At 57.4% G+C, this 112,649-nt stretch carries 111 protein-coding genes, 1 tRNA gene and 4 pseudogenes (1 of these 116 only partly in view); 71 read left to right on the top strand and 45 right to left on the bottom strand.

Annotation, left to right across the window (positions count from 1 at the left end; genetic code table 11):
• Positions 1–143 precede the first annotated feature (143 nt).
• The 5 genes and pseudogenes from AC1M2H_RS22085 (at position 144) to fucK (ending at position 3,049) form a co-directional block, all read left to right on the top strand.
• Positions 144–482: a helix-turn-helix domain-containing protein gene (locus AC1M2H_RS22085; protein ID WP_480149060.1), complete on the top strand. Its 339-nt coding sequence runs from the start codon at positions 144–146 to the stop codon at positions 480–482.
• 176 nt (positions 483–658) lie between these two features.
• Positions 659–877 carry a DUF7661 family protein gene (locus tag AC1M2H_RS22080; RefSeq protein ID WP_480152012.1) on the top strand — a complete coding sequence of 73 codons (219 nt, stop codon included), beginning with the start codon at positions 659–661 and terminating at the stop codon, positions 875–877.
• 116 nt (positions 878–993) lie between these two features.
• A pseudogene (locus AC1M2H_RS22075) lies at positions 994–1,080 on the top strand (hypothetical protein); the annotation flags it as partial.
• Complete coding sequence (locus AC1M2H_RS22070; RefSeq protein WP_480152011.1) at positions 1,071–1,304, top strand: YhcH/YjgK/YiaL family protein; 234 nt, start codon at positions 1,071–1,073, stop codon at positions 1,302–1,304. The pseudogene AC1M2H_RS22075 and the gene AC1M2H_RS22070, both read left to right, overlap by 10 nt.
• A 329-nt stretch (positions 1,305–1,633) precedes the next feature.
• Positions 1,634–3,049 (top strand): L-fuculokinase, encoded by a 1,416-nt coding sequence (gene fucK / locus AC1M2H_RS22065; protein WP_480149059.1) that lies wholly within the window; start codon positions 1,634–1,636, stop codon positions 3,047–3,049.
• Here the strand turns inward: fucK and fucR are convergent.
• Positions 3,036–3,737 (bottom strand): L-fucose operon activator, encoded by a 702-nt coding sequence (gene fucR, locus AC1M2H_RS22060; RefSeq protein WP_480149058.1) that lies wholly within the window; start codon positions 3,735–3,737, stop codon positions 3,036–3,038. The two genes, fucK and fucR, sit on opposite strands and share 14 nt — an antisense overlap.
• Before the next feature lie 270 nt (positions 3,738–4,007).
• Between fucR and AC1M2H_RS22055 the strand changes: the two genes are divergently transcribed.
• The 11 genes and pseudogenes from AC1M2H_RS22055 to AC1M2H_RS22005 all read left to right on the top strand — a co-directional run bounded on the left by AC1M2H_RS22055 (position 4,008) and on the right by AC1M2H_RS22005 (position 13,221).
• On the top strand, positions 4,008–4,658 hold the full coding sequence (locus AC1M2H_RS22055) for an L-fuculose-phosphate aldolase (RefSeq protein ID WP_480149057.1): 651 nt from the start codon (positions 4,008–4,010) through the stop codon (positions 4,656–4,658).
• Positions 4,659–5,494: 836 nt separating this feature from the next.
• Positions 5,495–7,048: a BglG family transcription antiterminator gene (locus AC1M2H_RS22050; protein WP_480149056.1), complete on the top strand. Its 1,554-nt coding sequence runs from the start codon at positions 5,495–5,497 to the stop codon at positions 7,046–7,048.
• Between the two features lie 26 nt (positions 7,049–7,074).
• Complete coding sequence (locus tag AC1M2H_RS22045) at positions 7,075–7,545, top strand: PTS sugar transporter subunit IIA (RefSeq protein ID WP_133601368.1); 471 nt, start codon at positions 7,075–7,077, stop codon at positions 7,543–7,545.
• A 19-nt stretch (positions 7,546–7,564) separates the two neighbouring features.
• A pseudogene (locus AC1M2H_RS22040) lies at positions 7,565–7,642 on the top strand (PTS fructose transporter subunit IIB); the annotation flags it as partial.
• 56 nt (positions 7,643–7,698) lie between these two features.
• Positions 7,699–8,393, top strand: a protein-coding gene (locus AC1M2H_RS22035) for an IS1 family transposase (RefSeq protein WP_480147781.1) whose coding sequence is annotated in 2 segments (ribosomal slippage) — positions 7,699–7,945 and positions 7,945–8,393 — 696 coding nt in all. Because the reading frame shifts where the segments join, the coding sequence is not laid out codon by codon here.
• A gap of 11 nt (positions 8,394–8,404) precedes the next feature.
• Positions 8,405–8,653: pseudogene (locus AC1M2H_RS22030) on the top strand (PTS fructose transporter subunit IIB); the annotation flags it as partial.
• 22 nt (positions 8,654–8,675) lie between these two features.
• Positions 8,676–9,767, top strand: a complete 1,092-nt coding sequence (locus AC1M2H_RS22025; RefSeq protein WP_480149055.1) for a PTS fructose transporter subunit IIC — start codon at positions 8,676–8,678, stop codon at positions 9,765–9,767.
• Positions 9,768–9,778: 11 nt separating this feature from the next.
• Complete coding sequence (locus tag AC1M2H_RS22020; RefSeq protein WP_480149054.1) at positions 9,779–10,630, top strand: class II fructose-bisphosphate aldolase; 852 nt, start codon at positions 9,779–9,781, stop codon at positions 10,628–10,630.
• An 81-nt stretch (positions 10,631–10,711) separates the two neighbouring features.
• Positions 10,712–11,572, top strand: coding sequence for a ketose-bisphosphate aldolase (locus tag AC1M2H_RS22015; protein WP_480149053.1), 861 nt, complete (start codon positions 10,712–10,714; stop codon positions 11,570–11,572).
• A 48-nt stretch (positions 11,573–11,620) separates the two neighbouring features.
• Positions 11,621–12,538 (top strand): ROK family protein, encoded by a 918-nt coding sequence (locus tag AC1M2H_RS22010; protein WP_480149052.1) that lies wholly within the window; start codon positions 11,621–11,623, stop codon positions 12,536–12,538.
• A complete protein-coding gene (locus AC1M2H_RS22005; RefSeq protein WP_480149051.1) occupies positions 12,535–13,221 on the top strand; it encodes a D-lyxose/D-mannose family sugar isomerase in 687 nt (228 codons plus the stop codon). The genes AC1M2H_RS22010 and AC1M2H_RS22005 overlap by 4 nt, the downstream gene beginning before the upstream one ends.
• 131 nt (positions 13,222–13,352) lie before the next feature.
• Here AC1M2H_RS22005 and AC1M2H_RS22000 read toward each other — a convergent pair whose 3' ends face one another.
• Entirely contained in the window at positions 13,353–13,745 is a 393-nt protein-coding gene (locus AC1M2H_RS22000; RefSeq protein ID WP_480149050.1) for a hypothetical protein, read from the bottom strand.
• Between the two features lie 289 nt (positions 13,746–14,034).
• Here AC1M2H_RS22000 and AC1M2H_RS21995 point away from each other — a divergent pair, with 289 nt between their 5' ends.
• The 10 genes from AC1M2H_RS21995 to AC1M2H_RS21950 all read left to right on the top strand — a co-directional run bounded on the left by AC1M2H_RS21995 (position 14,035) and on the right by AC1M2H_RS21950 (position 24,269).
• A complete protein-coding gene (locus tag AC1M2H_RS21995; protein ID WP_480149049.1) occupies positions 14,035–14,865 on the top strand; it encodes a DeoR/GlpR family DNA-binding transcription regulator in 831 nt (276 codons plus the stop codon).
• Between the two features lie 59 nt (positions 14,866–14,924).
• The gene (locus AC1M2H_RS21990; RefSeq protein ID WP_480149048.1) at positions 14,925–15,911 is read left to right on the top strand and encodes a substrate-binding domain-containing protein; all 987 of its coding nucleotides are present in this window, start codon (positions 14,925–14,927) and stop codon (positions 15,909–15,911) included.
• 2 nt (positions 15,912–15,913) lie between these two features.
• Positions 15,914–17,446 carry a sugar ABC transporter ATP-binding protein gene (locus AC1M2H_RS21985; RefSeq protein ID WP_480152010.1) on the top strand — a complete coding sequence of 511 codons (1,533 nt, stop codon included), beginning with the start codon at positions 15,914–15,916 and terminating at the stop codon, positions 17,444–17,446.
• On the top strand, positions 17,439–18,428 hold the full coding sequence (locus AC1M2H_RS21980; protein ID WP_480149047.1) for an ABC transporter permease: 990 nt from the start codon (positions 17,439–17,441) through the stop codon (positions 18,426–18,428). The genes AC1M2H_RS21985 and AC1M2H_RS21980 overlap by 8 nt, the downstream gene beginning before the upstream one ends.
• A 37-nt stretch (positions 18,429–18,465) precedes the next feature.
• Entirely contained in the window at positions 18,466–19,506 is a 1,041-nt protein-coding gene (locus AC1M2H_RS21975; RefSeq protein ID WP_480152009.1) for an ABC transporter permease, read from the top strand.
• A 61-nt stretch (positions 19,507–19,567) separates the two neighbouring features.
• Positions 19,568–20,248, top strand: coding sequence for a D-allulose 6-phosphate 3-epimerase (gene alsE / locus AC1M2H_RS21970; RefSeq protein ID WP_133601379.1), 681 nt, complete (start codon positions 19,568–19,570; stop codon positions 20,246–20,248).
• A gap of 14 nt (positions 20,249–20,262) precedes the next feature.
• Complete coding sequence (alsK, locus tag AC1M2H_RS21965; RefSeq protein ID WP_480149046.1) at positions 20,263–21,198, top strand: allose kinase; 936 nt, start codon at positions 20,263–20,265, stop codon at positions 21,196–21,198.
• Positions 21,195–22,124: a ribokinase gene (rbsK, locus tag AC1M2H_RS21960; protein ID WP_480149045.1), complete on the top strand. Its 930-nt coding sequence runs from the start codon at positions 21,195–21,197 to the stop codon at positions 22,122–22,124. Before alsK ends, rbsK begins: the two co-directional genes overlap by 4 nt.
• Positions 22,125–22,794: 670 nt before the next feature.
• Entirely contained in the window at positions 22,795–23,826 is a 1,032-nt protein-coding gene (locus AC1M2H_RS21955; protein WP_480151833.1) for an IS630 family transposase, read from the top strand.
• Positions 23,827–23,852: 26 nt separating this feature from the next.
• A complete protein-coding gene (locus AC1M2H_RS21950) occupies positions 23,853–24,269 on the top strand; it encodes a VOC family protein (protein ID WP_480147914.1) in 417 nt (138 codons plus the stop codon).
• Positions 24,270–24,312: 43 nt separating this feature from the next.
• On the opposite strand, the gene AC1M2H_RS21945 is transcribed toward AC1M2H_RS21950, so the two are convergent.
• The 7 genes from AC1M2H_RS21945 to proB form a co-directional block, all read right to left on the bottom strand.
• Positions 24,313–25,185 carry a hypothetical protein gene (locus tag AC1M2H_RS21945; RefSeq protein ID WP_480149044.1) on the bottom strand — a complete coding sequence of 291 codons (873 nt, stop codon included), beginning with the start codon at positions 25,183–25,185 and terminating at the stop codon, positions 24,313–24,315.
• Complete coding sequence (locus AC1M2H_RS21940) at positions 25,186–25,860, bottom strand: hypothetical protein (RefSeq protein WP_480149043.1); 675 nt, start codon at positions 25,858–25,860, stop codon at positions 25,186–25,188. It abuts the gene before it with no gap.
• A gap of 1 nt (position 25,861) precedes the next feature.
• Positions 25,862–26,053 carry a hypothetical protein gene (locus tag AC1M2H_RS21935; RefSeq protein ID WP_480149042.1) on the bottom strand — a complete coding sequence of 64 codons (192 nt, stop codon included), beginning with the start codon at positions 26,051–26,053 and terminating at the stop codon, positions 25,862–25,864.
• Between the two features lie 13 nt (positions 26,054–26,066).
• Positions 26,067–27,230: a tyrosine-type recombinase/integrase gene (locus AC1M2H_RS21930; RefSeq protein WP_480149041.1), complete on the bottom strand. Its 1,164-nt coding sequence runs from the start codon at positions 27,228–27,230 to the stop codon at positions 26,067–26,069.
• A gap of 163 nt (positions 27,231–27,393) precedes the next feature.
• Positions 27,394–27,469: transfer RNA gene (locus tag AC1M2H_RS21925), tRNA-Thr, on the bottom strand.
• 114 nt (positions 27,470–27,583) lie between these two features.
• Complete coding sequence (gene proA, locus AC1M2H_RS21920; protein WP_480149040.1) at positions 27,584–28,837, bottom strand: glutamate-5-semialdehyde dehydrogenase; 1,254 nt, start codon at positions 28,835–28,837, stop codon at positions 27,584–27,586.
• 10 nt (positions 28,838–28,847) lie between these two features.
• On the bottom strand, positions 28,848–29,951 hold the full coding sequence (gene proB, locus AC1M2H_RS21915; protein ID WP_480149039.1) for a glutamate 5-kinase: 1,104 nt from the start codon (positions 29,949–29,951) through the stop codon (positions 28,848–28,850).
• A 288-nt stretch (positions 29,952–30,239) separates the two neighbouring features.
• On the opposite strand from proB, the gene phoE reads away from it, so the two are divergent.
• Positions 30,240–31,292 carry a phosphoporin PhoE gene (phoE, locus tag AC1M2H_RS21910; RefSeq protein ID WP_464414887.1) on the top strand — a complete coding sequence of 351 codons (1,053 nt, stop codon included), beginning with the start codon at positions 30,240–30,242 and terminating at the stop codon, positions 31,290–31,292.
• A gap of 79 nt (positions 31,293–31,371) precedes the next feature.
• Here the strand turns inward: phoE and AC1M2H_RS21905 are convergent, their stop codons facing one another.
• Positions 31,372–31,935: a C40 family peptidase gene (locus AC1M2H_RS21905; protein ID WP_480149038.1), complete on the bottom strand. Its 564-nt coding sequence runs from the start codon at positions 31,933–31,935 to the stop codon at positions 31,372–31,374.
• A 418-nt stretch (positions 31,936–32,353) separates the two neighbouring features.
• Between AC1M2H_RS21905 and AC1M2H_RS21900 the strand changes: the two genes are divergently transcribed.
• Complete coding sequence (locus tag AC1M2H_RS21900; protein WP_480149037.1) at positions 32,354–33,016, top strand: HAD family hydrolase; 663 nt, start codon at positions 32,354–32,356, stop codon at positions 33,014–33,016.
• 45 nt (positions 33,017–33,061) lie between these two features.
• On the opposite strand, the gene phnE (AC1M2H_RS21895) is transcribed toward AC1M2H_RS21900, so the two are convergent.
• The 8 genes from phnE (AC1M2H_RS21895) to AC1M2H_RS21860 form a co-directional block, all read right to left on the bottom strand.
• Positions 33,062–33,940, bottom strand: coding sequence for a phosphonate ABC transporter, permease protein PhnE (gene phnE / locus AC1M2H_RS21895; protein WP_480149036.1), 879 nt, complete (start codon positions 33,938–33,940; stop codon positions 33,062–33,064).
• The gene (phnE, locus tag AC1M2H_RS21890) at positions 33,937–34,809 is read right to left on the bottom strand and encodes a phosphonate ABC transporter, permease protein PhnE (RefSeq protein ID WP_480152008.1); all 873 of its coding nucleotides are present in this window, start codon (positions 34,807–34,809) and stop codon (positions 33,937–33,939) included. Before phnE (AC1M2H_RS21890) ends, phnE (AC1M2H_RS21895) begins: the two co-directional genes overlap by 4 nt.
• A gap of 68 nt (positions 34,810–34,877) precedes the next feature.
• Entirely contained in the window at positions 34,878–35,819 is a 942-nt protein-coding gene (gene phnD, locus AC1M2H_RS21885) for a phosphonate ABC transporter substrate-binding protein (protein ID WP_480149035.1), read from the bottom strand.
• Between the two features lie 23 nt (positions 35,820–35,842).
• Positions 35,843–36,685, bottom strand: coding sequence for a phosphonate ABC transporter ATP-binding protein (phnC, locus tag AC1M2H_RS21880; RefSeq protein WP_480149034.1), 843 nt, complete (start codon positions 36,683–36,685; stop codon positions 35,843–35,845).
• 168 nt (positions 36,686–36,853) lie between these two features.
• Positions 36,854–37,549, bottom strand: a complete 696-nt coding sequence (locus tag AC1M2H_RS21875) for an amino acid ABC transporter permease (RefSeq protein WP_480149033.1) — start codon at positions 37,547–37,549, stop codon at positions 36,854–36,856.
• Positions 37,539–38,291, bottom strand: coding sequence for an amino acid ABC transporter permease (locus AC1M2H_RS21870; protein ID WP_480149032.1), 753 nt, complete (start codon positions 38,289–38,291; stop codon positions 37,539–37,541). Before AC1M2H_RS21870 ends, AC1M2H_RS21875 begins: the two co-directional genes overlap by 11 nt.
• Entirely contained in the window at positions 38,288–39,106 is an 819-nt protein-coding gene (locus AC1M2H_RS21865) for an amino acid ABC transporter ATP-binding protein (RefSeq protein WP_480149031.1), read from the bottom strand. The genes AC1M2H_RS21870 and AC1M2H_RS21865 overlap by 4 nt, the downstream gene beginning before the upstream one ends.
• A 1-nt stretch (position 39,107) precedes the next feature.
• The gene (locus tag AC1M2H_RS21860) at positions 39,108–39,917 is read right to left on the bottom strand and encodes an ABC transporter substrate-binding protein (protein ID WP_480149030.1); all 810 of its coding nucleotides are present in this window, start codon (positions 39,915–39,917) and stop codon (positions 39,108–39,110) included.
• A 274-nt stretch (positions 39,918–40,191) separates the two neighbouring features.
• Between AC1M2H_RS21860 and AC1M2H_RS21855 the strand changes: the two genes are divergently transcribed.
• Positions 40,192–40,368, top strand: coding sequence for a hypothetical protein (locus AC1M2H_RS21855; protein ID WP_426812922.1), 177 nt, complete (start codon positions 40,192–40,194; stop codon positions 40,366–40,368).
• A 106-nt stretch (positions 40,369–40,474) separates the two neighbouring features.
• On the opposite strand, the gene eutC is transcribed toward AC1M2H_RS21855, so the two are convergent.
• The 4 genes and pseudogenes from eutC to AC1M2H_RS21835 form a co-directional block, all read right to left on the bottom strand.
• Entirely contained in the window at positions 40,475–41,254 is a 780-nt protein-coding gene (eutC, locus tag AC1M2H_RS21850; protein ID WP_480149029.1) for an ethanolamine ammonia-lyase subunit EutC, read from the bottom strand.
• 11 nt (positions 41,255–41,265) lie between these two features.
• On the bottom strand, positions 41,266–42,639 hold the full coding sequence (locus tag AC1M2H_RS21845; RefSeq protein WP_480149028.1) for an ethanolamine ammonia-lyase subunit EutB: 1,374 nt from the start codon (positions 42,637–42,639) through the stop codon (positions 41,266–41,268).
• 9 nt (positions 42,640–42,648) lie between these two features.
• Entirely contained in the window at positions 42,649–44,028 is a 1,380-nt protein-coding gene (eat, locus tag AC1M2H_RS21840; protein ID WP_480149027.1) for an ethanolamine permease, read from the bottom strand.
• A 370-nt stretch (positions 44,029–44,398) separates the two neighbouring features.
• A pseudogene (locus tag AC1M2H_RS21835) lies at positions 44,399–45,782 on the bottom strand (glycoside hydrolase family 28 protein).
• A gap of 237 nt (positions 45,783–46,019) precedes the next feature.
• Here AC1M2H_RS21835 and mmuP point away from each other — a divergent pair.
• From mmuP to tauD, 6 genes are all read left to right on the top strand, one after another.
• Positions 46,020–47,426, top strand: a complete 1,407-nt coding sequence (gene mmuP / locus AC1M2H_RS21830) for an S-methylmethionine permease (RefSeq protein WP_480149026.1) — start codon at positions 46,020–46,022, stop codon at positions 47,424–47,426.
• On the top strand, positions 47,413–48,345 hold the full coding sequence (gene mmuM, locus AC1M2H_RS21825) for a homocysteine S-methyltransferase (protein WP_480149025.1): 933 nt from the start codon (positions 47,413–47,415) through the stop codon (positions 48,343–48,345). The genes mmuP and mmuM overlap by 14 nt, the downstream gene beginning before the upstream one ends.
• A 213-nt stretch (positions 48,346–48,558) precedes the next feature.
• Positions 48,559–49,521: a taurine ABC transporter substrate-binding protein gene (gene tauA / locus AC1M2H_RS21820; RefSeq protein ID WP_480149024.1), complete on the top strand. Its 963-nt coding sequence runs from the start codon at positions 48,559–48,561 to the stop codon at positions 49,519–49,521.
• Positions 49,522–49,532: 11 nt separating this feature from the next.
• Complete coding sequence (gene tauB / locus AC1M2H_RS21815) at positions 49,533–50,300, top strand: taurine ABC transporter ATP-binding subunit (protein ID WP_041144239.1); 768 nt, start codon at positions 49,533–49,535, stop codon at positions 50,298–50,300.
• On the top strand, positions 50,297–51,124 hold the full coding sequence (tauC, locus tag AC1M2H_RS21810; protein WP_480149023.1) for a taurine ABC transporter permease TauC: 828 nt from the start codon (positions 50,297–50,299) through the stop codon (positions 51,122–51,124). Before tauB ends, tauC begins: the two co-directional genes overlap by 4 nt.
• Complete coding sequence (tauD, locus tag AC1M2H_RS21805) at positions 51,121–51,972, top strand: taurine dioxygenase (protein WP_480149022.1); 852 nt, start codon at positions 51,121–51,123, stop codon at positions 51,970–51,972. Before tauC ends, tauD begins: the two co-directional genes overlap by 4 nt.
• A 32-nt stretch (positions 51,973–52,004) precedes the next feature.
• Here tauD and olsF read toward each other — a convergent pair whose 3' ends face one another.
• Both olsF and hemB read right to left on the bottom strand, forming a co-directional pair.
• Positions 52,005–53,705 carry a bifunctional ornithine lipid synthase OlsF gene (gene olsF, locus AC1M2H_RS21800; RefSeq protein WP_480149021.1) on the bottom strand — a complete coding sequence of 567 codons (1,701 nt, stop codon included), beginning with the start codon at positions 53,703–53,705 and terminating at the stop codon, positions 52,005–52,007.
• A gap of 155 nt (positions 53,706–53,860) precedes the next feature.
• Positions 53,861–54,835, bottom strand: coding sequence for a porphobilinogen synthase (gene hemB, locus AC1M2H_RS21795; protein ID WP_480149020.1), 975 nt, complete (start codon positions 54,833–54,835; stop codon positions 53,861–53,863).
• Positions 54,836–55,343: 508 nt separating this feature from the next.
• Between hemB and ehaB the strand changes: the two genes are divergently transcribed.
• Together ehaB and iprA are read left to right on the top strand one after the other, a co-directional pair.
• Positions 55,344–58,295 carry an autotransporter adhesin EhaB gene (gene ehaB, locus AC1M2H_RS21790; protein ID WP_480149019.1) on the top strand — a complete coding sequence of 984 codons (2,952 nt, stop codon included), beginning with the start codon at positions 55,344–55,346 and terminating at the stop codon, positions 58,293–58,295.
• A 91-nt stretch (positions 58,296–58,386) separates the two neighbouring features.
• On the top strand, positions 58,387–59,010 hold the full coding sequence (iprA, locus tag AC1M2H_RS21785; protein ID WP_480149018.1) for a hydrogen peroxide resistance inhibitor IprA: 624 nt from the start codon (positions 58,387–58,389) through the stop codon (positions 59,008–59,010).
• Here iprA and ampH read toward each other — a convergent pair whose 3' ends face one another.
• Positions 59,011–60,168 (bottom strand): D-alanyl-D-alanine-carboxypeptidase/endopeptidase AmpH, encoded by a 1,158-nt coding sequence (ampH, locus tag AC1M2H_RS21780; protein ID WP_480149017.1) that lies wholly within the window; start codon positions 60,166–60,168, stop codon positions 59,011–59,013.
• Positions 60,169–60,384: 216 nt separating this feature from the next.
• Between ampH and AC1M2H_RS21775 the strand changes: the two genes are divergently transcribed.
• From AC1M2H_RS21775 to AC1M2H_RS21765, 3 genes are all read left to right on the top strand, one after another.
• On the top strand, positions 60,385–60,888 hold the full coding sequence (locus AC1M2H_RS21775) for an isochorismatase family protein (RefSeq protein WP_480152007.1): 504 nt from the start codon (positions 60,385–60,387) through the stop codon (positions 60,886–60,888).
• Between the two features lie 124 nt (positions 60,889–61,012).
• Positions 61,013–62,233: a peptide antibiotic transporter SbmA gene (gene sbmA / locus AC1M2H_RS21770; protein WP_095094265.1), complete on the top strand. Its 1,221-nt coding sequence runs from the start codon at positions 61,013–61,015 to the stop codon at positions 62,231–62,233.
• 18 nt (positions 62,234–62,251) lie between these two features.
• Positions 62,252–63,361: a DUF1615 domain-containing protein gene (locus tag AC1M2H_RS21765; RefSeq protein WP_480149016.1), complete on the top strand. Its 1,110-nt coding sequence runs from the start codon at positions 62,252–62,254 to the stop codon at positions 63,359–63,361.
• Here AC1M2H_RS21765 and AC1M2H_RS21760 read toward each other — a convergent pair.
• On the bottom strand, positions 63,358–63,660 hold the full coding sequence (locus AC1M2H_RS21760; protein ID WP_480149015.1) for a DUF2755 family protein: 303 nt from the start codon (positions 63,658–63,660) through the stop codon (positions 63,358–63,360). The genes AC1M2H_RS21765 and AC1M2H_RS21760 overlap by 4 nt on opposite strands.
• A gap of 252 nt (positions 63,661–63,912) precedes the next feature.
• On the opposite strand from AC1M2H_RS21760, the gene AC1M2H_RS21755 reads away from it, so the two are divergent.
• A complete protein-coding gene (locus tag AC1M2H_RS21755; protein ID WP_426812914.1) occupies positions 63,913–64,116 on the top strand; it encodes a DUF2754 family protein in 204 nt (67 codons plus the stop codon).
• Positions 64,117–64,192: 76 nt separating this feature from the next.
• Here the strand turns inward: AC1M2H_RS21755 and ddlA are convergent, their stop codons facing one another.
• A complete protein-coding gene (gene ddlA, locus AC1M2H_RS21750; protein ID WP_480149014.1) occupies positions 64,193–65,290 on the bottom strand; it encodes a D-alanine--D-alanine ligase in 1,098 nt (365 codons plus the stop codon).
• Positions 65,291–65,625: 335 nt separating this feature from the next.
• Here ddlA and AC1M2H_RS21745 point away from each other — a divergent pair, with 335 nt between their 5' ends.
• From AC1M2H_RS21745 to AC1M2H_RS21725, 5 genes are all read left to right on the top strand, one after another.
• Positions 65,626–66,822: a multidrug efflux MFS transporter gene (locus AC1M2H_RS21745; protein WP_480149013.1), complete on the top strand. Its 1,197-nt coding sequence runs from the start codon at positions 65,626–65,628 to the stop codon at positions 66,820–66,822.
• Positions 66,823–66,838: 16 nt separating this feature from the next.
• Positions 66,839–67,180 carry a hypothetical protein gene (locus AC1M2H_RS21740; RefSeq protein WP_480149012.1) on the top strand — a complete coding sequence of 114 codons (342 nt, stop codon included), beginning with the start codon at positions 66,839–66,841 and terminating at the stop codon, positions 67,178–67,180.
• A 53-nt stretch (positions 67,181–67,233) separates the two neighbouring features.
• Positions 67,234–67,494, top strand: a complete 261-nt coding sequence (gene iraP / locus AC1M2H_RS21735) for an anti-adapter protein IraP (protein WP_480149011.1) — start codon at positions 67,234–67,236, stop codon at positions 67,492–67,494.
• Between the two features lie 87 nt (positions 67,495–67,581).
• Entirely contained in the window at positions 67,582–69,012 is a 1,431-nt protein-coding gene (gene phoA / locus AC1M2H_RS21730) for an alkaline phosphatase (RefSeq protein ID WP_480149010.1), read from the top strand.
• Between the two features lie 91 nt (positions 69,013–69,103).
• A complete protein-coding gene (locus tag AC1M2H_RS21725; protein WP_480149009.1) occupies positions 69,104–69,424 on the top strand; it encodes a PsiF family protein in 321 nt (106 codons plus the stop codon).
• Positions 69,425–69,468: 44 nt separating this feature from the next.
• On the opposite strand, the gene proC is transcribed toward AC1M2H_RS21725, so the two are convergent.
• On the bottom strand, positions 69,469–70,278 hold the full coding sequence (gene proC, locus AC1M2H_RS21720) for a pyrroline-5-carboxylate reductase (RefSeq protein WP_426812908.1): 810 nt from the start codon (positions 70,276–70,278) through the stop codon (positions 69,469–69,471).
• A 115-nt stretch (positions 70,279–70,393) separates the two neighbouring features.
• Here proC and AC1M2H_RS21715 point away from each other — a divergent pair, with 115 nt between their 5' ends.
• Positions 70,394–70,846, top strand: coding sequence for a YaiI/YqxD family protein (locus AC1M2H_RS21715; RefSeq protein ID WP_480149008.1), 453 nt, complete (start codon positions 70,394–70,396; stop codon positions 70,844–70,846).
• 1 nt (position 70,847) lies between these two features.
• On the opposite strand, the gene AC1M2H_RS21710 is transcribed toward AC1M2H_RS21715, so the two are convergent.
• A complete protein-coding gene (locus AC1M2H_RS21710) occupies positions 70,848–71,537 on the bottom strand; it encodes a DUF2076 domain-containing protein (RefSeq protein ID WP_480149007.1) in 690 nt (229 codons plus the stop codon).
• 335 nt (positions 71,538–71,872) lie between these two features.
• Between AC1M2H_RS21710 and aroL the strand changes: the two genes are divergently transcribed.
• The 4 genes from aroL to ppnP all read left to right on the top strand — a co-directional run bounded on the left by aroL (position 71,873) and on the right by ppnP (position 74,179).
• Positions 71,873–72,403, top strand: coding sequence for a shikimate kinase AroL (gene aroL / locus AC1M2H_RS21705; RefSeq protein WP_480149006.1), 531 nt, complete (start codon positions 71,873–71,875; stop codon positions 72,401–72,403).
• A 114-nt stretch (positions 72,404–72,517) separates the two neighbouring features.
• Positions 72,518–72,709, top strand: a complete 192-nt coding sequence (locus tag AC1M2H_RS21700; protein ID WP_426812905.1) for a YaiA family protein — start codon at positions 72,518–72,520, stop codon at positions 72,707–72,709.
• A 340-nt stretch (positions 72,710–73,049) separates the two neighbouring features.
• Positions 73,050–73,727 (top strand): AroM family protein, encoded by a 678-nt coding sequence (locus AC1M2H_RS21695; RefSeq protein WP_480149005.1) that lies wholly within the window; start codon positions 73,050–73,052, stop codon positions 73,725–73,727.
• 167 nt (positions 73,728–73,894) lie between these two features.
• Positions 73,895–74,179, top strand: a complete 285-nt coding sequence (gene ppnP, locus AC1M2H_RS21690; RefSeq protein WP_095094295.1) for a pyrimidine/purine nucleoside phosphorylase — start codon at positions 73,895–73,897, stop codon at positions 74,177–74,179.
• 81 nt (positions 74,180–74,260) lie between these two features.
• Here ppnP and rdgC read toward each other — a convergent pair whose 3' ends face one another.
• Entirely contained in the window at positions 74,261–75,172 is a 912-nt protein-coding gene (rdgC, locus tag AC1M2H_RS21685) for a recombination-associated protein RdgC (protein WP_095097903.1), read from the bottom strand.
• Between the two features lie 91 nt (positions 75,173–75,263).
• On the opposite strand from rdgC, the gene mak reads away from it, so the two are divergent.
• Complete coding sequence (gene mak / locus AC1M2H_RS21680; RefSeq protein WP_480149004.1) at positions 75,264–76,169, top strand: fructokinase; 906 nt, start codon at positions 75,264–75,266, stop codon at positions 76,167–76,169.
• A 66-nt stretch (positions 76,170–76,235) separates the two neighbouring features.
• Here mak and sbcC read toward each other — a convergent pair whose 3' ends face one another.
• Together sbcC and sbcD are read right to left on the bottom strand one after the other, a co-directional pair.
• Positions 76,236–79,370: an exonuclease subunit SbcC gene (gene sbcC, locus AC1M2H_RS21675; protein ID WP_480149003.1), complete on the bottom strand. Its 3,135-nt coding sequence runs from the start codon at positions 79,368–79,370 to the stop codon at positions 76,236–76,238.
• Entirely contained in the window at positions 79,367–80,569 is a 1,203-nt protein-coding gene (gene sbcD, locus AC1M2H_RS21670; protein WP_480149002.1) for an exonuclease subunit SbcD, read from the bottom strand. Before sbcD ends, sbcC begins: the two co-directional genes overlap by 4 nt.
• A 181-nt stretch (positions 80,570–80,750) precedes the next feature.
• On the opposite strand from sbcD, the gene phoB reads away from it, so the two are divergent.
• The 5 genes from phoB (at position 80,751) to malZ (ending at position 87,966) form a co-directional block, all read left to right on the top strand.
• Positions 80,751–81,440 (top strand): phosphate response regulator transcription factor PhoB, encoded by a 690-nt coding sequence (gene phoB / locus AC1M2H_RS21665; RefSeq protein ID WP_133596364.1) that lies wholly within the window; start codon positions 80,751–80,753, stop codon positions 81,438–81,440.
• A gap of 21 nt (positions 81,441–81,461) precedes the next feature.
• A complete protein-coding gene (gene phoR / locus AC1M2H_RS21660) occupies positions 81,462–82,757 on the top strand; it encodes a phosphate regulon sensor histidine kinase PhoR (protein WP_480149001.1) in 1,296 nt (431 codons plus the stop codon).
• A gap of 407 nt (positions 82,758–83,164) precedes the next feature.
• A complete protein-coding gene (gene brnQ, locus AC1M2H_RS21655; RefSeq protein ID WP_480149000.1) occupies positions 83,165–84,484 on the top strand; it encodes a branched-chain amino acid transporter carrier protein BrnQ in 1,320 nt (439 codons plus the stop codon).
• Between the two features lie 122 nt (positions 84,485–84,606).
• Positions 84,607–85,980, top strand: coding sequence for a proline-specific permease ProY (gene proY, locus AC1M2H_RS21650; RefSeq protein ID WP_480148999.1), 1,374 nt, complete (start codon positions 84,607–84,609; stop codon positions 85,978–85,980).
• Positions 85,981–86,142: 162 nt separating this feature from the next.
• Entirely contained in the window at positions 86,143–87,966 is a 1,824-nt protein-coding gene (gene malZ, locus AC1M2H_RS21645) for a maltodextrin glucosidase (protein WP_480148998.1), read from the top strand.
• 199 nt (positions 87,967–88,165) lie between these two features.
• Here malZ and fba read toward each other — a convergent pair whose 3' ends face one another.
• From fba to acpH, 7 genes are all read right to left on the bottom strand, one after another.
• On the bottom strand, positions 88,166–89,026 hold the full coding sequence (gene fba, locus AC1M2H_RS21640) for a class II fructose-1,6-bisphosphate aldolase (protein WP_480148997.1): 861 nt from the start codon (positions 89,024–89,026) through the stop codon (positions 88,166–88,168).
• Positions 89,027–89,055: 29 nt separating this feature from the next.
• Positions 89,056–90,018: a carbohydrate kinase family protein gene (locus AC1M2H_RS21635; protein ID WP_480148996.1), complete on the bottom strand. Its 963-nt coding sequence runs from the start codon at positions 90,016–90,018 to the stop codon at positions 89,056–89,058.
• 66 nt (positions 90,019–90,084) lie between these two features.
• Complete coding sequence (locus AC1M2H_RS21630; RefSeq protein WP_480148995.1) at positions 90,085–91,476, bottom strand: PTS ascorbate transporter subunit IIC; 1,392 nt, start codon at positions 91,474–91,476, stop codon at positions 90,085–90,087.
• Between the two features lie 20 nt (positions 91,477–91,496).
• Positions 91,497–91,784, bottom strand: a complete 288-nt coding sequence (locus AC1M2H_RS21625) for a PTS sugar transporter subunit IIB (RefSeq protein WP_426812894.1) — start codon at positions 91,782–91,784, stop codon at positions 91,497–91,499.
• A gap of 5 nt (positions 91,785–91,789) precedes the next feature.
• Positions 91,790–92,233: a PTS sugar transporter subunit IIA gene (locus AC1M2H_RS21620; RefSeq protein WP_480152006.1), complete on the bottom strand. Its 444-nt coding sequence runs from the start codon at positions 92,231–92,233 to the stop codon at positions 91,790–91,792.
• 441 nt (positions 92,234–92,674) lie between these two features.
• A complete protein-coding gene (locus tag AC1M2H_RS21615; protein WP_004858569.1) occupies positions 92,675–93,277 on the bottom strand; it encodes a peroxiredoxin in 603 nt (200 codons plus the stop codon).
• 169 nt (positions 93,278–93,446) lie between these two features.
• Positions 93,447–94,028: an ACP phosphodiesterase gene (acpH, locus tag AC1M2H_RS21610; protein ID WP_480148994.1), complete on the bottom strand. Its 582-nt coding sequence runs from the start codon at positions 94,026–94,028 to the stop codon at positions 93,447–93,449.
• Positions 94,029–94,280: 252 nt separating this feature from the next.
• Here acpH and queA point away from each other — a divergent pair, with 252 nt between their 5' ends.
• From queA to AC1M2H_RS21570, 8 genes are all read left to right on the top strand, one after another.
• On the top strand, positions 94,281–95,345 hold the full coding sequence (gene queA, locus AC1M2H_RS21605; protein WP_480148993.1) for a tRNA preQ1(34) S-adenosylmethionine ribosyltransferase-isomerase QueA: 1,065 nt from the start codon (positions 94,281–94,283) through the stop codon (positions 95,343–95,345).
• Between the two features lie 195 nt (positions 95,346–95,540).
• A complete protein-coding gene (gene tgt, locus AC1M2H_RS21600; protein WP_426812891.1) occupies positions 95,541–96,668 on the top strand; it encodes a tRNA guanosine(34) transglycosylase Tgt in 1,128 nt (375 codons plus the stop codon).
• Between the two features lie 22 nt (positions 96,669–96,690).
• Positions 96,691–97,023: a preprotein translocase subunit YajC gene (yajC, locus tag AC1M2H_RS21595; protein WP_095094335.1), complete on the top strand. Its 333-nt coding sequence runs from the start codon at positions 96,691–96,693 to the stop codon at positions 97,021–97,023.
• 25 nt (positions 97,024–97,048) lie between these two features.
• Positions 97,049–98,896, top strand: coding sequence for a protein translocase subunit SecD (gene secD / locus AC1M2H_RS21590; RefSeq protein WP_480148992.1), 1,848 nt, complete (start codon positions 97,049–97,051; stop codon positions 98,894–98,896).
• 10 nt (positions 98,897–98,906) lie between these two features.
• Positions 98,907–99,878 (top strand): protein translocase subunit SecF, encoded by a 972-nt coding sequence (gene secF / locus AC1M2H_RS21585; protein WP_464414878.1) that lies wholly within the window; start codon positions 98,907–98,909, stop codon positions 99,876–99,878.
• A 114-nt stretch (positions 99,879–99,992) separates the two neighbouring features.
• Positions 99,993–101,384, top strand: coding sequence for a M24 family metallopeptidase (locus AC1M2H_RS21580; protein ID WP_480148991.1), 1,392 nt, complete (start codon positions 99,993–99,995; stop codon positions 101,382–101,384).
• An 87-nt stretch (positions 101,385–101,471) separates the two neighbouring features.
• Positions 101,472–101,849 (top strand): VOC family protein, encoded by a 378-nt coding sequence (locus tag AC1M2H_RS21575; RefSeq protein ID WP_480148990.1) that lies wholly within the window; start codon positions 101,472–101,474, stop codon positions 101,847–101,849.
• A gap of 49 nt (positions 101,850–101,898) precedes the next feature.
• Positions 101,899–102,594 (top strand): helix-turn-helix transcriptional regulator, encoded by a 696-nt coding sequence (locus AC1M2H_RS21570; protein ID WP_480148989.1) that lies wholly within the window; start codon positions 101,899–101,901, stop codon positions 102,592–102,594.
• 51 nt (positions 102,595–102,645) lie between these two features.
• On the opposite strand, the gene AC1M2H_RS21565 is transcribed toward AC1M2H_RS21570, so the two are convergent.
• Together AC1M2H_RS21565 and AC1M2H_RS21560 are read right to left on the bottom strand one after the other, a co-directional pair.
• On the bottom strand, positions 102,646–103,530 hold the full coding sequence (locus tag AC1M2H_RS21565) for a nucleoside-specific channel-forming protein Tsx (RefSeq protein ID WP_426812886.1): 885 nt from the start codon (positions 103,528–103,530) through the stop codon (positions 102,646–102,648).
• A 290-nt stretch (positions 103,531–103,820) separates the two neighbouring features.
• The gene (locus tag AC1M2H_RS21560) at positions 103,821–104,363 is read right to left on the bottom strand and encodes a SadB/YajI family lipoprotein (RefSeq protein WP_480148988.1); all 543 of its coding nucleotides are present in this window, start codon (positions 104,361–104,363) and stop codon (positions 103,821–103,823) included.
• 148 nt (positions 104,364–104,511) lie between these two features.
• Between AC1M2H_RS21560 and nrdR the strand changes: the two genes are divergently transcribed.
• The 6 genes from nrdR (at position 104,512) to pgpA (ending at position 108,733) form a co-directional block, all read left to right on the top strand.
• Complete coding sequence (gene nrdR, locus AC1M2H_RS21555) at positions 104,512–104,961, top strand: transcriptional regulator NrdR (RefSeq protein WP_480148987.1); 450 nt, start codon at positions 104,512–104,514, stop codon at positions 104,959–104,961.
• Between the two features lie 3 nt (positions 104,962–104,964).
• Positions 104,965–106,068, top strand: a complete 1,104-nt coding sequence (gene ribD, locus AC1M2H_RS21550) for a bifunctional diaminohydroxyphosphoribosylaminopyrimidine deaminase/5-amino-6-(5-phosphoribosylamino)uracil reductase RibD (protein ID WP_480148986.1) — start codon at positions 104,965–104,967, stop codon at positions 106,066–106,068.
• 184 nt (positions 106,069–106,252) lie between these two features.
• Positions 106,253–106,723, top strand: a complete 471-nt coding sequence (gene ribH, locus AC1M2H_RS21545) for a 6,7-dimethyl-8-ribityllumazine synthase (protein ID WP_426812883.1) — start codon at positions 106,253–106,255, stop codon at positions 106,721–106,723.
• Positions 106,724–106,745: 22 nt separating this feature from the next.
• Complete coding sequence (gene nusB / locus AC1M2H_RS21540) at positions 106,746–107,165, top strand: transcription antitermination factor NusB (protein ID WP_045854201.1); 420 nt, start codon at positions 106,746–106,748, stop codon at positions 107,163–107,165.
• A 97-nt stretch (positions 107,166–107,262) separates the two neighbouring features.
• A complete protein-coding gene (gene thiL / locus AC1M2H_RS21535) occupies positions 107,263–108,240 on the top strand; it encodes a thiamine-phosphate kinase (protein ID WP_480148985.1) in 978 nt (325 codons plus the stop codon).
• On the top strand, positions 108,221–108,733 hold the full coding sequence (gene pgpA / locus AC1M2H_RS21530) for a phosphatidylglycerophosphatase A (RefSeq protein WP_480152005.1): 513 nt from the start codon (positions 108,221–108,223) through the stop codon (positions 108,731–108,733). Before thiL ends, pgpA begins: the two co-directional genes overlap by 20 nt.
• Positions 108,734–108,791: 58 nt before the next feature.
• Here the strand turns inward: pgpA and AC1M2H_RS21525 are convergent, their stop codons facing one another.
• The 4 genes from AC1M2H_RS21525 to xseB form a co-directional block, all read right to left on the bottom strand.
• Complete coding sequence (locus AC1M2H_RS21525) at positions 108,792–109,766, bottom strand: aldo/keto reductase (protein WP_480148984.1); 975 nt, start codon at positions 109,764–109,766, stop codon at positions 108,792–108,794.
• 64 nt (positions 109,767–109,830) lie between these two features.
• Complete coding sequence (dxs, locus tag AC1M2H_RS21520; protein ID WP_480148983.1) at positions 109,831–111,693, bottom strand: 1-deoxy-D-xylulose-5-phosphate synthase; 1,863 nt, start codon at positions 111,691–111,693, stop codon at positions 109,831–109,833.
• A gap of 18 nt (positions 111,694–111,711) precedes the next feature.
• Positions 111,712–112,611, bottom strand: coding sequence for a (2E,6E)-farnesyl diphosphate synthase (ispA, locus tag AC1M2H_RS21515; RefSeq protein WP_480148982.1), 900 nt, complete (start codon positions 112,609–112,611; stop codon positions 111,712–111,714).
• Positions 112,612–112,649, bottom strand: the 3' portion of a protein-coding gene (gene xseB, locus AC1M2H_RS21510) for an exodeoxyribonuclease VII small subunit (protein WP_331834141.1). Its footprint extends 205 nt past the window's final position; the window shows 38 of its 243 coding nt (coding positions 206–243); the start codon falls outside the window, past its right edge; it ends in the stop codon at positions 112,612–112,614.

Raw genomic sequence — 112,649 nt, 5'->3', positions numbered from 1 at the left:
CACAGCGGGAGGAGATTTCTTATGGCGACATTTTTATGGGGTTTATTTCAGCGAATGCCGCCGCTGCGGCGCAGAAATCTTTGAACACATCATCAGGATCCTGAGCGGAGAGGCCATAAGCCTTTCATAAGGGGCGTCAATTTATGGGCAGAACAGAAGGCATCATCGATGAGATAGCGCAGTGGATTGATTCAAATCTACATAACCCGCTGAGGATTGAAGATGTGGCCGCCAGGGCCGGCTACTCTAAATGGCACCTTCAGCGGATATTCTTTCAGGTTAAACGCATCAGCCTTGGTAAGTATATTCGCGATCGGCGGCTGTCCCTCGCGGCTAAAGATCTCGTCGAAACTAGCGACCCCATAATGGCAATTGCTTTTAAGTATGGGTTCGATTCTCAACAGACGTTTACAAGAGTCTTTGCGAATAACTACAGATTGCCGCCGCTCAGGTATCGAAAGATGAATGGCGCAATGAATTAGTTTTTATCCCCTGAGCTTCCCTACATCCCAGGCCCGCTAGCGCCGGGCGGCTGCGGCCGTTTCTATAAAAGCCGGCTACGGGCGTTCAGAACGCGACACCGGACGGCTTCGTTTTTAATCGTGATTCAGCTAAGGTAAGGACAGAAGTGTTCAAACGGAACTAAAAGAAGAGAATGATGCTGATTTACGACGTATTTTGGCGGCATATCGGGGTTCAGCGCGAAGGCGAGCGTTGGCTGATATTTCGTGCCGACCTGACGGAGCGAAAATTTTCCCGGCTCTATGACGTTATTATTCCCGACGATCTGACCGAAACCGAGATTCCCGGCTGGCTGGATGATATTTTTCATGAAGCGGCGACGGAAAAGCATCCCGAGGTGAGGCGGATTGAGTAATAAAGGCGGCTGCGCCACAGCAATCTTGCCATATCAGGAACGCACAAAAACGTATGATTAGCGTTAAGCAAAAGCAATCACCGTAGCTAATTTGAGATCAGCGGAGGGGGCAGGAGGCGGATATCTTCGATTACATTGAAGTGTTCTACAACCGGGCCCGGCGTCACAGTCACCTCGGCGGCGTCAGTCCACTATTTATGTAAAAACCCAACCCGTCGATCTTGAAATTCACGAGCCCTATGATGCCGTCAGGGATATTATTTTTTATAAGCCGGTTGCCGATGAAACCCGAATCAGGATGCTGCTCGGTACCTTTGCGGTGCTGTTTACTCAGGACCTGCATCGTCCTAACTGTGCAACAACGGTGCCCGAGGCAATTCGTAAGATCGTGATAAAAATTCCCTTAACCGATCTCATGAAACCCTGAGCGAATATCGCTGGTTGCATAATGAAAGTTGGCTGCAGGGAATATTACGCTCACGGTGCGGCCTTGCCGACCGCCCGGCTATGGCTGCATCTGTCGGCAGGGGGCTCGCCCGACTGCCCGCTTGCTCTCTGCCGGATGAAAACGGGCAGAACCGTGCGCGCCGTATTGCCGTTAAGTGGCGGTTTTTAGTGATCCTTTTCACAGTTCAGCCGCATAGTATCGCCCCTGATAGCGATGCCCCTTTTCAATCACTCGCGAAGTGATAACCATCCCCTACAGAAAATATACCGCGCCCCGGGGAGGGGCCGGTCTGGCGGGGAGGGGAAAAAATGCAGAAAGAGATGGTGATCGTGCTGGACTGCGGCGCAACCAATATTCGCGCCATGGCCATTGATGATCGGGGTAACGTGTTGGCCAGCGCCCACCGGCAAAACTTTACGCTCAACCCGCCGGAAAACCCGCAGTGGCACATCTGGCCGCTGGCAAACATCATGGAAAGCCTTGAACACTGCTGCCGGACGCTGGTCGGGAAGCTTCCTCAATACCCGGTGCGCGCCCTGACCATTACCGCCTTTGGCGTCGACGGCGCGCTCGTGGATAGCCGCGGGGCGCCGCTGTATCCGGTGATCAGCTGGAAATGCCCGCGAACTGAAGCGGTAATGAATAATATCCACAAGTACCTGGCTCCGGCCGAGCTGAAGGCCATTACCGGCGTGGCGCCGTACAGCTTCAACACCCTGTATAAGCTGATATGGCTGCGGGAGAACGTCCCCGATGTGTTCGAACGCGCCCACGCGTGGCTGTTTATGTCGTCGCTGATCGGCTTTCAGCTGACCGGTGAAATGACCACGGAAAGAACCATGGCGGGGACCAGCCAGCTGCTGGACGTCGCGAAAGAGACCTTTAGCGAGCGGCTGCTTGAGGCGATCGGTATTACGCGATCGCTGTTCCCGCGCATGGTGAACTCCGGCGAGCCGATCGGTGAGCTGCAGCCGGCGGCGGCGGCCCGCTTCGGGCTTAAAGCGGGCATTCCGGTGATTGCCGGCGGCCACGATACCCAGTTTGCGCTTTACGGTTCGGGCGTGGGGCTTAATCAGCCGGTGCTCTCCTCGGGTACCTGGGAGATCCTGATGGTGCGCTCGGCCAGCATCAATACCGATCTGCTGCAGTCGCACCGTGCGGCGACCTGCGAGCTGGATAGCATTGGCGGCTACTTTAACCCCGGCTGCCAGTATCTGGCCTCCGGAGTCCTGGAGTGGATCCGCGAACTCTACTGGCCGGGGGCGCCCGCTCCGCAGGTTTATCAGCAGATGCTGCTGGAGGCCGGGCGCGTGCCGGCAGGCTGCGAAGGGGTAACGATGCGCAGCGATCTGATGGGCGATAAGCAGGCCGGCTGGCAGGGGGTGACGCTGTCCACCCGGCGCGGGCATCTGTACCGCTCGGCGCTGGAAGCGCTGTCACTCCGCCTGCGCGAACAGTTGACGATGCTGGAGGCGGTGGCCGGATTCAAAGCCAGGGAGCTGGTGCTCGTCGGCGGCGGCAGCCGCAACGCGCTGTGGAATCAAATTAAGGCCGATACCCTGCAGCTGCCGGTGAAGGTGCTGGCGAAGGCCGAAACCACCGTCGCGGGAGCCGCGATGTTTGCCTGGGCCGGCTGCGGGGTATACCGCAGCGCGGACGAGGCGCGGGCGCAGGTGAGCTTCGATTATCAGACCTGGTTTCCCGGCCAGCCTAGCGGCGGATAACCGCGGTGACCGCCGCCACGTTGCCGATAACCACTTCGCTGCTGCGGGCTATTTTGCTGGAATCAACCAGCAAAATACTTTGCAAACTCTTTTTCAGCATGAATTTTTTGAACAGCGCGTTGCCGTTATCGGTATCCCAGATATTGCCGTCGGCATCGATACCGTCGCAGGAGAAGATGAACAGGTCGATATCAAGATGGCGCACCATATGCAGCGGCGAGTCGTTGATGTAGCTGGCGTACTTTCTGTCCAGCGTGCCGCCGGAGCAGAGTACCCGGACGCAGGTTTTCTTTTCCAGCTCGGCGCAAATGCGGTAGCTGTTGGTGTACACCGTCAGATCCTGGTCCGCCAGCCGCTTCGCCAGATGCCAGCAGGTCGAACTGGCGTCCAGCGCGATGCACATTCCCGGCGTTATCCACTCGGTGGCGGTCTCCGCCAGCGCGGTTTTTCGCTGGGCGTGGCTTTTCGATCGCGAGTCAAAAGCCATGCCCGGACCTTTCGAAGCGCCTTCCAGCTTTCTGGCTCTGCCGTACTCCCTGACCAGCAGCCCCTTGAACTGCAGATACTGCAAATCGCGGCGCAGCGTCTCCTTGCTGACGTTCAGCCCGGCCGCAAGCTCGCTGACGCGTAAAGACGCAGTGCCGTTGAGTAGGGCAATAATCTCAGCCAGACGGTCCTGCCTGTTCATCTTTTCACTCCTCGTTCGCTGCGCAATCTTGCGCACTATACCCTAAATCACTCGAGTTGCAGGAGGGGGATGCGGCCAATTGCCCGTTTGCCCTCCCTCGCCGGCAAACGGGCGCTGCGCGGACGGTTTTCAGCGGCAAGTTTTCTCCTTTTAGGTCCATTATTTTGACAATCATCACACATCTACATGGCTGACTATTGCCATCCGGGACGCCGCCAGAAGATATCGCCAATGTCATCCACCCTAGTTTGTTGCGCCGAGGAAAACACAATGGAAAGAACCGCTATTGCACGCCAGATCATCGACACCTGTCTGGAAATGAGCCGTATGGGGCTTAATCAGGGGACATCGGGCAATATCAGCGTCCGTTTTGGCGACGGGATGCTTATTACGCCGACCAGCGTTCCCTACGAGCAGCTGAGCGAAGACGATATCGTTTTTGTCGACGGACAGGGACGCGCCGAGGCGGGCAAAACGCCGTCCACCGAATGGCGTTTTCACCAGGCTATTTTGCAGGCGAAGCCGGAGGAGAACGTGGTTCTGCATAATCATGCGGTTCATGCGACGGCGGTGGCCATTTTGAATAGAGAGATCCCGGCCATTCACTACATGGTCGCGGCGGCGGGCGGGAAAAAAATCCCCTGCGCGGGCTATGCCACCTACGGTACCCAGGCGCTGTCCGACTATGCGGTCACCGCCATGACCGGCTATAAAGCCACGCTCCTGCAGCATCACGGGATGATCGTCTGTGGCAAAACGCTGGAAAAAGCGCTGTGGCTGGCGCAGGAGGTGGAGGTGCTGGCGAGACTCTATCTGCTGACGCTGGCGGTCACTCCGGACGTGCCGGTATTAAGCGATGCCGCGATCGATGAAGTGCTGCAAAAATTCCACGGCTATGGTTTGAGCGATATTGCCCGCTAGCCCACTCTTCCCCCTCCGGACTGAGGAATCTCCAGAAAAAGTGAAAGGCACGATGAAGTGTGATCTACTGGTTGCGCTTACAAATCAGAAGAGACCTCATCGTTACTGTCCTTTTATCTGCAGAAACGCCCGGGAGCAGGCCGTCACGGCAAAGGGAGAAGGCCAAAAACGCAGAGAGAGCACCGTCGCAGCGCGCAGGAGCCGTGGCTGCTGTTCAGCAATGTGGCGGGAGCGCCACCTGCGCTATCAGGCAAACAGTATAAAAGACAAAAGGAGTCTGTCTTATGTGAGGCTGGCGGTTGAGGTTCTGCGGCATGAGCCCGGAATGCTAAGGCGGCTAAATGTCGTTAATTCACTGAAAACGTTAGGTAAAGAGTGCAGTAATATGGTCATGGGGAACTGACCATATTACTGGGGATCGCTCAGCCCTTAGGGAGAGGGTCGGGGTGAGGGTAATTAACCGCACCGTTGCTGAACCCCGGATGCGGCGCGAACGCCTTATCCGGGCTACGATCCGTGCCCACGGCGGGTGATAAACCGTTGCGCTACCGGGGTTTGGGTGCCCACTCCAGACATCTACAAAAGAATTATTTGATTTAAAATTTTATCCTCCCCATATTTGCGAGCGCTATCACGTTAATTAGCGCGAAAAGTGTGATCTGCGCTGCAAATATCTCTGAGAACCCCCCTCTTGTCTTATTCTCTGTCCGGAAGGCAGGACACGATTTAGTATTGTCGTTATTTCAATGCCCTTTTATATTTATCATCACGGATTGCAAGTGGAGCTTATCTGTACAGAGCTTCTTAATTATTTTTAATCTGTGTAAGGGTAAATAATGCAAATGATTACCTCGCGACAAAACAGATTATTGAAATTCCTTCTCCCTCGAAAGGAATTTATTACCTTGTTAAAAATCGCTGAATACTTAAATGTTTCAGAAAAAACTATTCAACGCGATTTACGCATACTGGAACCGTGGTTAGCAGAATGGAGTATCGGCATAAATAAACGTGCCGGTGCCGGGGTAATGTTAAGCGCAGATAATATAACGGACCTGTTACACCTCGATCAGCTGCTGGGTGCAGAAGGTGACGATACCGATGGCATGATGAACAATTCCCGGCGCGTGAAAATAGCCTCACAATTACTAAGCGAAACGCCACATGAAACGTCAATCAGCAAATTGTCGGAACGCTATTTTATCAGCAGCGCTTCCATCGTTAATGACCTGAAAGTGATTGAATCCTGGATTGCCCCGCTAGGGCTGACGTTGATTCGCAGCCAGAGCGGAACGCATATCGAAGGCAGCGAAAGTAGCGTACGCCAGGCAATGGCATCGCTGATTAACGGCGTCATTAACCATAACGAACCAGGTGACATGATCTATTCTCGTCTTGACCCGGGCAGTTATAACGCGCTGGTTCATTATTTTGGCGAAGAAGATGTTTTATTCGTTCAGTCATTATTACAGGAGATGGAAAACGATCTCTGCTGGTCGCTGGGCGAACCGTATTACGTCAATATTTTCACCCATATTCTGATCATGATGTACCGCATTACGCGCGGCAATGCGCTGCCGAAAAAGGACGACAACGCGAGCGCCTTCGATGAAAACATCTTTTCCGTTGCCAGCCGCATGATTCAGCGTATCGAAACACGCATTGCCCATCCGCTGCCGGAAGACGAAGTCTGGTTTATTTATCAATATATTATCTCTTCCGGCGTGGTCATCGAAGAGCATAACGACGTCAGCGTGATTGGCCATATGCACTCCAGCGACGAGGCCCGGCTGATTACCCACCGGCTTATCGCGACCTTCGCCGATATGGTCGACAGCGACTTTAGCCAGGACATCGCGCTGTACGACGGGCTGCTGATTCATGTTAAGCCGTTGATTAACCGTCTTAATTACCAGATTCGCATTCGTAACCCGCTGCTGGACGATATCAAAGGTGAGCTGCAGGACGTCTGGCGGCTGACCCAGTGCGCGGTGAACCGGGTGTTCAGCGGCTGGGGCGAACAGGCGGTGTCGGAAGATGAAGTTGGCTATTTGACCGTGCATTTCCAGGCGGCGATGGAGCGGCAGATTGCCCGCAAGCGTGTGCTGCTGGTTTGTTCGACGGGCATCGGCACGTCGCACCTGCTGAAAAGCCGCATTCTGCGCGCCTTCCCGGACTGGACCATCGTAGGTGTGGTCTCCGCAGGGAGCCTGCCGTCAATGCTAACGGAGGATATTGAGCTGGTGGTCTCGACGATCAATCTGCCCGCCATTGCCCGGTCGGTGGTGTATGTCACCGCCTTCTTTAATGATGCCGATATTAAGCGCGTGACGGAAACGGTCATCACGGAAAAATTGCATCGTGCGACGTCTCTGGTCGTCGAACATTAATGTCTGAATTCCATGAGGTATGATTAATGGATATAACGAAAATCCTGAATACGAATCGCGTTATTTTAGATATGAAGGCCACGAATAAAGCGGAGGCAATTGAAGAGCTAACCGATCTGTTGCAAAAAGACGGTGCGATTAATTGCCGGGAAACGTTTATTCAGGATGTCTGGCAGCGTGAGTCAGAAGGGTCGACCGGCTTCGAAAATCATATCGCAATACCCCATGGAAAATCGTCGGCGGTGGTCAATACCACTCTGGCGATTGGGCGCACACGCCACGATATTCCCTGGGAAACCCTCGATGGCAGTAACGTGCGCTGCATTATTTTGTTTGCTGTACGGCTTGAAGATCAAAACACCACGCATATCCGTCTGCTGTCTCAGGTGGCGGGTGCTCTGGCGGATGAGGAAATTATCGAGCAATTACTGGAAGAGAGCAGTCCACAAAAGATTATTGACTTGTTTAGTCAATATGCTGAATCCGATGTTTGCTAAATAAAAAGTGGAGCATGTTATGAATATTGTTTGTGTCGCTGCCTGTACGGCGGGAATTGCACATACGTATATTGCCCGCGAGAAGTTAATTAAAGGGGTAATGCCTTCAATCGATAGAAAACCATGATATGCTACTGGTATTTAGGGCTTTCTATGGCTACCGTTACTGTTCATTGTCCTCGTTGCCATTCCGATTCTGTTTATCGCCATGGGCACAGCTGTTCCGGGCACGAGCGCTTTCGTTGCCGGTCATGTCGCCGCGTTTTTCAGCTGGCTTATACCTATGAAGCCAGAAAACCCGGTGTAAAAGAACAGATAGTTGAACTGGCACACAACGGTGCCGGCGTCCGCGATACCGCCAGAGTTCTTAAGGTCGGTATCAATACCGTCATACGGACATTAAAAAGCTCTCGCCGTCCCGGATAACCGCTTCTCCTGTCGCTCATGCCGATGTGGCACTCATCTGCGAGCTTGATGAGCAGTGGGGCTTTGTTGGCAGTAAAGCCCGGCAGCACTGGCTCTGGTATGCTTACAATACCAAAACGGGTGGCGTACTGGCTTATACTTTCGGCCCACGTACCGATGAGACATGTCGGGAACTGTTGGCCCTGTTGACGCCCTTTAGCATCGGCATGATTACCAGCGATAACTGGGGCAGTTATGCCAGAGAGGTGCCGAAGGAGATACATCTGACTGGTAAAATTTTCACACAGCGCATTGAGCGAAACAATCTGACGCTGCGAACCCGTATCAAGCGGCTGGCACGCAAAACAATATGTTTTTCACGTTCCATCGAATTGCACGAAAAGGTCATCGGTGCCTTCATCGAAAAGTACATGTTCTACTGATTGGAGGCATTACCATTAAAGGCGCAAAAGCGCTCGGGCATAATATTAAAGTGGAAACTCAGGGCACTATCGGTACTGAAAATGAGTTACTGGCGGAAGATATTTCCGCAGCCGACGTCGTTATTCTTGCAGTCGATGTCAAAATAAAAGGAGAAGAGCGCTTCATTAATAAACGCATCGTGCGAGTTAAAACCGAAATTGTAATCAAATCACCCGTTCAGTTTCTTGAAAAGGTCGAAAAATCATTAGCTAATGCATGATCCTTATTCGGAGGGATCTCACATGAGTGAAAATAAAGTTCCTGTTTCGCAGGAAATTAAAAGACATCTTTTGACGGGCATCTCGTGGATGATTCCGTTAATTGTGGCGGCAGGGATCTGTATTGCCCTCGGCCAGGTACTCGGCGGCACAAACGTTGGCGAAAAAACGGGCACCATCCCCTGGATGCTCAATCAGATTGGCGGCTGGGGAATGGGGTTGATTGTCCCCCTGATCAGCGCTGCGATTGCCTATTCCATTGCTGACCGTCCCGGATTCGCGCCGGGCCTGATTGTCGGCTTTGTCTGCGGGCAAATTCATACCGGGTTTATCGGCGGGATGCTGGGTGGTTTCCTGGTCGGCTACACCGTCCTGCTGCTTAAGCACTACATTCGTCTGCCGAAATCGATGCAGGGTCTGATGCCGATAATGGTGCTGCCGGTGCTGAGCACGATTATCGGCGGCCTGCTGATGATGACCCGGATCGGCAAGCCCATCGGCTGGCTACAGGAAGCGCTGATCCACATGCTGGAGTCGATGCAGGGCGGTTCACGCTTCCTGATGGGGGCCATCCTCGGGGCGATGGCAACGTTCGACTTCGGCGGCCCGGTGAACAAAACCATGTCGCTATTCGCCGACGGGCTGCTGGTGAGCGGTGTATACGGGCCGGAAGCGGTGAAGTTTGTCGGCTCCATTATTCCGCCGTTCGGCATCACCCTCTCGTTCCTGCTGACGCGCCACAAATACACCCGTGCTGAACGCGAAGCGCTGAAAGCCGCCTTCCCGATGGGGATCTGCATGATTACCGAAGGGGTGATCCCGATTGCAGCGCGCGACCTGCTGCGCGTGGTCGGCTCCTGTGTGGTGGCTTCGGCGGTTGCGGGTGGCCTGATCATGGTGTGGGGCGTGGAAAGCCCGGTGCCGCACGGTGGCATGTTCGTGGTCCCGCTGTTTACCCATCCGCTGCTGTTCTGCCTGGCGCTGGGGATCGGCACGGTTATCTGCGGCGTGATGTTGTCGCTGTGGAAGAAATCGGTGACCGAACGTGACGAAGAGTTTGACGAACTCAGCGAGAAAAAGCTGAAAGACGAAGAAATCACCTTCACCCTGGAATAAACGGAGACCCTATGTTTGCCGACATGAAAAGCATGGTGACCAAAGCCTGGCGTGAACACTATGCGCTGCTCGCCATCAACTGTATGAATCTCGAAAGCGCCCGTGCTGCGGTACAGGTTGCCGAGAAACACCGTGCGCCGATCATCCTGAACCTGTATCAAGGGCATCTGGCCCATTTCCCGGCCCCGGTGGCCGTGGCGCTGGTGAAAGCGCTGGCCGACGAGGCCACGGTGCCGGTCACGCTGGCACTGGACCACGGAAAAGATCCGGTGCGCATTCGCCAGGCGTTTCGCGCCGGGTTCAGCGGGCTGATAATTGATGCGTCCGCCTTCCCGCTGGAAGAGAACGTCCGCCAGACTCGCGCAGTGGTTGAACTGGCCGCCAGTGCCGGGCTGTGTGTGGAAGGGGAGCTGGGCCATCTGGCCGATGCGCCGCGCTATGACCACGCCACCAATGCGGATCTGATGACCCAGGCCGCCGACGTTGAGCCGTTTATCCAGCAGACCGGGATTGATCTGCTGGCGGTGTCGGTCGGCACCGCGCACGGCATGTACGCCCCCGGCATCACGCCTGCCATCGATTTTCAGCGCCTGGAAGAGGTGGCCCGCAAATCAACGGTGCCCCTGGCATTGCACGGCGGCAGCGGTACCCCGTTTGACCAGATGCAGCGTTGCCCGTCCTTTGGCGTCGCCAAGATTAACGTTGGTGCCGCGGTGTTCGAAGCCGGGAAAGCCGCGCTGCTGCATACCCTGTGTCATGACAATTCTCGCGAACTGGTGGATGTGCTGATGGCCATGGAGCAGGCCAGCGAGGAAGCCATTATTCCGTATCTGCAGGCCAGCGGCGCCATCGGCAAAGCCTGATTCATTTTTCTGTCACGCCTTCTATGCCTCTGCAACGACGCACCGGCAGGGCTTGCTACACCCTGAAACTGGAGAATTAACATGTTAATTTCAATGAAAGAGTTACTGAAACCCACCCGCCAACACGGCTTCGCCATTGGTGCGTTCAACGTGGCGGACAGCTGCTTTATCCGTGCGGTGGTGGAAGAAGCGGAAGCCACCAACACGCCTGCCATTATCTCCATCCACCCCAGCGAGCACGATTTTGTCGGGGATTCCTTTTTCAGCTACGTCCGCGATATCACGATGCGCAGCCCGGTACCGTTCACCCTGCACCTGGACCACGGCGCGTCCGTCGAGCATGTGCTGCGGGCAATCCAGTGCGGGTTCACCTCGGTGATGATCGACGGCTCGCTGCTGCCCTATGAAGAGAACGTGGCGCTGACCAAAGAGGTGGTGCGCCTGGCGCATGCGGTGGGTGTTTCGGTGGAAGGGGAACTGGGCACCATCGGCCAGACGGGCACCTCCGTGGAAGGCGGTGTGTCAAAAGTAACCTATACCGACCCTGCTCAGACGGAAGATTTTATTGCCCGCACCGGGGCAGACACCCTGGCGGTGGCGATCGGTACGGCGCACGGCATTTACCCGAAAGGGATGCAGCCGGAGCTGCAAATGAACATTCTTCGCGATATAGCCGGGCGTCTGGATATTCCGCTGGTGCTGCACGGCGGTTCGGCCAACCCGGATGCGGAAATCGCTGAATCGGTGACTCTGGGCGTGGGCAAAATCAACATTTCCAGCGACATGAAATACGCCTACTTCCAGAAAGTGCGTGAGATCCTCGCCAGAGAAACCTGGTGGGATCCGAACGTGATCTACCCGGATGCGATCAACGCCGCACGGGATGTGATCCGCCACAAAATGAAGCTGTTTGGATCGACCGGGAAAGCGTCACTCTACTAAGGCCATCGAGGCGGGTTCGCCCGCCTCTTTCGCAACAAGGAAAGGGATATGGACTACCTGGGGCTGGATATCGGCGGCACAAAAATCGCGGCGGTGGTGATGGATGCGCAGGGGCGGGAAATGGCCCGTTATCGCTGCCCGACGATAAAAGCGAGCTATTCGCAGTTTGTGGAATCGGTGGTCGCCTTTATCGACCAGATTCGCCATGACAGGCAACAGTCGATGATGACGGGGATTGCCCTGCCGGGCAGCGTCTCGCCGCTGAGCGGGCTTATTAAGAACTCGAATATTCAGGTGATTAATGGCCGCGCGTTGCAGACGGATCTCCAGCAGTTACTGGGGCAGACGGTGGTGATGGCGAACGACGGCAACTGCTTTGCCTTGTCGGAGGCCTGCGACGGTGCGGGGCTGCAGCATGAGGTGGTGTTTGGCATTACGCTCGGTACCGGCTGCGGCGGCGGAATAGCCATCAATCGCCAGCCGTTCGTTGGCTCGTGGGGGAATGCCGCCGAGTGCGGGCATATTAGCCTGCCGGGCTACAGCGAGCGGCACGACGGGCCGCCAGCACGCTGTTACTGCGGCAAAGACAACTGCGTGGAGTCGTTTGTCTCGGGAACGGGCATCAGTAAGCGCTATCAGCTTCTTAGCGGGCAACATCTGTCGGGCGATGTGATTGTAGTGCTGGCACAGCAGGGGGAACCTAATGCCGTACGGCAGGTGGCGCGGTTCCGCCAGCAGCTTGCCCGCACGCTGGCAACGGTGGTGAACCTGCTCGACCCTGGCGTGATTGTGATTGGCGGCGGGCTGTCGAATGCGGCGTTGCTTATCGCGAATCTGGATGCTGACGTGGCCCCTTTCGTTTTTACCGATCATTTCTCCACCCCCATCGTGAAAGCCCATCACGGCGACAGCAGCGGTATGCGCGGCGCTGCCTGGCTCGCCATTCGAACCGGGAGAACAGAATGAAACGTTCACAGATTAACTATGCCATTGATAAAGCCCATGCCATCGCCGAGACGTTCCGGGTGTGCCTGCCGGAGTTTGCGTTTTTTACCGCCGATGCCTGGCGAAAGCAGCCGCTGGAGGAGTGGTGTGAGGTGCTGGATCTGCAACTGGGCTGGGACATCACCGATTTTGGCCGGGGTGATTTCGGCAAGATTGGCCTGACGCTGCTGACGTTGCGTAACGGCGCGCTGAATTCGAGCGCGTATCCGAAGCCGTATGCCGAAAAGATGCTGCAAATTCAGCAGGAGCAGCAGACGCCGTGGCATTTTCATACTTATAAGATGGAAGACATTCTGAACCGGGGCGGCGGCGATTTGTGTATGCAGCTCGGCTGGGCGACGGATGAGGCGTTGTTTGATGAGCGGCGCACGGTTGAAGTGAGCGTGGACGGGCGGCGACGTACGTTTAAGCCCGGCGAGACGCTGGTGTTAAAACCGGGGCAGGGTGTGTGCCTGCCGCCGCGTTTGTATCACCGTTTCTGGGCCGAGAAAGCGTTTGTGCTCGGCTGGGAGATTTCGATGGTCAATGACGATAAGCTCGATAACCATTTCCTCGAACCCGGCGGGCGTTTCCCGGCCATCGAGGAGGATGAGCCCGTGAAGTGGTTGTTATGCAATGAATACGATCGTTTGAATGTGACGTGATTTTCCTGGATGCATCGTAAACGCCTTATCCGGGCTACGCATCGTGCCGACGCGCCAGCGGGTTTCGGTGCCTGATGCGGCAGCGCTTTTTCTCCCTCTCCCTCAAGGTTGAGAGATCCCCAGTAATATGGTCAGTTCCCCATGACCATATTACTGCACTCTTTACCTAACGTTTTCAGTGCATTAACGACATTTAGCCGCCTCAGCATTCCGGGCTCATGCCGCAGAACCTCAACCGCCAGCCTCACATAAGACAGACTCCTTTTGTCTTTTATACTGTTTGCCTGATAGCGCAGGTGGCGCTGCTTTTTCTCCGCCAGATATCCTGCCAGCCACACCAGACTCGCCATGGCCGCCACGACGCTCAGTACCGCCAGACGTCCCTTGCCCTGGCTGCGGCTCAGCCTCAGTCCGAACCCGAAGCGCGGGCTTTTTTCATCCCGGAAGTTCTGCTCTATCTGCATCCGGCGGCGCGATTGCCGCCGCCGGTTGCTACCGCAGTAGCGCGATAGCCCGCCGTCCATTTTCCCGCTAAACGGTCACTTCCTCGTAATCGGTCATTATCGGTCAATTATGGCCGCGAGGGTTTGTGACCGTTTGCAAAATTATTTCGGTTCATTTATTGACCGCCAGACGATTTATTGCCGCTGACGCCACAGATCGCGCATTTAACATTTCATCTATTCATCGTTTTTTTTGACAACTATCACATGACCCGCGCCGCGCTGGGCGGGCGCGGTCGCTTTTGAGGAAGCCCGCATTCCGTATTCCACGGCCTGCGTATTCTATTAAACATCGGCAAGAGGAAAAAACATGCTGCCTGTAGAACGCCACCGCTTTATTACTGAAGTCCTCGCCCAGCGCGGGCGAATCCTGGTCCAGGAGGTCGCCGAACTGTGCCAGATTTCGCTGGAGACGGCGCGGCGCGATCTGGCTCTGCTGGAAAAGCGCGGACTGCTGGTACGTAGCCACGGGGGCGCCGTATTCGTCGAACACCAGCCCGCGGAAAAGCAGTACGTTCCGTCGCAGATCGAACAGGGGGAGTCTTTTCGCGAGCGCAGCAATCAGTCGCCGGACAGCAAAACGCGCATCGCTAAGCGGGCCCTGCAGTTTATCGATCCGGGAGATTGTCTGCTGCTCGACAGTAGTTCAACCAGCTGGTTTCTGGCGCGGCAGCTGCCGGATATTCCGCTGGTGGTGCTGACAAACTCGCTGCATATCATCCAGGCGCTGGCGGCGAAAGCTAACGTCAGAACCATCGGTCTCGGCGGCGAGTACTCGGCCAAATATGAAGATTTTATCGGCGTGTACGCCGAGCAGATGCTGAAAGAGTTCGCCATTAACAAACTGTTTTTCTCCTGCCATAGCATCAGCCATGAGGGAGGAATCAGAGAAAGCAACGAGCACCACGCGCGTTTAAAGCAGCAAATGCTGCTCTCTTCAGAACACAAAATTTTGCTGGCGGATGCCAGTAAATTCGGTCGCAGTTCGTTTGCGCGGATATGCCACTACCGGGAAATTGACACTTTGATCACCGATCGTCTGGATGATGAGGAGTTTCGACAGGAGCTGGCCTGGAGCAACGTCAACGTGATTGACGTTACTCCTTTACCCCTACACAAGAAAACCAAAAAACAGCCGTAGCGCCGGCGCCTTCTCGCCCGGTGATTGCGGAATAAGTTGAACATCTGTGGAGAAACTACATGAAAAAGTCTGTACTGGCCTGTTTGTTAGCTTCCGCTGTGCTGTCCGTGGCAGCGGCGCATGCCGCCGACAAAATTCGCATGGGCGTGGTGGTGAAAGTGGGCGGCAACGCCTGGTTCAACGCGATGGAAGCCGGGATTAAAAGCGAAGCGGCGAAGGAAGGTATCGATGCATGGCAGGTCGGCCCCACCAGCGACGATCCGGCGCTGCAGGTTCGCGCCATTGAAGACCTGATCGCCCAGAAAGTTGACATTATCGGCGTGGTGCCGAATGACGCGAAGGTGCTGGAGCCGGTGCTGAAACGCGCTCGCGATGCCGGTATCAAAGTGATTACCCATGAGTCGCCGAACCAGAAATACGCCAACTGGGACTTCGAAATGGTCGATGCCGCCCAGCTCGGCATTAACCACATGATCGCCCTCGCGCAGTGTATGAAAGAGAGCGGGGACTATGCGGTCTACGTCGGCAGCCTGACCGTGCCGCTGCATCAGAAGTGGGCCGACGCGGCGATCGATTACCAGAAAGCGCACTACCCAAATATGCATCAGCTTGGCGATAAGTTTGGCGTCGGCGAATCCCTTGACGACACCATCCGCACCACCAACGACCTGATGTCGAAAGATCAAAATCTGAAGGGCATTCTGGCGATCGGTTCACAGGGCCCGATCGGCGCCGGTCGGGCGGTGCAGAACCGCGGTAAGAATGGCGATATCTGCGTCTACGGCTCGTTCAGCCCGGGACAGGGGATCGCGTTGGTTAACAGCGGGGCGATCAACGGCGGCTATATCTGGAACCCGATGGTGGCCGGAGAAGTCTTCGTGCGCATGGCGAGCATGATCTCCAAAGGCCAGCCGATCGTTGACGGCATGGATATCGAAGGGATGGGTAAAGTGAAGGTTGACGAAACCACCCATACCATCCTCGGGAACAAAACCGAAAGTCTCGACAAGGCGAACCTGCCAAAACTGGTGAAAATGGGGCTGTAATGATGGCGATCTCCGGGATCTTCGCAACCCAAACGACGCCGCTGATTGCTGTGCAAAATCTGTCGGTGACCTTTGGCGGTCAGCGCGCGCTGAACGATATCTCTCTGCAGCTTATGCCCGGCGAAGTACATTGCCTGGCGGGTACCAACGGCTGCGGCAAAAGTACGTTGATTAAGATTATCTCGGGGGTCTACCAGCCGGATGACGGTTGCACCATCACCCTCGCGGATAAGAACTTCCACACCCAGACATTCAGTCGGCTTAGTCCGGAACAGGCGCGCGGCTTTGGCGTCCAGGTGATTTACCAGGATCTGTCGCTCTTTCCGAACCTGAGCGTGGCGGAAAACATCGCCTTCGACCATAACCTGCACGGGCTGATGGGCTGGTATCGCCCATCGCGCCTGCGCGACACCGCCAGGCGTATTCTCAGCGAGCTGAACTACAGCCTGGATCTCGACGCTAAAGTCTCCTCGCTGCCGATAGCCCAGCGCCAGCAGGTGGCCATCTGCCGCGCGCTGGTGGCCGATGCCCGGCTGGTGATTATGGATGAGCCGACCGCGTCGTTGACCCGTACCGAAGTCAACCAGCTGCTGCGCACCGTGCATTATCTGAAGAATAAAGGTATCAGCGTGGTGTTCGTCAGCCATCGCCTGGACGAAGTGCTGGAGATTTCCGACAGCGTGACCGTGATTCGCGACGGTAAGCGCGTCGGCACCTGGCCGGCGGCAGAGGTCAGCAGCGAACGCCTCACCGAACTGATGACCGGCCTCAAGCTGGACTATCGCCTGAAGGCCGCCAACCAGAACGATCGGCGGATCATGCTCGAGCTGGACAAGCTGAGCCGCGCGGGCCAGTACCGCGACGTCAGCTTTAAGCTGCACGCCGGCGAAGTGCTTGGCCTGTGCGGGCTGCTTGGCTCAGGGCGTACCGAGCTGGCGCTGAGCCTGTTTGGCATGACCCGTCCGGACAGCGGCAAAATTTACCTCGACAGTAAACCGGTGCGCTTTCGCGGACATGAAGACGCCATTAAGTCGGGGATTGGCTACGTATCAGAAGACCGCCTGACGCTGGGGCTTATCCAGCAGCAGTCGGTCGGCGATAACACGGTGCTGGCAATCATGGATCAGCTGCGCAGCCGTTTTCATCTGATCGACGAATACCGCAAAAATAAAATTATCCAGCGCTGGATCGAAAAGCTGGGGGTCAAGGTCGCCAGCCCCGATCAGGCGATCTCCACCCTGTCCGGCGGCAACCAGCAAAAAATCGTGCTGGCGAAATGGGTGCTGACCCAGCCGAAGATTCTGATCCTCGACTCGCCGACGGTAGGAGTCGACGTCGGCGCCAAGGCCAGCATCTACCAGCTGATCCACCAGCTGGCGGAAGAGGGGATTTCGATCCTGCTGATCTCCGACGAAGTGCCGGAGGTCTATTTCAATTGCGATCGCGTGCTGCACTTTAGCGAAGGAACGGTAAAAGGCGAGTACCTGCCCGCCATGATTAGCCAACAACAGCTCGCGGAGGCGGTCAATGCTTAATTTCAACCGGTTACGTCCGTCCACCAACGAGGGCTACCTGGCCTGGGTGCTGGTGGCGCTGATCGTCACGTTCTCGCTGTTGAGTGATCGCTTTTTGACGCTGCAAAATCTGCTGGACCTGTCGGAAAGCTATGCGGTCAGCGGCATTTTTGCCCTCGGCCTGTTCGTGGTGCTGGTCACCGGCGGGATCGATATCTCCTTCGCCGCCGTCGCCTCGGTCGTGCAGTACATCATTGCGACGCTGGTGATTCATTACGGTCTGGCCAGCCCGAGCGGCACGATCTTACTGGCGATCGCCATCGGCACCCTCTTCGGCATGATTAACGCCGTGCTTATCTACTGTCTGCGCATCGTGTCGATCATCGTCACCATCAGCATGCAGTCGCTGCTGTTCGGCATGCTGATGTGGTTCACCAACGGCACCAGCCTGTACGACCTGCCGGGCTGGCTGGTTACCCCGCTTCAGGTGCTGCCGTTCAACATTGGAGAGCGACATTATCAGATCGGCCTGCCGCTGGTGGTGATGCTGGCCGTCGCCGCGCTGACCTGGATTCTGCTCAATAAAACCCATCTTGGCCGCCAGCTGTTTGCGGTCGGCGGCGACCAGGAGTCGGCGCGACGCATCGGCATTCGCGTCGGCGCACTGCATCTGTTTGCCTACGGCTATCTCGGCGCGATGGCCGCCATCGGGGGCCTGGTGCAGGTCTATCGCGTGGGGGAAGTGGTGCCGAATGCGCTGGTCGGAGGCGAGCTTGACGTCCTGGCGGCGGCGGTACTCGGCGGCGCCAGCCTGAACGGCGGTAAGGGGAGTGTCGTCGGTACCCTGATGGGGGTCTTCCTGATCGGCATTTTAAAGAACGGCCTCAACCTGGTGGGCGTTTCCAACTACTTCATGAACGTTGTCATCGGCATGACGATCGTAGTGGCTATCACCGTTACGCACTACAAAAAACGCAAAGAAACCGATGTCGGATTCGCATGAGGAACCTGCAATGTTAAGCAAAACTAAGGGGCTGAAAATGAACGCCAGCGGTACAGGGCTACGTTTCAAAGTGGATAGCACCACGATAGGGCTGAGTTTACTGCTGCTGGTGGTCATTATCGGCTTCAGTCTGGCGCTGCCGGGGCGCTTCTTCAGCGACTCGACTTTTCTGAGCGTGGCTTTCCAGCTGCCGGAACTGGGGCTGCTGACGCTGGCGATGTTTATTCCGATCCTTAGTGGCGGCTTGAACCTGTGCATCATCGCCACCTCGAACTTAACCAGCCTGCTGATGGCGTGGGTATTTCTCACCTATCTGCCGCCGGATGCCAGCCTCGGTCTGCAAGCGGTGTGGCTGACCCTGGCCCTGGTGGGCGCCATGGTGCTGGCAATGGCCATCGGCATGCTGACCGGCGCGCTGGTGGCCTATATCGGCGCCCATCCGATTCTGGTCACCCTGGCCACCATGACGATGGTGAACGGTGTTGGCATCTATCTTTCGCGGGGCGCGGCCATCAGCGGGATGCCTGATATCGTGCGCTATATCGGCGCCGATACCCTGCTCGGCATCCCGGTGCCGCTGATTATCTTTCTGGCCACGGCGGTGCTGATCGCGGTATTCCTCGAACGCACCCGGCTGGGCAAATATATCTACATGAGCGGCAGCAACATCAACGCCACCCACTTCAGCGGCGTGAATACCCACCGGGTGCTGATCGCAATCTACGTACTGTCGAGCATGCTCTGCGTGATCGCCGGCCTGGTGATGATGGCACGCTTTAACTCGGCGCGCATGGGATACGGCGACTCCTATCTGCTGCTTACCGTGCTGGCGATTATTCTCGGCGGTACCGATCCGTTCGGCGGTTTCGGCCGGGTGAGCGGCGTGGTGCTCTCGCTGGTGGTTTTACAGGTGATTTCAACCGGCCTGAATCTGCTGAACGTCAGCCCGCATTTCAGCCTGGCGATGTGGGGCGCGGTGCTGATTGTGGTTCTCGGCCTCCGATTCTTCCGTACCCGCTATATGCAAAAGCGGGCGAGCAGGCTTAGCGCGGAAAAAGCCCGGGCGGCGCGCTCCTAGACCTGCCTTTTGATGAATTAACGACACGTATTTTTAATCTCTCTGCTTTCAGGAAAACATCATGGAATACAAAATATCTCCGTCGCTGATGTGTATGAGCCTAATCGATATTAAACAGCAGCTGGCGGTGCTGAACCGTCGCGCTGATATGCTGCACATTGACATCATGGATGGTCATTACGTCAAAAACATCACGCTGTCGCCGTTCTTCATCGAACAGATCCGCCCGCACACGCCGCTGACGCTCGACGTCCATATGATGGTGGAAAACCCCACCGACTTTATCGAACCGATCGCCAGAGCCGGGGCGGACTACATTTGCCCGCATGCGGAAACCATCAACCGCGACGCTTTCCGGGTGATCAATCAGATCCGTGCGCTGGGTAAAAAAGTCGGCGTGGTGCTGAACCCGGCGACGCCGGTGGAGTTTATCCAGCACTACATTCATCTGCTGGACAAGATCACCGTCATGACCGTGGATCCGGGCTACGCCGGCCAGCCGTTTATTCCGGAGATGCTGCAGAAAATTGCCCAACTGCGAGATCTCAAGCAGCAGCACAACCATCGCTATCTGATTGAGATCGACGGCTCCTGCAACGTGAATACCTACCAGCGGCTGATGGCGGCAGGGGCGGAAGTGCTGATCGTCGGCAGCTCCGGTCTGTTCAATCTGGATACGGACCTGGACCGCGCGTGGGACAAGATGCTCGATCAGATGCGTCAGGCGCGTCAGGCAGCCTGAGGGCAGGAGAGGCTATGGCGCATTTTCTCGGTGTAGATATTGGCGGTACCAGCACGCGGCTGATACTGATGGACGACCAGCAGGTTTTTCAGGGCTATCAGAAGGTGGCTACCCGCAGCTGGGCTGACCTGCCGGACCCGATCGGCGGGCTGGAACGGCTGCTTGCCGCGTACCTGCAGGGCGTCAGCGTCCCGGTCTCCGGGGTGATGCTCGGGCTGCCGGGAATATTATCCCACGACCGCAGGACGGTGCTGTCGCTGCCGTTTATCCCGGCCCTCGACGGCCAGCCGGTGGCGCAGCTGCTTGCGGCGCGGCTCGGGCTGCCCGTCGGCATGGATAAAGACGTTAACCATTTGATGTGGTGGGATTTAACTCGTCTCGACGTGCTTCCCGAGGTCGCGGTGGGCGTCTATCTCGGTACCGGCTTTGGCAACAGCCTGTGGCTGAACGGCGATTTTTATCACGGGGCGCACGGCGGCGCGGGCGAGATTGGCCATATTCCTCTCAAGGATAATCTTCTGCCCTGTCCCTGCGGTAAAACCGGCTGCGTTGAAACTCTGACCTCCGGCAGCTGGCTCAGCGGCTGGGCCCGGCGGCACGCGCCGGAGACGGCGATGTCGGAGCTGTTTGTGAAGCACGGCGATCATGCGGATTTACAGGCCTTCGTCGAGCGGCTGGCCTGCACTATCGCCAGCGAGATGAATATTCTTGACCCGCAATACCTGGTGCTCGGCGGCGGGGTGTTGGCGATGGCCGGTTTCCCGCAGGAGACGCTGCAACGCTTGATTCGTTCGCACCTACGCAGCCCGTATCCGGCCAACGACCTGACCATTACGCTCAGCGGCGCCTCCGACGAAAGCGGCTGCCGCGGCGCCTGCCTGGCGGCGCAGCGGCGTTTTAAACCACAACAACTATCGCAGCGGCATTTTCCACTCAGGAGAGAGGCATGAATAAGGGCAAGGTGTGCGTGTTTGGATCATTCAACCTCGACATTGTCGCCGGGATGAGCCGTTTTCCACAGCCGGGAGAATCGCTGATTGCCCGCAACAGTATGATGGGCGCGGGCGGTAAAGGGGCCAACCAGGCCGTCGCCGCGCTGCGGGCCGGAGCGCGGGTACACTATATTGGCAAGGTGGGGCGCGATGATTTCGGTACTTTCGCGCGCCGCCATCTCGACAGCGCGGGGTTTGACGCGGTCACGCTGTTTACCACCGGCGAATGCCCAACCGGCAATGCGCTGATTTACGTTGCTGGCACCGATGCGGAAAACATGATTGCGGTGGATCCCGGCGCCAACCTCACCGTGACGGACGAGGAGGTTGAGCAGTGCCGCCCGGCGATTGCGGCAGCGGATATTTTGCTGACCCAGCTGGAAAACAATCTCTCGGCCATTGAGAAGCTGATTGGCATCGCCAAAGCGAGCGGTACGTTTATTATTCTCAACCCCGCGCCGTTCCAGGCGGTACCCGACGCTCTGCTGGCACAGGTCGATTTGCTCACCCCTAACGCGACCGAGTGTACGCTGCTGACCGGCATTGAGGTACAGGATGTCGCCTCGGCGAAGGTGGCCGCCGAAGCGCTGCACGCGAAGGGGATTAAGGCGCTGATCGTCACCCTCGGGACGCAAGGGGCGCTGCTTTCCGTGGCGGGAAAAACCGAGCTGGTGGCGGCATTCCCGGCGGTGCCGGTCGATACCACCGGCGCAGGCGACGCCTTTAACGGCGCGCTGGCATCGCAGCTCGCCGCCGGAGCCGATCTCGCTGATGCCGCCCGTTTCGCTTCGGCCTACGCCTCGGTGTGCGTGGAGCGGGCGGGCGCCGCCTCGTCGATGCCGAGCTATGAGGAGGCGCGAGCGCGGCAGACGGCGGCGGCTTAACCCGGCCTGTCCCTTCTCACGTGCAGTTCCTGGCCAGACTTGCCTTGCGGTACCGCCGCGGCGTCTGGCCCATCATCTTTCTGAAGCAGGTAATAAAGTAGGTCGCTTTGCGAGATCCAACCTCGGCGTCAATCTCATCAATACTGACGGTGGGTTTTCTTTTCGGGGGAGGGGGTTGGTAAGGGCGTTTATCCTGGGATTCTTCAGTTGTTAATTCTTCCTGCGATTTCCGATACTGCTGGTGACCGACATTATTGAGCAGAATATCCAGTCCACACAATTTTCGACGGCGTTTTTCTTCGTGAGATCAAAGTAGGCTTTTAGTTTGCTGAACGCTTCTTTATCAAACTCTGGTGTATGTACAGTATTGGCGAGTGGCTTCTACTGCATCTTTTCCTGTATAAGCTCCGTTCCTCTTGAAACCGTCATATTTTTCTTTCTTGCCACAAATTTTAGGTCTATCTCAGAGCTAAATAGATTTATTAAGATTACAACGATCGTCGCTAGTAAACTGGAGTAGAAACACTAACGTTATAGTAACTCTGCACAGGTACTCAGCACTTCGTAAGTGTATGAAAAAATTACTCTGTTTGAGAATAAAGGTAATAATATATACCCGTGATCATTGAAACTGCTTGATTTCGTCGGTGCTGAGGATCATGCTCAGGCCATGAACGTAAAACTGACCTCCGCACAGATTGCCGCCCTTGAGGCTCAGCACCGGCAGAGTCGTGACCGCCGTGTCTGCGACCGGATACGCTGCGTGCTGCTTTCTGCTCAGGGCTGGTCTCCTGCCATGATTGCGCAGTCTCAGCTCATTCATGAGACCACGGTTCTGCGTCATCTATCGGATTATCTCAGCGACGGTAAGCTCACCTCTGATAACGGCGGTTCGCAGGAGCATCTGACTCCCGGGGAGTCTGCCGAACTTCGTCAGCTTCTGACTGACACTGTTCACATCACGACGGCCAGTATCGTGTCGCTTGTCCGTGACCGCTTCGGTGTGCGCTACAGCATTCCGGGTATGAATAAGTGGCTTCACCGCAACGGGTTCACCTGGAAAAAACCGTCAGGTATTCCCCATAAGTTCTGCCCGGCACAACAGCAGCAGTTCATGACGCATTATGAAGCGCTGAAGCAGGCTGCCGGTGACAGCGAACCCATTCTGTTTATGGATGCGGTACATCCGACGCAGTCAACGAAGCTGAGCTGTGGCTGGATAAGAAAGGGGGAACTGAAAGCGGTGAAAACCACCGGGAGCCGGACCCGCCTGAACATCATCAGCGCCCTCAGCGTGAACGACCTGGCCCGGACGGTGACCCGTGATTATCCGCAGATTAATGCGGATGCTATCTGCCGTTTTTTTATTGCAGTTCGCCAGACTTATCCGGTGTCGCAGAAAGTGCATCTGATACTGGACGGTGCGCCTTATCACCGGGCATCGCTGGTTAAGGACTGGGCCTTCGTGATGAATATTGAACTGCATTATCTGCCGCCGTACAGCCCGAACCTGAACCCGACAGAACGGTTGTGGAAGGTGATGAATGAGCATGTGCGGAATAACCGGTATTTTGCGTCAGCGAAAGCCTTCAGGGACGCGATAAGAGGATTTTTTGAACGAACCCTGCCGGAACTGGGGCAGAAACTGGGCTGTCGTATCAACGACAATTTTCAGGTGCTCAGTTCCGTGTCAGAGACATAACGACGTATAGCGTAAGGTGTTCACCTGTGAACAAAATAACTCTCATTGATCATGTTGCAATAACTGTTGCCGACCTTGAAGTATCTTACTGTTTTTACGATAAATTGTTTGGTGCAAAAATTCATGCAGAGTACGCCCCCTTTGGGAAACTGCTTGTAAGGCAGGTATCGCTGGGTGATATTGTCCTGAGTTTACATCAGGTTGAGAATGGCGTGGAACTTGTAGCTAAAAGGCCAATGCCAGGGAGTGCTGATTTATGCTTCCGGTGGGGAGGGACAATTCTCAGCGTGTTAGAGCTACTTGAGAAAAACGATATCGAAATAATCCATGGCCCGGTGCCCCGTGAAACGAGTTCAGGTCAGCCATCACAATCTGTTTTCTTTCGGGATCCTGATGGAAATCTGCTGGAGTTAATGGCTGCTGATAATAAAGACCAAGGTTAAAATACTCAATAAAGTCAAAAATAAATATTTTCATCTGCAGGACTTAATGTGGCTCCCTGAAACAATCTGCACTTTGAAGTTTATTGAGTATATAAGAAAAACATGAAGAGTGAATTTTAAGTCTATTCAAGAGATGGTCTGCGATCCAGTATTGCGTAACTTTTATGAATTTTCTAGGAGCTAGTATCTCCCTTTTTTTACCATTTTTCTTAGTTAGCTCAAATGGTCTATAATATTTTTCAGGAGATTTTATCATTGAGGTTAGTAAGCCAGGAGAGACCCCGAGACAGGAGGAAATAATTGTAACCCCATTATTATTGAAATAATTATGTTCAAGGTTATTAAAAGAGTAAAAATTTAAAGACAGAATATTTTTCTTCACCTCACTAGGTGAAGTATCAGTGATGGAAGTGCTGGCCTCATCACCGAACGTCGAACCAATCTTTAATTGCTCATAGATCCGCACCCAAGCCTGCCTTGGGCGGCTGGGCAGGGTCCCGGTCGCCCAAGGCAGGCTTGGGTGCGGAACCTCTTTTAAAATGTGCCTTAACGTTAAGAACGGCGAATCGCCGCTCATTTTCTCTGTTTTAGTTGAGGCCAGCCGTTCTAATTTACTTTGGGTATAACATTTGTCAAGTAGAAAAATTCTAATCTTATCTCTCAGTTTTTTTAACCTTGGTGGTAATTTTTCGTTTCCTTGAGGGGTAATAGAGAATAAATTATTTCTCTTCGAAACCTGTTCAATATACCCAATTTTTTTTAATTTATCAAAGTAGTCTTCCATAACATCTATCTCTGGAAGCAGTCCATCATCGTTTAATACAGCTTTCAAATAACCTAAAACTTCATCAGGGGACGAAGGTTGTATTATTGACACCCCCCAAAGTAATAACCTAAAGTTTGTGTTTACTTCCATTTAGACCCCCAATAGACCATTTTTTCTTTGGATTATTTTTTTATTAACGATTCTATCGATAATTGATTTTATTTCATTATCCCCTAGCGAATCTAAAGAAATCACTGAGCAGTTATTGTCGCTGCAATATTTGAAAGCGCCATTTAACAAAAACTGATCGCTATTTTTGAAGTCTTCGCTTGATATGATTACAACATCGGTAAGTTCTAGCTTTCTTGAAATCTTGAAATGACTAATAAGAGTTAGTTGTGATAAAGTTAATTCGTCTAGTGCAAAAATTATCACCGTGTCACAGTTTGTTTTTCTGATGAATTCTAGTTCAGATAAATGTGAGTATCCAACGCTCTCTATAGGAAGGGCTGATTTACCACCGCCCTCATAAACACTAGCACCTTTCTCCTCAAGATGTTTTTTTATTTTATCTATTGAGTAGCTAACGGTTTCGTTGTCTATTTTCTTATTTGGATAACAAAGGAGTATATTGTGATCAGACTCAGAGAACTCATTTTCCAAAGCATCTTTAATTTCTTCTTTTAATTGCTTTACCAATGATTCTTGATTGGCAAAATGGCTGTTAACATTAACAACTACTTGTGTTAATGTTGTGCTGTTATTAGAGCCAAGTATCACAGAATTTATTTTCTGAGATTGCTCACCTGATGATTTGTTACTCATGTTACTGTTTTATATTGGTTTTGTTCTTAGAGCCTATGATGAAGACTCTAGCTATTTTCTTGGTGAGTGGCTTTATTTTCTTTCGGATGAAAAAAATGCCTATAATTGCAACTATAAGAGCATAGACAACATCTAATGCACGAACACCAATCCCAGAAAAAACCCAATCTGCATTTTTAGCTAGCCAATCCATAATATTTCCTCAATTAGAAAAAATTATCAGCATACCATTGTAACATAGACCTTCTCTTATCTAGATATACTGCATGATTGTAGGTCCCACGAATAGAGTTTTTGTCAACATGCGCAAGCTGAGTTTCAATCCACGCTGATTCATAGCCTTGTTCATGTAGAACAGTAGAAAAAGTATGCCTGAATCCATGTCCAGTAACTAGACCACCATAACCAATGCGTTTGATAACCTGGTTAATACTCGCCTCACTCATAGGCTTGTTCGGATCATTCCGCCCCGGAAAAACATAACGATAGTTCCCTGTCATGATCTTCAGTTCATTGAGTAAATCTAACGCCTGAGTCGACAATGGCACAAGATGTGACCTGCGCATTTTCATCCTTTCAGCAGGAATTTCCCAGATAGCGTTATCTAGATCAAATTCTGACCACAATGCAGCACGTAATTCGATGGTTCTCACACCCGTAATCATGATTAATTTCGTAGCAATCTGGACAAGCCGACTCCCTGTGTAACTGTCTAAGGCACGAAGAAAATCTGGCAGATCATCAGCTTTTAGGAACGGGAAATGATTGGATTGATGTACTTCGAGGGCGCTAGAGAGATCTGCAGCAGGATTAAACTCAGCTCTCCCAGTAGCTATGGCATAACGAAACACTTCTGAACAACGCTGTCGCACTTTGCGCATCTTCTCTAACGCACCGCGTTTTTCAATTTTACGCAGCACATTAAGTAGTTCTAGCGGTTTTATTTCACCGATGGGTCTTGTCCCCACATACGGGAAAATGTCGTTCTGAAACGCTTCCATGATATCTGACGCATATCCTGCCGACCATTTGGCGGACTTCATCTGATGCCACTCTGTAGCTATCTTTTCAAACGCACTTTCGGATTCCGTTTGCAAAGCGATCTTCTGCTCTTTTCGAACTTCACTCGGGTTCTTTCCTTCCGCGACCAGTTTTCGGGCATCATCGCGACGAGAGCGAGCATCGGCAAGGGTAATCGTTGGATACACACCAAGCGAGATCATTTTGGGCTTACCGGCATAGCGATAGCGGAACCGCCAGCTTTTGCTTCCATTAGGCTCTATAAGCAATGACAAGCCTTGCCCATCTCCGAGTGTATAGGCTTTAGCTTCAGGCTTAGCACGGCGAATCTGCATATCGTTTAAAGGCATGTGTATAGGAATCCAAGACCGAACAGGAACATATACACAATCCTATACACATTCAGTATCGGATTCTACTGGATGGTTACGGACAATGACGGACTGAAAGTCAGTAAAATCTTTATAAATCATGGTGTTTATGGATGAATACGGACGTTTGGGGAAGTTGAGATGGTGCCGATAATAGGAGTCGAACCTACGACCTTCGCATTACGAATGCGCTGCTCTACCAACTGAGCTATATCGGCCCTGAAAGGACATGTCCACGAGCGTGAATCACGGGGTAAAAGGTTAAAACTAAGTGGGTGATGCGTCAATGGCCTTATGAATCAACCGGCTACTTTTGCATCACCCGTCTGGCTTTAAGCACGAATGGTATCGTCGCCGAAACCAATCCACTTATAGGTCGTCAACGCTTCAAGGCCCATCGGGCCGCGCGCGTGCAGCTTCTGGGTGCTGACCGCCACCTCCGCGCCGAGACCAAACTGGCCGCCGTCGGTGAAGCGGGTGGAGGCATTCACGTACACCGCCGAAGAGTCCACCTCGTTGATAAAACGATTCGCGTGGCTCAGGGTGCGGGTGAGGATGGCATCCGAGTGCTGGGTACCGTGCTGGCGGATATGCGCAATGGCGTCGTCGAGGTCGGCAACGACTTTGACATTCAGATCCAGCGACAGAAACTCGTCATCGTACTGCTCGGCCTTCACCGGCTCTACGCTCGCCGGGCCGTTCTGCAACACCGGCAGCGACCGCGCGTCGGCGTGCAGCGTCACGCCGCTTTCCGCCATCTGCTTGCTCAGCGCCGGCAGGAAACGCCCGGCGATTTTCTCATGCACCAGCAGAGTCTCGACGGTGTTGCAGGTGCTCGGACGCTGAGTCTTGGCGTTGACGAGGATCTTCAGCGCCGGTTCAATCTCGGCGGACTCATCAACAAAGATATGGCACACGCCAATACCGCCGGTGATCACCGGGATCGTTGACTGCTCGCGGCACAGCTTATGCAGGCCCGCGCCGCCGCGAGGGATCAGCATATCGATATACTTATCCATCTTCAGCATCTCGCCGACCAGCGCCCGATCGGGACTCTCAATCGCCTGTACCGCCGCGGCCGGCAGACCGCACTCTTCCAGCGCCTGCTGGATCACCTTCACCGTCGCGGCGTTGGTGCGCCAGGTTTCTTTCCCGCCGCGCAGAATGGCCGCGTTGCCGGTTTTCAGGCACAGAGAGGCGACGTCGACGGTGACGTTCGGCCGCGCTTCGTAGATTACGCCGATAACGCCCAGCGGGACGCGACGGCGCTCAATACGCAGGCCGCTGTCGAGCAGCCCGCCGTCAATGACCTGGCCCACCGGATCGGCCAGGCTGCACACCTGGCGGACGTCGTTGGCTATCCCCTCCAGGCGCGCCGGGGTGAGCGCCAGGCGATCGAGCATGGCTTCGCTCAGGCCGTTGGCGCGAGCTTCTGCCAGATCCTCGGCGTTAGCCCGCAGAATCGTTTCGGTCCCGGCCTGCAGATAGTCGGCAATCTTCTCCAGCACCCGGTTCTTTTCGCGGCTGGAAAGCAGCGCGAGTTTGTAAGAGGCCGCTTTGGCAGCTATGCCCATTTGTTCCAGCATTTTCAGCTCCTTAACGGATTATCATATCGTCACGATGGACGGCGACCGGGCCATACTCATAGCCGAGGATCGCATCAATCTGCTGCGAGTGCTGGCCGGCAATCAGGCGCAGCGCATCGCTGTTGTAGCGGCTAACGCCGTGAGCAATATCGCGGCCGTCGCTATTGCGGATGCGGATAACTTCGCCGCGCGAGAAGTTGCCGGTCACGACTTTGATGCCTTTCGGCAGCAGCGAGCTGCCTCGTTCCACAATCGCCTGTACCGCACCGGCATCGACGGTGAGTTCTCCCGCCGGCGGGGCGCCGAAAATCCAGCGCTTGCGGTTCTCCAGCGGGGATTCCTGCGCGTGGAAACGCGTACCGACCGATGCACCCTGCATCACGTCGCCAATCACGCCGGGTTGGCTGCCTGCGGCGATGATGGTATCAATCCCTGCGCGGCAGGCGACGTCGGCGGCCTGCAGCTTGGTGCCCATCCCGCCGGTTCCGAGGCCGGAAACGCTGTCGCCGGCTATCGCGCGCAGGGCGTCATCAATACCGTGCACGTCCGTAATGAGCTCAGCCTGCGGATTATTACGCGGGTCGGCGGTGAACAGGCCCTGCTGATCGGTCAGCAGCAGCAGCTTATCGGCGCCGGCAAGAATCGCGGCCAGCGCCGAAAGGTTGTCGTTATCGCCGACTTTAATCTCGGCGGTGGCCACGGCGTCATTTTCATTAATGACCGGCACGATGTTGTTATCCAGCAGGGCGCGCAGGGTGTCGCGGGCGTTAAGGAAACGCTCGCGGTCTTCCATATCCGCGCGGGTCAGCAGCATCTGGCCGACGTGAATACCGTAAATGGAAAACAGCTGTTCCCACAGCTGAATCAGCCGGCTCTGTCCTACCGCCGCCAGCAGCTGTTTCGAGGCGATAGTCGCGGGAAGTTCCGGGTAGCCGAGGTGTTCACGACCGGCGGCGATGGCCCCGGAGGTCACAATAACAATGCGGTGGCCCATAGCGTGCAGCTGCGCGCACTGGCGCACTAATTCGACGATATGGGCGCGGTTCAGGCGGCGGGATCCGCCCGTTAAAACACTGGTGCCCAGTTTTACCACCAGCGTCTGGCTATCACTCATGATTCTCTGCCGTTCAAAAGGAATATCGATATCGAGGTGATGTTGTAACAGGACTCAGGCCGCTTGCCAACAGCGGCGTTTTTAGCGCGCCGTTTTACTGCGCGGGATCGGGCATTCTGGAGAGAGATGATGACAATTTTATGATGGAAATATTTAAATACTCTTTTTTATAAAAAGTTCCACATTGTCATAAATTTTTAATGCTGGAGCGTTAAAAAACCTCCTGTTTTCACGGGGCCTTCGCCCGGAATTGATTAGCGCGTATAAATAAATCACCAGGACTGAATAATGAAAAAGAGCTCACTGGCATTAATAATGATGGGTCTTATTGCTTCTTCGGCTACCCAGGCAGCTGAAGTTTTCAACAAAGACGGCAATAAGCTGGACGTGTACGGCAAAGTCAGAGCGATGCACTATTTAAGCGACGATGACAGCAAGGACGGCGACCAGACCTACGTTCGTTTCGGCATCAAAGGCGAAACCCAGATTAACGACCAGCTGACCGGCTACGGTCGCTGGGAGTCCGAATTCTCCGGCAACAAAACCGAAAGCGACTCTACTCAGAAAACGCGTCTGGCGTTCGCCGGCGTGAAGCTGAAGAACTTCGGCTCCTTCGACTACGGTCGTAACCTCGGCGCGCTGTACGACGTTGAAGCCTGGACCGATATGTTCCCGGAATTCGGCGGCGACTCTTCCGCGCAGACCGATAACTTCATGACCAAACGCTCCAGCGGTCTGGCAACCTACCGCAATACCGACTTCTTCGGCGTGGTGGATGGCCTGGATCTGACCTTGCAGTATCAGGGCAAAAACGAAAGCCGCGATGCCAAAAAACAGAACGGCGACGGCTTCGGTACATCTTTAAGCTATGACTTCGGCGGCAGCGATTTTGCCATCAGCGCAGCCTACACCAGCTCTGACCGTACCGACGCCCAGAACCAGCTGGCGCGCGGCGTGGGTAAAAAAGCGGAAGCCTGGGCAACCGGTCTGAAATATGACGCCAACAATATCTACCTGGCGACCATGTATTCTGAAACCCGCAAAATGACCCCGATCAGCGGCGGTTTCGCGACGAAAGCGCAGAACTTTGAAGCGGTAGCGCAGTACCAGTTCGACTTCGGCCTGCGTCCGTCCCTGGGCTATGTGCTGTCAAAAGGTAAGGATATCGAAGGCGTGGGTAACGAAGACCTGGTCAACTATATCGACGTCGGCCTGACCTACTACTTCAACAAAAACATGAACGCCTTCGTTGATTATAAAATCAACCAGCTGAAGAGCGATAATAAGCTGGGTCTGAGCGACGATGACATCGTTGCCGTGGGCATGACCTACCAGTTCTGATTATCCTGACGTCCGGCGATGCCGGATATACAGTAAAAAAGCCGCTGCGGTTTACGCAGCGGCTTTTTCTTATAGTGAATTAGCGATTTTTAGCCAGATGCTGGCGGTCGTCATTCATCGTTATCTGGGCGTTATACTCTTTCGGCAGGCGGCGCGCCTGGTAGAAAGCCGACTTCCAGTACGGATTGTCCAGCGAAGAGCGCATTACGCCCTGGCTGGCCGAGGCGTGGAGAAAATCATGGTTGGTGTCGTAGAAGCCGACGTGCATACCGCCGTTAATGCGGAAGAACACCAGGTCGCCAGGGCGCAGCTGCTGAGGCTTGACCCGCTCGCCCATCCGCAGCAACTCTTTGGTGGTGACCCTGTCCATCGGCAGGTTGAAGCGGTCCTTCAGCGTGGGCCAGACGAAGCCGGAACAGTCGACCCCGCTTTCATCGGTACCGCCCCATTCATAGGGCGTACCGTGCCAGGTATGCATCTGATCGTGCAGCGCGGCGAGCACCGGGATCAGATCGTCTGAACCGCCGTCGATGGGGGCATATTCATGGTGGGCCGCGGTTTTCGGGTGCTTAGCCGGGGATGAACATCCTGCCAAAATCAAAAAAGGAACAAATAATAAGGCGTGCGCAAGCTTTGGCTTCATATCATTATTTTCATCGTGAGCTATAGAACGGAATTATTTATAGCGTATTCACACATATTGTCAGAATGGGATAGGGTGATATTTACGAAACCTTACGTTAGGGTCAGACATAATTGCTCCCGCCGGCGGCGCAGAGAATATTGGCGTTAACATTTTTAATCTCATTTATTAATAAATAATTTCACTATTAAACAATGCTTCACGGAAAACGATGCGGGCGCGCCTATTCCGGCTGATGGCAAGGTGAAAGATCCTCATCATTTCGGCATTGCGCCGCCGGGCCGGGTTGCCGGGCGGATATTTCGTTTGCTACCTTGAGGCGCTGGCGTGACGGCGGACAGGCCGGGCGGATCATTCTGCTGTCATCTTTCTTCAGCATGCTCTGGCGAGCCTGTTTACTGATTAGGGAAAATTAACGATGTCCAAAACTCTCACGATCTTCGATCTGGATAACACCTTGATTAAGGGTGATAGCAGTACGGTATGGAGCCGTTTTCTGGTGAGGGAAGGATGGATTAGCGACCCGGACTATCTGGCGCGAGAAGCGATGCTGATGGCGGATTACGATCGCGGGGAGATGAATATCGCCGATTACGTGGCGCTGACCCAGGCTCCGCTTACCGGCGTCCCGCAAGCGGAAGTCGATGAGCTGGCCGCTCGCTGCGTGCGCGAGGAGATCCTGCCCCGCGTCTATCCGCAGGCGTGGGAGGCTATCCGCACGCTGCGGGCGCGCGGCGAGCAGATGCTGGTGATCTCGGCGTCGGTCAGCCTGCTGGTGCAGGCGGTGTCCAACGAGCTGGGCATCGATCAGGCGCTAGGCATCGACGTGGAGATGGCCGACGGCGGCTATACCGGCGTGATTGCCGGGACGCCGAGCTATCAGCAGGGGAAGGTGATTCGCCTGGCGGAGTGGCGGCAGGCCTATCCGCAGTTCGGCGGAGAGGTGACGTTTTATACCGATTCAATCAACGATCTGCCGCTGTGCCTGCACGTCGACCGCGTGCGGCTGGTCAACCCTTGCCGGCAGCTGGCGGCGGCGAATGAGGAGTACCGGTGGCCGGTGCTCAACTGGCAGCTCTAATCTCCCCGGGCGAGCGCGCCGCGCCCTCCGGGGAAGTTGGCGCTATCAGGATTTAAACAGCGGCACCACGCTGCCGCCGATATAGCGCCGACGGAGCCAGGCGGAGAGCGTATCCATCGCCATCACCACCACCACCAGTAGCAGGGTGATAAACATCACCACGTCCCAGTTCCACAGGCGCATATTCTCCGCGTAAATCAGGCCGATCCCGCCGGCGCCGACAAAGCCCAGCACCGCCGCCGAGCGGGTGTTGGACTCGATTTGATACAGGCTGAGGGCCAGAAACGTCGGGAAGGATTGGGTGAAAATGCCGAAGCGGTGTTTCTGCAGGCCGTTGGCGCCGACGGCGGTTAACCCGCGCCCCGGTGAGCGGTCCACCGCCTCGTGGCCTTCGGCATACAGGCGGCCGAGCAGGCCGGTATCCTGCATGATAATCGCCAGCACCCCGGCCAGCGGCCCGAGGCCGACGGCGCGCACGAAAATCAGCCCCCAAATCGCCATATCGATCCCGCGCAGGATGTCAAATATCCGGCGCATCAGCAGGGCGATAATCCCCGGAATAAAGCCGCGCATAATATTGCGCGCCGCAAGGAAAGAGAGCAGCAGGGCGATGACCGTGGCGGTGATCGTCCCGACGAAGACGATCGCCAGGGTGATCGCGATCTGCGTGAAATAGTAGCGGAACGGCCAGTTAAAAAAGTCGTGCCACACGAACATGCGTAGCAGGTAGCGGCTGATTTGCTGCAGCCCGGTAGTGAGCTGCTCCCCGCTGATGCCGAACTGCATAAAGAACCAGACGTAGTAGAGCACGCTCAGCAGCGCCAGCAGGCCGAGGTAGCGCAAATAGCGTCCCTGGGCGCAATACAGCGCCTTATGCTGGCGGCGGCTGGCGGCGATATCCGGTTGGTTTTGCCACTGACTCATTTTTTACCCTCGAGAACCCACTGTCGCAGGCGGCCGGACAGCATATCCAGCAGCGAGACCACGATAATGATCAGCAGCAGCGTGATGCTGACCTGATCGTAACGATCGAGCTTAATGTTGGTCATCAGCTCCTGGCCGATCCCGCCGGCGCCCACCAGCCCAAGAATGGTTGAGGAGCGGAAGTTGATCTCCAGGCGCATAAAGCCGTAGGAGAGAAAAATCGGTTTGACCTGCGGCCACAGGGCGAAACGGACCCGCTGCAGCGGCGAGGCGCCGCAGGCCATCAGCCCGCGAACCGGCTTGTCCTGGGCGCTTTCCACCGCTTCATAAAACAGCTTGGTCAGGCTACCGACGGTGTGCAGCATTAGCGCCAGAAAGCCGGGGATCGCGCCGATGCCGAAGGCCATCACGAAAATGACCGCCCACGCCAGCTCCGGCATGGTGCGCAGAAAGGCGACTAAAACGCGGATAGCGAAGCGCAGCGGCGGCGGTGACCAGGCGTTGTTGGCGGCAAGAAAGGCCAGCAGGGTGGCGATGGCCACGGCGACCAGGGTGGAAGCCAGCGCCAGCTGTAGGGTTTCCCAAATCAGCGGCAGCTGGATCGGCAGGCGGTAGCCCCAGTAGGCGAACGACCCTTTGGTATGCGAATCGGCGAACAGATCGCTGAGGTGAAGCGTCGGCAGCGTCTCAAACATGTAATCGAGAAAGTTTGGCAGGGAGTGCCAGATGGTGAAGAGATTAAATTCAGCCGCGCTGCCCGCGGCGAAGTAGAGTACCAGCAGCAGCAGCGACCAGCTAAAGGTGTCGCGCTTTTGCCGCGCGCGCACCTGCTGGTAATAGCGTTCAAATTCGGTATTCGAAGTATTCATACGTCGACGGGTCTTCAGCATGCCGCCGCCTCGCGCGCAACTGGCCGGGAGGCGGCGTGGAGGCGGGATTAACGGGCGCTAACCAGCTCGCGCTTCATATCGATGATCTGCTGGAAATCAGCGACGCTGCCCGGGCCGATATGCTGGGTGCCGCCCATCGCCTTGATAAAGCAGGCGTGGTTATCGGTATCCAGCTTCTTGATCGCGGTGATGACTTTGGCTTTAAAATCAGCCGGCAGCGCGTTGCTCACCAGGATCGGGCCGTTGGGGATCAGCGGCGATTGCCAGATGATGCGGATCTGCTTCATCAGATCGGGATGATCCATACGAATCAGGCGGTTGAACGCACCCGTGGTGTAGCCGCTGTTGTAGTCGCCAACCAGAGAGGCCCAGGTTACCGCGCCGGCAAACTGGCCGTTCAGCACGCCGAGAATGTCCTGCTCGTGGCCGCCGGAGAAGGTCACGCTGGAGAAGAAGTTGTTATATTTATTATCCGTGGTGCCGCCGAACTGCTGTTTAAAGGTTTGGTTCGGGATCAGGTAGCCGGAGGTGGAGTCCGGATCGGCGAAGCCAAACGCTTTACCTTTCAGATCTTCTAACTTCTGATATGGGCTGTCGGCCTTAACGATAACCACCGAGTGGTAGCCGCGGGACTGATCTTTATCGTCAACCGCGATGCCGACAATATCGACCGCTTTTGGGTTATTAATACAAACCGAGGCGTAAGAGGAGGGTGACATGCTTAATACCAGGTCAACCTTGCCGCCCAGCAGACCCTGGATGACGCCGGAGTAGTCAGAAGAGTTGCGTAATTTGGTATCGACGTTCAGCTCTTTATCGAGAAAGTCTTTCACACACTGGTTATCACCAATTTGCTGGGTGGCGTTCTGGCCGCCGAGGATCCCCAGGTTTAACTCTTTCGGCTGCCCGGCAGCGCCTGCCTGCCATGCCATCATAATGCCCGCGACCGCTGCGGATAAACGAACTGCGCCAGTGATATATTGTTTCATTATTTTGCCCGTGTGAGTGGAAATTAATGCAATTGGCTAATTTCATCCCCGTACAGCCGATGCAGAACATCCTGATTCAGCTGAGAGGGATGGTCGTCAAAAATAATGTTGCCCCGCGCCAGGCCGATTACCCGCGTGCAGTATTCTTGCACCAGCTCGACCGAGTGCAGGTTGACCATTACGCTGATGCCCTGTTCGCTGATTTCGCGCAGCACGTTCATGATGCGCTGCGTATTTTTCGGATCGAGAGAGGCGACCGGCTCGTCGGCCAGCAAAATGCCGGGGTTCTGCATCAGCGCGCGACAGATAGCCACGCGCTGCATTTGCCCGCCGGAGAGATTTTCCGCCCGCTGCAGCGCGTGCGGCAGCATGTTCATCCATTCGAGCAGGGAGATTGCGCGCGCGCGGTCGGCGTCGGGGAAGACTTTGAACAGCGACTTCAGCGTCGAGGTCTGGCTCAGACGGCCGAGCAGGACGTTTGTCAGCACATCCAGGCGCGGCACCAGGCAAAAGTCCTGGAAAATCATCCCGCATTCGCTACGCCAGGCGTTCAGCGCCCGACCCTTTAGCCTGGCGACATCACGCGGCGTGCCGACTTCCGGGTAGCTGAGGATCTCGCCGCCGGTGGCGCTGTGGGTGCCGTTAAGCACGTGCAGCAGGGTTGATTTGCCCGCGCCGGAGCGGCCGATAACGCCCACCAGCTCGCCGGCGTGGAGATCGAAGCTGATGTTGTCCAGCACGGTTTGCTGCGCGCTGTAGGACTTGCTCAGGCCGCGCACGCTTAAGACTTTCCGCTGCCGATCGGTATCTGGCTGACTAAATTGTGGGTAATCGCTATCGGTTACCGCGGCGAGAGAGCTATTCATAACGGCGTCCAGGTTCGTCAGTAAACTGGGCACTATTAATGGCGTTTTATATGATCGTTATATGACGCTAAGGCGAACAAATAGTGAACGGTGGCGATTTATCGCCGGGGGATGGGGGAAAATAGCGCCCTCCGATAACGAAGGGCGTGACGGGAGTGGCGGCGATTTTTATGCTGGCTTCAGCCGCTGCCGCCGGCGAAAGCGGCGGCTTGCCAGCAGGCTCAGGCCGCAGCACAGCAGATAGTAGACCGCGCCGGTGAAGACAAAAATGGCCAGCGGGTAGATCTGCACGCGGTTGTTCACCTGGCCGGCGACGGTGGTGAGCTCCGGGACGTTGACGATAAACGCCAGCGACGTATCCTTCAGCAGGCCGATAAAAATCCCCACCAGCGAAGGCTGCACGTTGCGCAGCGCCTGCGGCAGCAGGATCAGGCGCAGCGCCTGTCCAGCGGAAAAGCCCTGCGTCCGCGCCGCCTCATACTGGCCGGCGGGAAGCGACTGCAGGCCGGCCAGCACCGAGTGCATCACCGAGGCGGCGGTAAACCACGCCAGCGCCAGGGTCACCGTTACCGCGCCGGGCAGATCGCTGCCGGTAAGCATCGGCAGCAGATACCAGAGCCAAAAAATGACGAAAATCAGCGGAATGCCGCGAATGATTTCGGCCCATAAAAACAGCAGCCGACGCACGACTCCGCCGAAGCGCCAGGCGGCGGCGGCCAGTAAAACGCCGCCGGGTAGCGCCAGCGCCGCTGCGCCAGCGGCCATCATCAGCGTCAGGGCCACGCCGCCGGGAATACCGTCCGCCAGGCGTCCCCACAGCAGGTAATCGAGATTATCGGCGATAACCGCCAGATTAGCGTTCATGCTGGACTCTCCCGTGCGAATGCTTACCCGGGCCGAGGCGCGTCAGCAGCAGACCCAGCGCGACACCGAGCGCCAGATACAGCGCGGTGCCGACGGCAAAGGCCTCCAGCGCGTGGGCGTTATAGCTCTCAATTTGCCGCACCTGATAGGTCAGTTCGGCAAAGCCGATGCCGCTGGCCAGCGAGGAGAGCTTCATCAGGTTCAGATACTGGCCGACAATCGGCTGCCAGGCGTTAGCCAGCCCCTGCGGCAGCAGAATATGGCGCAGCTCGCCCCACGGGGTAAATCCCTGCGAGACCGCCGCTTCCCGCTGGCCGCTACCGACGGCGCGCAGCCCGGAGGCGATCTCTTCGATTAGAAATGCCGAGGTAAATACCCCCAGCCCCCACATCGAGCAGATAAACTCCGGCGTCAGCCACCAGACGTTACCCGGCAGAATCGACCAGCCGTGATCGGCGTTGATAAAATCGCGGGCGCCGAGGGGCAGCAGGTTCCAGGCGGCAAAGTACCAGAACAGCAGCTGCACCAGCAGCGGGGTGTTGCGAAACAGCGAAACCCAGCAGGCCACCAGCCAGCGCCCCGGCCTGCCGCCACCGAGGCGCAGCGCCAGCAGCAGAACAGCCAGCACGGTCGCCAGCGCTATCCCGGCAACGCTAACCCACAGGGTGGTGAGAAATCCGGAGACGATCCACTGCAGCGGCTGGCCGCTGAGTACGCCGTGCCAGTCGAGAATCGGCGTCACTCTAGGCCCTCCTGGTGCAGCGGATTAAGCACCTTTTGCAGAAAACGGCGGCTGCGTGCGTGCTGCGGGCGGGCGAAAAACTCCTCCGGCGGCGCCACTTCGAGGATATCGCCGCCGTCGATAAACACCACCCGGTCGGCAATCTCGCGGGCAAACTGCATCTCGTGGGTGACCACCACCATGGTGATGCCGCTGTGCGCCAGGGATTTCATCACCTGCAGCACTTCGCCGATCATCTCCGGATCGAGCGCCGAGGTCGGTTCGTCAAACAGAATAATTTGCGGCGAAGAGGCGAGGGCGCGGGCGATAGCCACGCGCTGCTGCTGGCCGCCGGAGAGCTGGGCCGGCATCTGGCTGGCCTTATCCTCCAGCCCCACCTGCTGCAGCAGCTCCAGCGCCCGCTGGCGGGCCGCGTTTTTCGTCCAGCCGTGCACGCGCTCCAGCGCCAGGGTGATATTTTCCTGCGCCGTCAGGTGGGCGTAGAGATTAAACTGCTGAAACACGAACCCGACGCGGCTGCGCAGCTGGCGCAGCGCGGCGGCGGTAAGATGCCTGGTTGGCCTGCCGTCGATCAGGATCTCGCCGTCGCTCAGGGTTTCGAGCTGGTTGATCAGGCGGATCAGCGTTGATTTTCCCGATCCGGAAGGACCCAGGATCGCTACCACTTCTCCGGGACTTATCTGCAGATCGACGCCGTTAAGCACCCGATGGTCGCCGTAGCTTTTTGCCGCTTTGCGCAGTTCGATACTGGCGTTCTGCAGATGTGAAAAATCCGCGGACGAGGCCGCGGAGCGTGAAAATAAACCCGATAACATATTATTTAGCTTCTATGGTAAACGCGCGCGGCTGTGGGGTTTTGGTCGCCGGGCCGAACCAGACGTCGTAAATTTTCGCCGCCTGGCCGGATTTCTCGAGGTTCACCAGCTCGTCGTTCACCGCCTTCAGCAGCGCCGGCTCGCCTTTCTTCACGCCGACGCCGATCTCCTCTTTACTCAGCAGGTCGGGGAGGATTTTAAAGTTGGCCTTATCCGGCGCTTCCGCCAGCAGGCCGGCGAGAATGGTGCTGTCCTGGGTAATCGCCTGCACGTTGCCGTTGCGTAGCGCGGTCAGCGCCAGCGGAATATCGTCATAGGAGAGCACGCGCGACTGCGGGAAGCGCTGGTGCAGCGTCTGTTCGCCGGTGGTGCCTTTTACCGCTCCGATGCGCGCTTTGCTGTAATCGTCGAGCTTATCCGCCGATTTAGCCGGCACGAGGAACTGCTGGCCGGTGACAAAGTACGGCGTTGAGAAATCAATAACCTGCGCGCGTTCCGGGGTAATGGTGATATCGGCGACGATCAGGTCGGCCTTACCGGATTGCAGCAGCGGAATGCGGTTGGCCGGGTTGGTAGCGACCAGCTCCAGCTTCACGCCGAGAGATTTAGCCAGCGCCTGGGCGAAATCAACGTCATAGCCGACGATCTGGTGCGTTTTTGGGTCAACCGAGCCAAACGGCGGGTTGGCGTCGAAGGTGGCGACTTTCACCACCCCGGCGGCTTTGATATCCGCCAGTTGGTCAGCCTGAGCCTGCGCGGCAAGCACCAGCATGCCCAGCGCCAGCGCAATTTTTGTTTTTGTCGTACGCATTATTATATCCCCTGAGTCCCTGTATATGTTTTGTAGTTATTACGCTCCCACAAATTAGCCGCTGACGGCAAAGAAGAAAAAGTTCTTATCTATAGCGAAAAAGAACTTAGCAAGTTCGTGGGTATTAACGCAGGACGGCGCCCCTGCGAAGGCTCTGGAGCAGAGGCGTAATATGCATCTTGCGGGATTGAAAAGACGGAATTGATATTTCCCGAGCGCCGCAGGCTGTGGTTGAAATAGACCCAGGCAAAACGCTTTCCGACGGAGGAAAAAAATGAGAGTCGCATTATGGCAACGAGTGACGCGCTGGCTGGCTTCGTTATCTCAGGCTGAAGCCGGACAGCAGGATACCCAGCGAATGATGGAGGCAATATTACCGGTCGCCAGCCTGTACGGCATCGATATGGGGAATGTTGAAACACGGTGGTTTCGTCATGATAAAACATACTGAGCGGCGCAGGACGCGTGAAGCCTACTGGAACGAGGTGTGCTTTGTGTAGCACAAGGCTGCTTGCGGTTGCGGCGATTGGAGTCATCTGCCGCAGCCCCGAGCAGCTTTAATCAGCCCCGATGACCGGGGGTTTCACCCTGCCATGCAGGGCTGGATTATCGCTTTCATCCTTCAGATTTATGCCGGTCAGCCGGCGCAGAAAAGCCTGCTCCAGCAGCCACGCCAGCTTAAAGGCGGCGGCATCATAGTCCAGCCCCTGCGGGCGAATATTCGAAATACAGTTGCGCTCCGACTCCTGCCGCTGACGATGCGGTTGCCAGGTCAGATAAACTCCCAGGCTGTCCGGGGAAGAGAGCCCCGGTCGTTCGCCAATTAGTATCGCCACCGCGCGAGCCTGCAGCATTTCGCCAATATCATCTCCCAGCGCGACCCGAGACTGATGGGCCAGCACCACCGGCGCGAGGCTCAGCCCCAGCGTCTGCAGATAGGGCAGCAGGGCGCGGATCAGCGGCAGGGCCTGACGCTGCACGGCGTAAGAGGAGAGCCCGTCGCCAATCACCAGCAGCAGGTCGGCGGGGCGAACTCCGCTGGCGGCGAGAGCCGCGCGGCTCTCATCGTTCAGCCGCCGCCCCAGATCCGGGCGGCTAAGATAGCTATGCCGATCGGCGGCGGCGCTGTGCACCGTCAGCGACGAGAGGCCCAGCTGCGCCAGCGGGGATACCAGCTCCTCACTGTCGAAGGGCTGGTGGATGGCGTCGCGCGCCCGGGCGTGAGCGAGGCCAAAGTTTAGCACCTCGCGGGTTGGCAGGCTGGCGCCGCTGCGGCCCAGCGCAATGCGCGCAGCGGTAAATTCACGTAGCGGGTTCCAGGCGTCGGGGCGACTCATACCGGTTCTCCTTACCTCATCACGGAAAGTAGCGGATGGCGGGCGTCGGTCAGGCGCAGCGCGCCGTCCGGGTCGATTATCTGCATTTTCGTCAGCCAGGCGGCGAACTCCGGCGCGTGCCTGAGGCCCAGCAGGCGGCGGGCGTACAGGGCGTCGTGGAACGAGGTGCTTTGGTAGTTGAGCATGATATCGTCCGCGCCGGGAACGCCGATTAAAAAGGTCAGCCCGGCGGCGCACAGCAGGGTCAGCAGGGTATCCATATCGTCCTGATCCGCCTCGGCGTGGTTGGTGTAGCAAACGTCGCAGCCGATCGGCAGTCCCATGATCTTGCCGCAGAAATGATCTTCGAGGCCGGCGCGAATAATCTGCTTCCCGTCATAGAGATATTCCGGGCCGATAAAGCCCACCACGGTATTGACCAGCAGCGGATCGAAATGGCGGGCGACGGCGTAGGCGCGGGCTTCGCAGGTTTGCTGATCGACGCCGTGGTGGGCGTTCGCCGAAAGGCAGCTCCCCTGGCCGGTTTCAAAATACATCACGTTGCTGCCGAGGGTGCTGCGGTTGAGGCTCAGCGCGGCCTCCCTGGCCTCCTGCAGCAGCGCCAGATTAATACCGAAGCCGCCGTTGGCCGCCTCGGTGCCCGCCACCGACTGAAAGACCAGGTCCACCGGCGCGCCGCGCTCAATCAGCTGCAGGGTGTTGGTGACGTGGGTCAGAATGCAGGACTGGGTAGGGATCGCAAAGCGCTGAATAATATCGTCGAGCATATGGTTGAGCTGCGCCAGCACCGGCAGGCTGTCGCTGGCCGGGTTGATGCCAATGACCGCATCGCCCGCGCCGTACAGCAGGCCGTCGAGCATGCTGGCGGCGATGCCCTTCAGATCGTCGGTCGGGTGGTTGGGCTGCAGGCGCACGCTAAGATGCCCCGGCAGGCCAATCGTATTGCGAAAGCGGGTGGTTACCCGGCATTTGCTGGCGGCGAGGATCAGGTCCTGGTTACGCATCAGCTTGCTGACCGCGGCCGCCATCTCCGGGGTTATCGCCCGCGCCACCTGCTGCAGGGTGGCGGTATCGGCGGCGTCGTCAAGCAGCCAGTCGCGAAAGTCGCCCACCGTCAGGTGGCTAATCGCCGCGAAGCCGCGGCTATCGTGGGTGTCGATAATCAGCCGGGTGACTTCGTCCTGCTCGTAAGGAATTAGCGGGCTGTCGAGGATCGCCTTCAGCGGCACCTCCGCCAGCGCCATCTTCGCCGCCATCCGCTCTTCGGCGCTCTGCGCGATAATGCCGGCGAGGGCATCGCCGGATCGCGCCGGAGAGGCCTTTGCCAGTAACGTCTTCAGACTATCAAAGCGCCAGACCTGGCCTGATAGCGTTGTTTTATACATGCCGCCTCCTCAGGAGACTGTATGAAGCTGCGGATCCGCCGGCGCGCGCTCGCGGGCCGCCGCGGTTTTACAAAACCACAGGTAGCCGCCGAGCATCATGGCCGCAAAAATCAGCGCCAGCAGCGTGTTGTACCAGACCATCGCCACCAGGCAGAGCAGCGCCATCGCCAGGGCGAAGGCCGGCGCCCACGGATAGAGCGGCGCGCGGAACGGGCGAATCAGTTTCGGCTCGCTGCGGCGCAGCTTGAACAGCGCCGCCATCGAGGTGATATACATAACAATAGCGCCAAATACCGACATCGTGACGATACAGGCGGTGAGCGGCATCCCGCTGATGGTGATCAGCGAGTCGGAGAAAATAGCGGCAATGCCCACCACGCCCCCGGCGAGGATCGCCAGATGCGGCGTACGGGTGCGGCGATTGAGCGTTGCCAGGCCGGCGGGCAGATAGCCGGCCCGCGCCAGGGAGTAGATCTGCCGGGAGTAGCCCATGATGATCCCGTGGAACGAGGCCACCAGGCCGAATAGCCCCAGCCATACCAGCATATGCAGCCAGCCGCTGCTGCTGCCGACCACCATTTTCATCGCCTGCGGCAGCGGATCGTTGATGTTGGCGAGGGCCCGCCAGTCGCCGACGCCGCCGGCAAACACCATGACGCCGATCGCCAGCACGGTAAGGGTCAGGATCCCGCCGCCCAGCGCGCGGGGAATGGTACGCTGCGGATCTTTAGCCTCTTCGGCGGCCATCGAAGCGCCTTCAATAGCCAGAAAGAACCAGATAGCAAAAGGAATAGCCGCGAACATTCCCGGCAGCGCCAGTCCGCTGAAGCTCTCCGCCCCGGCCCAGCCGTTGGCGGTGAAGTGACTCCATGAGAAGCCCGGAGCGACCACGCCCATAAACACCAGCAGTTCGAAAATCGCCAGCAGGGTGACAATCAGCTCAAAGGTGGCGGCAATCCCGACGCCGAGGATGTTCAGCGTCATAAAGATAACGTAGGCGCCGCAGGCCACCCATTTCGGGTCCAGCGCCGGAAACTGGACGTTGAGGTAGGCGCCAATCGCCATGGCAATCGCCGGCGGGGCGAAGACGAACTCAATCAGCGTGGCGAAGCCGGCAATAAAGCCGCCGGTGGGGCCAAAAGCGCGGTAGGCGTAGGCGAACGGGCCGCCGGCGTGGGGGATCGCGGTCGTCAGCTCGGTGAAACTAAAAATAAAAGCGCAGTACATGGCGGCAACCGCCAGCGCCACGATGAGAAATCCCAGCGTCCCGGCCTGGGACCAGCCGTAGCTCCAGCCAAAATACTCCCCGGAAATAACCAGCCCAACGGCAATCCCCCACAGGCGGAAACTGCCGAGCGTTCTTTTTAGCGTTGTGGTGTGCTCTGTCATTTTTGCGACCTCGCCAGATAAAGTTACCCGACTCACCACGCTATTTTATTTGCCAGCTTAGGCCTGGGCAGTGCTCAACAAAATACGCGAGTATTTTGAACGCCCTTTAGGGCGGCCCGCAGGGTGAGCGCAGCGAATAAATCTTCACGTACTACGTGTACGTTCCGGTTTTTGCGCGCTGTCCATGCCCAAACTGCCTGCAACAATGACGCCTGGTGAACCTGGTATTTCAGATGTGTGGAGGGTTGCAAAGAGAATGCCAGGTCAGAGCCCTGATAAACGCGGGGGGTTAGCTGCGGGACGATCCAAAAAAGGGCAGCCTGCGCGCGCGAAGATATACGCCCTGGTGCAGCTGCCCACAAATGTCGCGTTAGTCGCGAATGACGGCGCCCGCGTCCTGTTGAATCACCGGGCCCTCCTTCACCTTCAGGTTGAGGCCGCTGGTCTCCAGACCGGCGTGGCGAATGCGCAGACCGCGGGTCGCCTCGATGTTCACGTTGCTAAAATGGAACCCGCTCAGCGGCGCCTCCGGCGTGCCGATAATATAGGCCGCCGCTTTGCTATCGCCGGTGGAGGTTAAATTCTCCACGGTGATATTGCTGAAGTGCGGGGTTTTATATTTGTCGAACGGCTGTTTCGGGTCGCTGTCCGGCGGATAAATCTGCTCGCCGAGGGTAAACCCTCCGGCCCGCAGCTGCTTGTCGACCTCGGCCTGCACGATAGGCGCGGCTTTGTAGTAGGCGGAGAAGACCAGCGGCACCTCGACGTTATGCATCGTGGTGTTGCGGTAAACGATATTTTTTACCTCACCGCCTTTGCCGCGCGGGCTCTTAATGCGAATACCGTACATTGAGCCTTCGAAGGTGTTGTTTTCCACCAGCACGTTGTTGACGCCGCCGGCGCTTTCGCTACCGATGGAGATACCGCGCCCCTGCCTGAGCGTATTGTTGGCGATGTAAATATTCTCGACCACCCCTTCGGGGAAGCGCGGATCGGCTTTCTCCGCTTTGATGGCGATATGGTCGTCATTGCAGTCGATATAGTTGTTGGTGATGCGGATGTTCTGGCTATCGATAGGATCGATGGCGTCGGTATTCGGCGCATGCCAGGGGGATAAAATTCGCGTGCCGTTAATGTCGATATCGTGCGCGTAGCGGGTGACGATGTGGAAGCTGGGTGAGTGGGTGAGGGTGACGCCGTCGATCAACACGTTGCTCGAACGGGTGATGTAGATCAGCCGCGGCCGGTCGGTTCCGCCTTTTTTTGCCGCTGGCGCGAATATTTTCTCGCCAGCGCTCCCACCATACCGCCCCCTGGCCGTCGATGGTTCCTTCACCAATGATAGCGACGTTTTGCGCATCGGCGATGCTGATAAACGGCAGCCAGCCGTTTTCCGCTATGGCATACTGCGTTTTTTCATCTCCGCGCCAGGCTGCGACTTCGCTTGAGGCGACCAGGGTGGCGTCTTTCTCCAGGCTGAGCCGAATATTACTTTTCAAAAACAGCGGGTTGGTCAGATAGTTTCCCTTCGGGACCCGCACCGTGCCGCCTCCTGCGGCGGCGCAGTCGTCAATCGCTTTTTGAATGGCGTCGGTATTCAGCGCAATCTGCAGCCGGTGGCCTTCTGCGCCGTATTGGGTGATGTCGCAGACTCTATCCGCGAACGTCACCGCGCTGGCGGCGAGAACCGCGTGGAAGGGGATAGCGCCGACGATAGCGGCGGCAGCCAACAGAGGAAAGGTGCGGGTTGTCATCTGATTATCCTTTTTTGGGTATTGTGTTTTGTAAAAATAGCAACATTGTTTTATTTTTTTGCTTATAGCGATCACGTTTTGCTTTTTGTCATTTAAATGCCCAGAACCTGCGCTCATTTTTCGGGCAAACGCCCGTAAAACGGCGTGAAAAGCGGCGTCTGTTTTGCAATTTCATCTGCGGCACGGTATAACTGCACCTCTTTGGATGTTTAGATGTCCATACGTATAGAAGGTAATATGCAAAGTACACCACGGCAGAGTGAGCCGCTGAAGCGCACCATGAAGACCCGCCACCTGATCATGCTCTCGCTGGGCGGCGTGATTGGCACCGGCCTGTTTTTTAATACCGGCTATATCATCTCGACCACCGGAGCGGCGGGAACGCTGCTGGCCTATCTGATTGGCGCGCTGGTGGTTTGGCTGGTGATGCAGTGCCTCGGCGAGCTGTCGGTGGCAATGCCGGAGACCGGCGCGTTTCACGTCTACGCCGCTCGCTATCTCGGCCCGGCAACGGGATACACGGTGGCGTGGCTCTACTGGCTGACGTGGACGGTGGCGCTCGGCTCAAGCTTTACCGCCGCCGGTTTCTGTATGCAGTACTGGTTTCCGCAGGTGCCGGTGTGGGTATGGTGCGTGGTGTTCTGCGCGGTGATTTTTTTCCTCAACGTCATCTCCACCCGCTTCTTTGCCGAAGGCGAGTTCTGGTTTTCGCTGGTCAAAGTCGTCACCATCATCGCCTTTATTATTCTCGGCGGGGCGGCGATATTCGGCATTATCCCGATGCAGGACGGTTCGCCGGCGCCGGGGCTGCGTAATCTGACCTCTGAAGGCTGGTTCCCGCACGGCGGCCTGCCGATCCTGATGACCATGGTGGCGGTGAACTTCGCCTTCTCCGGGACCGAACTTATCGGCATCGCGGCGGGTGAAACGCAAAACCCGCATAAGGTCATCCCGATCGCCATTCGAACCACCATCGCCCGGCTGATTATCTTTTTTATCGGCACCGTGTTTGTGCTGGCGGCGCTGATCCCGATGCAGCAGGCAGGGGTGGAGAAAAGCCCGTTTGTGCTGGTCTTTGAAAAGGTGGGTATTCCCTACGCGGCGGATATCTTTAACTTCGTGATCCTGACGGCGATCCTGTCGGCGGCCAACTCCGGCCTCTACGCTTCAGGGCGGATGCTATGGTCTCTGGCGAATGAGCGGACCCTGCCGGCGTGCTTCGCCAAAGTGAACAAAAACGGCGTGCCGCTGACCGCGCTGTCGGTCAGCATGCTTGGCGGCGTGCTGGCGCTGTTTTCCAGCGTAATTGCGCCAGATACTGTTTTTGTCGCGCTGTCGGCGATTTCCGGCTTTGCGGTGGTAGCTGTATGGCTCAGCATCTGCGCCTCGCACTTTATGTTCCGCCGCCGCCATCTCCAGCAGGGTAAAGCCCTGAGCGAGCTGCACTATAGCGCGCCCTGGTATCCGCTGGTGCCGGTGCTGGGATTCGTTTTATGCCTGGTGGCCTGCGTGGGCCTGGCGTTTGACCCCAGCCAGCGCATTGCTCTGTGGTGCGGGATCCCCTTCGTGGCGCTGTGCTATGGTGCCTGGTATCTGACCCACTCACGACAATTCAACAGGGAGCAACAGCATGTCGCAGAATAACCCGTTAACCTCTCTCCTTGCCCGCGAGCCCTTTGTGCTGCTCGACGGCGCGATGGCGACGGAGCTGGAAGCGCGCGGCTGTAATCTGGCCGATAGCCTGTGGTCAGCGCGGGTGCTGCTGGAAAATCCGCAGCTGATTCGCGACGTGCATCTGGACTATTTCCGCGCCGGCGCGCAGATCGCGATCACCGCCAGCTATCAGGCCACCCCGGCGGGCTTCGCCGCCCGTGGGCTGGATGAGGCGCAGTCGAAAGCGCTGATCGGAAAAAGCGTTGAGCTGGCGCGCAAGGCGCGGGAAGCCCGCCTCGCGGAAAACCCGCAGGCCGGCACGCTGCTGGTCGCCGGTTCGGTGGGGCCCTACGGCGCCTATCTCGCCGATGGTTCGGAATATCGCGGCGATTATCAGCGCAGCACGGAGGATTTTCAGGCCTTCCATCGCCCGCGCGTGGAAGCGCTTCTCGATGCCGGAGCCGATCTGCTGGCCTGCGAAACCCTGCCGTCATTTGCCGAAATTAAGGCGCTGGCGGCGCTGCTGACGGCGTACCCGCGCGCTCGCGCCTGGTTCTCGTTTACCCTGCGCGACGCCGGGCATCTCAGCGACGGCACGCCGCTGAGCGAAGTTGTGGCGGCGCTTGCGCACTCTCCGCAGGTGGTGGCGCTGGGCATTAACTGTATTGCGCTGGAAAACACCACCGCCGCGTTGCAGCATCTGCACGGTTTGACCGCGCTGCCGCTGGTGGTCTATCCCAACTCCGGGGAGCATTACGACGCGGTGAGCAAAACCTGGCACCATCACGGCGAGTCCTGCATCGCCCTGAGCGAGTATCTGCCGCAGTGGTTGGCGGCGGGGGCAAAACTGATTGGCGGCTGCTGCCGCACCACGCCGAAAGATATTGCCGCCCTGGCGGCCAAACGCTGACCGGCTACGGCGCGGCTCGCCGCCGGCCGGGCGTCTCCCCGCTCCAGCAATGCCTGCCGGGGCGGCGCTCTCGCTTCTCAATCCCCGTTTTTAACTATCGTTTGCCGCTTTTTTTCTAATGACGATTGGCTATTAGCCAGAATTTTTAATTACTTCATCAAACGCATCAGGCCGGAAATACTGCACCCATAACAACAAAGGGGAACAGATTCTATGGCACACGCATCGCGCATTACACTTATCGCCGCCCTGGCATTCGCCGCGTTTCAGGCCCAGGCGGTCAACGTCACCGTGGCGTATCAAACCTCCGCCGAGCCGGCGAAAGTCGCTCAGGCTGACAATACCTTTGCCAAAGAGAGCGGGGCGACCGTTGACTGGCGCAAGTTTGACAGCGGGGCGAGCATCGTACGCGCGCTGGCCTCCGGCGATGTCCAGATTGGCAACCTCGGCTCCAGCCCGCTGGCGGTCGCCGCCAGTCAGCAGGTGCCGATTGAAGTCTTCCTGCTGGCCTCAAAGCTCGGTAACTCCGAAGCGCTGGTGGTGAAAAAGAGCATTACCAAACCCGAAGATCTGATCGGCAAGCGCATCGCGGTGCCGTTTATCTCCACCACCCACTACAGCCTGCTATCGGCGCTGAAGCACTGGGGTATTAAGCCGGGCCAGGTGCAGATCATCAACCTGCAGCCGCCGGCGATTATTGCCGCCTGGCAGCGCGGGGATATTGACGGCGCCTACGTCTGGGCTCCTGCGGTCAACGCCCTGGAAAAAGAGGGCAAGGTGCTGACCGATTCGTCGCAGGTCGGCGAGTGGGGCGCGCCAACCCTGGACGTGTGGGTGGTGCGTAAAGATTTTGCCGAGAAGCACCCTGAGATTGTGAAAGCCTTTGCGAAGAGCGCAATCGACGCCCAGCAGCCCTACATCGCCAACCCGGATGCATGGCTGAAGCAGCCGGAAAATATCAGCAAATTGTCGCGCCTGAGCGGCGTGCCGGATGCGGACGTCCCCGGGCTGGTGAAGGGCAATACCTACCTGACCGCGGCGCAGCAGGCGCAGGAGCTGAACGGGCCGGTAAACAAAGCGATTATCGATACGGCTAAGTTCCTCAAAGAGCAGGGCAAAGTACCCGATGCCGGCGCCGATTACAGCCAGTACGTCACCGACCGTTTTGTGAAATAAAGGAGGTCACGATGCTGCAAATCTCGCATCTCTTTGCCGACTACGGCGGCAAACCGGCGCTGGCGGATATCAACCTGACGCTGGACAGCGGCGAACTGCTGGTGGTCCTTGGGCCGTCGGGCTGCGGTAAAACCACGCTGCTGAACCTGATTGCCGGATTCGTGCCTTATCAGCACGGCAGCATCGTCCTTGAAGGGCAGCGCGTAACCGGGCCGGGCGCCGAACGCGGCGTGGTCTTTCAGCATGAAGGCCTGCTGCCGTGGCGTAACGTGCAGGATAACGTGGCGCTGGGGCTGCAGCTGGCGGGCGTGGACAAAGCGCTCCGTCGGGAAACCGCGGCGCAGATGCTGAAGAAGGTGGGGCTCGAAGGGGCGGAAAAACGCTTTATCTGGCAGCTTTCCGGCGGCCAGCGCCAGCGGGTGGGGATTGCCAGAGCGCTGGCGGCCAACCCGCAGCTGCTGCTTCTTGACGAACCGTTCGGCGCGCTGGACGCCTTTACCCGTGAACAGATGCAAACCCTGCTGCTCGGCCTGTGGCACGAGACCGGCAAGCAGGTACTGCTTATCACCCATGATATTGAAGAGGCCGTGTTTATGGCCACCGAGCTGGTGCTGCTGTCGCCGGGTCCGGGGCGGGTGCTGGAGCGGCTGCCGCTCGACTTTGGCCGCCGCTTCGTCGCCGGCGAGTCCTGCCGCAGCATTAAATCCGATCCGCGTTTTATCGAGCAGCGTGAATACGTGCTGAGCCGGGTATTTGAACAACGGGAGGCCTTCTCATGAGCGTGGTCATCAACGATAAACCGCGTCGGCGGCCGCTGAAGCGGCGCTGGCCCGTTTCCCGTCAGCTGACGCTGAGCGTGGCGACGCTGGCGGTGCTGCTGGCTATCTGGTGGGCAGTCGCGGCGCTACAGCTGATTAGCCCGCTGTTTCTGCCGCCGCCGGGTCAGGTGTTGCACAAGCTGATAACTATTGCCGGCCCGCAGGGCTTTATGGATGCCACCCTCTGGCAACATCTGGCGGCGAGTCTGACGCGGATCGTCATAGCGCTGCTGGCGGCGGTGCTGCTCGGCGTACCGGTGGGGATTGCGATGGGGCTCAGCCCGACGGTGCGCGGCATCCTCGATCCTTTAATTGAGCTGTACCGACCGGTGCCGCCGCTGGCCTATCTCCCGCTGATGGTTATCTGGTTCGGCATCGGCGAGACGTCGAAGATCTTATTGATCTATCTGGCGATCTTCGCCCCGGTGGCGATGTCGGCGCTGGCGGGGGTGAAAAGCGCCCAGCAGGTGCGCATTCGCGCCGCGCAGTCGCTAGGCGCCAGCCGCGCCCAGGTGCTGTGGCTGGTTATTTTACCCGGCGCTTTGCCGGAGATCCTCACCGGCCTGCGCATTGGTCTTGGCGTGGGTTGGTCGACGCTGGTGGCCGCGGAGCTGATCGCCGCCACCCGCGGGTTAGGCTTTATGGTGCAGTCCGCCGGCGAATTCCTGGCAACCGACGTGGTGCTGGCCGGGATTGCGGTGATTGCGATAATTGCGTTTCTATTGGAACTGGGGCTGCGCGCGCTGCAGCGCCGCCTGACGCCCTGGCATGGAGAAGTACAATGAGTGAACGTCTGAGCATTACCCCGCTGGGGCCCTATATCGGCGCGCAGGTAGCCGGCGTGGACCTCGCACGTCCGCTGAACGATAACCAGTTTGAGCAGCTGTATCACGCGGTACTGCGCCATCAGGTGGTATTCCTGCGCGAGCAGAATATTACCCCGCAGCAGCAGCGCGATTTTGCGCGACGCTTCGGCGACCTGCATATTCATCCGGTCTATCCCCACGCGCCGGGCGTCGACGAAATTATCGTGCTCGACACCCATGACGATAACCCGCCGGATAACGACAACTGGCATACCGACGTCACCTTCATCGAGACGCCGCCTGCCGGCGCGATTCTGGCGGCAAAAGAGCTGCCCTCCACCGGCGGTGACACCCTGTGGACCAGCGGCGTGGCGGCGTATGAAGCGCTTTCCGAGCCTTTTCGCCAGCTGTTAAGCGGCCTGCGGGCGGAGCATGATTTCCGCAAATCGTTCCCGGAGTATAAATACCGCGGCAGCGAAGAGGAGCACCGGCGCTGGCTGGAGGCGGTGGCGAAGAACCCGCCGCTGCTGCATCCGGTGGTACGCACGCATCCGGTGACCGGCAGGCAGGCGCTGTTCGTTAACGAAGGCTTTACCACGCGGATTGTTGAGGTGACGGAAAAAGAGAGCGAGGCGCTGCTGAGTTTCCTGTTTACTCACGTAACGAAACCGGAGTTTCAGGTACGCTGGCGCTGGCAGCCCAACGACGTGGCGATTTGGGATAACCGCGTGACCCAGCACTATGCCAACGCCGATTATCTGCCACAGCGGCGCATTATGCACCGGGCGACGATCCTCGGCGATAAGCCGTACTATCGCGCCGGTTAAAACCTGCGGCAGCGCGCCGCAGGCCGGGCAGATTACAGATGCGCGCCGATATAGCGCTGATAGCGGTTGGCTTTTAAAAACGTTAAATCCACCAGCACCAGCCCGTCCACGCAGTTGTTAAAATCCGGGTCGCTGCCGAAGTCGATAAACTGCACGCCGCCCGGCTCGCACACCTCGGAGTATTGCTTATACAGCGGCGGAATAGCGCAGCCGAGATTGCCGAGCAGCGACTTCAGCCGGGTGAGATCTTCGGCATAATCCTCGCCGCTAAACTGCGCCAGCACGTCGGGCAACGAAGCGGGATAGGGACGGCGCGACTCCGCCAGCGGATGGGTCGCCGGGAACCACAGCCGATAGAAGGCCACCAGCAGATCGCGTGCCGCCGGCGGCAGACCGCCGGAAATCGACACCGGGCCGAACAGATAGCGATAGTGCGGGTAGCGGGCGAGGTAGGCGCCGATGCCCGACCACAGATAGTCCAGCCCGCGCCGACCCCAGTAGCGTGGCTGGATAAAGCTGCGCCCCAGCTCAATACCGTGGCGGAGAATGTCGTCCATCCGCTGGTCATAATGGAACAGGCTATAGCTGTAAATACCCTCCAGCCCGCGTTTTTCCAGCTGCATTGCGGTAGGCATAAAGCGATAGGCGCCGACGATTTCCAGATCTTCCTCGTCCCACAGAATCAGGTGCAGATAATCATCGTCGTAGCCGTCGACGTCGCGCCGTTTGCCGCTCCCTTCGCCCACCGCGCGGAAGGCGATCTCCCGCAGGCGGCCGAGCTCGCGCAGCAGCGGGGCGTCGTCCTGACCGTTGCGCTGCCACAGATAGATGGTTTTGCCGTCGGCGGTATGCCCCAGGCACTCCGCGCGGTGTAGCTCGCGTTTTATCAGCGCCCGATCTTCAGGGCGGGCGATGGCGCTTTCCGTTTTGAACAAGCCCGCCTGACCTTTGCCCATCAGTTCGACGTGGCGGTAGCAGCGATCCGCCAGCTCGCGAGGCGACATCTGCGGGCTATACCAGCTGGACCAGGCAATCTGCTGGCCGATGCCGATCGGCAGGCTGCCGTTGCGGCGACGGAACATTTGCTGCATGAGCAGCAGCAGCGGCAGGTTTTCTGAGAACAGGGTGCTGGCGTAGAACAGGGCGCTGTTGTGCGCGCGGATCCACACCGGCAGCAGCGGGGCGCGATATTTGGCCGCCAGCTTGATAAAGCCCGGGTGCCATTTCTTATCGCGGATCCCCCGGCGCGTCGGGCGCGAGACCTCGCCCGCCGGGAAAAAGATCAGCACGCCGCCGTTTTGTAGCTGGCGATCCATTTGCTGCAGCGCGGCTTTAGCGGTGCGGCCGTTGATGTTATCGACCGGAATAAACAGCGAGCTGAGCGGCTCAAGATGAGTCAACAGGCGGTTGGTCACGACTTTTACATCGCGGCGCACGCGGGAGACGGCGTAGAGTAGCGCAAGGCCGTCCAGGGTACCGGTAGGATGATTGGCGACGATCACCAGCGGGCCGTGTTCAGGAATTTGTTCCAGATCGTGCGCCGGAATAGCGCAGCGAATATTAAGGTGTTCCAGCACCTGTTCGACCGTATCGAGCCCCTTCAGGTGGCGATGGCGGGCGGCAAATTGTTGAAACTCTTCCTCATGGAGCAGTTTTTTTAGCAGCTTCTTTTGCCAGGCGGCGGGCCTGGCCTCAGGCCACAGGTCGTCGAGTACATGATCGAGACTAAACATAGCGCTTCCTCCTCCGTCCTGCCGAGACAGTAGAAGGCGAAAATGTCGCTTATATTGCAGTTGGGTGAATATTCGGCATTGGCGGGCCCAAAAGCGCAACGCAGGCCAGGAGAATTCCCGGCCTGCGTGCGGAGGCTGCAGCCCGAAAGGCGGGTTTAGCGCAGGATTTTCTTTTCGGCCAGGTCAAGGGCGAAATAGCTGAAGATCAGATCCGCGCCGGCGCGCTTAATGGCGCCAAGACTTTCCAGAACCACTTTTTCTTCATCAATGGCGCCCGCCTGGGCGGCAAATTTGATCATCGCGTACTCGCCGCTGACCTGGTAGGCGCCGAGCGGCAAATTGCTGCGCTCGCGGATATCGCGCAGGATATCGAGGTAGGCGCCGGCCGGTTTCACCATCAGGCAATCCGCGCCCTGGGCTTCATCCAGCAGCGACTCGCGAATCGCTTCCCGGCGGTTCATCGGGCTCATCTGATAGGTTTTACGATCGCCCTTCAGCGCGGTGCCGGCCGCTTCGCGGAACGGACCGTAGAACGAAGAGGCAAACTTGGTGGAGTAGGACATGATGGCCGTATGGGTAAAGCCTGCGGCGTCCAGCGCCTGGCGAATAGCCTGCACCTGACCGTCCATCGCGGCGGATGGCGCGATAAAATCAGCGCCGGCCGCTGCCGCAACAACCGCCTGCTTACCGAGGTTCACCAGGGTGGCATCGTTATCTACGCCGTGCTCGCAGAGTACGCCGCAGTGGCCGTGGGAGGTGTATTCGCAGAAGCAGGTATCGGACATCACGATCATCTCCGGTACCGCCTCCTTACAGATACGCGACATCCGCGCCACCAGGCCGTTTTCGTTCCAGGCATCGCTGCCGTTGGCATCGGTGTGATGGGAAATACCGAAGGTCATCACCGAACGGATGCCGGCGTTGGCGATACGCTCGATTTCACGCGCCAGGTGCTTCTCCGGGATGCGCATCACGCCGGGCATGGCTTCGATGGCTTTGTAATCGGCGATTTCTTCTTCAACAAAGATCGGCAACACCAGGTCATTCAAACTCAGTGTTGTCTCTTCAAACATGGCTCGGAGCGAAGCGGACTGCCGCAAGCGGCGCGGGCGAGTGATTAAATCTGTCATGGTTTGCCTGATTTTGTGAAATGAAAGACCGCAGTATACCTGAACCTGAGGGCGGAAGTTTTACGAAAGTGGCTTAAAATCTCCCTTCGGCCGTACGGCGCTGGCAATAAAAATGAGATCCTTAATGAAATACGCATGGCGGATATTTATATTTTCAGGTGATGTTTATTTTTATTGGGTATTTTAGGAACTAATTGGATTTATATATTTAATGTCGACGGGGATTTCGGCCTGTTTATTCAGTATTGTTTTGTTTGTTTGCTAATGTATTTGTTTGTTTTATATTTGATGATCGTTAATTATCTAATTAACTGAAATCAGAGTGTTTATTTTATTATTTTCGGTAGGTGTGCTGATTAAATTATTGTCCGGTTTCGGACTTTGGCTAAAGAATAATTGAACCTTTCCTCGCTGACACCGCATAATCGTTCCGCGAAGCATAATAATGTTCTTCTACGTATTGATAATTGATGGATCAACGATATTACGTCCCTGAGGAGGGATGACCATGCACCCCTGGAAAAAGAAATTTGTAGTTTCACAATTAGCATTAGCCTGCACTTTGGCAATCACCTCTCAGGCAAGTGCTTTTAATGATATATCTGGAACCAACTACACGACATTCAAACATTATAACGACGCTAACTATGCTGACGGCGTTTACTATAATGGTTATGTAGGCTGGAATAACTATGCGACGGATAGTATTTATAACGGTGACATTTATCCGGTAATCAATAAATCCGTCGTTAATGGCGTGATCTCAACTTACTATCTGGATGATGGCCTTGCCAACAACGCGAACAGCAATAGCCTGACCATTAAAAACAGCACCATTCACGGGATGATCACCTCCGAGTGCATGACCACCGACTGCGTGGGGCGTGACGCGACCGGCTATGTTTATGACCGCCTGGCGCTGACCGTTGATAACTCAACCATTGATGATAACTATGAGCACTATACCTACAACGGCACGCACGCCGATGGCTCCGTAGATACGCATCTTGTTGACGTTTACGACCTGGGGACGGCTATTACGCTGGATCAGGAGGTCGATTTGGTGGTCAAAAATAACTCCCATGTTGCCGGCATAACCCTGACCCAGGGCTACGAGTGGGGAGATATTGACGACAACACCGTTAGCACCGGCGTCAACAGCGGCGAAGTGTTTCACAACGCGATTAGCGTAACGGATTCTACCGTGACGTCCGGCTCATGGTCCGATGAAGGTACTTCCGGCTGGTTCGGCAACAACAATAACGCCAGCGATTACGGTGGCACCGGTCTGCATACGAACGGCGGCGCCGGCTTTAATGCCGATGACGTCGCGATTTCTGCCATCGCCAATCCGCATGCGGATAATGCGATGCAGACGACGGTTAACCTCACTAACTCGACCCTGATGGGGGACATCTTATTTTCCAGTAACTTTGACCACAATTTCTTCCCGAGCGGTGCGGACAGCTATCGGGATACCAATTCTGCCGTAGACACTAACGGCTGGGACGGCACTGACCGTATGGACGTCACGCTGAATAACGGCAGCAAGTGGGTAGGGGCGGCGATGTCCATGCATCAGGTTGATTCTGATGGCGATGGCGTCTACGACGGCTTTGCCGCAGGTACCGACGCGACCGCAACGCTGATCGATGTCGCGGCGAACAGCCTCTGGCCGTGGTCAACCTATGGCATCAACAGCAGCGATACGGCCTACAATGAAAACGGTCACGTTGCTGGCAATGAAGTCTATCAGAGCGGTCTGTTCAACGTAACGCTGAACGGCGGTTCACGGTGGGATACCACCAAAACGTCGCTGATTGATACTCTGAGCATCAACAGCGGTTCGCTCGTCAACGTCGCTGATTCCACCCTGGTTTCCGACACCATCTCTCTGACCGGCGGCTCTGCTCTGAAGATCGCTGAAGATGGCCACGTCGCGACCCACGCGCTGACAGTTGACAACAGTACCGTCACGATTGCCGACGATGTCTCCGCCGGCTGGGGCGTGGATGATGCCGCCTTGTATGCCAACATCGTCAACGTCACCCACGATGGTATTCTCGATGTGGGCAACAGTACGGCGTACGCGCTGCAGGCCGATACGCTGAATTTGACCAGCTCGACGGATGCCGGCGGGAAAGTACATGCCGGCGTGTTTAACGTTCACAGTAATCGCTTTGTGCTGAATGCCGATTTAACCAACGATCGTACTCGCGATACCGCTAAATCTAACTACGGCTACGGCATCATCGCCATGAACTCCGATGGCCATCTGACCATCAACGGCAACGGTGACGCCGACACCTCTTTCGACCAGTCCGAAGTGGATAACGCGGGCGACAAGGTTGCGGCTGCCACCGGCAACTACAAAGTTCGCATTGATAATGCAACGGGGACGGGCTCCGTTGCTGATTACAAAGGCAAAGAGCTGATCTACGTTAACGACAAGAGCAGCACCGCCACCTTCTCTGCGGCTAACAAGGCCGACCTGGGCGCCTACACCTGGCAGGCTAAGCAGGAAGGTAACGTGGTGGTGATGCAGCAGAGGGCGCTGACCGATTACGCTAACATGGCGCTCAGCATCCCGTCCGCTAACAGCAATATCTGGAACCTGCAGCAGGATACCGTGGCGACTCGGTTGACCCACTCCCGGCACGGTCTGGCGGATAACGGCGGCGCCTGGGGCAGCTATTTAGGCGCTAGCTTCAACGGCGACAATGACACCATCAGCTACGCTCAGAACGTCAACGGCGCCATGTTGGGCCTGGATACCAAAATTGATGGTAACCACGCTCAGTGGATCGTCGGCACCGCCGCGGGCTTCGTGAAAGGCGACCTGAGCGATCGCAGCGGTCGGGTGGATCAGGACAGCCAGACGGCCTATATCTACTCGTCCGCTCGCTTTGCAAACCACGTCTTCGTTGACGGTTCTCTGAACTACTCTCACTTCAACAACCAGCTGTCTGCCAATATGAGCAACGGCCAGTACGTAGACGGCAGCGCTTCCTCAGACGCCTGGGGCTTCGGGCTGAAGCTGGGTTACGACTGGAAGCTGGGCGAGGCGGGCTATGTGACGCCGTACGGCAGCGTATCCGGCCTGTTCCAGTCCGGGGATGACTACCGCCTGAGCAACGGCATGAAAGTTGGCGACCAGTCTTACGACAGCATGCGCTATGAGCTGGGCGTTGACGCGGGCTACACCTTTACCTACGGCAGCGATCAGGCTCTGACGCCTTACTTCAAACTGGCCTACGTGTATGACGATGCCGACAACAACGCGAAGGTAAACGGTGATTCTATCGATAACGGCACCGAAGGTTCTGCGGTACGCGTTGGGCTGGGTACCCAGTTCAGCTTTACCCGCAACTTCAGCGCCTACTCCGATGTGAGCTACCTCGGCGGCGGAGATGTGGATCAGGACTGGGCGGCTAACGTCGGCGTTAAATATACCTGGTAAGATTATTTGCCGTGATAAAACATTAAAGGTTATTTAATCTAAGAGTATGCCCGTCAAGGAGTTGACGGGCATTATTGTCAGGAATGCATAAATGCTATCGCTGAGTAAACCGCTTAATGAATTTGGTCAGCTGGATCGCTGTTTGTCAAAATATGGCACACGCTTCGATTGTTGTAGTGAAAAACAGATTATATTTTCGCATGATATACATTGCGATAGAACGGTAGTTATTTTAGCTGGCGTGATTTCGCTGCGCCGAGGAGAAAATATCCTTGTTGGTATTGCTCAGGCGCCGTTTATTATTGGACTGGCCGATGGGATAATGAAAAATGAGGTGCAATATAAATTAATGACTGAGGGGAAGTGTAGCGGATATCATCTGCCTTCTTCGCAGGCGATTAAACTCATCGAGCAGAATAATTTGTGGCGCGACGCATTCTGCTGGCTGGTATGGCATAATCGCATAATGGAACTGCGCGATCTGCAGCTCATCGGGAATAACTCCTATGAGCAAATTCGCGCCACGCTGCTGTCGATGATTGGCTGGGACGAATCGTTACGTGTTCGTATTGGCGTGATGAATTATATTCATCAAAAAACGCGTATTTCGCGCTCCGTGGTGGCCGAAGTGCTTGCCGCCCTGCGTAAAGGCGGCTATATCGAAATGAATAAAGGCAAACTGGTCAGCATCAACCATTTGCCTTCAGAATATTAATCAGGATTCGGGAACGGGCAGCGGTTTTTCCCCGCTCAATTCGCTGACCAGGTCATTGATGCCATTACTCATATTGCTAAAGCGCGTCAGCGAAGAGCGGGTGACCACCACGAAGGCGCCCACGTTAGCCTGCGGGTTCATCGCCATATAGGTAATAAATCCGCCGCCGCCGCCGGTCTTCTGAATAATGCCCGGGTGCCCGTTCTTCGGCTTCATATAAACCCAGCCAAGGCCCAGCGCATCGGCTTTCCCCGGCACGTCCATACCGATAACGCGGGTCAACTGGCTGCGCTGATAGATCAGCGTCTGCATGCGGTCGGCCTGCTGGCCGCGGGTGTAAAAATCAGAAGAGAGGAACTGCTGCATCCAGCGCATCATATCGCCCGGCGTGGAGTAAACGCCGCCGCTGCCGATCGCCGCCAGGGTGTTGTTGCACGGGCTGGCGCCCTTCTCGGCGACCATAAGGCGGCCGCACTGATCCGGCGATGGCGTAAAGGTCGTGTCCTTCATGCCCAGCGGGCGGGTAATTTGCTCTTCAAACAGCTGCGGATAAGGCTTGCCCGCGGCGTTCGAAAGGGCGTCCGCCAGCAGATCGAAAGCGAGGTTGGAGTAAGCGGCCTGGGAACCGGGCGCGGCCTTCAGCGACGTCGTCGACAGCCATGCCCAGCGCTGCTGGCGGGTTGGCCAGACGAAGACCGCGCGGTGCGCCGCGCCGCCGGGCTGTTCGCGCGGCAGGGCGCTGGTATGCGTCGCCAGGTTAACCAGCGTAATCGGCGTGCCCTGATAGCTCGGTACCCGAGCGCCCGGAGGCGCGTATTTGCTCAGCGGATCGTTAAGCTTAACCACCCCCTGATCGAGCATTTTCACCAGCATTTCGCTGGTCATCAGCTTACTCAATGAGGCGATGCGGATGACGGAGTCCAGCTGAGGATGTTCATTATTACCCGGACGCGTCTCGCCAAAGCTGCGAAAAACGCGCTGGTTACCGTCGATGACGACCAGCGCCATACCGGTGGCGCCGCTGCCGTAGTAGATATGGTTGGCGTAACGGTCGACAACATCGGAGGCAAATTCCGGATCGACGCTCGGCTGAGCAGCCTGGACCGATGTCCACGACGCCGCGCACAGCGCAGCAAAAATGAGCAGACTACGTTTCAACGGGGTATCCATATGATGAAAAGAAATATAGAGCGTATTTATACTACGAAGCGAGGTAGAGCAAGGCGGGAATAACGTCAATATTGTGCGGAAAAACGTAACGGTGCGTAAAAAGGACTTTTTTGCGCATGAGCATATCCGCTTTCCCCGGCGGGCAGGTATGATTAGCGTTTGATTAATCGGGAGATCAGAGCGATGGCGACTCTGCGGGTGGTAATGGTAGTCGATATGCAAAATGGCGTCTTTGCGACGCCGCGGGTTGAGCGCGCGCGCTGCGTCGCGCACATTAACCGCCTGACGCGCGCCGCGGATCGCGTTATTTTCATTCAACATGCGGAAGACGGCGGGCTGGAAGAGGGCAGCGACGGTTTCGCCCTGCTGGCGGAACTGGAGCAGCCGGCGGGATCGCTGTATGTCACCAAAACCGCCTGCGATGCGTTCTATCAAACCCGCCTTGCGCAGCTATTGAGCGACCTGAACATCGAAGAGTTCGTCATTTGCGGCTGCGCAACCGATTATTGTGTCGATACCACTATCAAAAACGGCGCCAGTCGCGGTTATGCCATTACCGTCGCCGAAGATGCGCACACTACCGCCAACCGCGCCGCGGCGCAGGCGCAAACGCTGATTGCCCACTATAACGAGGTTTGGCGCACGCTGACCGTCCCCGGCAATCCTGTACGCGTGAAACCCACAGAAACAATTCTTAGCGCCTGGTAGACGAACTAAGCTGCTGATATCCGGTCTCATCATCCGGTCGCCTTTCTTTGCCGCGCCCTATGCGGCGGGCATTGTCGTGGTACACAGCATAATCAGAATGAGAAGAAGTTAGCAGGAGAGCATGATGTTTAAATCTTTTTTCCCCAAACCGGGGCCGTTTTTTATCTCTGCCTTTATCTGGTCACTGCTGGCGGTGATCTTTTGGCAGGCGGGCGGCGGCGACTGGCTGCTGCGCTTAACCGGGGCCTCGCAAAACGTGGCCATCAGCGCCGCGCGCTTCTGGTCGCTGAACTATCTGCTGTTCTACGTTTACTATATGTTCTGCGTCGGCGTGTTCGCTCTGTTTTGGTTTATCTACAGTCCGCATCGCTGGCAGTACTGGTCGATCCTCGGCACCGCGCTGATTATCTTCGTTACCTGGTTTATGGTCGAAGTCGGGGTGGCGATTAACGCCTGGTACGCGCCATTCTACGATCTGATTCAGTCCGCGCTGGCCACGCCGCATAAGGTCAGTATCAACCAGTTTTATCAGGAGATCGGCGTATTCCTCGGCATCGCGCTCATTGCGGTCATTATCGGCGTGATGAACAACTTTTTCGTCAGCCACTACGTCTTCCGCTGGCGTACCGCGATGAACGAACACTACATGGCGCACTGGCACCATTTACGCCATATTGAGGGCGCGGCCCAGCGTGTGCAGGAAGATACCATGCGCTTTGCCTCTACCCTTGAGGATATGGGCGTTAGCTTTATCAACGCGGTGATGACTCTGATTGCTTTCCTGCCGGTGCTGGTGACCCTCTCCGAGCACGTGCCCGATCTGCCGATTGTCGGCCATCTGCCGTATGGCCTGGTGATTGCGGCGATCGTCTGGTCGCTGATGGGAACCGGTATGCTGGCGGTGGTAGGGATTAAGCTGCCGGGCCTTGAGTTTAAAAACCAGCGCGTTGAGGCGGCCTATCGTAAAGAGCTGGTGTATGGCGAAGACGACGCCGCTCGCGCGACGCCGCCGACCGTACGCGAGCTGTTTGGCGCCGTACGCCGCAACTATTTCCGCCTCTATTTCCACTATATGTACTTCAACATCGCGCGCATTCTCTATCTGCAGGTCGATAACGTTTTCGGTTTGTTCCTGCTGTTTCCGTCGATCGTGGCCGGTACCATTACGCTGGGCCTGATGACGCAGATAACCAACGTCTTTGGCCAGGTGCGCGGTTCGTTCCAGTACCTGATCAGCTCCTGGACGACGCTAGTGGAGCTGATGTCCATCTACAAACGTCTGCGCAGCTTTGAACGTGAACTCGATGGCAAAGAGCTGAGTGAAGTGACGCAAACGCTCGGTTAATTATCTCAAGGAAGGATTATGTCGGCAGCAGCCTCTACCCGTATCGTTTCGCTCTCCCTGACGCTCCTGGCGGGGATGGTGCTCAGCGCCTGTACCAGCAATCAGGGGCCGGCGCTAAAAAAGGGTGAACAGCCCGTGGACGTTGCCGCCGTGGTACGGCAAAAAATGCCGGCCAGCGTGAAGGACCGTGACCAATGGGCGCAGGCGATAGCCAAAGCCTTCGAAAGCCAGAAGCTGGCGCCGACGGAAGAAAACGTCTGTTCGGTGCTGGCGGTGGCCCAGCAGGAGTCCAACTATCAGTCGGACCCGGTGGTGCCGGGGCTGAATAAAATCGCCTGGCAGGAGATAGACCGCCGGGCGGAGAAAATGCACATTCCGCTGTTCGTCGTGCATACCGCGCTAAAAATCCCTTCACCGAACGGCAAAAGCTACAGCGAGCGCCTGGATAGCGTGAAAACGGAGAAGCAGCTAAGCGCCGTTTTTGACGATTTTATCGATATGGTGCCGATGGGACAGACCCTGTTTGGCTCCCTCAATCCGGTGCATACCGGCGGCCCGATGCAGGTCAGCATCGCCTTCGCCCAGCAGCATACCGACGGCTATCCGTGGAAAATGGAGGGCACCGTGCGCAAGGAGGTCTTTAGCCTGCGCGGCGGCCTGTGGTTTGGCACCCGGCATTTGCTGAACTATCCGGCGAACTATAGCGTGCCGCTGTATCGTTTTGCTGACTTCAACGCCGGCTGGTACGCCAGCCGCAACGCCGCGTTTCAGCATGCGGTTAGCAAAGTAAGCGGCGTGAAGCTGGCGCTGGACGGGGATTTGATTCGCTACGACAGCGATGAGCCGGGAAACACGGAGCTGGCGGTGCGGCGGTTAGCCGGACAACTGGCGATGAGCGATGATGATATTCACCAGCAGCTGAAAAAAGGCGACAGCCTGGCGTTTGAAAAAACCGACCTCTATCAGCAGGTTTTCCGTCTTGCCGATCGGAAAGCGGGCAAGGCCGTGCCGCGGGAAATCCTCCCTGGGATCCAGCTCGAAAGCCCTAAAATTACGCGAAATTTGACTACCGCCTGGTTCGCGAAGCGGGTCGATGATCGGCGCGCCAGCTGCATGGCGCGTCGTTAGCGATTATTGCGCCAGCGCAGGAACAGCCCCAGAAGCGCGACCAGCAGGCAGCCAAACAGAAAGGGGATCAGGCCAAAAATGGTTCCCACCGCGAGGCCTATTTCTACGCGCGGATGGTGGCTATTCTGGACCTGCATTAAGCGTTCAAAAACGCCGGGTGCGTGCACCAGCATGCTCAGCATTTGCGCGCCGGCCCAGAAGCAGAACAGCACAAACAGTCCGTAGGCGATATTGCTGCTGGTCAGCGGGCTCCTGCTTTTTTTGCCAAAGAGCGTTTTTGAAAAGGCAAACTCTGCCATATAACCTCCGTACTCCACTTCTCTGCCGCATTACAGCGGCTATACGGCGATTATTCTGGCAGCGGCGGGCGCTATCCAGTATCAGATTGCTGGTAATTCCGGCCAGGAATATTCCTGAACTTGCCGCTTTGCGAGCGCGTTAAAAATTTGTCGAATGGAGAGTCATCTCCCACCGTGAAATAATTATCAACGTCGCTACAGACCGCGGATGGCGCCTGTGCGAAGATGCTTTTTTTTGCCGTTGGAGTCGTTATGAAGCTCACTGAGAAAATTCGCCGTGACTGGCACTATTACGCTATTGCGCTGGGGTTGATTTTTATTCTGAACGGCGTGGTGGGGCTGCTGGGGTTTGAAACTCAGGGCTGGCAATCCTATGCCGTCGGGCTGGTGACCTGGGTCATTAGCTTCTGGCTGGCGGGATTTATTATTCGCCGTCGTCCGGCAGAGAAAGCCTAGGGCGCTGACAGGATTGCGGCCGACCGGGCCGTAAATCTGTCACCCCGGCAGGCGTAGCGCCGCCGGGGCAGTATTATCAGTTCATCGAGGTTTTCAGCGCGCGATCGGCGGCGTGACGCTCCAGCGCCAGCTCAATCAGGCGGGTGATCAGGCTGGTATAATCCAGCCCGCTGGCCTGCCACAGCTTGGGATACATGCTGATATTGGTAAAGCCCGGCAGGGTGTTGATTTCATTGATAACGACTTCATTATCTGCCGTCAGGAACACGTCGACGCGCGCCATGCCGCTGCAGCCGAGCGTCTGATAGGCACGAACGGCAATATCCCGAATTTTATCGTTAACTTCACCGTCAATGGCCGCCGGAACGACGACTTTCGCTCCCTGATCGTCAATGTATTTGGTGTCGTAGGCGTAGAACTCGCTGTTGAGGACGATTTCGCCGCAGGTGCTGGCCTCGGATTCGTCGTTACCCAATACCGCACACTCGATCTCCCGCCCCTTAATTCCTTGTTCAACCACCACTTTATGGTCAAATTCAAAGGCCAGCGCGACCGCCTGCTGATACTGCGCTTCGTTGTTCACCTTGCTCACGCCCACCGATGACCCCTGATTGGCCGGTTTGACAAACAGCGGCAGACCGAGGGTGTTTTGCACTTCCGCGAAGCTAAAACGCTGGCGGTTAGCGCGGGTCAGGGTAATAAACGGCGCGATAGACAGGCCGGCGTCACGCAGCAGGCGCTTGGTGACGTCTTTATCCATGCAGGCGGCGGAGCCAAGCACGTCTGAGCCGACGAAGGGCAGGTTTGCCATCCGCAGCATACCCTGCAGCGAGCCGTCTTCTCCCAGGGTGCCGTGGACAATCGGGAAAATAACGTCGATGGCGGCCAGCGGTTGACCGCTGTCGGCATTAATCAGCTGCCGGGATTCGCGGCCGGGAATTTGCGCCAGCGTGACATCGGAGGGGCGTAGCGCAATACGGGCGGGATCCTGCGGGTTCAGCAGATAGTTACCGGCATCGTTAATATGCCAGAGACCCTGTTTATCAATCCCCAGCAGAACGACGTCGAAGCGCGATTTATCAATTGCTTCCACGATGTTCTTCGCCGACTGCAGCGACACTTCATGTTCTGCCGACTTGCCGCCAAAAACGATCCCAACCCTCATCTTAGCCATTTCAACTTCCATCCTGATTACATCAAAGCACATAACATAGCATGCGCGATGACGGCGTGGCTGCCAGAATCTCTGCGCCACGCCGCAGGGGGTTAAAAGCTGTTCAACCGCCGCCGCGGATCGGCAGGCGAGGGCGGGGGGCGATGCGCGCCGGTGGCGGAGGCTTAGCACAACGCGCTGGGGCTCCGGCGATTAGCTCTGAAAATATTTTATAAATCGGTATATGGAGCGATAAAATACTAAACTGATCGTGAGCGCATCTCTGGTAATACGCCCGCCGGGGGAAATTGCTAAGCTAGGTAATAATTCACAAAAACTAATGAATACGCGTAGTTATGGAATCCTGGAAGGTTAACCTAATCTCCGTCTGGTTCGGCTGCTTTTTTACCGGCCTGGCAATCAGCCAAATTCTCCCGTTTTTGCCGCTCTATGTTTCCCAGCTCGGCGTCACCTCTCATGAGGCGCTGTCGATGTGGTCGGGCCTGACCTTTAGCGTCACCTTCCTGATCTCGGCCATCGTTTCGCCGATGTGGGGCAGCCTCGCGGATCGCAAAGGGCGCAAGCTGATGCTGCTGCGCGCCTCCCTGGGAATGGCGATTGCCATCCTGCTTCAGGCCTTTGCCACCAACGTCTGGCAACTGTTTATCCTGCGTGCGGTGATGGGGCTGACTTCCGGCTATATTCCTAATGCGATGGCGCTGGTGGCCTCTCAGGTACCGCGCGAGCGCAGCGGCTGGGCGCTCAGTACGCTATCGACGGCGCAAATCAGCGGCGTAATCGGCGGACCGCTGCTGGGGGGCTTCCTGGCCGACCACGTTGGGCTGCGGATGGTGTTTATCATTACCGCTATTTTGCTGACGGTGAGCTTCCTGGTGACGCTGTTCCTGATTAAAGAGGGCGTGCGCCCGCAGGTCAACAAAGCGGAGCGCCAGAGCGGCAGAGAGGTGTTTGCTTCGCTGCCGTACCCGGGCCTGGTGATTAGCCTGTTTTTCACCACCCTGGTGATTCAGCTGTGCAATGGTTCAATCGGTCCTATTCTGGCGCTGTTTATCAAATCGATGGCCCCGGAGAGTAATAATATCGCCTTCCTTGCCGGAATGATTGCCGCCGTGCCGGGCGTTTCGGCGCTGCTCTCGGCCCCGCGTTTAGGCAAGCTTGGCGATCGGATCGGAACCTCGCGGATCCTGCTGGCGACCCTGTGCTGCGCGGTGGTGATGTTCTTTGCGATGTCCTTCGTGACCACGCCGCTGCAGCTGGGCGTGCTGCGCTTTATGCTCGGTTTTGCCGACGGCGCGATGCTGCCGGCGGTGCAAACTCTGCTGCTCAAATACTGCAGCGATAGCGTTACCGGACGCATCTTCGGCTATAACCAGTCGTTTATGTATCTGGGGAACGTGGTCGGGCCGCTGATTGGCGCCTCGGTATCGGCAATGGCCGGCTTCCGCTGGGTGTTCATCGCCACGGCGATTATCGTGCTGATTAACCTTTGGCAGCTGGCCGTTATGCTGCGGCGCAGTCGGGCTTCTACCTGATTGCCTCCCGGGCGGTATGTGCGCGCATATCGCCGTATTGACCCCTCGCCGCGCTGCTTTCATTACTCTTTGTTATGATACTGGCCCAGCGGCGCCGGGTATTATTACTTTGCGTACCGACGTAAAACCGCGTATTAGCCCGCTCGTCTATTCTATTATCGTGATGCGTTTTGCTTATTACGGAAATACGATGGCTATATCATTTTATTATTTACTATTAAAATTGGTTATAGAATTCTCTTTGTCCGTTATTTATGGTGGTTGCTTTTGCTGTTTGTTTTTTAATCGCGCAGGCGTTTCGTTAATTATCGATGATAATCAGCGGGCATTTTTAGAAAATAAGTCTGGTATCTGTTGATGAATCTATGACATAAAGAATAACTCACTGACCTCGCCTAAGGATAAAGCGTTGTGAAGAATCTCATTGCCGAGCTGCTGGTCAATCTGGCGCAAAAGGAAGAGGAAACAAAGGAGCTGACGGTGCAGGTTGAGGCGCTGGAAGTGGTGGTCACGGCGCTGCTGAGGCATATGGCGCAGGACGCGCAGCAGGCGTTAATTCACGATATTGAACAGGCTATCGAGCAGGCCAGCCCGGGTCCGCTGGTCGATGATCGCGATGCTCAGCGGTTGCAGCAATATATAAAAAAGCTGTTGCGGCATCCTCGTAGCTAACGCCAGTGACAAGGCATGGATGCTGTCATTTTACTGTCACATTGCTTTTATAAAGTCTCCCTCGTTTTGTTTTTTAAGTATTTTTACATGGAGACGACAAAAGTGAAATTAAGCGCCCTCTTTATTGCCCTGCTGCCTCTGCTGGCATCCCCGGTTATTCATGCTGATACCCCGTCCACTCCGGCTCTGGATAATCGTGCCGCTCAGGGAGATATCTCCGTTCCCGGCGGCGCGCGTCGTTTAAGCGGCGACCAAACCGCCGCATTACAGGCCTCACTAATCAACAAGCCAGCGAAGAATATTATTTTGCTGATTGGTGACGGAATGGGGGATTCAGAAATTACCGCTGCGCGCAATTATGCCGAAGGCGCGGGCGGCTTCTTCAAGGGTATTGATGCGCTGCCGCTAACCGGTCAGTACACCCATTATTCTCTGGATAAGAAAACCGGCAAGCCGGATTATGTGACCGATTCCGCCGCGTCCGCGACGGCGTGGACCACCGGCGTCAAAAGCTATAACGGCGCGCTGGGCGTCGATATCCACGAAAAAGATCATCAGACTATTCTTGAGTTGGCGAAAGCCGCCGGCTTTGCTACCGGCAACGTCTCTACCGCCGAACTGCAGGACGCCACGCCCGCCGCGCTGGTGGCGCACGTGACTTCACGTAAATGTTACGGCCCCAGCGTCACCAGCGAAAAATGTCCGGGCAACGCGCTGGAAAAAGGCGGCAAGGGCTCGATTACCGAGCAGCTGCTGAACGCCCGCGCCGACGTAACTCTTGGCGGCGGGGCAAAAACCTTCGCCGAAACCGCCACCGCCGGCGAATGGCAGGGTAAAACGCTGCATGATCAGGCGCTCGCCCGCGGCTACCAGATTGTCACCGACGCCGCTTCGCTGGCCGCGGTCGGCGAAGCCAACCAGGGCAAACCGCTGCTGGGGCTCTTTTCTGACGGTAATATGCCGGTACGCTGGGAAGGGCCTAAAGCCTCCCTGCATGGCAATATCGACCAGCCGGCGGTGAGCTGCACGCCGAACGCGAAGCGTGACGCCTCGGTGCCGACGCTGGCGCAGATGACGGAGAAAGCCATCAGCCTGCTGAGCAGCAATGAAAAGGGCTTCTTCCTGCAGGTTGAAGGCGCCTCCATCGACAAACAGGATCACGCGGCGAACCCGTGCGGCCAGATTGGCGAAACCGTCGATCTTGACGAAGCGGTGCAAAAAGCGCTGGAGTTCGCCAAAAAAGACGGCAACACCCTGGTGGTGGTGACCGCCGACCACGCGCACTCCAGCCAGATTATCCCGGCTGATGCTAAAGCCCCGGGCCTGACTCAGGCGCTGACCACGAAAGACGGTTCGGTGATGGTGATGAGCTACGGTAACTCCGAGGGCGAGTCGATGGAGCATACCGGGACGCAGCTGCGCATCGCCGCCTATGGCCCGCACGCCGCGAACGTGGTAGGTTTAACCGATCAGACCGACCTGTTCTATACCATGAAAGATGCCCTGGGTCTGAAATAGGCCGGTGCCGGCGGCGAATTTCTGCCGCCGGCTGGTTTTTTTGCCGGCAGCGACCAGACTTACAGGGATTGACTCACAAAAGGATGGTGCAATGAAAATAATATTACCTGTAGCCCTATTGTTTGGTTTGGTCTTTGCTACGGCGGCGAGTGCCGCGGAAAAAACGCCGACTCCCCAGCAGCAAAAAATGACGGTCTGTAACAAAGATGCGTCGGCGAAAGCGCTGAAAGGGGATGAGCGTAAAGCGTTCATGAGCAGCTGTCTGAAGAAAGGTGCGCCGGCTTCGGAGAGTAAAGGGCTAACGCCTCAGCAGCAGAAAATGGGCGAGTGTAACGGCCAGGCGACCCAGCAGTCGCTGAAAGGGGACGATCGTAAGAAATTTATGAGCGCCTGCCTGAAAAAACAGGGGTAGTGGAAGCGGGTGAGGCCTGGCCTCACCCGCGATTATGCCGGGCTTCAGGAGCGGCTGAGCTTCTCTGATTTTTCCATGCATTTCACCATCGCTTCGATCACCGCCGAACGGAAGCCTTTCTCTTCCAGCACCCGAACCGCCTCGATAGTTGTTCCACCCGGCGAGCACACCATATCCTTCAGCGCGCCCGGATGCTCTCCGCTTTCCAGCACCATTTTCGCCGAGCCCATCACCGCCTGGGCGGCAAACTTATAGGCCTGGGCCCGCGGCATGCCGCCGAGCACGGCGGCATCGGCCATCGCTTCGATAAACATAAACACGTAGGCCGGCGCCGAGCCGCTGACGCCGACTACCGGATGGATCATCGCCTCAGCGATAATCTCAGCCTGGCCGAAGCAGCGGAAAATGGTAAGAATTTCAGCGGTCTCTTCGCTGGTGACCAGCGCGTTCGGCGTGACGGAGGTCATGCCCGCGTTGACCAGCGACGGCGTGTTGGGCATGGCGCGGACGATCTTGCGATCGTGTCCCAGCGCGCGCGCGAGCTGATCGAGGGTGACGCCCGCCGCGATGGAGACCACCAGAGAATCTTTATTCAGGCTGGAGGCGACGTCGCTCAGCACTTTAACCATGATCCCCGGCTTCACGGCGCCGAACACAATATCCGCGATCTGCGCAACGTCCTGGGCGCTCTGCGCCGCGTTGATACCGTACTGGTCGCGTAGGGCCGCCACTTTATCCGGCGACGGGGTGTAGACCCAAATTTGACCCGGCTGAACCTGCCCGCTGGCGATCAGGCCGCCGAGAATGGCCTTTCCCATATTACCGCAGCCGATAAAGCCAATTTTCTTCTCCATCACCCTTCTCCTGTGCCTGTTTTGTCTTGAGCTACCTAGCTTATCACTCCGGAGCTTTCCCGGGGGACAAAAGCAGGTGACAATAATAGCCCCTTTTTCGTCAACAGGAGCTGGAATGGCCATTTGGGTTGATGCGGACGCCTGTCCAAACGTGATTAAAGAGATTTTGTTTCGCGCCGCCGAGCGCACGCAAACGCCGATGACGCTGGTGGCAAACCAGGCGCTGCGGGTGCCGCCGTCGCGCGTTATTCGTACCCTGCGCGTGCCGCAGGGCTTTGATGTTGCCGATAACGAAATCGTTCGCCTGTGCGAGCCGGGCGATCTGGTCATTACCGCCGATATTCCGCTGGCCGCCGAAGTGCTGGCCAAAGGCGGCGCGGCGCTCAATCCGCGCGGCGAGCGCTACAGCGAGGCCACCATTCGCGAGCGCCTGACAATGCGTGATTTTATGGAGACGATGCGCGCCAGCGGCGTGCAAACCGGCGGCCCGGATTCCCTATCGCAGCGCGACCGGCAGCAGTTTGCCGCCGCGCTGGAGAAGTGGCTGATGGAGACGAAGGGTCGGTAGCCTAAACCCAGCTATCGTCGTCGCCGATATCGTCATCGCCGAAGCCGGCGTCGAAGTCGGAGCTGTAGGTGTTATCCGCAAGGAACTGATTATCATCCTGGCGGAAGGGATCGTCCGACGCGCCGCTGTCCGCCGCCTGCGCGAAGTCAGCCTGCGGCTGCTCTTCGATGATATTGACGATCTCCTGCGGATGCGAGCCGCTGAACATATTGGTCAGCATGTTGCCGAGCACCACGCCTCCCGCCACGCCTGCGGCGGTCTGGAGCGCGCCGGCCATAAAGCCGCCGCCGCGAGCCGCCTGAGGCGCGTAGTTCTGCTGCTGCATCTGCGGGGCATACTGCGGCTGCCCGCGACCATACTGCTCCGCGCCCGGAATCGGGTCGGAGCCGCGCGGCTGCGACTGCGGCTGGCCGCCGCCGAACAGTCCGGCGAGAAATCCGCCGCTGCTCGGTTTTGCCGCCTGCAGCTGCGTCACCTGGCCTTCCAGCACCTGGATACGATCGTTGAGCCGCTTAATCGCCGCTTCCTGAATCAGGATCGTTTGCGCCATGTAGTAGGGGGCGGCCGGCTGCTCCTTGATGTGCTGCGCAATCCGCTCCTCGGCGCTGGCATCGCGCGAGGCGCTCTGCGTCCCGGCCTCTTTGAGTCGGGAAAACAGCCCATCAATAAGGCGTTGTTCTTCAGATTGCATGGTACATTCCTCTGTCACACTGATAAATTACGGTCAGAGTGCGTCCGGGCTGCCCATGTTGTAAATATGTTGCAGCGTAAAGCTTTGCATAAATGTGTTACCGTTTACGCCAGCCAGCGGCTGAAAAATAATCCCTGAGCCGAGGTAAATCTGGCACAACATTTAATGCAATGATAAGTTTACATGCAAAATCCCTTTACTCCCTGTGAAGAAAGGGTGTGCCTGATGATTTGTAACGTTTATTTTACGCTTATCGTGACGCCGCTTCGCAGGTATCATTGCTCATTTTTCGTATTCATTTTCCCGCAAAATGCGGAACCAGAGGGTCTTCGGTAATGACACAGCCAATCTATCTCATCGGTCCACGCGGTTGCGGTAAAACGACGATCGGCCACGCGCTGGCGCGGGCGCGTAATTACCAGTTTACCGATACCGATCATGCCCTGCAGGCGCATGAGCAGCGTACGGTCGCGACGATCGTTGAGCAGGAGGGCTGGGATCGCTTTCGCGAGCTGGAGTCGCAGGCGCTAAAAGCGGCCACCCAGCCGGGAACGGTAATTGCGACCGGCGGCGGCATTGTGCTCGTCGAGGAGAATTGTCAGTTTATGCGCGAAAACGGCGTGGTTTTCTATCTCCAGGCCTCGGTATCCGCGCTGATTGACCGTCTTGAGGCCTATCCGAAGACCGAACAGCGTCCGACGCTGACCGGCAAACCGATTCGCGATGAAGTGGGTGAAGTGCTGGCGCAAAGAGAGGCGCTGTACCGGGATACCGCGCACCATATTATCGATGCGAGCGCCGGGCCGGATGAGGTAGTCGGACAGATCGTGGCGGCGCTGCAGAGCGCCTGTACGGTCGATAATTAATCCTGCCGGGGTGGCGAAAGCGGCGGGTAGCGAAGCGAGTTAGGACTTTACCTGGGGTAAACAGAGCGCGGCTCTCTATACTTTATGGTTCGTACGGTAAAAGAGGGAAGAGCTATGCCAGACCGACCGCCATATCCGCGAAAAGCGCGCGTTGTCGCCGTTGAGAAAGGTCAAAAGGGCCAGACCGAGACCTGGTACCAACTCCGCGCCGATTATCCCACCCCCGATTCGCTGATTAGCGAACATCCCGTCGAGAGCGAAGCGCTGGATGCCAAACGGCGCTATGAGGATCCTGACAAATCGTAACCCTTCTTCTGCGCTATCGCCTGTCAGCGCAACCGCTGGCAGGTATTTTAGATTTCGCACAGGATTGCGTCCCCCGCTGATTTACGCCCCCGTGCGCCGATCTGTTTTTCTCAGCCGGAGGACAAAACCGGACATCCGTCACATTTTTAATTCATCACGCATACTAATGAATACCTAAGGTGCGGATTTTTCAGGAGGGTCCCTAAAGCATCGGCAATCTTTACACTCTACTGGCGCGCTAAGCTGCTACGCTTCTGGACGGTTGATTTTTAGCCAGCGAGGGGGCGGATATTATGCGGTAAGCCTGTGCCGAAGGCGTGGAAGTGAAAAGGTAGATGATATGAGTACAACGATGGCTATTTTAACCGTTGGCGTGGTGCCGGTGGCGGAAGTTCTGCCGCTTTTAACCGAACATATCAGGGAAGAGCAGATCACGCATATTAGCCTGTTAGGTAAAATGACGCGCGAAGAGGTGATGGAGGATTATGCCGTTGACCCCGACGACGAGCGCCTGCTTACCTTACTGAATGACAACCGGATGGCCGAGGTCTCACGGTGGAAGATCGAACGTGATTTAAAGCACCTTATCGCGGTGCTCGACCGGCAGGAGTATGACGTCATCCTGCTGTTGAGCTTCGATATGCTCAGCGGATTTACGGCGCGCAACGCCATTCTGCTGGAGCCGCAGAGGATTATCCCGCCGCTGGTGGCGTCGATTGTCGACGGTCATCAGGTGGGAGTCATCGTTCCCGTCGCGGACGCTCTGCCATTGCAGCAGCAAAAATGGCTGTCGCTGAACAGCGCGCCGTACTACGCGCTGGCGAATCCGGTTAGCGGCAGCGATAGCGATTTGCTCGATGCCGGAAAGGCGCTGCTGGAGCAGGGCGCCGACGTGCTGGTGCTGGACTGCCTCGGCTACCATCAGCATCACCGGGACGTGCTGCAAAAGGCGCTGGACGTGCCGGTTCTGCTGTCTAACGTACTGGTTTCGCGGCTGGCGGCAGAGCTTTTGGTTTAAGCCGTTTTGCGGCTGCGCGTATTTCGATGAGCCCTGACCGGCGGGCAAACGCCGCCGGCTCGGTCGTCCCGCGTCACAGGCCAGGCATTAGGCGTTAATTTTACGTGACAGAAACGAGGAGCGCCCCCTATATTGAGGTTTCAACAAAAGATCATAAGGGCTTGTTTATGCTTCAAAGTAATGAATACTTCGATGGAAAAGTGAAATCGATCGGTTTCACCAGCAGCAGTACTGGCCGCGCGAGCGTGGGCGTGATGGCGGAAGGGGAATATACCTTTGGCACCGCACAGCCGGAAGAGATGACCGTGGTCAGCGGGGCGCTGAACGTTTTGCTGCCAGGGGAAACCGAGTGGAAAGTCTATGCCGCCGGTGAAGTATTCAACGTTCCTGGCAGCAGCGAGTTCCATCTGCAGGTTGCTGAGCCAACGTCCTATCTGTGCCGCTATCTGTAATTCAGATTCTGTCATCCTGCCGCTACGCGGCAGGATGACGATCCGCGTAATCGATTGATTCTGCGGATCTCATTCAGCTGATTAGCGCTGGGCCTCGCCGCCCAGACCCTCCACCAGATTCTGGATCAGCGCCGCCAGTTCGCCGGTCATCAGAATAAAGTCGGCGTCAAAGCGCTGGGCAAAATCTTCCCGATCGATATCTTCGTTCTGATCGCGCAGTTCGTCACAGAACTTCAGGCGCTTGATCGAGCCATCGTCGCACATCAGGAACTGAATGCGCTGCTGCCAGTCGAGGGCCAGCTTGGTGACCACCTTCCCGGCCTCAATGTGCACGGCGATTTCGTCGCTGACCAGATCCTGTTTCTTCGCGCGGATCACGCCGCCATCTTCCAGCATGGCCTTCAGCTCGGCTTCATCCAGCAGCTGGAAGCCCTGCGCCACGGTGCCGGAGCGCACCCATTCGGTGAGCGTCAGTTCGATCGGGTTTTCCAGCGCCAGCGGGACAACCGGCAGCGATCCTAAGGTTTTGCGCAGCAGAGCCAGCGTATCTTCCGCTTTTTTGGCGCTGGCGCAGTCCACCATGATCAGACCGTTGACGGTGTCGATCCACATCATGGTCTGGCTGAAGCGGCTGAAAGCGCGCGGCAGCAGCGAGTGCAGTACTTCGTCTTTCAGCGAATCTTTTTCGGTTTTCTTCAGCTTACGGCCCTGTTCGGCTTCCAGCTTGAAGATCTTCGCTTCCAGCGCCTGTTTGATCACCGGCGATGGCAGGATCTTTTCTTCTTTGCGCGCGCAGATAACGATCTGGCCGTTTGTCGTATGCGTCAGCGCGTCGCTGTGCGATCCCATCGGCGACACCCAACCGGTTTTTGCCATATCCTGGCTACCACAAGGCGTAAACGTCAGCTCGGCCAGCTGTTTTTCCATCTCCTCGGCGCGCAAGGAAATGTCGCGGCTGAGACGGTAAACCATTAAATTTTTGAACCACAGCATGATAATTTCCACGGCTTTATCGTTAAATCCAGCGGGCATGATAGCGAATTGTCGCTATGCTTGCATTGTTAATCGGGGAGAGGAGCTTACAGTGCGTATTGGTATTGATTTAGGCGGCACGAAAACGGAAGTCATTGCCCTGAGCGATAAGGGAGAGCAGCTGTTTCGCCACCGTTTGCCGACTCCGCGGGATGATTACCGGCAAACGATAGAAAATATTGCCGCCCTGGTCGATATGGCAGAGCAGGCGACCGGAGCGCGCGGCAGCGTTGGCGTGGGGATCCCCGGTTCGATTTCCCCCTATACCGGCGTGGTGAAAAACGCCAACTCCACCTGGCTCAACGGCCAGCCGTTTGATAAGGACCTGAGCCGGCGGCTGAATCGCGAAGTGCGGCTGGCGAATGACGCCAACTGCCTGGCGGTGTCGGAAGCGGTGGACGGCGCCGCGGCCGGCGCGCAGACCGTATTCGCGGTGATTATCGGCACCGGCTGCGGCGCCGGCGTGGCGTTTAACGGCCGTTCGCATATTGGCGGCAACGGCGCCGCCGGCGAGTGGGGGCATAACCCGCTGCCGTGGATGGACGAGGACGAGCTGCGCTATCGCGCGGAGGTCCCGTGCTACTGCGCAAAGCAGGGGTGTATCGAAACCTTTATCTCCGGTACCGGCTTTGCCACCGACTATCGGCGACTGGGCGGCCAGCCGCTCAAAGGCAGCGAGATCGTGCAGCGAGTTAGCGAGCAGGACCCGCTGGCGGAACTGGCGCTGAGTCGCTACGAGATGCGGCTGGCGAAGTCGTTGGCTCATGTGGTGAATATCCTCGACCCGGACGTGATCGTCCTCGGCGGCGGCATGAGCAACGTCGAGCGCCTGTACCAGACGGTGCCTGCGCTGGTGAAACCGTGGGTGTTTGGCGGCGAGTGCGAAACGCCGATCCGCAAAGCGCTGCACGGTGACTCCAGCGGCGTGCGCGGCGCGGCCTGGCTGTGGCCGCTGTAGGCGGCTGAGGAGAGACTCGTCGTTCCGCTCTCCCGGCGGCGTGCTGCCGGGAAGCCGGGCGGAGCTTTACTCCACCGCGTAGGCCTTATCGAGACGGCTGTATCCCAGGCCGTTGATTTTCTTTACCTTGATCTGCACGGGGATGCGCTCTTTCATTGCTTCGACGTGGCTAATCACGCCGATCGCCTTGCCGCTGGCGTTGAGGGCATCCAGCGCGTCCAGCGCGGTATCCAGCGTTTCGCTATCGAGCGTGCCGAATCCTTCGTCAAGGAACAGCGAATCAATGCGCGTTTTATGACTCACCAGATCGGATAGCGCCAGCGCCAGCGCAAGGCTGACGAGGAAGCTTTCGCCGCCGGAAAGGGTGCGGGTATCGCGCACCGCATCCGCCTGCCAGGTATCGACCACCTCCAGCTCCAGCGCTTCGCTGGCCTTGCGCTGCAGCTGATAGCGGCCGTGCAGGCGGTTGAGCTGATGGTTCGCCAGCCAGACAAGGTTATCCAGCGTCAGCCCCTGGGCAAATTTACGGAATTTATCGCCCTCTTTGGAGCCAATCAGCGAATTGAGCCACGCCCAGTCCTCCAGCTGCCGCGCGGCGAGCGCAATCTCCTGCTGCAGCGCCTGCTGGCGCTGCTGATTCTCGGCATTCTGCTTCAGCTGCTGGCGGATCTCCCCCTGGCGGGTACTATTTTCCCGCAGCAGCAGAGCCAGCTGCCGTAGGCGAGCCTCAATCTCTTCTATCGGCTGGGTGATGTCGGTATCCGCCGGCGGCTGCTGCCGATGCTGCGCCAGCGCCTCGCGGGCCCGCAGGGCGAGCGCGCTATTTTGCTGGAGCGTATTTTCCAGGGTTTGCCTGAGCTGCTCCAGCTGTCGACGAGTCTCCTCATCGAGCAGGGCGTCGAGAAACGCCTGCTGGTTGGTAAAGGGGCTGGCGGCGAGGGCGGCGGCAAACTGGCTCTTGGTTTCCGTCAGCTGCAGCTGCTGCTGGTTCTCCTGCTGGCCGAGGGTGCGCCACTGGCTCTGCAGCGCCAGGCAGTCGTCGTGCACCTGGCGCCAATCCTCAAGCGGCGCGGGCGAGACGTCCTCTTCCGCCTCCGGCAGCGTCTCCAGCAGGGGGATCAGCTGCTGCAGGCGCTCCTGCAGGGCGGCGGATTCGTCGCGTTTGGCCTGCCAGCCGCGGGTCTCCTCCTCGCGCTCGGCCAGCCAGGCCGTCGCCCGATCAGCCTCGGGCGCACTGAGGGCAAAGGCCGCGAGTTCCTTGTTGAGGGCGCTATGACGCTGCGCCAGCTCCTGCCGCAGCTGCTGTAGCTGCAGCTCGCACTCCTGCTGCTGGGTCTGCCAGGCCAGCCGCTGCTGATGCTGATACAGCTGCTGCTCCCGCTCCTGCTGGGCCTCCAGCCAGCCGGGAATATCATCCTCCGGCTGCAGGTCAATGCGCAGTTCGCCGGTGACGGCCTGCCACTGCGAGGTGAGCGCTTGCTCCTGCTGGCGCAGCGATTCTCGCTCCTCTTTTTGCTTAAGCTGTTGTTTCAACAGCGCATCCAGCTCGCCGCGCAGCTGGGCGCCTTCTTCCGCCAGCTGTTTCACCTCGCGCTCGAGGGTCTCGCGGCGGGCCTGATTAACGCCGGGCGTCAGCGCCCGATATTCGGCGACGGCCGGGTGTTCGCAGGAGCCGCACAGCGGGCAAGGCGCGCCGGGCTGTAGGCGCGCGCGCTCCTCTTCTAGTCCGGCAATCCGCGCCTCCAGCTCACAAATGACTTTCACATCGCTGAGCTGCTGACTTTTCTCTTTGTAGGCCTGGCGGCGCTGGGTCAGCGTTGTCTCCAGCTTCTCCTGCTCCTGGCGGCCGGCCTGCTCCGTCGTCTCCAGCTGATTAAGGCGCTGGCGCAGGGGCAGCAGGCGGCTATACAGGGCTGCCAGCAGCTGACGCCGCGGGCGGGCGGCGGCGTGGCGGGCAAGGTCGTCGCGCAGCCGATCGGCATCCAGCGCCAGCGTCGCCGGCGGCAGTTCGCCGAGCCGACGGCGGGTTTCCGCCAGCCGCTGCTCAAGCGCGGCCTGCTGCTGCGCGTCGCGCGCCTGCTGCTGGAACGCCGCCCGCCAGCCCGCCAGCGCATTGCCCCACTGACGGTAGCGGTCGTTGGCCTGCAGCCATTCGGCGAGCGATTGCTGCGCCTGCTGCAGCTGGCTCGTTTGCCGCTGCGCTGCGAGACGAATGCCCGCCCGTAGCCGCAGCCGGTCGTGTAAGCGAGTATTTACTTCTTCCACCTGACGGCGGGTCTGCGCCAGCGCGTCGGTCTGCTCCTGCTGCCGGGTCCACAGCGGACGCAGCCGATCGGCAGGCTGTGCCTGCTCCAGCGCCGCCAGCTGCGGCCGGGCCTGCTCCAGCGCCTGCTGCGCTTCGCGCAGTCGCGCCTGGGTCTGGCTCTCGTCGCGGCTAAGCTCTTGCTGGCGCAGCAGCCATTGCCGGGTATTTTGCTCGCGCGACTGTTCGGCGAGGCGCTGCTGTTCTTCAGCAGTAAGTGCTTGCAAACTTTGCTCCAGCGCCTGCTGTTGCTCATCGCTTAACAGCACAACGCCGGAGGCCTGGGCCTGCAGCTTTTCCAGCTCGCTGCGGGCGAGCTTATGCTTTTCAAACACCTGGGCGGAGATCTGACCGTAAATTTCGGTGCCGGTGAGTTCTTCCAGCAGCTCGGCGCGCTCTTTGGGTTTGGCGTTAAGAAAGGCGGCGAACTGGCCCTGGGAGAGGAGCATTGAGCGGGTAAAGCGGCCGTAATCGAGGCCGGTGAGCGAGGCGGTCATCTCCAGCTTGTCTTTGACTTTGTCGGCCAGGATTTGCCCATCGTCGCAGCGGGCCAGCTCGACGCGGGGCGCCTGCAGGTTGCCGTCGGGCTGGTTGCGCGCGCGGTTCTGGCTCCAGAAGGCGCGGTAGGAGGTGCCTTTGACCTCAAACTCAACTTCGGCCAGGCATTCGGCGGTATTGCGGGTCATCAGATCGTTTTGCGACTGCGAGACGCTGCTGAGGCGCGGCGTCTCGTGGTACAGCGCGAGACAGATAGCGTCCAGCAGGGTCGTTTTCCCGGCCCCCGTCGGCCCGGTGATGGCGAACAGCCCGTTGCTGGCGAAGGGTTCGGCGGTGAAGTCGATCTTCCACTCGCCCTTCAGCGAGTTAAGGTTTTTCAGGCGCAGGCTCAGAATTTTCACAGGTGCTCCTCACCGTTCAGGCTGTGCAGCGTTTCGTTAAACAGCTGCTCGAGGCGCTGCTGCTGTGGCTCTTCGAGGCTCTCCAGCGCCAGACGACGGGCAAAAACCTCTTCAACCCGCAGTTCGCTGAGGGTTTCCCGCCGCTCGCCGGCGAGGATGCGCTCGCGCTGGGCGCGGCTGCGGCGCACCAGCAGCACTTCCACCGGCAGCGCTTCGCAGCGGGTTTGAATCTGGCGCTGAATGTCGTGCAGATATTCGTCGCTGGTGATTTCAATATCCAGCCACGCGGCAGGCAGCTCCGCGTCGTCCTGCCAGCGGTCGAGCTGTTCGCAGATGCTGGCAAAATCGCCCTTTAGCACCGCCAGCGGCTGGACGACCGGCACCGTCAGAGGGCTAACGTCCGCCAGCCGGCCGTCGGTAAAGGTCACCAGATTGACGCTTTTACTCTTCCCGGTCTCATCGAAGCTCAGGGAGATTGGCGAGCCGCTGTAGCGGATATGCTCGTAGCCGCCGACGATCTGCGCCCGGTGGATATGGCCCAGCGCGATATAGTCGGCAGGGGGGAAATGGCTGGCCGGGAAGGCGTCGAGGGTGCCGATATAGATCTCGCGCACCGCATCGCTTTTGCTGGCGCCGACGGTGGTCAGGTGGCCGCTGGCAATAATCGGCAGCGGCCGGTCGCCGAGCAGGACGCAGGCCTGCTGGTACTGCTGCTGATAGTAGTCGCTGATGGCGGTGAGCAGCAGCTGCTGCTTTTCACCGCTGGAGTGCCCGGCCTGGCTGGTGACCAGCTCGCGGGGGCGCAGGAACGGGACCGGGCAGAATATCGCCCCCGGCGCGCCGTCGCGCAGCGGCAGAATGAAGGGGGCGTGGCCGGCGTTAGCCACGACAGTGGTTTTTAAAAAGGCCAGGATGTCGCGCGATTCATTCAGCGTGGCGACCGAGTCATGGTTGCCCGCCAGCACCACCAGCCGACAGCCGGTTTGCTGAAGCTGAACCACGAAGCGGTTATACAGCTCGCGGGCGTAGCTCGGCGGCGAGCCGGTATCAAAGATATCGCCGGCGACAATAATGGCATCGACCTCGTGCTCCTGGGCGCTGGCCAGCAGCCAGTCGAGAAAGGCCGCATGCTCAGCGGCGCGGCTTTTGCTGTAAAAGTTTTGTCCGAGATGCCAGTCAGAGGTGTGAATGATGCGCATAAATATTCCGTAGCCTGAGAGCGTTGCCGCCAGTATACCATTGACGGAAAGGGAGTTAAGTGCGTGTCACAATGCAAAATCCTCGATCGTCATACGACCTTTTTTTTCATAAATCTGTCACAAAACTGACGCATAATGGCGCCGCACTCTATACTGATGGCTAAAAAATACAGGGTAAATAATGGCGAGAAGAATTCTGGTCGTTGAAGATGAAGCTCCAATCCGTGAAATGGTCTGTTTTGTTCTGGAGCAAAACGGCTTTCAGCCCGTCGAGGCGGAAGATTTTGACAGCGCGGTGAACCAACTCAATGAACCCTGGCCCGATCTAATTCTCCTTGACTGGATGCTGCCGGGCGGGTCGGGTCTGCAATTTATTAAGCAGCTTAAGCGTGAGGCGATGACCCGCGATATTCCGGTGGTGATGCTGACCGCGCGCGGCGAAGAGGAAGATCGCGTTCGCGGCCTGGAGACCGGCGCCGATGATTACATCACCAAGCCTTTCTCGCCGAAAGAGCTGGTGGCGCGAATCAAAGCCGTGATGCGGCGAATCTCCCCGATGGCGGTGGAAGAGGTGATTGAAATGCAGGGGCTGAGCCTCGATCCCTCCTCCCACCGCGTGATGACCGGCGAAAACCCGCTGGACATGGGGCCGACCGAGTTTAAGCTATTACACTTCTTTATGACCCACCCGGAGCGCGTATACAGCCGCGAGCAGCTGCTGAATCACGTCTGGGGGACCAACGTGTATGTAGAAGACCGAACGGTAGACGTGCATATTCGCCGTCTGCGTAAAGCGCTGGAACAGAGTGGCCATGACCGGATGGTACAAACGGTTCGCGGCACGGGATATCGTTTCTCCGCTCGTTTCTGAATGTCGACAGGAGTGTGAACCGTGCTGGAACGGCTGTCATGGAAAAGGCTGGCGCTTGAGCTTTTCTTATGTTGTATCCCGGCCCTGATTCTCGGGGCGGTATTTGGTCATTTACCGTGGTTTTTACTGGCGGCGGTGACCGGACTTCTTATCTGGCATTTCTGGAATTTACTGCGTCTTTCGTGGTGGCTGTGGGTAGATCGCAGCATGACGCCACCGCCGGGAAGCGGCAGCTGGGAACCGCTGCTGTACGGCCTTCATCAGATGCAGATGCGTAATAAAAAGCGCCGGCGCGAGCTGGGCAGCCTGATCAAACGCTTTCGTAGCGGGGCGGAGTCGCTGCCCGACGCGGTAGTGCTGACCACGGAGGAGGGGGCAATCTTCTGGTGTAACGGCCTGGCACAGCAGATCCTCAATCTGCGCTGGCCGGACGACAGCGGGCAAAACATCCTTAATCTCCTGCGCTACCCTGAATTCGCCAACTACCTAAAAAGTAAGGATTTCAGCAAGCCGCTCAATCTGGTCCTTAATAACTCACGCCATCTGGAAATCCGCGTGATGCCCTACAGCGACAAGCAGATGCTGATGGTGGCGCGCGACGTGACGCAGATGCACCAGCTTGAAGGGGCGCGGCGCAACTTTTTTGCCAACGTCAGCCACGAGCTGCGCACGCCGCTAACGGTGCTGCAGGGGTATCTGGAGATGATGCAGGAGCAGGTGCTGGAAGGGGTGACGCGGGAAAAGGCCCTGCATACCATGCGCGAGCAAACCCAGCGCATGGAGGGGCTGGTTAAACAGCTGCTGACGCTGTCGCGTATTGAAGCGGCCCCGATTCTGGCGATGAACGACAAAATCGACGTGCCGATGATGCTGCGGGTTGTCGAGCGCGAGGCGCAAACCCTTAGCCAGAAAAAGCATATCCTGCACTTTGTGGTCGACGAGTCTTTGCAGGTTCTCGGCAATGAAGAGCAGCTGCGCAGCGCGATCTCAAATCTGGTGTATAACGCGATTAGCCATACTCCGGAGGGCACCGAGGTTACCGTCAGCTGGCAGAAAGCGCCGCACGGCGCCCTGTTTAGCGTCGAGGATAACGGCCCGGGGATCGCGCCCGAGCATATTCCGCGGCTCACCGAGCGCTTCTATCGCGTGGATAAAGCGCGCTCGCGGCAAACCGGAGGCAGCGGCCTGGGGCTGGCGATCGTCAAGCATGCGGTCAATCATCACGATAGCCGGCTGGATGTTGAGAGTACGCCCGGCAAAGGCACGCGGTTTAGCTTCCTGCTGCCGGAACGTTTAATTGCCAAAAAAAGCGGCTAGCCGCCGCGCTGTCAACATAACTTGTCAATGACCAGCTTCGGCTGGTCATTTTCGTTTGCAGTCAATTTTCCGCTGCGTAATTAACGAACGTTCGCTGCTTTTTTGTTCGCATGATTAGCCATATGTTTTCCTTAGTTATGGTCAATGGAGCTGGATGTATGTTAATACTTAGCATAATCATCTGCTTTTACGATCCCGCCTTGCTTTAAAACGTTATAAGCGTTTAAATTGCGCCCCAGCAGTCGTAGACAGACTGCTTTTGCGTGGTAATTCAAAAAACAATTCTTTCCCACGCCGCTTCGGGAGCATATATCGCTGAGTTTCCGGCAATAGCCGCTGTATCATCCCTATGGGAAGACACGGTATTTTCCGTTTAACACCACCACATCCACAGGCAGTATGAATTTATGACCCATCAGTTAAAATCTCGCGACATCATCGCGCTGGGCTTTATGACCTTCGCGCTGTTCGTCGGCGCAGGCAACATCATCTTCCCTCCCATGGTTGGTTTACAGGCTGGTGAACACGTCTGGACCGCCGCTATCGGCTTTCTGATCACCGCCGTGGGTTTACCGGTGCTGACGGTCGTAGCGCTGGCGAAAGTCGGCGGCGGCGTTGAAAGCCTGAGCACCCCGATTGGTAAAGTGGCGGGGATCCTGCTGGCCGTGGTCTGCTATCTGGCGGTGGGGCCGCTGTTCGCGACTCCGCGTACCGCGACGGTCTCCTTTGAGGTGGGCATTGCTCCGCTGACCGGCGACGGCGCGATGCCGCTGATGATTTACAGCGTTATCTATTTTGCCCTGGTGATCCTCGTTTCGTTATATCCCGGCAAGCTGCTGGATACCGTCGGCAATTTCCTCGCCCCGCTGAAAATCATTGCGCTGATTATTCTCTCCGTCGCGGCGATTATTTGGCCGGCGGGCCCGATCAGCAACGCGCTGGAAGCTTACCGTACCGCGCCGTTCTCAAACGGTTTCGTCAACGGCTATCTGACGATGGACACCCTCGGGGCGATGGTCTTCGGGATCGTCATTGTTAACGCCGCCCGCTCTCGCGGCGTCACGGAGGCGCGCCTGCTGACCCGCTATACCGTGTGGGCTGGCCTGATGGCGGGCGTCGGCCTGACGCTGCTGTACCTGGCCCTGTTCCGCCTCGGCTCCGACAGCGCGACCCTGGTCGATCAGTCGGCCAACGGCGCGGCGATTCTGCACTCGTACGTCCAGCACACCTTCGGCGGCGCGGGAAGCTTTATGCTGGCGGCGCTGATTTTCATCGCCTGCCTGGTGACCGCGGTTGGCCTGACCTGCGCCTGTGCGGAGTTTTTCGCCCAGTACCTGCCGCTCTCCTACCGTTCGCTGGTGTTTATTCTCGGCATCTTCTCGATGGCGGTCTCTAACCTCGGGCTGAGCCACCTGATTCAGATTTCGATCCCGGTGCTGACGGCTATCTATCCGCCCTGTATCGCACTGGTGGTATTAAGCTTTACCCGTAACTGGTGGCATAATTCGTCCCGCGTTATCGCGCCGGCCATGTTTATCAGCCTGATGTTTGGTATCATTGACGGCATTAAAACGTCGGCGTTTGCCGATTTGCTGCCGGCGTGGACCGCACGTCTGCCGCTGGCTGAGCAGGGGCTGGCCTGGCTGATGCCGACCGCCGTGATGGTGGTTCTGGCGGTGGTCTGGGATCGCGCCGTAGGACGTCAGGTGACATCCAGCGCGCACTAGCCGGCGTTTAAAATCAGTGTTAAACCACGGGACTTCAGGTCCCGTGGTTTTTTGTTTTTCAGGTAATCCTCTTTTGATCTTCGTCCGGCGAAGGCTAAAGGAGAAAAACGGCATGGAATACGATGGAAAGTAGTAACAAACTTAAGCGCGGGCTAAGTACCCGGCACATCCGCTTTATGGCGCTGGGTTCGGCAATTGGTACCGGCCTGTTCTACGGTTCGGCCGATGCGATTAAAATGGCCGGCCCGAGCGTGCTGCTGGCCTATATTATCGGCGGCGCGGCGGCGTACATTATTATGCGCGCGCTGGGCGAGATGTCGGTGCATAACCCCGCCGCCAGCTCATTTTCGCGCTATGCGCAGGACTATCTCGGCCCGCTGGCGGGCTATATCACCGGCTGGACCTACTGCTTTGAAATCCTGATTGTCGCCATCGCCGACGTGACGGCCTTCGGCATCTATATGGGCGTCTGGTTCCCGACGGTTCCGCACTGGATCTGGGTGCTCAGCGTGGTGCTGATTATCTGCGCCGTCAACCTGATGAGCGTGAAGGTGTTTGGCGAGCTGGAGTTCTGGTTCTCCTTCTTTAAAGTCGCCACCATTATCATCATGATTCTGGCCGGTTTCGGCATCATTATCTGGGGCATCGGCAACGGCGGCCAGCCGACCGGCATCCATAACCTATGGAGCAATGGCGGCTTCTTCAGCAACGGCTGGCTGGGAATGGTGATGTCGCTGCAGATGGTGATGTTCGCCTACGGCGGGATTGAGATCATCGGTATCACCGCCGGGGAAGCGAAAGACCCGGAGAAATCCATTCCGCGCGCCATTAACTCGGTCCCGATGCGTATTCTGGTGTTCTACGTAGGCACGCTGTTCGTGATTATGTCCATTTATCCGTGGAATCAGGTCGGGACTAACGGCAGTCCGTTCGTCTTAACCTTCCAGCATATGGGTATCGCTTTTGCCGCCAGCATCCTTAACTTCGTGGTGCTGACCGCTTCGCTTTCGGCCATCAACAGCGACGTATTCGGCGTCGGGCGCATGCTGCACGGCATGGCGGAGCAGGGCAGCGCGCCCAAAATGTTCGCCAAAACGTCGCGCCGCGGCGTGCCGTGGGTGACGGTGCTGGTGATGACCATCGCGCTGTTGTCCGCGGTCTACCTGAACTACATCATGCCGGAGAATGTCTTCCTGGTGATTGCTTCGCTGGCGACCTTTGCGACGGTGTGGGTGTGGATCATGATCCTGCTGTCGCAGATAGCCTTCCGCCGTCGTCTGCCGCCGGAAGAGGCGAAAGCGCTGAAGTTTAAGGTGCCGGGCGGCGTGGCGACCACGGCGGTAGGCCTGGCGTTCCTCGTCTTTATCATCGCGCTGATTGGCTACCATCCGGATACGCGTATCTCCCTGTACGTCGGCTTTGCGTGGATAGCGCTGCTGCTGGTCGGCTGGAAGCTGAAAACCCGCCGCGAGCGTCAGCTGGCGCAGGCGCGCTAAGCGGGCCGCTCTCCCGCCGGCTATGCGCGCGCTAGCCGGCGGGATATTTTCGCTTAAGCGATATCCTCCTCCGCTCTCCTCCCCCAATAATTCTGCCGATGATGAGTCATACGCATACGCGCTGTGGCAAGGTGTGCCCATTCTGTAAAGAGAGGAATAACGATGTTGAAGGCATGGCACCTGCCTGTTGCCCCGTTTATCAAGGAGCAGCAGGGACGACTCTTTATCACCCTGTGGGTTAGCGGCGATGAGCTGCCGCAGCGCGTTACGCTGCGTGCGGAAGAAGACAACGAAGAGCTTTCGCTGCCGATGCACCGCCTGCGCCAGGAGCCGCGGCCGGGCGTCGTCGCGTGGCGCGGAGAGATTAATCTTGCCAGCGGCCAGCCGCGTCGGCGCTATAGCTTCAAGCTGCTGTGGGCCGACCGGCAGCGCTGGTTTACCCCGCAGGGCTTTAACCGCTTCCCGCCAGCGCGGCTGGAGCAGTTTGCGGTCGATCTGCCGGATGGCGGCCCGCAGTGGGTTGCCGATCAGGTCTTTTATCAAATCTTTCCTGACCGCTTTGCGCGCAGCGAACCGCGCGCCGCCGATCAGGACCGGCCCTACCATCACCACGCTGCCGGACAGGATATCGTGCAGAAGCAGTGGGATGAACCGTTAACCGGCGAGGCGGGCGGCTCAACCTTCTACGGCGGCGATCTGGATGGTATCAGCGAGAAGCTGCCGTATCTCAAGCAGCTCGGCGTCACGGCGCTGTACCTGAATCCGGTGTTTGTTGCGCCGAGCGTGCATAAATACGATACCGAAGATTATCGTCGCGTCGATCCGCAGTTCGGCGGCGACGCCGCGCTGCTGCGCCTGCGGCACAATACGCAGCGGGAGGGGATGCGTCTGATCCTCGATGGCGTGTTCAACCACACCGGAGATTCGCACGTCTGGTTTGACCGCCACCAGCGCGGTAGCGGCGGCGCCTGCCACAGCGCGGATTCACCGTGGCGCGACTGGTTTACCTTTTCCCTTGAGGGCGAGGCGCATAGCTGGCTGGGCTACGCCAGCCTGCCGAAGCTGGATTACCGGTCGACCAGCCTGATTAACGAAATCTACGCCGGGGAAGACAGCATCGTGCGCCACTGGCTGAAAGCGCCGTGGAGCATGGACGGCTGGCGTCTGGACGTGGTGCATATGCTGGGTGAGGGCGGCGGGGCGCGTAATAATCTGCGCCATATTGCCGGTATAACCCAGGCGGCGAAGGAGACACAGCCGGAATCCTTTGTTTTTGGTGAACATTTTGGCGATGCGCGCCAGTGGCTGCAGGCCGATGTCGAAGATGCGGCGATGAACTATCGCGGGTTTACCTTCCCGCTGTGGGGCTTCCTGGCGAATACCGATATCTCTTACGATCCGCAGAAGATCGATGCGCAAACCTGCGCGGCGTGGATGGATAACTACCGCGCCGGGCTGTCGCACCAGCAGCAGCTGCGGATGTTTAACCAGCTGGATAGCCACGATACGGCGCGCTTTAAGTCGCTGCTGGGTAAGGACGTCGCGCGTCTGCCGCTGGCGGTGGTCTGGCTGTTCTGCTGGCCGGGAGTGCCGTGCATTTACTACGGCGATGAAGTGGGCGTTGACGGCAATAACGATCCTTTCTGCCGTAAACCCTTCCCGTGGGACCCGGCTTTACAGGATGCGACGCTGCTGGGCCTGTACAAACGGATGGCGAAGCTGCGCAAGGCGAACCAGGCGCTGCGCTACGGCGGCTGTCAGGTGATTTATGCCGAAGAAAACGTGGTGGTGTTTGCCCGGGTGTATAAAAATCAGCGCGTGCTGGTGGCTATCAACCGCGGCGAAGCCTGCGAAGTGGTGGTGGAGGATTCCCCGCTGCTGGACGTCGGCGAATGGCAGCTCAAAGAGGGCTGCGGGGCGCTGTATGACGGCGTGCTGACGCTTCCGGCCATCTCCGCCAGCGTCTGGTTTAGCCATCAGGGATAAAGCGGGTGTAGAAGCGGCCCGCCGCAGGGCCGCCTCGCGGGCAAAATCATCGACGCGAATTTGCGGCTGCTCGATTGGGAAACTGCCGTTGAGCGGCTGCGTTGTTTCCGCCAGCGGATAGCCGGGAGCGACAGCAAATACGTTAACCAGCCTCCGGCGCTATCCGGGGCTGGTTGTGCCCTGCAATGGCGTCGTCGGCCTAATAGCGGTTTTGTGAGCCAAATAGCTCGATGCGCCGCGCAATCATCTCGCGCACCGGCTTCAGCCCCTGATTGATCACTTTACGCGGGTCGTTCACGTCGTGGCCGGTATCGGCAGAAAACAGGGCCTTCACCTCCTGGCACCAGGCGTACATATTTTCGGTATTAACGTTAATTTTGGCCGTACCGCAGGCGATGGCCTTACGCATATCGTCGTCGGCAATACCCGTGCCGCCGTGCAGTACCAGCGGAACCTTAACCAACTCCGCGATGGCTTTCATCTCCGCAAATCCTAACTTTGCTTTGCCTTTGTACAGCCCGTGGGTCGAGCCTAGCGCCGCCGCCAGACAATCGACCTGGGTTTCGCTGACCAGGGTGTAGCACTCCTGCGGGTCGGCATAAATCACCGTCGAGTTGACGATCCCGTCTTCGCTTCCGGCAATGGTTCCCAGCTCGGCCTCAACCGAAATGCCTCGACTGTGCGCCAGCTCGACCAGATGGCGGGTGATGGCCAGGTTTTCGCTGAACGGCAGGTGCGAACCATCAAACATGATAGAGCTGAATCCGGCCTCAATCGCCGCTTCGCAGGCCTCCCGGGTGGTGCCGTGATCGAGATGCAGGGCGACCGGAATATCAATGTGTAAATAATCGATCGCGTTAACCACGATGTCATGAATACATTTCAATCCCAGCATATGCTTAACGGTGCCGCCGGAGACGCCTAAAATAACCGGAGAGCGCAGCTGTTGTCCGGTGCTTAATACAGCGCCGACCCATTCCAGATTATTAATATTGAATTGCCCTACGGCGTAACCGTTCCGCAGGGCATGCTGAAGCATGTCCTTCATAGAAACTAACATGATCACCTCTTGATATTGATTAACGAAAATTATTCACCAAAATATTGCGTTAAGTTCCTTTCGTAGTTATTTAACGAGTTATGGACGATGGCAAGGTCGGGCATGGATTCGCGTACGCCCTTTTTCTCAATAGAGATTGCCGCGGTCAGACTGGCAAACAAAATAATATTGTCGATATGCCACGAGTAGTGCACGCCATAGGTAAAGGCTCCGTGGAATACGTCCCCGGCGCCGGTGGTATCGACAACGTTGCACAGCCAGGCGGGAACAATTTGCAGCATGCCGTTTTTTAAAAATGCGCAGCCTTTTTCCCCCAGAGTAATAAAAGCGTCGCCGCGACAAATTTTATTTAGCTCGATTAGCGCCGCTTTAATTTCAGCTTCGGTAGCCAGCGCGCGATATCCCATATAGTCGCGGGCAAAATGTTCGCTAACAACAAAGTAATCGGTCCAGGCCGCCAGCTTAATATTGCTGGCGCGCAGCGAACCACCATCCATAACCACCCTGGCCGCCGGCAGTTTCTTTATAATATATTCACTGAGCTCCGCTTCGTGCCCATCAATTAATAACGTTACCGGCTCCTCTGACTCAATGAGCCGGGTGGCTAAATCATCAATTTTCAGCTTCTGGTCGTAGGTTAGCGAAGGCGGCGTCTGCATTTTGCGGGTAATAATCGTCCTTGAGCCCGTTAAGCGATTCACCAGCACCGATGCCAGAGGGGTGATCATTTCATCGGAGAAGACGACCTGGCTGGTATCGACCCCGGCCTCGGCAAACTCATCGATAATACGCTGACCATAGAGGTCCTTATTCAAGTGGCCAATGTAGTAAACATCTTCACCCCACAGGCCCAGCAGCCACGCCGCATTTGCTGCCGGGCCGCCGCCGCTCTCGATAAAGTCGTGGCAGAAATTTTTGGTATTCTCCTGCGGCCATTCGTTAAGAAAAAAGAACTGATCGAAACATGAAAACCCAATGGACAAGATAGCCATAACTACTCCTGATTATTTTGTCAGCTGCGGGAGGTAATCCCTTCCCGCAGGGAAAAATGAAACCGCTTATTCATTTTTCTTATCCGCTGTGAGCTCCTCATAGCTGAGGGTGTCACCGACCACGCGAACTGAACGGAAGCAGAACGGCACCAGCAGCGCGACCAGAAGCGCCAGGCAGATGAGATAAATCGTTATCTGCCCAAAGTGGGTGAATGCATTACCAATGATGATGCCCCAGACCGCGAAGTCGAAGTCGGCGAAGGTGCTGTTCTCAAAGCCGAGGCCACCCAGGGCCGGAAGCAGCATCGCCGGCAGGAAGGCAAGGAATATGCCGCCGATAAATGAGGCGATGACGCAGCCGCGTTTGCCGCCCAGCTTATCGGCAAAGACCCCGGACGTTCCGCCGCAGAAGAAGTGCGGCACCATGCCCGGGATAATCAGCGCCATGCCAAACGCGCCGAGGAAGAGCATGCCGACCAGGCCGCCGACGAACGAGCTGATAAACCCTACGACGACGGCGGTTGGGCTGAAGGTGAAGAAGACGGCGCAGTCGACGGCGGGGATGGAGTTTGGTATCAGCTTCTGGCTGATCCCCTGGAACGCCGGGACGAGATCGCCGAGGATCAGCCGCACGCCGTTGTAAACGATAGCGACGCCAACCGCGAACTGCAGGCCGGTAAGAATAGAGAAGATCAGCATATTCTGGTCGGTTATCGTGCGTAGGTACTCCGTGCCCGCGACGGCGCTGCAGACAAAGTAGATAACAAACATCACGATCCCGGTGGTGACCGTAGTGTCGCGCAGAAAGCCCCATTTCTCTGAGATTTCGGTATCGGCAAATGAATTTGCCGGGTTGCCGGTTTTCGTGGCGATCCAGGCCGAGATGTAGTAGCCCAGAGAGCCGAAGTGCCCCATCGCAATACCGCCATCTTCGGTAACCTGTTTGGTATAGCGTTGACCGATTGCCGGAGAAATCGCTGACCATGAGCCCAGCAGGAATCCGCCGATTAACACCAGCATCCAGCCGTGGAATTCTGCCGCCTGCAGCACCGCGGAGAACAGGCATGCCAGGAAGAAAGAGTGGTGTCCGGTAAGAAAAATATATTTGTACTTGGTGCAGCGGGCAATCAGCAGGTTAAAAATAAAGCCTAATAGCAAAATGCTCATGGTTTCCACGCCCAGCATTTTCTGCGCCACGGAAACGATGGCTTCGTTATTAGGGATTACCCCGCGAATATTAAATCCCGCTTCAATAATGCCGCCGAGAGGGTTGAGGTTTGCCACAATAACCCCTGCGCCGGCGCTTAACATCAAATAGCCTAATATTGGCTTTAAGGTTCCGGTAAGTAATTTATTGCCCGGGGAGCGCAGCGCCACTAAACCAACGAAGGCGATAATGCCCATCAGAAACGCGGGTTGACTAAATATTTCCGCTAAGAAGCTAAGAATAGCCTGCATGGTCGTTCCCTCAATAATGATTAAGAGTGAGTTGCAGCAATTTTGGTAAGTGCTTCAGTAATATCCTCAGCGATTTTTGCCTTATGCACATAGCTGCGAATAATGGCGACGTTGCAGCGTGCGGGAAACTGGCTTGCCAGCTCTTTTATTGTTACATAGAGGTCAGCCTTTTCTCCTACCGCGTTGGCAAAATCAACGGAAGCGACGTCGGCTTTAATTCCTAATTCATCGCATATTTTTTTGACATTATTCGCAGCCATTAATGAACTGCCAATACCGTTACCACAAACCGTTCTGATAACTAACATAATGACTACTCCATTTGCTTTTGGATGAAATGTAATACTGAATTGACGTCATTTTCTTGCTGTAGAAACGTGACAATATCTGACTCAATCAGCGAGGCTATTAGCTGGATCATTTTTATATGGCTATTCGCATCCGCCCCGGCGATGGCGATGATGACGTTCACCGGATCGAACTCCTCATGGCCAAAGACGATCGGCCGTTGGGTGGTGACTAAGGAAAAACCCGTTCGCCATGCGCCTTTTTCCGGCCGGGCGTGGGGCATCGCCAGGCCGTAGTCGATAACTATCGCCGGACCAAAATCCCGATACACCTCGACCATCGCATTAATATATTCCGGGCGACAAATATTTTGCCGGACAAGCAGCGTTCCGGCGCATTCGATCGCCTGCTCGGCTGTGGAAATATTCTGCTTAAGCGCAATTAATGTAGGGTTAAAAATAATATCCATCATCCGATCCTTAATGCGTTCATATTCCTGAATCAGATCATGAACAAAGATCTCAACAAAAATTATGGTCCAGATCACATATGGATTTTTAAATATTGAAGCCGATCACAGCGAAGGGATTGGGGGAATATTTTTCTCAAACGGATAATTTTTATTATATCGTTATATATCAATGGATTATGATTTTTTATTTTTTCGGGGAAGGAATAACATGGGGGAGGGAATGGGCCTGCGTCTTAATTTAAAATGAAAAAATGCAGCGCTTATCACAAATATCAGGGCGCTTTTTCAGCAAAGTTTGAACGGAGTTACAAAAAAAGGCGTACAGGGGGGCTTTTACCTCTTTACGGTATCCGCCGCCTGTTTCCAGCAGCCGCAAAGCCAGGCATAAAGCAACAAAAAAGGCTCGCGGTTGCGAGCCTTTTTATCAACGGCAGCCGATTACAGGCTGGAAACGTTCTCGGTCAGGTATTTAGCCACGCCTTCCGGAGAAGCGGCCATCCCTTCTTTGCCTTTTTCCCACTGCGCCGGGCACACTTCGCCGTGCTCTTCGTGGAACTGCAGCGCGTCAACCATACGCAGCATTTCGTCGATGTTACGCCCCAGCGGCAGGTCGTTAACCACCTGGTGACGAACAACGCCGTTCGCGTCGATCAGGAAGGAGCCGCGCAGCGCAACGCCTTCGTCCGGATGTTCGATACCGTAGGCTTTCTGGATTTCACGCTTGATGTCAGCAACCATCGCGTATTTAACCGGACCGATGCCGCCCTGGTCTACCGGGGTGTTACGCCATGCGTTGTGAACGAATTCGGAATCGAAGGAAACGCCAACAACTTCTACGCCGCGCTTCTGGAATTCTTCATAGCGTTTGTCAAAAGCGATCAGCTCAGACGGGCATACGAAAGTGAAGTCCATCGGCCAGAAGAACAGTACGGTTGCTTTACCGTTGGTGTGCTGTTTGAAGTTGAATTTCTCAACGATTTCGCCGTTACCTAAAACTGCTGCCGCGGTAAAATCCGGAGCCTGACGAGTTACCAGAACCATATGATTCTCCTGTTAATACTAAGGTTAATTGAAACGCAACGCGGGCAAGTATAGGGACAGGTTCATGCGAACTCAACGTGACGTTGACAATCAATGAGATAGGTTTTGCCTATCAATTTATATCGAAAAACGGTGTTCAGAATAGCCTTTCTGTGAGAAAGCGCAATCTTTATAGTTCGCGCCTGGTGGCCTGCGCCATCATGCGCGGGTAAAAAAGCCAGAACTGCTGCTCCAGTTTGTCATAGTGGGTATCGAGGTCCTGCCAGGAGTCGCGCAGGGCATCGAGGCGCGGGCGACGGCTGGCCATGCCGTTGAGAACGCTCTGAATAAAGTCCATATCTTCATAGCGTTCAAGCCAGCGCTCCGACCACAAATAGGCATTGAGATTGACGAAGCGCGGCGGCGAGTCCGGCAATATGGTTGCCACCTGGGCATGGGCATAGCGGACGAACTTGCTGAGCGGCATATCGGGCGAGATGCGGTCCCAGTGGCGGGAGAGGAAGTGATCCCACATAACGTCGAGCGTAATTGGCGCCACGCGCCGGGTTTGCGGACGAAACCACTCCCGGGCGGCCTTAACTTCCGCCAGATTGTCGGTCATGACGTCGATGCGCCGATGCATAAAAATGCCGTCGACAATGTCGGCCGGGAAGTCTGCCTGGGGATTGCCGCGAACGAAATCAGCCAGAAGATTGCCGGGCAGAGAGCTGTCGGCGAGATGGGCTAAGTGCAGGTGTGCAAGAAAATTCATATACCTTTTATCCTTCAAACTGCCTCTTTGTTGGCTTCAGCTACCCGGCTCATCTTTGAGCCTCGCCGTTGCGGGCCGCCACTCTGCGGCGTTCAAATTCGTTCCTGACGAATTTGTCATTCAGCTGCCGCGTCGATGCATCTTGAATGGTTTTGTGGATAGATTATGTTATTCATCCAGAGGGGTAAAGGTTGCAGGGAGAACGCCCCGGCACTAGACTACCCGCCTCTTTATTTAGTCTGAGCCACCGTCATGCGCGTTACCGATTTTTCCTTTGAACTGCCCGAATCCCTGATCGCCCACTATCCGCAGCCCGAGCGCAGTAGCTGCCGCCTGCTGTCGTTAGAGGGGCCGACGGGGGCGCTGACGCACGGCACTTTCACCGATCTGCTCGATAAGCTCAACCCCGGCGACCTGCTGGTCTTTAACAATACCCGGGTGATCCCGGCGCGCCTGTTCGGACGTAAGGTCAGCGGCGGCAAGATTGAAGTGCTGGTCGAGCGCATGCTTGATGACAAACGTATTCTGGCGCACATCCGCGCCTCGAAGGCGCCGAAGCCCGGGGCCGAGCTGCTGCTGGGCGATGATGAAAGCATCCAGGCCACGATGGTGGCGCGCCACGACGCGCTGTTTGAAGTCGAGTTTAACGACCCACGTCCGGTGCTGGATATTCTCAACAGCATCGGCCATATGCCGCTGCCGCCCTATATCGACCGCCCGGATGAAGACGCCGACCGCGAGCTGTACCAGACCGTTTATAGCGCCAGACCGGGCGCGGTAGCCGCGCCGACTGCGGGCCTGCACTTTGACGAACAGCTGCTGGAGAAGCTGCGCGAGAAGGGCGTTGAGATGGCGTTCGTGACGCTGCACGTCGGCGCGGGGACGTTCCAGCCGGTGCGCGTGGACAGCATTGAAGATCACATCATGCACGCCGAATACGCCGAAGTCCCGCAGGATGTGGTTGATGCGGTGCTGGCCGCCAAAGCGCGCGGCAGCCGCGTTATCGCCGTGGGAACGACCTCGGTACGTTCGCTGGAGAGCGCGGCCCAGGCGGCAAAAAACTATCTCATCGAACCCTTCTTCGGCGACACGAAGATTTTTATCTATCCGGGATATCAGTACAAAGCGGTGGACGCGCTGGTCACCAACTTCCATCTGCCTGAATCCACTCTGATTATGCTGGTTTCGGCGTTTGCCGGCTATCAGCACACCATGAACGCCTATAAGGCTGCGGTAGAACAAAAATATCGCTTTTTTAGCTACGGGGACGCGATGTTTATCACGTACAATCCGCGGGCTATTTTTGAGCGTCCGTAAGAAGGCTATCTCACTTGCCATTTTGACGCCGGGCAGCGCTCGCCATCCTCACGTACTGCGTGTACGCGCCGGTGGCTGCGCGCTGGCCGAGCCTAAACTGGCGGCGCCGATGACGCCTTCAGGTATTTTTAGCTATGGAACCATTCCGTGGCGAGTTGTTAAACGTCAGACTGTTTTTCTGACGCAGGAGTGATAATGAAATTTGAACTGGATACCACCGACGGTCGCGCCCGCCGCGGCCGCCTGGTGTTTGAGCGCGGCGTGGTTGAAACGCCTGCATTTATGCCCGTCGGGACCTACGGTACCGTTAAAGGGATGACGCCGGAAGAAGTTGAAGCCACCGGCGCGCAGATCATTCTCGGCAACACGTTCCACCTGTGGCTGCGTCCTGGCCAGGAGATCATGAAGCTGCACGGCGATCTGCACGACTTTATGCAGTGGAAAGGGCCGATTCTCACCGATTCCGGCGGCTTTCAGGTCTTTAGCCTCGGCGATATCCGCAAGATAACTGAGCAGGGCGTGCACTTCCGTAACCCGATCAACGGCGATCCTATCTTCCTCGATCCGGAAAAATCGATGGAGATTCAGTTCGATCTCGGCTCCGATATCGTGATGATCTTCGACGAATGTACGCCGTATCCGGCGGAGTGGGATTACGCGAAGCGCTCGATGGAAATGTCTCTGCGCTGGGCGCAGCGCAGCCGCGACCGCTTTGACGGCCTGGGCAACAAAAACGCGCTCTTCGGTATCATTCAGGGCAGCGTTTACGAAGATTTACGTGATATCTCCGTTAAAGGTCTGGTAGATATCGGCTTTGATGGCTACGCTGTCGGCGGTTTGGCTGTCGGCGAGCCGAAGGAAGACATGCATCGTATCCTCGAGCACGTCTGCCCGCAGATCCCGGCGGATAAACCGCGCTATCTGATGGGCGTCGGCAAACCGGAAGATCTGGTTGAAGGGGTACGTCGCGGTATCGATATGTTCGACTGCGTTATGCCTACGCGTAACGCGCGTAACGGTCACCTTTTCGTCACCGATGGCGTGGTGAAGATTCGTAATGCGAAGCATAAAAGCGACACCGCGCCGCTGGATGCCGAGTGTGATTGCTATACGTGTCGCAATTATTCACGCGCTTACTTGCATCATCTCGATCGTTGCAACGAAATATTGGGCGCGCGCCTCAATACCATTCATAACCTTCGCTACTATCAGCGCTTAATGGCTGGTTTACGCAAGGCTATTGAAGAGGGTAAATTAGAGAGCTTCGTGGCCGATTTTTACCAACGTCAGGGACGAACCGTTCCGCCTTTGAACGTTGATTAATTTTAATAATGAGGGAATTTCAATGAGCTTTTTCATTTCTGATGCGGCAGCAGCAACCGGTGGCGCAGCGCAGAGCAGCCCGATGTCTCTGATCCTGATGCTGGTGGTGTTTGGTCTGATTTTTTACTTCATGATCCTGCGCCCACAGCAGAAACGCACCAAAGAACATAAAAATCTGATGAGCTCCATCGCCAAGGGTGATGAAGTGCTGACGAATGGTGGCCTGGTGGGGCGCGTCACTAAAGTTGCCGAAAGCGGATACATTGCTATCGCACTGAACGACACCACTGAAGTGGTTATCAAACGTGACTTCGTAGCCGCCGTTCTGCCGAAAGGCACCATGAAGGCGCTGTAATCCACTTTTCCCTAAGGGAACTGCCGTGTTAAACCGTTATCCTTTGTGGAAGTACGTCATGCTGGTCGTCGTCATTGTCGTCGGCCTGCTGTACGCGCTCCCCAACCTGTATGGTGAGGATCCGGCCGTTCAAATCACTGGCGCGCGCGGCGTCGCCGCCAGTGAGCAAACGCTGATCCAGGTCCAGAAAACGTTACAAGAAGAAAAAATTACCGCTAAGTCTGTGGCACTGGAAGAGGGCGCAATCCTTGCGCGCTTCGACACCACCGATGTCCAGCTGCGCGCGCGCGAAGCGCTGGTAGAGGTGTTAGGCGATAAGTACGTCGTGGCGCTGAACCTTGCGCCGGCAACCCCGCGCTGGCTGGCCGCCATTTACGCTGAGCCGATGAAGCTCGGGCTTGACCTTCGCGGCGGCGTGCACTTCCTGATGGAAGTCGACATGGACACCGCGCTGGGCAAACTGCAGGAACAAAATATCGATAGCCTGCGCAGCGAGCTGCGCGATAAAGGCATTCCTTACTCCACCGTGCGTAAAGAAGACAATTTTGGTCTGAGCATCGCTTTCCGCGACGCCAGCGCGCGCGATCAGGCGATCTCTTATCTTAGCCCGCGCCACCGCGACCTGGTTATCTCCACTCAGGGCAGCACCGGCCTGAAAGCCGTAATGACCGACGAGCGCCTGAAAGAAGCCCGCGAATACGCCGTGCAGCAGAACATCAACATTCTGCGTAACCGTGTAAACCAGCTCGGCGTTGCCGAACCGCTGGTGCAGCGTCAGGGCGCCGACCGCATCGTGGTTGAACTGCCGGGTATTCAGGACACCGCGCGCGCAAAAGAGATCCTTGGCGCCACCGCGACCCTGGAGTTCCGTCTGGTTAACAGCAACGTTGATAGCGCAGCCGCAGCATCTGGCCGCGTACCGGGCGATTCCGAAGTCAAAGATACGCGCGAAGGGCGGCCGGTTGTGCTGTACAAGCGCGTGATTCTGACCGGTGACCACATTACCGACTCCACTTCCAGCATGGACGAGTTCAACCAGCCGCAGGTTAACATCTCGCTGGACAGCGCCGGCGGCAACATCATGTCTAACTTCACCAAGGACAATATCGGTAAGCCGATGGCGACCCTGTTTGTGGAGTACAAAGACAGCGGTAAGAAGGACGCCAACGGTCGTGCCATTCTGGCGAAAGAGGAAGAGGTGATTAACATCGCCAACATCCAGTCTCGCCTGGGCAATAGCTTCCGTATCACCGGTATCAGCAACCCGAACGAAGCGCGTCAGCTCTCTCTGCTGCTGCGTGCCGGTGCGCTGATTGCGCCGATTCAGATCGTTGAAGAACGCACCATCGGTCCAACCCTGGGGATGCAGAACATCAAGCAGGGCCTGGAAGCGTGTCTGGCCGGTCTGGTGGTGTCGATCCTGTTCATGATTTTCTTCTATAAGAAATTCGGCCTGATCGCGACCTCGGCGCTGGTGGCGAACCTGGTGCTGATCGTCGGTATCATGTCCCTGCTGCCGGGGGCGACGCTGAGTATGCCGGGGATCGCGGGTATCGTGCTCACCCTTGCGGTGGCGGTCGATGCTAACGTACTGATCAACGAGCGTATTAAAGAAGAGTTGAGCAACGGACGTTCCGTTCAGCAGGCGATTGACGAAGGTTACCGGGGCGCATTTAGCTCGATCTTCGATGCGAACATTACGACGTTGATCAAAGTTATCATCCTGTACGCGGTCGGTACCGGTGCCATTAAAGGGTTTGCTATTACCACCGGTATCGGCGTGGCGACCTCGATGTTTACCGCTATCGTCGGCACCCGTGCCATCGTGAACCTGCTGTACGGCGGCAAGCGCGTTAAAAAGCTGTCTATCTGAGGAGTGCGTTGTGGCACAGGAATATACTGTTGAACAATTAAACCACGGCCGTAAAGTCTATGACTTTATGCGCTGGGACTACTGGGCTTTCGGCATTTCCGGTTTTCTGCTGATTGCCGCCATCGTGGTGATGGGCGTGCGCGGATTTAACTGGGGTCTCGATTTCACCGGCGGTACGGTGATTGAAATTACCCTCGAAAAACCCGCCGAACTGGACCAGATGCGCGAAGCGCTGCAGAAGGCGGGCTTTGAAGAGCCGCAGCTGCAGAACTTCGGCAGCAGCCGCGACATCATGGTGCGTATGCCGCCGGTACATGATACCAACGTCAGCCAGGAGCTGGGCAGCAAGGTCGTGAGCGTGATTAACGCGGCGACCAGCCAGGACGCGACGGTGAAACGAATCGAGTTCGTGGGGCCGAGCGTCGGGGCCGATCTTGCACAAAGCGGCGCGATGGCGCTGCTGGCGGCGCTGATCTGTATCCTGGTGTACGTCGGTTTCCGCTTCGAGTGGCGTCTGGCTGCCGGGGTGGTTATCGCCCTGGCGCACGACGTGGTCATTACGATGGGCATCCTCTCGCTGTTCCATATCGAGATTGACCTGACCATCGTCGCCTCGCTGATGTCGGTTATCGGCTACTCGCTGAACGACAGCATCGTGGTATCTGACCGTATTCGTGAAAACTTCCGTAAGATCCGCCGCGGTACGCCGTACGAGATCTTCAACGTGTCGTTGACCCAGACGCTGCATCGTACGTTGATCACTTCCGGGACCACGTTGGTGGTGATCCTGATGCTGTACCTCTTTGGTGGTCCGGTTCTCGAAGGCTTCTCGCTGACGATGCTGATTGGTGTCTCCATCGGTACGGCCTCTTCTATCTACGTGGCGTCCGCGCTGGCGCTGAAGCTGGGCATGAAGCGCGAGCATATGCTGCAGCAGAAAGTTGAAAAAGAAGGGGCGGATCAGCCGTCAATTCTGCCGTAAGGTAGTCCCGTTCTGATAACGCAATCCCGGTCGCAAGGCCGGGATTTTTTTATTACAGCTTCGCCAATTTTGGTTACTCTCCATTATCCGCATTTATGACATGGAGAAACGCCAATGGCCGCCATAACCCTTTCCGCAGTAGCCCAACCGACCCTCTGGCACGACGTGCCCAGCGTGACGCTCAGCGATGAAACCTTACGCCTGCGCAAAACAAAGGTGCTGACGCAGATGCGCCGGTACGGCGTTGATACGCTGGTTGTGTATGCCGATAAAGAGCACGGCGGCAACTTTGAGTATCTCACCGGATTTATTCCGCGCTTTGAAGAGGCGCTGCTGGTGCTGCACGGCGATGGCGAAGCGGTGCTGGTGCTGGGCAATGAAAACCTCAAGCTGGCGGCCAGCGCTCGCCTGGCGAACCGGGCGCTCCCGGCGCCGTGGTTCTCGTTGCCGAACCAGCCGATGGATGGCGATAAAACGCTGCCGCAGCTGCTGCAGGAGGCCGGCGTGGAGGCCGGGAAAAGCATCGGCCTGGCGGGCTGGAAGCTATTTACCGGCAGCGCTGACGATACGGCGCAGATGTTCGACATCCCGGCCTTTATCGTCGATGCGCTTCGCCTCGCCGCCGGGCCGCAGGCGACGTTACGCAACGCCACGGGGATATTTATCGCCCCGGACGGCGGAGCGAGAACGCTCAACTGCGCCAACGAGCTGGCGCACTACGAATATGGCGCTAACCTTGCGTCTACGGCGATCCTCACGGCGTTGAATGCCATTGAGGCGGGAAAAACGGAAAAGCAGATCGGCGCGCTGCTGGCGGCGGAAGGCCAACCCAACAACGTGGTGATGATTGCCGCCACCGGCGATCGCTTCGCCTACGCGAACCTTTATCCCGGCGATAAAGTCATTCAGGTCGGGGATAAATTCTCGCTAACCACCGGCTTTAAAGGGGGGCTGAGCAGCCGGGCGGCGTACGTGGTGCGCGACGAGGCCGAGCTGGCGCCGGAGGTGGCGGATTATCTGCAGGTGGTGGCGAAGCCCTATTTTTACGCGGTGGTCAGCTGGCTGGAGAATCTGCGTATCGGCATGCGCGGCGGCGAGATGTACGACCTTATCGAGCGGGGCCTGCCGAAGGCGGAGTACCGCTGGCATCTGAATCCGGGGCATCTGGTGGCCGATGAAGAGTGGCTCTGTTCGCCCATCGGGCCGAACTCCGACGCCCGCCTGCAGAGCGGGATGATCCTGCAAATCGACATTATCCCTTCGCGGGCGGGCTACGCCGGTGCCAGCATTGAAGACACCGTGGCGCTGGCGGATGACTCTCTGCGCCACGAGCTGGCGCAGGCCTATCCGGATCTCTGGCAGCGTATCGTCACCCGGCGGCGCTACATTCGAGAGCAGCTGGGGATTGCGCTACCGGAGGAGGTGCTGCCTTTTTCCAACACCGTGGGCTATCTCCGCCCCTGGCTGCTCGATAAGCAGCGGGCCCTGGTTTGCTCGGCGGGTTAATCGCAGGCGGCGATCGCTCCTGACAGTACGCTGTCAGGAGTCCTGCCGTAGACTCCTCCTAAACCCAAACAGTGGACAGGAGGATGTATGAACAACGTAATTAACTGGTTTGAAATTCCGGTAGCCGACATGGATCGCGCGGTGGCGTTTTACGAGCCGGTGCTGCAGGTGGCGCTGCGGCGGGAAAATATGGATGGCGCTGAAATGGCCGTTTTCCCGTATCAGGATCCGGCGCCCGGCGGCGCGCTGGCTAAGTTTGATGGGATTCAACCTGCCGACCGGGGATGCGTTATCTATCTGCATACTGACAATCTGGCCGCGACCCTCGACCGCGTAAATTCCGCCGGCGGGAGCTGCGTCTTTGGCCCGCTTGAGCTGTCTAACGATATCGGCACCATCGCACTGTTTATTGATAGCGAAGGTAACCGGCTTGGCCTGCATCAGCCGAAGAATCTGCCCCAGTAATGCTCGATGACGCCTGTGGGGCAGCCCCTGGACAATAAGAGAAACGATAATGAGCCGACGCGCCGACCGCCTTTTTCAAATCGTGCAGATCCTGCGGGGGAGAAGGCTAACCACCGCCGGGCTGCTGGCGGAGCGGCTCGGCGTATCGGAGCGCACCATCTATCGGGATATCCGCGACCTGTCGCTTTCCGGCGTGCCGGTGGAGGGCGAGGCCGGCAGCGGATATCGCCTGCTGGCAGGCTACAGTTTACCGCCCTTGATGCTGACGACCCAGGAGTCGGAAGCGCTGGTGGCCGCCATTCGGCTGCTGCAAACCTGGGGAGGCGAATCGCTGTCCCGGGCGCTGGAGTCGGCTCAGGAAAAGGTGCTCGCGATTTTACCTGAGGAGAGCCGGCGCAAGGCCGAACAATCGCGGCTGTTTGCGCCGGACTTTGGCGTTCAGGGCTACAGCAAGGCGCAGTTCGATCTGGTGCATCGGGCGGTTTCCGGTCAGCGGGTGCTGGCGCTGCGCTATCGCGACGAAGCGGGAAAGGTGTCGCAGCGCGAAGTGCTGCCGCTGGGGCTCTTTTTCTGGGGCGAGCGCTGGCTGCTGTTGGGCTGGTGCGAGCTCCGCGATGATTACCGCTGCTTTCGCCTCGACCGCTGTCTGGACGTGGCTGCCACCGGGCGCCTTTTCAGCGAGCGGGCCGACCGTTCATTGAGTGATTTTTTGCGTAAGGTGAGGTGCGAAGATCGTCAAGCATAAAGCGGGTCAATCGTGCTCCCCGGCGCGGAGGCCGGGGAGCATCAGGCAGGATTAGAAGTTGTAACCCACCACGAAGTAGCCACCCCAGCCGGTCGAGCGAACGTTGAAATCGCCGTCGCCGAAGTTCAGATTAGCATCATTCGCCCACTGGCCGCCGTTATGGAAGTAACGCGCCACGACCGAGTAGTGCCAGTGCGCGTAGTTCAGCGACAGGATGTGGCTGGACGCGATGGAGTTGCTGGTGCGCGCATGTTTGCCGTTCTGGTCGTAGAAGTTGTCATCGCCCAGATCGGAGCCCCAGTCAAAGTTGGTGAAGCCGATATAGCTCAGCGAGCCGCCCCACAGGTCGGTCAGCGGAACAAAGTATTTCACCTTGAAGCGGTAGCCATCCCACTCGTTTTCGTTGGATGCGCCGTAGTTCTGCCACTGGTATTTAGCGTAGACGTTCAGGGAGAGGCTCATCGGCAGGCCGGTATCGATGTCGGTACCCAGACCCATATACCAGGTGCTCTGACGACCGGACGCGTTGCGGCCCATATCGTAGATGTAGTTGTTAGCGAAATACCACTCTTTAAACGGACCGAAGCTCAGGTCGGTATTGGTCAGCTTATCGATAGAGAAGCGCGGCTCAATTTCCATAAACAGCGGGGAACCGTGGTTCCAGATACCTTTCGCGTTGGTGTTACCGCCGAAGAATACTGGTGCATCCATGTAACCGTAGAAATCAAACCAGTCTTTCTTGGCAAACGCTTCGTATTCGAGGTAGGTATCGTTGCGGATTTGCGGCCCAAAACGGGTGTGGTAGCTACCCACCACGTTTACACTCTGGTGCCACCAATCAGACAGGTACTGCGGTTTGTCGTTTTCTGCCGCGCCGGCAGTGAAAGATGCGGAGAGCGCCACGACGGCGCTTGCTGCCAGTAATGTTTTTTTCATATTGATGCCACTGTTTAAATTGAGCCGAAAGGCGTGAAGAAATTTGCCGAAGCGTATCTAAATATTTCGTATTTCTGTGGCGTCTATTATAGGAATCATCGCTCACAAAAATACGTGTTGTTTCACAGAACGAAAACATACGTAATCGATTGCGTTCACGATTCTATGCATTTCTTGACAGAATGCCACTGAAATTCATCACTGGTGCCTATTTTTTCTGAACTGTTACGAAAAATTGTAAATGGATTTTCGGCGGGGAAGCCGGACGTCAGAAACGCCCGGCGGAGATCTTACTGCGCGTCTGCGGGCTGAATATCGTGGATGCGTACGAAGCCTAACTGTTCCGGCGTGACGCCGCTGAGGCGTAGCGGAATGTCGACGTCGCTCGGCGCCAGAACGCTGGCGTGCGCGCTAATCAGCTGGTCGTGGACGTTGACCTCCCGGTAGCTCTCGGTGGTGCCGCTGATTTCTCCGGAGGCGACGGTCGCGCTAAACGCCGGCAGCGGATCGTTTGATTCACCCTGAATACGCAGCGTCAGACGGGTGCCGTCGCCGTCAGGGGTGATATCGCGCAGCGACATCCGCAGGGTGCCTATCTGGCTGTTGAGCCGCGCGGGCGTTTTCGCTCCGGGCAGCAGGTAGACGCCGCTGCTGGACTTCGCGTTCAGGGCGTTTTGCTGGGTAATTTTCACCGTTTGCTGACTGAGCTGGGTCATCTCCTTGCTCAGGGTGCTCACGCTCTGATGCATCTGGCGAACTTCGCTTTGCTGAGCGCAGGCGCTGAGCGTAAAAAGGCTACCCACAATCGCCAGCTTCAAATAACGTCTTGTCATGGTCGGGATTCCGTTAACAGAGGGATGCTTAATGGTAGATCGTTTGCATAAGCGCACTATAGATCCTTTGTCTCAAAAGCTCTTTCTTTGTAGTCGGGTCACTTCGCGGTAAACTATCTGCCAGTTTAACTTGATGCCAGGACGCGCTATGCATTGCCCTTTCTGTTTCGCCGTAGATACTAAAGTGATCGACTCTCGCCTGGTGGGGGAGGGTTCTTCTGTGCGTCGTCGTCGGCAGTGCCTGGTCTGCAATGAACGCTTCACCACCTTCGAAGTGGCCGAGCTGGTGATGCCGCGAGTGGTAAAAAGCAACGACGTCCGCGAGCCCTTCAACGAAGATAAGCTGCGCCGCGGGATGCTCAAAGCGTTAGAAAAGCGCCCGGTCAGCGCCGACGATGTAGAAATGGCGCTCAACCACATCAAAACGCATCTGCGCGGCACCGGCGAACGCGAAGTTCCCAGCAAAATGATCGGCAACCTGGTGATGGAACAGCTGAAGAAGCTGGATAAAGTCGCCTACATCCGCTTCGCTTCCGTCTATCGCAGTTTTGAAGACATCAAAGAGTTCGGCGAAGAGATCGCCCGCTTACAGGATTAAGCCATGCGTGACGAAATATACATGGCACGCGCGCTCAGGCTCGCCGCGCGCGGTCGCTTTACCACCCACCCGAACCCCAACGTCGGCTGTGTCATTGTCAAAGACGGCGAAATTGTCGGCGAAGGTTTCCACTACCGCGCCGGCGAGCCGCATGCCGAAGTGCACGCGCTGCGCATGGCCGGAGCAAGGGCCAAAGGCGCCACCGCCTACGTCACCCTGGAGCCCTGCAGCCATCACGGACGCACGCCGCCGTGCTGCGAGGCGCTGATCGCCGCAGGCGTTGCGCGGGTGGTGGCCGCGATGCAGGATCCTAACCCGCAGGTGGCCGGGCGCGGCCTGTATCGCCTGCAGCAGGAGGGCATTGACGTTAGCCACGGCCTGATGATGGGCGAGGCCGAAGCGCTAAATAAGGGCTTCCTGAAGCGGATGCGCACCGGCTTTCCCTATATTCAGCTAAAAATGGGCGCCTCGCTTGACGGCCGTACGGCAATGGCCAGTGGCGAAAGCCAGTGGATCACCTCGCCGCAGGCGCGACGCGACGTGCAGCGCCTGCGCGCGCAGAGCCACGCGATCCTCACCAGCAGCGCCACCGTCCTCGCGGATGACCCGGCGCTGACCGTGCGCTGGGACGAGCTCATGCCTGATATTCAGGCGCGCTATCCGCAGGAGAATCTGCGCCAGCCGCTGCGTATCGTCATCGACAGCCAAAACCGCGTAACGCCGCAGCACCGCATCGCGCAGCAGGCGGGAGAAACGCTATTTGCCCGCACCCGTCAGGACTCCCGCGAGTGGCCTGAGAACGTGCGCACCCTGCAGATCCCGGAGCATCAAGGCCATCTCGATCTGGTGGTGCTGATGATGCAGCTGGGCAAACAGCAGGTTAACAGCATCTGGGTGGAGGCCGGTCCCGGTCTTGCCGGCGCGCTGCTGCAGGCGGGGCTGGTGGACGAGCTGATCGTCTATATTGCGCCTAAACTCTTAGGAAGCGATGCGCGCGGGCTCTGCGCGCTGCCGGGGCTTGAGAAGCTGGCCGATGCCCCCCATTTCACATTCACCGAGATACGCCACGTCGGCCCGGACGTGTGCCTGCATTTAGCGAGCGCATGATCTCCCTGCCCAACGGGAGAGCGCGCTTATTCAGCATGCGACGAGACCGCGAGCGTGGGACCAGGTCTGAAGAGAGGCCGGGCCGGCCGCCGCTCACGGCAGAGCAGTTTGCAGGATGAAGTGTATAAAATTTTATGGTAGAATCCGCCCCCCTTGCGGGGCCAAATGAACCCGAAGGAAGAGTATGAACATTATTGAAGCTAACGTTGCTACCCCGGACGCTCGCGTCGCCATCACCATTGCGCGTTTCAACAACTTTATCAATGACAGCCTGCTGGAAGGTGCTATCGATGCCCTGAAGCGCATCGGTCAGGTAAAAGATGACAATATTACCGTTGTTTGGGTTCCAGGCGCGTACGAGCTGCCGCTGGCGGCTGGCGCACTGGCAAAAACCGGTAAATATGACGCGATAATTGCACTGGGTACGGTGATCCGTGGCGGTACCGCGCACTTTGAATATGTGGCTGGCGGAGCAAGCAATGGCCTGGCGCACGTTGCCCAGGAAAGCGACATTCCGGTAGCCTTTGGTGTTCTGACCACCGAAAGCATTGAGCAAGCCATCGAACGCGCTGGCACCAAGGCCGGTAACAAGGGCGCAGAAGCTGCGCTGACCGCGCTGGAAATGATTAACGTATTGAAAGCCATCAAGGCCTGAATTTTTTTGTAAGGGGAATTCCGTGAAACCTGCTGCTCGTCGCCGCGCCCGTGAGTGTGCTGTCCAGGCGCTTTACTCCTGGCAGTTATCGAAAAACGACATCTCTGATGTTGAATACCAGTTCCTGGCGGAACAGGACGTTAAAGATGTCGACGTTCTGTATTTCCGCGAACTGCTGTCCGGAGTGGCGACTAACAGCGCATACCTCGACGGGCTGATGAAGCCGTACCTGTCTCGCCTGCTTGAAGAGCTGGGCCAGGTTGAGAAGGCGGTACTGCGTATCGCGCTGTTCGAACTGTCAAAACGTGACGATGTGCCGTACAAGGTCGCCATCAATGAAGCCATTGAGCTGGCGAAAACCTTCGGTGCTGAAGATAGTCACAAGTTTGTCAACGGCGTGCTGGATAAAGCAGCTCCGGCAATTCGTCCTAACAAAAAGTAAACTCCAGGCCGGGCTTTGCAGGACTCATCCTCGTGAACCCGGTCTTAGAGCCTGCCCCGGTAGGCTCTCATTTTTTTCTTCTGCTGAGGCATAACGTATGGCATGCGGCGAATTCTCCCTGATTGCCCGTTATTTTGATCGCGTAAAAAGCATGCGTCTCGATGTGGAAACCGGCATTGGTGACGACTGCGCGCTCCTGAATATTCCCGATAAAAAAACGCTGGCAATCAGCACCGACACCCTGGTGGCGGGCAACCATTTCTTACCGGATATCGATCCTGCCGATCTGGCCTATAAAGCGCTGGCCGTCAATCTGAGCGACCTTGCGGCGATGGGCGCGGAGCCGGCGTGGCTGACGCTGGCGCTGACGCTGCCGGAGGTGGACGAAGCGTGGCTGGAGTCCTTCAGCGATAGCCTGTTTATGCTGCTCAACTACTACGACATGCAGCTGATCGGCGGCGATACCACCCGCGGTCCGCTGTCGATGACGCTGGGTATCCACGGCTTCGTGCCGCCGGGACGCGCCCTCAAGCGCTCCGGGGCGAAGCCCGGCGACTGGATTTACGTGACCGGTACCCCGGGCGACAGCGCCGCCGGGCTGGCCATTCTCCAGGAGCGGCTGGCGGTGGATGACGCCGCCGACGCCGACTATCTGCTGGCGCGCCATCTGCGCCCGATGCCGCGCGTGCTGCACGGGCAGGCGCTGCGCGATCTGGCGAGCTCGGCTATCGACCTGTCCGACGGCCTGGTCTCCGATCTGGGCCATATCCTTAAGGCCAGCGGCTGCGGGGCGCGCATCGACCTCGACGCGATGCCGCTATCCGAGGCGCTGCAGCGCCAGGTTGCGCCGGGGACGGCTCTGCGCTGGGCGCTTTCCGGCGGCGAAGATTATGAGCTGTGCTTTACCGTACCTGAGCTCAACCGCGGCGCGCTCGAGGTGGCGATTGGCCAGCTGGGGGCGCGATTTACCTGTATCGGCCAGGTTGGTGCCGAAGCCGACGGCCTGCAGTTTGTGCAGGAGGGTAAGCCGGTGAAGCTTGATTTAAAGGGGTACGATCATTTTGGCGCGCAGTAAAGATATCGCAAAAAGTCGGCTGAATCTGCTTAACCCCTGGCATCTGCTGGCGACCGGCTTCGGCAGCGGGCTCAGCCCTATCGTCCCCGGGACCATGGGATCGCTGGCGTCGATTCCGTTCTGGTACCTGATGACGTTTCTGCCGTGGCAGCTCTATTCGCTGCTGGTGATGATGAGTATCTGTATCGGGGTCTATATCTGCCACCGCACGGCGAAAGATATGGGCACCCACGATCACGGCAGCATCGTCTGGGACGAGTTTGTCGGAATGTGGATAACCCTGATGGCGCTGCCGACGCTCGACTGGCAGTGGGTCGCCGCCGGATTCGTCATTTTCCGCATTTTCGATATGTGGAAGCCGTGGCCGATTCGCTGGTTCGACCGTAATATTCACGGCGGAATGGGGATCATGGTCGATGATATTGTCGCTGGCGTGATTTCGGCGGGCGTGCTGTACGTCATCGGCCATCACTGGCCGATCGGCCTTATCTGACGCTAAAACCCCGGTAGCGCGCTGCCTGCCGGGGTTTTGACTCAGCGCCGTCGGCGGGCTATTTGAATCCGACCACCGGATGCGGCTGATACGGCGCCTCCAGCTTTTCTACCTGCTCCGGCGTCAGGGTTAAATCGACCGCGCTCAGCAGCTCATCCAGCTGCTCCTGACGCGAGGCGCCGATAATCGGCGCCGCCACGCCGGGCTTGCTCAGCAGCCACGCCAGCGCCACCTGCGCCCGCCCGACCCCCAGTTCCTCTGCAACTTCCGCGAGATTCGCCGCGATCAGCTCATCGTTGCTATCGGTGGCGCTGTACAGCGACTGGCCAAACTCGTCGGAGACCAGCCGCGCGGTGGTTTCCCCCCACGGACGGGTCAGACGGCCGCGCGCCAGCGGGCTCCAGGGGATGATCGATACCCCTGCACGGTTGCACAGCGGCAGCATTTCGTTCTCTTCTTCGCGGTAAATCAGGTTGTAATGATCCTGCATGGTGACGAAGCGCGCCCAGCCGTTGCGCTCCTGCAGCTCCAGCGCCTGGGCAAACTGGCGGGCGTGCATCGACGAGGCGCCGATATAGCGCGCTTTACCCGCCTTCACCACCTCGTTCAACGCTTCAAGGGTCTCTTCAATCGGCGTGGTGTAGTCCCAGCGGTGGATCTGCAGAAGGTCGACATACTCCATTCCCAGGCGTCGCAGGCTGTCGTCGATAGAGCGCAGGATCTGCGCGCGGGAGAGGCCTTCCGGCAGATCGCCAACCTGGTGGTACACCTTGGTGGCGACCACTACCTCGTCGCGGCGGGCGAAGTCGCGCAGGGCGCGGCCGACGATCTCTTCGCTGCTGCCGTCAGAGTAGCTGTTCGCCGTATCGAAGAAGTTGATACCGCCTTCCAGCGCGCGCTGAATCAGCGGGCGGCTGCTCTCTTCCGGTAGCGTCCAGGCGTGTTTGCCCCGATCCGGCTCGCCGAAGGTCATACAGCCGAGACAGAGTCGGGAAACCCGCAGGTTGGTTGCTTGAGGCGTGATGTATTGCATTGATATGCTCCTGCTATGCGCTAAAAAGGGTTTCTTTTAAGCATAGCAGGAGCCGTTCGGAGGGTTATGCGAGCCAGGCCGTGATTTTGGCTTCGATACCCGCGGCGTCGAGGCCGAGGTCGACGTGCACTTCTTCCTGGGTTCCCTGAGGAATAAAGAAGTCCGGCAGGCCGATATTCAGCACCGGCACCGGGCGACGGTGCGCCATCAGCAGCTCATTGACGCCGCTGCCCGCGCCGCCCATGATCGCGTTCTCTTCCAGGGTGACCAGCGCCTCGTGCCCGGCGGCCAGCTGCAAAATCAAAGCGTTATCAAGCGGCTTCACAAAGCGCATATCCACCAGGGTGGCGTTGAGCTTTTCCGCCACCCGAGCGGCTTCCGGCAGCATGGTGCCGAAGTTTAGGATCGCAATTTTCTCGCCTTCGCGCTTAACGACGCCCTTGCCGATCGGCAGCAGGGTCAGCGGCTCCAGCGTCGCGCCGGTACCGCTTCCGCGCGGATAGCGCACCGCGCTTGGGCCGTCGGCGTAGTGATAGCCGGTATACAGCATCTGGCGGCACTCGTTCTCGTCGCTCGGCGTCATGATGACCATCTCCGGAATGCAGCGCAGGAAGGAGAGGTCGAAGGCGCCCTGATGCGTCTGGCCGTCGGCGCCGACGATGCCGGCCCGGTCGATGGCAAACAGCACCGGCAGCTTCTGGATCGCGACGTCGTGAATCACCTGATCGTAAGCGCGCTGCAGGAAGGTGGAGTAAATGGCCACCACCGGCTTATAGTCGCCGATTGCCAGTCCGGCGGCAAAGGTCACCGCGTGCTGCTCGGCAATCGCTACATCGAAATACTGGTCAGGGAATTTTTTCGAGAACTCGACCATCCCCGAGCCTTCGCGCATGGCCGGGGTCACGGCCATCAGCTTGCTATCTTTCGCCGCGGTTTCGCACAGCCAGTCGCCGAAAATTTTAGAATAAGAGGGCAGGCCGCCGCTGCTTTTCGGCAGCACCCCGCTGGTATGGTCAAACTTAGGCACCGCGTGGAAGGTGATTGGGTCCTTTTCCGCCGGCTCATAGCCGCGGCCTTTTTTGGTCATAATATGCAGGAACTGCGGCCCTTTCAGATCGCGCATGTTCTTCAGCGTATTGACCAGACCGAGCACGTCGTGACCGTCCACCGGCCCGATGTAGTTAAAGCCCAGCTCTTCAAACAGGGTCCCGGGAACCACCATGCCTTTGATGTGTTCTTCGGTGCGTTTGAGCAGCTCTTTAATCGGCGGCACGCCTGAGAACACCTTCTTGCCGCCTTCGCGCAGGGTCGAGTAGAGCTTGCCGGAAAGCAGCTGCGCGAGATGATTATTCAGCGCGCCGACGTTCTCCGAAATCGACATTTCGTTGTCGTTGAGTACGACCAGCAGGTCCGGTTTGATATCGCCCGCGTGGTTCATGGCCTCAAACGCCATCCCGGCGGTGATCGCTCCGTCGCCAATAACGCAGACCGCGCGCCGCTGTTTATCTTCCTTCGCGGCGGCAATGGCGACCCCAATGCCCGCTGAAATGGAGGTCGATGAGTGTCCGACGCTCAGCACGTCATATTCGCTTTCGCCGCGCCACGGGAACGGGTGCAGGCCGCCTTTCTGCCGAATGGTGCCGATTTTGTCACGGCGGCCGGTCAGAATTTTATGCGGGTAGGCCTGGTGGCCAACGTCCCAGATCAGGCGATCGAAAGGGGTGTTATAGACGTAGTGAAGCGCCACGGTCAGTTCGACCGTGCCGAGGCCGGAGGCAAAATGCCCGCTGGAACGGCTGACGCTGTCCAGCAGGTAGCGCCGCAGTTCGTCGCACAGCTTCGGCAGGCTATCTTTCGGCAACAAACGCAGCTCCTGGGTGGAATCTACCAGCGCCAGGGTCGGGTATTTGGCAATATCAAAACTCATCAGAGACTCATTTATTGTTTATTTATCGCGCTGAATTATGTAATTCGCGAGCGCTTCCAGTGCCGTTGTATCCAGAGATTGCGCGGCCAGCTCATTGAGCGACCGGCGGGCGTCTTCAATCAGGTCATGCGCTTTGTTCCGGGCTTGCTCAAGTCCCAGAAGCGCGGGGTAGGTGCTTTTGCCCAGCTGCTGATCGGCTCCCTGACGTTTGCCAAGGGTCGCAGTATCCCCTACCACGTCAAGAATGTCATCCTGGACCTGGAAGGCGAGGCCGATATTTTCCGCGTAGCGATCGAGCGCCGGCAGCGCCGCACGACCGCGTTCGCCGGCGCTCAGGGCGCCCATGCGCACCGCCGCGCGAATCAGCGCCCCGGTTTTATGGCGATGAATGCGCTTGAGCGCCTCGAGGTCAACCTGACGGCCTTCGGCTTCGAGATCCAGCGCCTGGCCGCCGCACATTCCGGCGACGCCGCTGGCCTGCGCCAGCTCGGAAACCATAGCCAGCCGGTCGCGATCCGGGACTTCCGGCATCGCCGCATCACTTAGTATAGAAAACGCCAGCGTTTGTAGGGCGTCTCCGGCAAGAATTGCGTTCGCTTCGCCAAATTTAATATGGCAGGTAGGCAGACCGCGGCGCAGATCGTCATCGTCCATGGCCGGCAGATCGTCATGCATCAGCGAATAGGCGTGGATGCATTCGACGGCCGCGGCCGGCGCGTCGAGGGTGGCGCGGCTGACGCCAAACATGTCGCCGGTGGCGTATACCAGGAAGGGGCGCAGGCGCTTGCCGCCTAATAATGCGCCGTACTGCATGGCTTCAACCAGCGGAGTGTTCTGAAACGGCAGCGGCGCGAGAAAACGGCGCAGCGCGTCGTTAGCCTGCACAACGCAGGCCTGTAGCTGTTGCGGGAAATCCATCTATTCAGCGTCCGGCGTAAAGGGCGTCAGCGGCGTAT

It is taken from the genome of Klebsiella sp. F11 (assembly GCF_056712265.1).
Note: the sequence above shows the minus strand (reverse complement) of the source record. Positions and strands in the feature narration are given on the sequence as shown.

Coding starts and splice junctions, on each gene's coding strand:
- AC1M2H_RS22085 (WP_480149060.1), top strand. CDS start 144: ATGGGCAGAACAGAAGGCATCATCGATGAGATAGCGCAGTGGATTGAT.
- AC1M2H_RS22080 (WP_480152012.1), top strand. CDS start 659: ATGCTGATTTACGACGTATTTTGGCGGCATATCGGGGTTCAGCGCGAA.
- fucK (WP_480149059.1), top strand. CDS start 1,634: ATGCAGAAAGAGATGGTGATCGTGCTGGACTGCGGCGCAACCAATATT.
- fucR (WP_480149058.1), bottom strand. CDS start 3,737: ATGAACAGGCAGGACCGTCTGGCTGAGATTATTGCCCTACTCAACGGC.
- AC1M2H_RS22055 (WP_480149057.1), top strand. CDS start 4,008: ATGGAAAGAACCGCTATTGCACGCCAGATCATCGACACCTGTCTGGAA.
- AC1M2H_RS22050 (WP_480149056.1), top strand. CDS start 5,495: ATGCAAATGATTACCTCGCGACAAAACAGATTATTGAAATTCCTTCTC.
- AC1M2H_RS22045 (WP_133601368.1), top strand. CDS start 7,075: ATGGATATAACGAAAATCCTGAATACGAATCGCGTTATTTTAGATATG.
- AC1M2H_RS22025 (WP_480149055.1), top strand. CDS start 8,676: ATGAGTGAAAATAAAGTTCCTGTTTCGCAGGAAATTAAAAGACATCTT.
- AC1M2H_RS22020 (WP_480149054.1), top strand. CDS start 9,779: ATGTTTGCCGACATGAAAAGCATGGTGACCAAAGCCTGGCGTGAACAC.
- AC1M2H_RS22015 (WP_480149053.1), top strand. CDS start 10,712: ATGTTAATTTCAATGAAAGAGTTACTGAAACCCACCCGCCAACACGGC.
- AC1M2H_RS22010 (WP_480149052.1), top strand. CDS start 11,621: ATGGACTACCTGGGGCTGGATATCGGCGGCACAAAAATCGCGGCGGTG.
- AC1M2H_RS22005 (WP_480149051.1), top strand. CDS start 12,535: ATGAAACGTTCACAGATTAACTATGCCATTGATAAAGCCCATGCCATC.
- AC1M2H_RS22000 (WP_480149050.1), bottom strand. CDS start 13,745: ATGGACGGCGGGCTATCGCGCTACTGCGGTAGCAACCGGCGGCGGCAA.
- AC1M2H_RS21995 (WP_480149049.1), top strand. CDS start 14,035: ATGCTGCCTGTAGAACGCCACCGCTTTATTACTGAAGTCCTCGCCCAG.
- AC1M2H_RS21990 (WP_480149048.1), top strand. CDS start 14,925: ATGAAAAAGTCTGTACTGGCCTGTTTGTTAGCTTCCGCTGTGCTGTCC.
- AC1M2H_RS21985 (WP_480152010.1), top strand. CDS start 15,914: ATGGCGATCTCCGGGATCTTCGCAACCCAAACGACGCCGCTGATTGCT.
- AC1M2H_RS21980 (WP_480149047.1), top strand. CDS start 17,439: ATGCTTAATTTCAACCGGTTACGTCCGTCCACCAACGAGGGCTACCTG.
- AC1M2H_RS21975 (WP_480152009.1), top strand. CDS start 18,466: ATGAACGCCAGCGGTACAGGGCTACGTTTCAAAGTGGATAGCACCACG.
- alsE (WP_133601379.1), top strand. CDS start 19,568: ATGGAATACAAAATATCTCCGTCGCTGATGTGTATGAGCCTAATCGAT.
- alsK (WP_480149046.1), top strand. CDS start 20,263: ATGGCGCATTTTCTCGGTGTAGATATTGGCGGTACCAGCACGCGGCTG.
- rbsK (WP_480149045.1), top strand. CDS start 21,195: ATGAATAAGGGCAAGGTGTGCGTGTTTGGATCATTCAACCTCGACATT.
- AC1M2H_RS21955 (WP_480151833.1), top strand. CDS start 22,795: ATGAACGTAAAACTGACCTCCGCACAGATTGCCGCCCTTGAGGCTCAG.
- AC1M2H_RS21945 (WP_480149044.1), bottom strand. CDS start 25,185: ATGGAAGTAAACACAAACTTTAGGTTATTACTTTGGGGGGTGTCAATA.
- AC1M2H_RS21940 (WP_480149043.1), bottom strand. CDS start 25,860: ATGAGTAACAAATCATCAGGTGAGCAATCTCAGAAAATAAATTCTGTG.
- AC1M2H_RS21935 (WP_480149042.1), bottom strand. CDS start 26,053: ATGGATTGGCTAGCTAAAAATGCAGATTGGGTTTTTTCTGGGATTGGT.
- AC1M2H_RS21930 (WP_480149041.1), bottom strand. CDS start 27,230: ATGCCTTTAAACGATATGCAGATTCGCCGTGCTAAGCCTGAAGCTAAA.
- proA (WP_480149040.1), bottom strand. CDS start 28,837: ATGCTGGAACAAATGGGCATAGCTGCCAAAGCGGCCTCTTACAAACTC.
- proB (WP_480149039.1), bottom strand. CDS start 29,951: ATGAGTGATAGCCAGACGCTGGTGGTAAAACTGGGCACCAGTGTTTTA.
- phoE (WP_464414887.1), top strand. CDS start 30,240: ATGAAAAAGAGCTCACTGGCATTAATAATGATGGGTCTTATTGCTTCT.
- AC1M2H_RS21905 (WP_480149038.1), bottom strand. CDS start 31,935: ATGAAGCCAAAGCTTGCGCACGCCTTATTATTTGTTCCTTTTTTGATT.
- AC1M2H_RS21900 (WP_480149037.1), top strand. CDS start 32,354: ATGTCCAAAACTCTCACGATCTTCGATCTGGATAACACCTTGATTAAG.
- phnE (WP_480149036.1), bottom strand. CDS start 33,940: ATGAGTCAGTGGCAAAACCAACCGGATATCGCCGCCAGCCGCCGCCAG.
- phnE (WP_480152008.1), bottom strand. CDS start 34,809: ATGAATACTTCGAATACCGAATTTGAACGCTATTACCAGCAGGTGCGC.
- phnD (WP_480149035.1), bottom strand. CDS start 35,819: ATGAAACAATATATCACTGGCGCAGTTCGTTTATCCGCAGCGGTCGCG.
- phnC (WP_480149034.1), bottom strand. CDS start 36,685: ATGAATAGCTCTCTCGCCGCGGTAACCGATAGCGATTACCCACAATTT.
- AC1M2H_RS21875 (WP_480149033.1), bottom strand. CDS start 37,549: ATGAACGCTAATCTGGCGGTTATCGCCGATAATCTCGATTACCTGCTG.
- AC1M2H_RS21865 (WP_480149031.1), bottom strand. CDS start 39,106: ATGTTATCGGGTTTATTTTCACGCTCCGCGGCCTCGTCCGCGGATTTT.
- AC1M2H_RS21860 (WP_480149030.1), bottom strand. CDS start 39,917: ATGCGTACGACAAAAACAAAAATTGCGCTGGCGCTGGGCATGCTGGTG.
- AC1M2H_RS21855 (WP_426812922.1), top strand. CDS start 40,192: ATGAGAGTCGCATTATGGCAACGAGTGACGCGCTGGCTGGCTTCGTTA.
- eutC (WP_480149029.1), bottom strand. CDS start 41,254: ATGAGTCGCCCCGACGCCTGGAACCCGCTACGTGAATTTACCGCTGCG.
- AC1M2H_RS21845 (WP_480149028.1), bottom strand. CDS start 42,639: ATGTATAAAACAACGCTATCAGGCCAGGTCTGGCGCTTTGATAGTCTG.
- eat (WP_480149027.1), bottom strand. CDS start 44,028: ATGACAGAGCACACCACAACGCTAAAAAGAACGCTCGGCAGTTTCCGC.
- mmuP (WP_480149026.1), top strand. CDS start 46,020: ATGCAAAGTACACCACGGCAGAGTGAGCCGCTGAAGCGCACCATGAAG.
- mmuM (WP_480149025.1), top strand. CDS start 47,413: ATGTCGCAGAATAACCCGTTAACCTCTCTCCTTGCCCGCGAGCCCTTT.
- tauA (WP_480149024.1), top strand. CDS start 48,559: ATGGCACACGCATCGCGCATTACACTTATCGCCGCCCTGGCATTCGCC.
- tauB (WP_041144239.1), top strand. CDS start 49,533: ATGCTGCAAATCTCGCATCTCTTTGCCGACTACGGCGGCAAACCGGCG.
- tauC (WP_480149023.1), top strand. CDS start 50,297: ATGAGCGTGGTCATCAACGATAAACCGCGTCGGCGGCCGCTGAAGCGG.
- tauD (WP_480149022.1), top strand. CDS start 51,121: ATGAGTGAACGTCTGAGCATTACCCCGCTGGGGCCCTATATCGGCGCG.
- olsF (WP_480149021.1), bottom strand. CDS start 53,705: ATGTTTAGTCTCGATCATGTACTCGACGACCTGTGGCCTGAGGCCAGG.
- hemB (WP_480149020.1), bottom strand. CDS start 54,835: ATGACAGATTTAATCACTCGCCCGCGCCGCTTGCGGCAGTCCGCTTCG.
- ehaB (WP_480149019.1), top strand. CDS start 55,344: ATGCACCCCTGGAAAAAGAAATTTGTAGTTTCACAATTAGCATTAGCC.
- iprA (WP_480149018.1), top strand. CDS start 58,387: ATGCTATCGCTGAGTAAACCGCTTAATGAATTTGGTCAGCTGGATCGC.
- AC1M2H_RS21775 (WP_480152007.1), top strand. CDS start 60,385: ATGGTAGTCGATATGCAAAATGGCGTCTTTGCGACGCCGCGGGTTGAG.
- sbmA (WP_095094265.1), top strand. CDS start 61,013: ATGTTTAAATCTTTTTTCCCCAAACCGGGGCCGTTTTTTATCTCTGCC.
- AC1M2H_RS21765 (WP_480149016.1), top strand. CDS start 62,252: ATGTCGGCAGCAGCCTCTACCCGTATCGTTTCGCTCTCCCTGACGCTC.
- AC1M2H_RS21760 (WP_480149015.1), bottom strand. CDS start 63,660: ATGGCAGAGTTTGCCTTTTCAAAAACGCTCTTTGGCAAAAAAAGCAGG.
- AC1M2H_RS21755 (WP_426812914.1), top strand. CDS start 63,913: ATGAAGCTCACTGAGAAAATTCGCCGTGACTGGCACTATTACGCTATT.
- ddlA (WP_480149014.1), bottom strand. CDS start 65,290: ATGGCTAAGATGAGGGTTGGGATCGTTTTTGGCGGCAAGTCGGCAGAA.
- AC1M2H_RS21745 (WP_480149013.1), top strand. CDS start 65,626: ATGGAATCCTGGAAGGTTAACCTAATCTCCGTCTGGTTCGGCTGCTTT.
- AC1M2H_RS21740 (WP_480149012.1), top strand. CDS start 66,839: ATGTGCGCGCATATCGCCGTATTGACCCCTCGCCGCGCTGCTTTCATT.
- phoA (WP_480149010.1), top strand. CDS start 67,582: ATGGAGACGACAAAAGTGAAATTAAGCGCCCTCTTTATTGCCCTGCTG.
- AC1M2H_RS21725 (WP_480149009.1), top strand. CDS start 69,104: ATGAAAATAATATTACCTGTAGCCCTATTGTTTGGTTTGGTCTTTGCT.
- proC (WP_426812908.1), bottom strand. CDS start 70,278: ATGGAGAAGAAAATTGGCTTTATCGGCTGCGGTAATATGGGAAAGGCC.
- AC1M2H_RS21715 (WP_480149008.1), top strand. CDS start 70,394: ATGGCCATTTGGGTTGATGCGGACGCCTGTCCAAACGTGATTAAAGAG.
- AC1M2H_RS21710 (WP_480149007.1), bottom strand. CDS start 71,537: ATGCAATCTGAAGAACAACGCCTTATTGATGGGCTGTTTTCCCGACTC.
- aroL (WP_480149006.1), top strand. CDS start 71,873: ATGACACAGCCAATCTATCTCATCGGTCCACGCGGTTGCGGTAAAACG.
- AC1M2H_RS21700 (WP_426812905.1), top strand. CDS start 72,518: ATGCCAGACCGACCGCCATATCCGCGAAAAGCGCGCGTTGTCGCCGTT.
- AC1M2H_RS21695 (WP_480149005.1), top strand. CDS start 73,050: ATGAGTACAACGATGGCTATTTTAACCGTTGGCGTGGTGCCGGTGGCG.
- ppnP (WP_095094295.1), top strand. CDS start 73,895: ATGCTTCAAAGTAATGAATACTTCGATGGAAAAGTGAAATCGATCGGT.
- rdgC (WP_095097903.1), bottom strand. CDS start 75,172: ATGCTGTGGTTCAAAAATTTAATGGTTTACCGTCTCAGCCGCGACATT.
- sbcD (WP_480149002.1), bottom strand. CDS start 80,569: ATGCGCATCATTCACACCTCTGACTGGCATCTCGGACAAAACTTTTAC.
- phoB (WP_133596364.1), top strand. CDS start 80,751: ATGGCGAGAAGAATTCTGGTCGTTGAAGATGAAGCTCCAATCCGTGAA.
- brnQ (WP_480149000.1), top strand. CDS start 83,165: ATGACCCATCAGTTAAAATCTCGCGACATCATCGCGCTGGGCTTTATG.
- proY (WP_480148999.1), top strand. CDS start 84,607: ATGGAAAGTAGTAACAAACTTAAGCGCGGGCTAAGTACCCGGCACATC.
- malZ (WP_480148998.1), top strand. CDS start 86,143: ATGTTGAAGGCATGGCACCTGCCTGTTGCCCCGTTTATCAAGGAGCAG.
- fba (WP_480148997.1), bottom strand. CDS start 89,026: ATGTTAGTTTCTATGAAGGACATGCTTCAGCATGCCCTGCGGAACGGT.
- AC1M2H_RS21635 (WP_480148996.1), bottom strand. CDS start 90,018: ATGGCTATCTTGTCCATTGGGTTTTCATGTTTCGATCAGTTCTTTTTT.
- AC1M2H_RS21630 (WP_480148995.1), bottom strand. CDS start 91,476: ATGCAGGCTATTCTTAGCTTCTTAGCGGAAATATTTAGTCAACCCGCG.
- AC1M2H_RS21625 (WP_426812894.1), bottom strand. CDS start 91,784: ATGTTAGTTATCAGAACGGTTTGTGGTAACGGTATTGGCAGTTCATTA.
- AC1M2H_RS21620 (WP_480152006.1), bottom strand. CDS start 92,233: ATGGATATTATTTTTAACCCTACATTAATTGCGCTTAAGCAGAATATT.
- AC1M2H_RS21615 (WP_004858569.1), bottom strand. CDS start 93,277: ATGGTTCTGGTAACTCGTCAGGCTCCGGATTTTACCGCGGCAGCAGTT.
- acpH (WP_480148994.1), bottom strand. CDS start 94,028: ATGAATTTTCTTGCACACCTGCACTTAGCCCATCTCGCCGACAGCTCT.
- queA (WP_480148993.1), top strand. CDS start 94,281: ATGCGCGTTACCGATTTTTCCTTTGAACTGCCCGAATCCCTGATCGCC.
- tgt (WP_426812891.1), top strand. CDS start 95,541: ATGAAATTTGAACTGGATACCACCGACGGTCGCGCCCGCCGCGGCCGC.
- yajC (WP_095094335.1), top strand. CDS start 96,691: ATGAGCTTTTTCATTTCTGATGCGGCAGCAGCAACCGGTGGCGCAGCG.
- AC1M2H_RS21580 (WP_480148991.1), top strand. CDS start 99,993: ATGGCCGCCATAACCCTTTCCGCAGTAGCCCAACCGACCCTCTGGCAC.
- AC1M2H_RS21575 (WP_480148990.1), top strand. CDS start 101,472: ATGAACAACGTAATTAACTGGTTTGAAATTCCGGTAGCCGACATGGAT.
- AC1M2H_RS21570 (WP_480148989.1), top strand. CDS start 101,899: ATGAGCCGACGCGCCGACCGCCTTTTTCAAATCGTGCAGATCCTGCGG.
- AC1M2H_RS21565 (WP_426812886.1), bottom strand. CDS start 103,530: ATGAAAAAAACATTACTGGCAGCAAGCGCCGTCGTGGCGCTCTCCGCA.
- AC1M2H_RS21560 (WP_480148988.1), bottom strand. CDS start 104,363: ATGACAAGACGTTATTTGAAGCTGGCGATTGTGGGTAGCCTTTTTACG.
- nrdR (WP_480148987.1), top strand. CDS start 104,512: ATGCATTGCCCTTTCTGTTTCGCCGTAGATACTAAAGTGATCGACTCT.
- ribD (WP_480148986.1), top strand. CDS start 104,965: ATGCGTGACGAAATATACATGGCACGCGCGCTCAGGCTCGCCGCGCGC.
- ribH (WP_426812883.1), top strand. CDS start 106,253: ATGAACATTATTGAAGCTAACGTTGCTACCCCGGACGCTCGCGTCGCC.
- thiL (WP_480148985.1), top strand. CDS start 107,263: ATGGCATGCGGCGAATTCTCCCTGATTGCCCGTTATTTTGATCGCGTA.
- AC1M2H_RS21525 (WP_480148984.1), bottom strand. CDS start 109,766: ATGCAATACATCACGCCTCAAGCAACCAACCTGCGGGTTTCCCGACTC.
- dxs (WP_480148983.1), bottom strand. CDS start 111,693: ATGAGTTTTGATATTGCCAAATACCCGACCCTGGCGCTGGTAGATTCC.
- ispA (WP_480148982.1), bottom strand. CDS start 112,611: ATGGATTTCCCGCAACAGCTACAGGCCTGCGTTGTGCAGGCTAACGAC.